Annotated in this window: 104 protein-coding genes, 1 tRNA gene and 18 pseudogenes (2 of these 123 running past the window's edge); 71 read left to right on the top strand and 52 right to left on the bottom strand. The window is 55.9% G+C overall.

Features of this window, described 5'->3' with window-relative positions:
- A protein-coding gene (gene gdhA, locus ABOC21_RS14060; protein ID WP_426814994.1) for an NADP-specific glutamate dehydrogenase crosses the window boundary here: on the top strand, positions 1 to 495 show its final stretch. It extends 849 nt beyond the left edge of the window; 495 of the gene's 1,344 nt are visible here — the last part of the coding sequence; its start codon lies off the left edge, out of view; its stop codon occupies positions 493 to 495.
- A gap of 89 nt (positions 496 to 584) precedes the next feature.
- Here gdhA and ABOC21_RS14065 read toward each other — a convergent pair.
- Positions 585 to 2,538, bottom strand: a pseudogene (locus ABOC21_RS14065) (DNA topoisomerase III).
- Positions 2,539 to 2,542: 4 nt separating this feature from the next.
- Positions 2,543 to 3,586, bottom strand: coding sequence for a selenide, water dikinase SelD (selD, locus tag ABOC21_RS14070; RefSeq protein ID WP_426814995.1), 1,044 nt, complete (start codon positions 3,584 to 3,586; stop codon positions 2,543 to 2,545).
- A 227-nt stretch (positions 3,587 to 3,813) separates the two neighbouring features.
- Between selD and phoC the strand changes: the two are divergent.
- Positions 3,814 to 4,561, top strand: a pseudogene (phoC, locus tag ABOC21_RS14075) (acid phosphatase PhoC).
- Between the two features lie 45 nt (positions 4,562 to 4,606).
- Here the strand turns inward: phoC and ABOC21_RS14080 are convergent.
- Entirely contained in the window at positions 4,607 to 5,158 is a 552-nt protein-coding gene (locus ABOC21_RS14080; protein ID WP_426814996.1) for an NAD(P)H nitroreductase, read from the bottom strand.
- 165 nt (positions 5,159 to 5,323) lie between these two features.
- On the opposite strand from ABOC21_RS14080, the gene sppA reads away from it, so the two are divergent.
- The 5 genes and pseudogenes from sppA to yajD all read left to right on the top strand — a co-directional run bounded on the left by sppA (position 5,324) and on the right by yajD (position 11,139).
- Positions 5,324 to 7,177, top strand: coding sequence for a signal peptide peptidase SppA (gene sppA, locus ABOC21_RS14085; protein ID WP_426814997.1), 1,854 nt, complete (start codon positions 5,324 to 5,326; stop codon positions 7,175 to 7,177).
- Positions 7,178 to 7,573: 396 nt separating this feature from the next.
- Positions 7,574 to 8,590, top strand: a complete 1,017-nt coding sequence (gene ansA / locus ABOC21_RS14090; protein ID WP_426814998.1) for an asparaginase — start codon at positions 7,574 to 7,576, stop codon at positions 8,588 to 8,590.
- A 10-nt stretch (positions 8,591 to 8,600) separates the two neighbouring features.
- Positions 8,601 to 9,242, top strand: coding sequence for a bifunctional nicotinamidase/pyrazinamidase (pncA, locus tag ABOC21_RS14095; protein ID WP_426815491.1), 642 nt, complete (start codon positions 8,601 to 8,603; stop codon positions 9,240 to 9,242).
- A 170-nt stretch (positions 9,243 to 9,412) separates the two neighbouring features.
- Positions 9,413 to 10,668: pseudogene (locus ABOC21_RS14100) on the top strand (glycoside hydrolase family 18 protein).
- Positions 10,669 to 10,794: 126 nt separating this feature from the next.
- The gene (gene yajD, locus ABOC21_RS14105; protein ID WP_133597704.1) at positions 10,795 to 11,139 is read left to right on the top strand and encodes an HNH nuclease YajD; all 345 of its coding nucleotides are present in this window, start codon (positions 10,795 to 10,797) and stop codon (positions 11,137 to 11,139) included.
- A gap of 60 nt (positions 11,140 to 11,199) precedes the next feature.
- On the opposite strand, the pseudogene ABOC21_RS14110 reads toward yajD, so the two are convergent.
- Both ABOC21_RS14110 and msrB read right to left on the bottom strand, forming a co-directional pair.
- Positions 11,200 to 11,476: pseudogene (locus ABOC21_RS14110) on the bottom strand (YeaC family protein).
- A gap of 56 nt (positions 11,477 to 11,532) precedes the next feature.
- Positions 11,533 to 11,934, bottom strand: a complete 402-nt coding sequence (gene msrB, locus ABOC21_RS14115) for a peptide-methionine (R)-S-oxide reductase MsrB (RefSeq protein ID WP_426814999.1) — start codon at positions 11,932 to 11,934, stop codon at positions 11,533 to 11,535.
- A gap of 339 nt (positions 11,935 to 12,273) precedes the next feature.
- On the opposite strand from msrB, the gene gapA reads away from it, so the two are divergent.
- Both gapA and ABOC21_RS14125 read left to right on the top strand, forming a co-directional pair.
- The gene (gene gapA, locus ABOC21_RS14120) at positions 12,274 to 13,269 is read left to right on the top strand and encodes a glyceraldehyde-3-phosphate dehydrogenase (protein WP_426815000.1); all 996 of its coding nucleotides are present in this window, start codon (positions 12,274 to 12,276) and stop codon (positions 13,267 to 13,269) included.
- 87 nt (positions 13,270 to 13,356) lie between these two features.
- On the top strand, positions 13,357 to 14,241 hold the full coding sequence (locus tag ABOC21_RS14125; protein WP_426815001.1) for a D-hexose-6-phosphate mutarotase: 885 nt from the start codon (positions 13,357 to 13,359) through the stop codon (positions 14,239 to 14,241).
- Between the two features lie 74 nt (positions 14,242 to 14,315).
- On the opposite strand, the gene ABOC21_RS14130 is transcribed toward ABOC21_RS14125, so the two are convergent.
- The 3 genes and pseudogenes from ABOC21_RS14130 to ABOC21_RS14140 form a co-directional block, all read right to left on the bottom strand.
- On the bottom strand, positions 14,316 to 15,773 hold the full coding sequence (locus ABOC21_RS14130; RefSeq protein WP_426815002.1) for a DASS family sodium-coupled anion symporter: 1,458 nt from the start codon (positions 15,771 to 15,773) through the stop codon (positions 14,316 to 14,318).
- Positions 15,774 to 15,871: 98 nt separating this feature from the next.
- Positions 15,872 to 16,727: pseudogene (locus tag ABOC21_RS14135) on the bottom strand (aldo/keto reductase).
- Positions 16,728 to 16,819: 92 nt separating this feature from the next.
- The gene (locus tag ABOC21_RS14140; RefSeq protein ID WP_426815003.1) at positions 16,820 to 17,566 is read right to left on the bottom strand and encodes a MipA/OmpV family protein; all 747 of its coding nucleotides are present in this window, start codon (positions 17,564 to 17,566) and stop codon (positions 16,820 to 16,822) included.
- A 429-nt stretch (positions 17,567 to 17,995) separates the two neighbouring features.
- On the opposite strand from ABOC21_RS14140, the gene yeaG reads away from it, so the two are divergent.
- The 17 genes and pseudogenes from yeaG (at position 17,996) to ABOC21_RS14225 (ending at position 35,615) form a co-directional block, all read left to right on the top strand.
- Positions 17,996 to 19,930 carry a protein kinase YeaG gene (gene yeaG / locus ABOC21_RS14145; RefSeq protein ID WP_426815004.1) on the top strand — a complete coding sequence of 645 codons (1,935 nt, stop codon included), beginning with the start codon at positions 17,996 to 17,998 and terminating at the stop codon, positions 19,928 to 19,930.
- Between the two features lie 159 nt (positions 19,931 to 20,089).
- Positions 20,090 to 21,373 (top strand): YeaH/YhbH family protein, encoded by a 1,284-nt coding sequence (locus ABOC21_RS14150; RefSeq protein ID WP_426815005.1) that lies wholly within the window; start codon positions 20,090 to 20,092, stop codon positions 21,371 to 21,373.
- Between the two features lie 386 nt (positions 21,374 to 21,759).
- Positions 21,760 to 22,875 carry a 1-propanol dehydrogenase PduQ gene (locus ABOC21_RS14155; protein ID WP_426815006.1) on the top strand — a complete coding sequence of 372 codons (1,116 nt, stop codon included), beginning with the start codon at positions 21,760 to 21,762 and terminating at the stop codon, positions 22,873 to 22,875.
- A 125-nt stretch (positions 22,876 to 23,000) separates the two neighbouring features.
- Positions 23,001 to 23,693 carry a phosphate propanoyltransferase gene (locus ABOC21_RS14160; RefSeq protein ID WP_426815492.1) on the top strand — a complete coding sequence of 231 codons (693 nt, stop codon included), beginning with the start codon at positions 23,001 to 23,003 and terminating at the stop codon, positions 23,691 to 23,693.
- Positions 23,686 to 24,504, top strand: a complete 819-nt coding sequence (gene eutJ / locus ABOC21_RS14165) for an ethanolamine utilization protein EutJ (protein WP_426815007.1) — start codon at positions 23,686 to 23,688, stop codon at positions 24,502 to 24,504. Before ABOC21_RS14160 ends, eutJ begins: the two co-directional genes overlap by 8 nt.
- A gap of 11 nt (positions 24,505 to 24,515) precedes the next feature.
- Positions 24,516 to 25,271: a hypothetical protein gene (locus ABOC21_RS14170; protein ID WP_426815008.1), complete on the top strand. Its 756-nt coding sequence runs from the start codon at positions 24,516 to 24,518 to the stop codon at positions 25,269 to 25,271.
- Positions 25,253 to 25,525, top strand: a complete 273-nt coding sequence (locus ABOC21_RS14175) for a EutN/CcmL family microcompartment protein (protein ID WP_426815009.1) — start codon at positions 25,253 to 25,255, stop codon at positions 25,523 to 25,525. Before ABOC21_RS14170 ends, ABOC21_RS14175 begins: the two co-directional genes overlap by 19 nt.
- 20 nt (positions 25,526 to 25,545) lie before the next feature.
- Positions 25,546 to 26,049: a GlcG/HbpS family heme-binding protein gene (locus ABOC21_RS14180; RefSeq protein ID WP_426815010.1), complete on the top strand. Its 504-nt coding sequence runs from the start codon at positions 25,546 to 25,548 to the stop codon at positions 26,047 to 26,049.
- A gap of 33 nt (positions 26,050 to 26,082) precedes the next feature.
- Positions 26,083 to 27,294 (top strand): propionate kinase, encoded by a 1,212-nt coding sequence (tdcD, locus tag ABOC21_RS14185; protein WP_426815011.1) that lies wholly within the window; start codon positions 26,083 to 26,085, stop codon positions 27,292 to 27,294.
- Between the two features lie 200 nt (positions 27,295 to 27,494).
- Positions 27,495 to 27,776 (top strand): propanediol utilization system shell hexameric protein GrpH, encoded by a 282-nt coding sequence (gene grpH, locus ABOC21_RS14190; protein ID WP_004863596.1) that lies wholly within the window; start codon positions 27,495 to 27,497, stop codon positions 27,774 to 27,776.
- 21 nt (positions 27,777 to 27,797) lie between these two features.
- Complete coding sequence (gene pduB / locus ABOC21_RS14195) at positions 27,798 to 28,583, top strand: propanediol utilization microcompartment protein PduB (protein WP_426815012.1); 786 nt, start codon at positions 27,798 to 27,800, stop codon at positions 28,581 to 28,583.
- A 44-nt stretch (positions 28,584 to 28,627) separates the two neighbouring features.
- Positions 28,628 to 30,154 (top strand): aldehyde dehydrogenase family protein, encoded by a 1,527-nt coding sequence (locus tag ABOC21_RS14200; RefSeq protein WP_426815013.1) that lies wholly within the window; start codon positions 28,628 to 28,630, stop codon positions 30,152 to 30,154.
- Between the two features lie 7 nt (positions 30,155 to 30,161).
- Positions 30,162 to 30,422, top strand: a complete 261-nt coding sequence (locus tag ABOC21_RS14205; protein ID WP_426815014.1) for a hypothetical protein — start codon at positions 30,162 to 30,164, stop codon at positions 30,420 to 30,422.
- A gap of 50 nt (positions 30,423 to 30,472) precedes the next feature.
- Positions 30,473 to 31,049: pseudogene (locus tag ABOC21_RS14210) on the top strand (DJ-1/PfpI family protein).
- A 79-nt stretch (positions 31,050 to 31,128) separates the two neighbouring features.
- Positions 31,129 to 33,672, top strand: a complete 2,544-nt coding sequence (gene grpM, locus ABOC21_RS14215) for a glycyl radical diol dehydratase GrpM (protein WP_426815015.1) — start codon at positions 31,129 to 31,131, stop codon at positions 33,670 to 33,672.
- A 109-nt stretch (positions 33,673 to 33,781) separates the two neighbouring features.
- Entirely contained in the window at positions 33,782 to 34,699 is a 918-nt protein-coding gene (locus ABOC21_RS14220) for a glycyl-radical enzyme activating protein (RefSeq protein WP_426815016.1), read from the top strand.
- A 91-nt stretch (positions 34,700 to 34,790) separates the two neighbouring features.
- The gene (locus tag ABOC21_RS14225) at positions 34,791 to 35,615 is read left to right on the top strand and encodes an MIP/aquaporin family protein (protein ID WP_426815017.1); all 825 of its coding nucleotides are present in this window, start codon (positions 34,791 to 34,793) and stop codon (positions 35,613 to 35,615) included.
- 446 nt (positions 35,616 to 36,061) lie between these two features.
- On the opposite strand, the pseudogene ABOC21_RS14230 reads toward ABOC21_RS14225, so the two are convergent.
- The 5 genes and pseudogenes from ABOC21_RS14230 to ABOC21_RS14250 all read right to left on the bottom strand — a co-directional run.
- Positions 36,062 to 36,337, bottom strand: a pseudogene (locus tag ABOC21_RS14230) (BMC domain-containing protein); the annotation flags it as partial.
- A gap of 18 nt (positions 36,338 to 36,355) precedes the next feature.
- Positions 36,356 to 37,541, bottom strand: a pseudogene (gene metK / locus ABOC21_RS14235) (methionine adenosyltransferase).
- Positions 37,542 to 37,672: 131 nt separating this feature from the next.
- Positions 37,673 to 38,725, bottom strand: coding sequence for a response regulator transcription factor (locus ABOC21_RS14240; protein WP_426815018.1), 1,053 nt, complete (start codon positions 38,723 to 38,725; stop codon positions 37,673 to 37,675).
- A gap of 15 nt (positions 38,726 to 38,740) precedes the next feature.
- A pseudogene (locus tag ABOC21_RS14245) lies at positions 38,741 to 39,169 on the bottom strand (sensor histidine kinase); the annotation flags it as partial.
- Positions 39,170 to 39,323: 154 nt separating this feature from the next.
- The gene (locus tag ABOC21_RS14250) at positions 39,324 to 40,106 is read right to left on the bottom strand and encodes an alcohol dehydrogenase (RefSeq protein WP_426812794.1); all 783 of its coding nucleotides are present in this window, start codon (positions 40,104 to 40,106) and stop codon (positions 39,324 to 39,326) included.
- A gap of 160 nt (positions 40,107 to 40,266) precedes the next feature.
- On the opposite strand from ABOC21_RS14250, the gene tnpA (ABOC21_RS14255) reads away from it, so the two are divergent.
- Positions 40,267 to 40,680, top strand: coding sequence for an IS200/IS605 family transposase (gene tnpA, locus ABOC21_RS14255; protein WP_426812793.1), 414 nt, complete (start codon positions 40,267 to 40,269; stop codon positions 40,678 to 40,680).
- A gap of 189 nt (positions 40,681 to 40,869) precedes the next feature.
- Here the strand turns inward: tnpA (ABOC21_RS14255) and ABOC21_RS14260 are convergent.
- From ABOC21_RS14260 to ABOC21_RS14270, 3 genes and pseudogenes are all read right to left on the bottom strand, one after another.
- A protein-coding gene (locus ABOC21_RS14260; protein WP_426811911.1) for an IS3 family transposase occupies positions 40,870 to 42,368 on the bottom strand; the annotation gives its coding sequence in 2 pieces (ribosomal slippage) (positions 40,870 to 41,927 and positions 41,927 to 42,368; 1,500 coding nt in all).
- Positions 42,369 to 42,596: 228 nt separating this feature from the next.
- Complete coding sequence (locus tag ABOC21_RS14265; protein WP_426812791.1) at positions 42,597 to 43,628, bottom strand: IS630 family transposase; 1,032 nt, start codon at positions 43,626 to 43,628, stop codon at positions 42,597 to 42,599.
- Between the two features lie 44 nt (positions 43,629 to 43,672).
- Positions 43,673 to 44,488 (bottom strand): annotated as a pseudogene (locus ABOC21_RS14270) (PocR ligand-binding domain-containing protein); the annotation flags it as partial.
- A 412-nt stretch (positions 44,489 to 44,900) separates the two neighbouring features.
- Between ABOC21_RS14270 and ABOC21_RS14275 the strand changes: the two are divergent.
- Positions 44,901 to 45,110, top strand: a pseudogene (locus ABOC21_RS14275) (epoxyqueuosine reductase QueH); the annotation flags it as partial.
- 11 nt (positions 45,111 to 45,121) lie between these two features.
- On the opposite strand, the gene ampC reads toward ABOC21_RS14275, so the two are convergent.
- Entirely contained in the window at positions 45,122 to 46,279 is a 1,158-nt protein-coding gene (gene ampC, locus ABOC21_RS14280) for a class C beta-lactamase (protein ID WP_426815019.1), read from the bottom strand.
- A gap of 129 nt (positions 46,280 to 46,408) precedes the next feature.
- On the opposite strand from ampC, the gene ampR reads away from it, so the two are divergent.
- Positions 46,409 to 47,278, top strand: a complete 870-nt coding sequence (gene ampR / locus ABOC21_RS14285; RefSeq protein ID WP_426815020.1) for a LysR family transcriptional regulator AmpR — start codon at positions 46,409 to 46,411, stop codon at positions 47,276 to 47,278.
- Positions 47,279 to 47,442: 164 nt separating this feature from the next.
- On the opposite strand, the gene ABOC21_RS14290 is transcribed toward ampR, so the two are convergent.
- Positions 47,443 to 47,691, bottom strand: a complete 249-nt coding sequence (locus ABOC21_RS14290) for an AzlD family protein (protein ID WP_426815021.1) — start codon at positions 47,689 to 47,691, stop codon at positions 47,443 to 47,445.
- Positions 47,681 to 48,406 (bottom strand): AzlC family ABC transporter permease, encoded by a 726-nt coding sequence (locus ABOC21_RS14295; protein ID WP_426815022.1) that lies wholly within the window; start codon positions 48,404 to 48,406, stop codon positions 47,681 to 47,683. Before ABOC21_RS14295 ends, ABOC21_RS14290 begins: the two co-directional genes overlap by 11 nt.
- A gap of 137 nt (positions 48,407 to 48,543) precedes the next feature.
- Between ABOC21_RS14295 and ABOC21_RS14300 the strand changes: the two genes are divergently transcribed.
- Positions 48,544 to 48,903 (top strand): LysR family transcriptional regulator, encoded by a 360-nt coding sequence (locus ABOC21_RS14300; protein WP_426815023.1) that lies wholly within the window; start codon positions 48,544 to 48,546, stop codon positions 48,901 to 48,903.
- Between the two features lie 60 nt (positions 48,904 to 48,963).
- Entirely contained in the window at positions 48,964 to 49,419 is a 456-nt protein-coding gene (locus ABOC21_RS14305; protein WP_426815493.1) for a LysR substrate-binding domain-containing protein, read from the top strand.
- A gap of 16 nt (positions 49,420 to 49,435) precedes the next feature.
- Here ABOC21_RS14305 and ABOC21_RS14310 read toward each other — a convergent pair whose 3' ends face one another.
- The 3 genes from ABOC21_RS14310 to ABOC21_RS14320 all read right to left on the bottom strand — a co-directional run bounded on the left by ABOC21_RS14310 (position 49,436) and on the right by ABOC21_RS14320 (position 51,328).
- Positions 49,436 to 49,780, bottom strand: coding sequence for a cupin domain-containing protein (locus ABOC21_RS14310; RefSeq protein ID WP_426815024.1), 345 nt, complete (start codon positions 49,778 to 49,780; stop codon positions 49,436 to 49,438).
- 41 nt (positions 49,781 to 49,821) lie between these two features.
- The gene (locus tag ABOC21_RS14315) at positions 49,822 to 50,571 is read right to left on the bottom strand and encodes an SDR family NAD(P)-dependent oxidoreductase (RefSeq protein WP_426815025.1); all 750 of its coding nucleotides are present in this window, start codon (positions 50,569 to 50,571) and stop codon (positions 49,822 to 49,824) included.
- A 67-nt stretch (positions 50,572 to 50,638) separates the two neighbouring features.
- Positions 50,639 to 51,328 (bottom strand): helix-turn-helix transcriptional regulator, encoded by a 690-nt coding sequence (locus tag ABOC21_RS14320; protein WP_426815026.1) that lies wholly within the window; start codon positions 51,326 to 51,328, stop codon positions 50,639 to 50,641.
- A gap of 251 nt (positions 51,329 to 51,579) precedes the next feature.
- Here ABOC21_RS14320 and ABOC21_RS14325 point away from each other — a divergent pair, with 251 nt between their 5' ends.
- Positions 51,580 to 52,638: an NAD(P)-dependent alcohol dehydrogenase gene (locus ABOC21_RS14325; RefSeq protein WP_426815027.1), complete on the top strand. Its 1,059-nt coding sequence runs from the start codon at positions 51,580 to 51,582 to the stop codon at positions 52,636 to 52,638.
- 29 nt (positions 52,639 to 52,667) lie between these two features.
- Here ABOC21_RS14325 and ABOC21_RS14330 read toward each other — a convergent pair whose 3' ends face one another.
- The 3 genes from ABOC21_RS14330 to ABOC21_RS14340 form a co-directional block, all read right to left on the bottom strand.
- Positions 52,668 to 53,627 (bottom strand): AraC family transcriptional regulator N-terminal domain-containing protein, encoded by a 960-nt coding sequence (locus ABOC21_RS14330; protein WP_426815028.1) that lies wholly within the window; start codon positions 53,625 to 53,627, stop codon positions 52,668 to 52,670.
- 218 nt (positions 53,628 to 53,845) lie between these two features.
- A complete protein-coding gene (locus ABOC21_RS14335) occupies positions 53,846 to 54,490 on the bottom strand; it encodes a TenA family protein (RefSeq protein ID WP_426815029.1) in 645 nt (214 codons plus the stop codon).
- A complete protein-coding gene (locus ABOC21_RS14340; RefSeq protein WP_426815030.1) occupies positions 54,490 to 55,335 on the bottom strand; it encodes a BtpA/SgcQ family protein in 846 nt (281 codons plus the stop codon). The genes ABOC21_RS14335 and ABOC21_RS14340 overlap by 1 nt, the downstream gene beginning before the upstream one ends.
- 27 nt (positions 55,336 to 55,362) lie before the next feature.
- Here ABOC21_RS14340 and ABOC21_RS14345 point away from each other — a divergent pair, with 27 nt between their 5' ends.
- On the top strand, positions 55,363 to 56,232 hold the full coding sequence (locus ABOC21_RS14345; protein ID WP_426815031.1) for a PfkB family carbohydrate kinase: 870 nt from the start codon (positions 55,363 to 55,365) through the stop codon (positions 56,230 to 56,232).
- 3 nt (positions 56,233 to 56,235) lie between these two features.
- Here the strand turns inward: ABOC21_RS14345 and ABOC21_RS14350 are convergent, their stop codons facing one another.
- A complete protein-coding gene (locus tag ABOC21_RS14350; RefSeq protein ID WP_426815032.1) occupies positions 56,236 to 57,189 on the bottom strand; it encodes a substrate-binding domain-containing protein in 954 nt (317 codons plus the stop codon).
- A 342-nt stretch (positions 57,190 to 57,531) separates the two neighbouring features.
- On the opposite strand from ABOC21_RS14350, the gene ABOC21_RS14355 reads away from it, so the two are divergent.
- From ABOC21_RS14355 to ABOC21_RS14390, 8 genes are all read left to right on the top strand, one after another.
- Complete coding sequence (locus tag ABOC21_RS14355; protein WP_426815033.1) at positions 57,532 to 58,554, top strand: LacI family DNA-binding transcriptional regulator; 1,023 nt, start codon at positions 57,532 to 57,534, stop codon at positions 58,552 to 58,554.
- A gap of 381 nt (positions 58,555 to 58,935) precedes the next feature.
- Positions 58,936 to 59,682 carry an ATP-binding cassette domain-containing protein gene (locus ABOC21_RS14360; protein WP_426815494.1) on the top strand — a complete coding sequence of 249 codons (747 nt, stop codon included), beginning with the start codon at positions 58,936 to 58,938 and terminating at the stop codon, positions 59,680 to 59,682.
- A gap of 18 nt (positions 59,683 to 59,700) precedes the next feature.
- Positions 59,701 to 60,702, top strand: a complete 1,002-nt coding sequence (locus tag ABOC21_RS14365) for an ABC transporter permease (protein ID WP_426815034.1) — start codon at positions 59,701 to 59,703, stop codon at positions 60,700 to 60,702.
- 3 nt (positions 60,703 to 60,705) lie between these two features.
- Positions 60,706 to 61,785 (top strand): phosphotriesterase family protein, encoded by a 1,080-nt coding sequence (locus ABOC21_RS14370; protein WP_426815035.1) that lies wholly within the window; start codon positions 60,706 to 60,708, stop codon positions 61,783 to 61,785.
- 20 nt (positions 61,786 to 61,805) lie between these two features.
- Positions 61,806 to 62,561, top strand: coding sequence for a glutamine amidotransferase (locus tag ABOC21_RS14375; protein WP_426815036.1), 756 nt, complete (start codon positions 61,806 to 61,808; stop codon positions 62,559 to 62,561).
- Complete coding sequence (locus ABOC21_RS14380; protein WP_426815037.1) at positions 62,561 to 63,676, top strand: M20 family metallopeptidase; 1,116 nt, start codon at positions 62,561 to 62,563, stop codon at positions 63,674 to 63,676. The genes ABOC21_RS14375 and ABOC21_RS14380 overlap by 1 nt, the downstream gene beginning before the upstream one ends.
- A 186-nt stretch (positions 63,677 to 63,862) precedes the next feature.
- On the top strand, positions 63,863 to 64,234 hold the full coding sequence (locus tag ABOC21_RS14385; RefSeq protein ID WP_426815495.1) for a VOC family protein: 372 nt from the start codon (positions 63,863 to 63,865) through the stop codon (positions 64,232 to 64,234).
- 179 nt (positions 64,235 to 64,413) lie between these two features.
- Positions 64,414 to 64,707 (top strand): YciI family protein, encoded by a 294-nt coding sequence (locus ABOC21_RS14390; RefSeq protein ID WP_426815038.1) that lies wholly within the window; start codon positions 64,414 to 64,416, stop codon positions 64,705 to 64,707.
- Between the two features lie 80 nt (positions 64,708 to 64,787).
- Here the strand turns inward: ABOC21_RS14390 and ABOC21_RS14395 are convergent.
- Both ABOC21_RS14395 and ABOC21_RS14400 read right to left on the bottom strand, forming a co-directional pair.
- Positions 64,788 to 64,898 (bottom strand): annotated as a pseudogene (locus tag ABOC21_RS14395) (AraC family transcriptional regulator); the annotation flags it as partial.
- Between the two features lie 49 nt (positions 64,899 to 64,947).
- Entirely contained in the window at positions 64,948 to 65,409 is a 462-nt protein-coding gene (locus tag ABOC21_RS14400; RefSeq protein WP_426815039.1) for a MarR family winged helix-turn-helix transcriptional regulator, read from the bottom strand.
- Between the two features lie 105 nt (positions 65,410 to 65,514).
- Here ABOC21_RS14400 and ABOC21_RS14405 point away from each other — a divergent pair, with 105 nt between their 5' ends.
- The gene (locus ABOC21_RS14405; RefSeq protein ID WP_426815040.1) at positions 65,515 to 65,898 is read left to right on the top strand and encodes a tautomerase family protein; all 384 of its coding nucleotides are present in this window, start codon (positions 65,515 to 65,517) and stop codon (positions 65,896 to 65,898) included.
- An 80-nt stretch (positions 65,899 to 65,978) separates the two neighbouring features.
- Positions 65,979 to 67,181, top strand: a complete 1,203-nt coding sequence (locus tag ABOC21_RS14410) for an MFS transporter (RefSeq protein ID WP_426815041.1) — start codon at positions 65,979 to 65,981, stop codon at positions 67,179 to 67,181.
- A 232-nt stretch (positions 67,182 to 67,413) separates the two neighbouring features.
- Here the strand turns inward: ABOC21_RS14410 and ABOC21_RS14415 are convergent, their stop codons facing one another.
- On the bottom strand, positions 67,414 to 67,668 hold the full coding sequence (locus ABOC21_RS14415) for a diguanylate cyclase domain-containing protein (protein ID WP_426815042.1): 255 nt from the start codon (positions 67,666 to 67,668) through the stop codon (positions 67,414 to 67,416).
- Positions 67,669 to 68,011: 343 nt separating this feature from the next.
- On the opposite strand from ABOC21_RS14415, the gene ABOC21_RS14420 reads away from it, so the two are divergent.
- Together ABOC21_RS14420 and ABOC21_RS14425 are read left to right on the top strand one after the other, a co-directional pair.
- Entirely contained in the window at positions 68,012 to 68,149 is a 138-nt protein-coding gene (locus tag ABOC21_RS14420; RefSeq protein ID WP_426815043.1) for a hypothetical protein, read from the top strand.
- Positions 68,150 to 68,204: 55 nt separating this feature from the next.
- On the top strand, positions 68,205 to 68,828 hold the full coding sequence (locus ABOC21_RS14425) for a TetR/AcrR family transcriptional regulator (protein ID WP_426815044.1): 624 nt from the start codon (positions 68,205 to 68,207) through the stop codon (positions 68,826 to 68,828).
- Between the two features lie 75 nt (positions 68,829 to 68,903).
- Here the strand turns inward: ABOC21_RS14425 and ABOC21_RS14430 are convergent, their stop codons facing one another.
- The 7 genes from ABOC21_RS14430 to argC all read right to left on the bottom strand — a co-directional run bounded on the left by ABOC21_RS14430 (position 68,904) and on the right by argC (position 74,416).
- Entirely contained in the window at positions 68,904 to 69,509 is a 606-nt protein-coding gene (locus tag ABOC21_RS14430; RefSeq protein WP_426815045.1) for a PqiC family protein, read from the bottom strand.
- Between the two features lie 20 nt (positions 69,510 to 69,529).
- On the bottom strand, positions 69,530 to 71,140 hold the full coding sequence (locus ABOC21_RS14435) for an intermembrane transport protein PqiB (RefSeq protein ID WP_426815046.1): 1,611 nt from the start codon (positions 71,138 to 71,140) through the stop codon (positions 69,530 to 69,532).
- Positions 71,137 to 71,757, bottom strand: a complete 621-nt coding sequence (locus tag ABOC21_RS14440; protein ID WP_426815496.1) for a paraquat-inducible protein A — start codon at positions 71,755 to 71,757, stop codon at positions 71,137 to 71,139. Before ABOC21_RS14440 ends, ABOC21_RS14435 begins: the two co-directional genes overlap by 4 nt.
- Positions 71,750 to 72,223: a paraquat-inducible protein A gene (locus tag ABOC21_RS14445; RefSeq protein WP_426815047.1), complete on the bottom strand. Its 474-nt coding sequence runs from the start codon at positions 72,221 to 72,223 to the stop codon at positions 71,750 to 71,752. The genes ABOC21_RS14440 and ABOC21_RS14445 overlap by 8 nt, the downstream gene beginning before the upstream one ends.
- A gap of 240 nt (positions 72,224 to 72,463) precedes the next feature.
- Positions 72,464 to 73,126 (bottom strand): DUF3313 domain-containing protein, encoded by a 663-nt coding sequence (locus ABOC21_RS14450; RefSeq protein WP_095096693.1) that lies wholly within the window; start codon positions 73,124 to 73,126, stop codon positions 72,464 to 72,466.
- 365 nt (positions 73,127 to 73,491) lie between these two features.
- Positions 73,492 to 73,875, bottom strand: coding sequence for a hypothetical protein (locus ABOC21_RS14455; RefSeq protein WP_426815048.1), 384 nt, complete (start codon positions 73,873 to 73,875; stop codon positions 73,492 to 73,494).
- Positions 73,868 to 74,416, bottom strand: a complete 549-nt coding sequence (gene argC / locus ABOC21_RS14460) for an N-acetyl-gamma-glutamyl-phosphate reductase (protein WP_426815049.1) — start codon at positions 74,414 to 74,416, stop codon at positions 73,868 to 73,870. Before argC ends, ABOC21_RS14455 begins: the two co-directional genes overlap by 8 nt.
- 112 nt (positions 74,417 to 74,528) lie before the next feature.
- Between argC and ABOC21_RS14465 the strand changes: the two genes are divergently transcribed.
- Positions 74,529 to 75,014 carry a LysR family transcriptional regulator gene (locus tag ABOC21_RS14465; protein WP_426815050.1) on the top strand — a complete coding sequence of 162 codons (486 nt, stop codon included), beginning with the start codon at positions 74,529 to 74,531 and terminating at the stop codon, positions 75,012 to 75,014.
- Entirely contained in the window at positions 74,974 to 75,360 is a 387-nt protein-coding gene (locus ABOC21_RS14470) for a LysR family transcriptional regulator substrate-binding protein (protein ID WP_426815051.1), read from the top strand. Before ABOC21_RS14465 ends, ABOC21_RS14470 begins: the two co-directional genes overlap by 41 nt.
- A 166-nt stretch (positions 75,361 to 75,526) precedes the next feature.
- On the opposite strand, the gene ABOC21_RS14475 is transcribed toward ABOC21_RS14470, so the two are convergent.
- Positions 75,527 to 76,675, bottom strand: coding sequence for a glycosyltransferase family 9 protein (locus tag ABOC21_RS14475; protein WP_426815497.1), 1,149 nt, complete (start codon positions 76,673 to 76,675; stop codon positions 75,527 to 75,529).
- A gap of 263 nt (positions 76,676 to 76,938) precedes the next feature.
- Here ABOC21_RS14475 and ABOC21_RS14480 point away from each other — a divergent pair, with 263 nt between their 5' ends.
- Together ABOC21_RS14480 and ABOC21_RS14485 are read left to right on the top strand one after the other, a co-directional pair.
- On the top strand, positions 76,939 to 77,439 hold the full coding sequence (locus ABOC21_RS14480; RefSeq protein WP_426815052.1) for a YbaK/prolyl-tRNA synthetase associated domain-containing protein: 501 nt from the start codon (positions 76,939 to 76,941) through the stop codon (positions 77,437 to 77,439).
- A 92-nt stretch (positions 77,440 to 77,531) separates the two neighbouring features.
- Positions 77,532 to 77,978 carry a DUF441 domain-containing protein gene (locus ABOC21_RS14485; RefSeq protein WP_041145056.1) on the top strand — a complete coding sequence of 149 codons (447 nt, stop codon included), beginning with the start codon at positions 77,532 to 77,534 and terminating at the stop codon, positions 77,976 to 77,978.
- Here ABOC21_RS14485 and ABOC21_RS14490 read toward each other — a convergent pair.
- Complete coding sequence (locus ABOC21_RS14490; RefSeq protein WP_426815053.1) at positions 77,962 to 78,756, bottom strand: AraC family transcriptional regulator; 795 nt, start codon at positions 78,754 to 78,756, stop codon at positions 77,962 to 77,964. The two genes, ABOC21_RS14485 and ABOC21_RS14490, sit on opposite strands and share 17 nt — an antisense overlap.
- A gap of 97 nt (positions 78,757 to 78,853) precedes the next feature.
- Between ABOC21_RS14490 and ABOC21_RS14495 the strand changes: the two genes are divergently transcribed.
- A complete protein-coding gene (locus ABOC21_RS14495; RefSeq protein ID WP_426815054.1) occupies positions 78,854 to 80,038 on the top strand; it encodes a CynX/NimT family MFS transporter in 1,185 nt (394 codons plus the stop codon).
- A gap of 65 nt (positions 80,039 to 80,103) precedes the next feature.
- Here ABOC21_RS14495 and ABOC21_RS14500 read toward each other — a convergent pair whose 3' ends face one another.
- Complete coding sequence (locus ABOC21_RS14500) at positions 80,104 to 80,796, bottom strand: CTP synthase C-terminal region-related (seleno)protein (RefSeq protein ID WP_426815055.1); 693 nt, start codon at positions 80,794 to 80,796, stop codon at positions 80,104 to 80,106.
- Between the two features lie 322 nt (positions 80,797 to 81,118).
- On the opposite strand from ABOC21_RS14500, the gene ABOC21_RS14505 reads away from it, so the two are divergent.
- A complete protein-coding gene (locus ABOC21_RS14505) occupies positions 81,119 to 81,574 on the top strand; it encodes a helix-turn-helix domain-containing protein (RefSeq protein ID WP_426815056.1) in 456 nt (151 codons plus the stop codon).
- Between the two features lie 65 nt (positions 81,575 to 81,639).
- Here ABOC21_RS14505 and ABOC21_RS14510 read toward each other — a convergent pair whose 3' ends face one another.
- The gene (locus ABOC21_RS14510; RefSeq protein ID WP_426815057.1) at positions 81,640 to 83,007 is read right to left on the bottom strand and encodes an L-serine ammonia-lyase; all 1,368 of its coding nucleotides are present in this window, start codon (positions 83,005 to 83,007) and stop codon (positions 81,640 to 81,642) included.
- Between the two features lie 63 nt (positions 83,008 to 83,070).
- A complete protein-coding gene (locus ABOC21_RS14515) occupies positions 83,071 to 84,354 on the bottom strand; it encodes an HAAAP family serine/threonine permease (RefSeq protein WP_426815058.1) in 1,284 nt (427 codons plus the stop codon).
- A gap of 651 nt (positions 84,355 to 85,005) precedes the next feature.
- Between ABOC21_RS14515 and ABOC21_RS14520 the strand changes: the two genes are divergently transcribed.
- Entirely contained in the window at positions 85,006 to 85,482 is a 477-nt protein-coding gene (locus tag ABOC21_RS14520; protein WP_426815498.1) for a DUF523 domain-containing protein, read from the top strand.
- Positions 85,469 to 85,834, top strand: coding sequence for a DUF488 domain-containing protein (locus ABOC21_RS14525; RefSeq protein ID WP_426815059.1), 366 nt, complete (start codon positions 85,469 to 85,471; stop codon positions 85,832 to 85,834). Before ABOC21_RS14520 ends, ABOC21_RS14525 begins: the two co-directional genes overlap by 14 nt.
- Here the strand turns inward: ABOC21_RS14525 and ABOC21_RS14530 are convergent.
- Positions 85,824 to 86,075 (bottom strand): putative hemolysin, encoded by a 252-nt coding sequence (locus ABOC21_RS14530; RefSeq protein ID WP_426815060.1) that lies wholly within the window; start codon positions 86,073 to 86,075, stop codon positions 85,824 to 85,826. The genes ABOC21_RS14525 and ABOC21_RS14530 overlap by 11 nt on opposite strands.
- Before the next feature lie 315 nt (positions 86,076 to 86,390).
- On the opposite strand from ABOC21_RS14530, the pseudogene ABOC21_RS14535 reads away from it, so the two are divergent.
- The 3 genes and pseudogenes from ABOC21_RS14535 to ABOC21_RS14545 all read left to right on the top strand — a co-directional run.
- Positions 86,391 to 86,561, top strand: a pseudogene (locus tag ABOC21_RS14535) (diguanylate cyclase); the annotation flags it as partial.
- Between the two features lie 57 nt (positions 86,562 to 86,618).
- Positions 86,619 to 86,723 carry a YoaK family small membrane protein gene (locus tag ABOC21_RS14540; protein ID WP_426815499.1) on the top strand — a complete coding sequence of 35 codons (105 nt, stop codon included), beginning with the start codon at positions 86,619 to 86,621 and terminating at the stop codon, positions 86,721 to 86,723.
- Positions 86,724 to 86,925: 202 nt separating this feature from the next.
- Positions 86,926 to 87,048 (top strand): hypothetical protein, encoded by a 123-nt coding sequence (locus tag ABOC21_RS14545; RefSeq protein ID WP_095096653.1) that lies wholly within the window; start codon positions 86,926 to 86,928, stop codon positions 87,046 to 87,048.
- 42 nt (positions 87,049 to 87,090) lie between these two features.
- Here ABOC21_RS14545 and ABOC21_RS14550 read toward each other — a convergent pair whose 3' ends face one another.
- The 4 genes and pseudogenes from ABOC21_RS14550 to ABOC21_RS14565 form a co-directional block, all read right to left on the bottom strand.
- The gene (locus ABOC21_RS14550) at positions 87,091 to 87,354 is read right to left on the bottom strand and encodes a DUF2534 family protein (RefSeq protein ID WP_426815061.1); all 264 of its coding nucleotides are present in this window, start codon (positions 87,352 to 87,354) and stop codon (positions 87,091 to 87,093) included.
- Positions 87,355 to 87,482: 128 nt separating this feature from the next.
- Positions 87,483 to 88,121, bottom strand: a complete 639-nt coding sequence (gene leuE / locus ABOC21_RS14555; protein ID WP_426815062.1) for a leucine efflux protein LeuE — start codon at positions 88,119 to 88,121, stop codon at positions 87,483 to 87,485.
- 90 nt (positions 88,122 to 88,211) lie between these two features.
- Positions 88,212 to 89,125 (bottom strand): annotated as a pseudogene (gene lpxP / locus ABOC21_RS14560) (kdo(2)-lipid IV(A) palmitoleoyltransferase).
- A gap of 560 nt (positions 89,126 to 89,685) precedes the next feature.
- Entirely contained in the window at positions 89,686 to 90,468 is a 783-nt protein-coding gene (locus tag ABOC21_RS14565) for a class I SAM-dependent methyltransferase (protein ID WP_426815063.1), read from the bottom strand.
- 242 nt (positions 90,469 to 90,710) lie between these two features.
- Here ABOC21_RS14565 and fecI point away from each other — a divergent pair.
- The 5 genes and pseudogenes from fecI (at position 90,711) to ABOC21_RS14590 (ending at position 98,147) form a co-directional block, all read left to right on the top strand.
- Positions 90,711 to 91,234, top strand: a pseudogene (gene fecI, locus ABOC21_RS14570) (ferric citrate uptake sigma factor FecI).
- Positions 91,231 to 92,178, top strand: a complete 948-nt coding sequence (gene fecR, locus ABOC21_RS14575; RefSeq protein ID WP_426815064.1) for a ferric citrate uptake sigma factor regulator FecR — start codon at positions 91,231 to 91,233, stop codon at positions 92,176 to 92,178. The pseudogene fecI and the gene fecR overlap by 4 nt, the downstream one beginning before the upstream one ends.
- Positions 92,179 to 92,272: 94 nt before the next feature.
- On the top strand, positions 92,273 to 94,603 hold the full coding sequence (gene fecA / locus ABOC21_RS14580) for a TonB-dependent Fe(3+) dicitrate receptor FecA (protein ID WP_426815065.1): 2,331 nt from the start codon (positions 92,273 to 92,275) through the stop codon (positions 94,601 to 94,603).
- A gap of 478 nt (positions 94,604 to 95,081) precedes the next feature.
- On the top strand, positions 95,082 to 96,281 hold the full coding sequence (locus ABOC21_RS14585; protein WP_426815066.1) for an HD domain-containing phosphohydrolase: 1,200 nt from the start codon (positions 95,082 to 95,084) through the stop codon (positions 96,279 to 96,281).
- An 80-nt stretch (positions 96,282 to 96,361) separates the two neighbouring features.
- A pseudogene (locus ABOC21_RS14590) lies at positions 96,362 to 98,147 on the top strand (diguanylate cyclase).
- Between the two features lie 10 nt (positions 98,148 to 98,157).
- On the opposite strand, the gene ABOC21_RS14595 reads toward ABOC21_RS14590, so the two are convergent.
- On the bottom strand, positions 98,158 to 99,087 hold the full coding sequence (locus ABOC21_RS14595; protein WP_426815067.1) for a LysR family transcriptional regulator: 930 nt from the start codon (positions 99,085 to 99,087) through the stop codon (positions 98,158 to 98,160).
- Between the two features lie 114 nt (positions 99,088 to 99,201).
- Here ABOC21_RS14595 and ABOC21_RS14600 point away from each other — a divergent pair, with 114 nt between their 5' ends.
- Together ABOC21_RS14600 and ABOC21_RS14605 are read left to right on the top strand one after the other, a co-directional pair.
- Positions 99,202 to 100,257 carry an SDR family oxidoreductase gene (locus ABOC21_RS14600; protein ID WP_426815068.1) on the top strand — a complete coding sequence of 352 codons (1,056 nt, stop codon included), beginning with the start codon at positions 99,202 to 99,204 and terminating at the stop codon, positions 100,255 to 100,257.
- A 191-nt stretch (positions 100,258 to 100,448) separates the two neighbouring features.
- Complete coding sequence (locus tag ABOC21_RS14605; RefSeq protein ID WP_426815069.1) at positions 100,449 to 100,931, top strand: cold-shock protein; 483 nt, start codon at positions 100,449 to 100,451, stop codon at positions 100,929 to 100,931.
- Positions 100,932 to 101,087: 156 nt separating this feature from the next.
- On the opposite strand, the pseudogene ABOC21_RS14610 reads toward ABOC21_RS14605, so the two are convergent.
- A pseudogene (locus ABOC21_RS14610) lies at positions 101,088 to 101,628 on the bottom strand (DUF2058 domain-containing protein).
- A gap of 310 nt (positions 101,629 to 101,938) precedes the next feature.
- On the opposite strand from ABOC21_RS14610, the gene ABOC21_RS14615 reads away from it, so the two are divergent.
- The 4 genes from ABOC21_RS14615 to iraP all read left to right on the top strand — a co-directional run bounded on the left by ABOC21_RS14615 (position 101,939) and on the right by iraP (position 105,408).
- On the top strand, positions 101,939 to 102,442 hold the full coding sequence (locus tag ABOC21_RS14615; RefSeq protein WP_426815070.1) for a glyoxalase superfamily protein: 504 nt from the start codon (positions 101,939 to 101,941) through the stop codon (positions 102,440 to 102,442).
- A 278-nt stretch (positions 102,443 to 102,720) separates the two neighbouring features.
- On the top strand, positions 102,721 to 103,701 hold the full coding sequence (locus tag ABOC21_RS14620; RefSeq protein ID WP_426815500.1) for a DUF1852 domain-containing protein: 981 nt from the start codon (positions 102,721 to 102,723) through the stop codon (positions 103,699 to 103,701).
- 23 nt (positions 103,702 to 103,724) lie between these two features.
- Positions 103,725 to 104,756: a methionine synthase gene (locus ABOC21_RS14625; protein WP_426815071.1), complete on the top strand. Its 1,032-nt coding sequence runs from the start codon at positions 103,725 to 103,727 to the stop codon at positions 104,754 to 104,756.
- A gap of 340 nt (positions 104,757 to 105,096) precedes the next feature.
- Complete coding sequence (gene iraP / locus ABOC21_RS14630) at positions 105,097 to 105,408, top strand: anti-adapter protein IraP (RefSeq protein ID WP_426815072.1); 312 nt, start codon at positions 105,097 to 105,099, stop codon at positions 105,406 to 105,408.
- Positions 105,409 to 106,046: 638 nt separating this feature from the next.
- Here iraP and tnpA (ABOC21_RS14635) read toward each other — a convergent pair.
- A complete protein-coding gene (gene tnpA / locus ABOC21_RS14635) occupies positions 106,047 to 106,475 on the bottom strand; it encodes an IS200/IS605 family transposase (protein ID WP_426812394.1) in 429 nt (142 codons plus the stop codon).
- A 733-nt stretch (positions 106,476 to 107,208) separates the two neighbouring features.
- Between tnpA (ABOC21_RS14635) and ABOC21_RS14640 the strand changes: the two genes are divergently transcribed.
- Entirely contained in the window at positions 107,209 to 107,742 is a 534-nt protein-coding gene (locus ABOC21_RS14640) for a hypothetical protein (protein WP_426815073.1), read from the top strand.
- Positions 107,743 to 108,002: 260 nt separating this feature from the next.
- Positions 108,003 to 108,209: a hypothetical protein gene (locus ABOC21_RS14645; RefSeq protein WP_426815074.1), complete on the top strand. Its 207-nt coding sequence runs from the start codon at positions 108,003 to 108,005 to the stop codon at positions 108,207 to 108,209.
- 300 nt (positions 108,210 to 108,509) lie between these two features.
- On the opposite strand, the pseudogene ABOC21_RS14650 reads toward ABOC21_RS14645, so the two are convergent.
- Both ABOC21_RS14650 and ABOC21_RS14655 read right to left on the bottom strand, forming a co-directional pair.
- A pseudogene (locus tag ABOC21_RS14650) lies at positions 108,510 to 108,914 on the bottom strand (NlpC/P60 family protein); the annotation flags it as partial.
- Between the two features lie 700 nt (positions 108,915 to 109,614).
- A tRNA-His gene (locus ABOC21_RS14655) sits at positions 109,615 to 109,695 on the bottom strand.
- A 208-nt stretch (positions 109,696 to 109,903) separates the two neighbouring features.
- Between ABOC21_RS14655 and ABOC21_RS14660 the strand changes: the two genes are divergently transcribed.
- Positions 109,904 to 110,748 (top strand): IS5 family transposase gene (locus ABOC21_RS14660; RefSeq protein ID WP_426812222.1). Its coding sequence is split into 2 segments (ribosomal slippage): positions 109,904 to 110,249 and positions 110,249 to 110,748, totalling 846 coding nucleotides; the frame shifts between segments, so codons are not numbered across the junction.
- Between the two features lie 1,066 nt (positions 110,749 to 111,814).
- Here the strand turns inward: ABOC21_RS14660 and icd are convergent.
- Positions 111,815 to 113,065: an NADP-dependent isocitrate dehydrogenase gene (icd, locus tag ABOC21_RS14665; RefSeq protein WP_426815075.1), complete on the bottom strand. Its 1,251-nt coding sequence runs from the start codon at positions 113,063 to 113,065 to the stop codon at positions 111,815 to 111,817.
- A gap of 234 nt (positions 113,066 to 113,299) precedes the next feature.
- On the opposite strand from icd, the gene rluE reads away from it, so the two are divergent.
- Positions 113,300 to 113,879, top strand: partial view of a 23S rRNA pseudouridine(2457) synthase RluE gene (rluE, locus tag ABOC21_RS14670; protein WP_426815076.1) — the 5' portion only. It continues 86 nt past the right edge of the window; only the first 580 of its 666 coding nucleotides appear in the window; it begins with the start codon at positions 113,300 to 113,302; its stop codon lies off the right edge, out of view.

Raw genomic sequence — 113,879 nt, forward strand, 5'->3', positions numbered from 1 at the left:
GAAATTAAAGCCAGCCGCGACGGTCGCGTGGCCGACTACGCCCGCGAGTTTGGTCTGCACTACCTCGAAGGCCAGCAGCCGTGGTCCGTGCCGGTGGATATTGCGCTGCCGTGCGCCACGCAAAACGAGCTGGACGTTGACGCCGCCCGCCAGCTGATCGCCAACGGCGTGAAGGCCGTGGCCGAAGGCGCCAATATGCCGACCACCATCGCCGCAACCGACCTGTTCCTCGAAGCCAACGTGCTGTTCGCTCCGGGTAAAGCCGCTAACGCCGGCGGCGTGGCGACCTCCGGCCTCGAAATGGCGCAGAACGCCGCGCGGATGAGCTGGAAAGCAGAGAAGGTTGACGCTCGCCTGTACCACATCATGCTCGACATTCACCACGCCTGCGTGGAGTACGGCGGCGAAGCGAAGCAGACTAACTACGTGCGCGGCGCTAATATTGCCGGGTTCGTTAAAGTCGCCGACGCGATGCTGGCGCAGGGCGTGATTTAATCCGCAGTCCCTCGCGGATAGCGCCTATCCGCAAGAGTCGCTGACGAAAAAAGACCCCGGCCTGCGGGGTCTTTTACTATGCGTTGTTATTATGCGTTGTCGGCAGGCGCGTCCGCCGCCGGCTTTTTGCCCTTCGCCCTGGCCCTCGGCTTGCCTTTACTGAACTCTTTCTTACCGCCTGTCGGCGCAACGATACCGCGGAACTGACGAGCGGGCGTGCTGCGCGCCTGGTCGATAAGCTGATAAAGCGTTCCCACCAGCGGCTGCATAAAATCCTGATAGCGGCACTGCTTTTCGCTGATTTGCGTCAGCACCGACTCCCAGTGCGCGGTCATATCCGGCCTCGCGGCCATTTCCGGCAGGGAGTGAATCAGCGCGCGGCCCGCGTCCGAAGAGTGGATATAGCGCCCTTTCTTAACTAAGAAACCGCGCTTAAACAGCAGACTCAATTATCCCGGCGCGGGTCGCTTCCGTCCCCAGGCCGTCGGTGGCGCGCAGGATCTTTTTCAGATCCTTATCCTGCACGAAGCGGGCGATCCCGGTCATCGCGGAGAGCAGCGTCGCGTCGGTAAAATAGCGCGGCGGCTGGGTTTGCCGCTCCACCACTTCACCCTTTTCACACAGCAGCTCGTCGTCCTTCGCCACCACCGGCAGCGGCGTACCGTCGTTCTCTTCGTCGCGCTCTTTATTGCCCAGCAGCGCCCGCCAGCCGGCCTCGGCGAGGAAGCGGGCCTTGGCAACAAACTTGCCGTTGGCGATCTCAAGATCGATCTGGCATTTGCGAAATACCGCGTCCGGGCAGAACTGCATCAGGTACTGACGCGCGATCAGGCCGTAGACCTTGCCCTCGTTCTCCGTCAGCCGCACCTGGCTGCTGCGCGCGGTGGGAATGATCGCATGGTGCGCATCAACCTTTTTATCATCCCAGCAGCGGTTGCGAATTTCCGGGTCAACCGCCGGCTGCGGTAGTAAATCCGGCGCGTGGACGCCAATGGCGTTGAGCACCGCATGGCGACCGGCGAAATGCTCCTCCGGCAGATAGCGGCTGTCCGAACGCGGGTAGGTGATCAGCTTGTGGGTCTCGTACAGCTTCTGGCAAATATCCAGCACGTTTTGCGCGCTGAAGCCAAAGCGCTTTGCGGCCTCAATCTGCAGCGCCGAGAGTGAAAACGGCAGCGGAGCGGGTTCCGAATCCCGCTTGTCGTTGTAGGCGGTGACCAGCGCCGGCTGGCCGGTAATCCGCGCGACCACGTGTTCGGCCAGCGGGCGATGCAGCAGGCGCCCCTCTTCATCCTGCCAGGATTCGCAGGCATCGCTCGGCTGCCAGGTGGCGACAAAGCGCTCCTGCAGGGGAGTGACGATATGCGCTTTGACGTCGAAGAAATCCTTCGCCACAAAGTTCTCGATCTCTTCATCCCGACGCACCACCAGCCCGAGCACCGGGGTCTGCACGCGCCCGACCGAGAGGACACCCTGATAGCCCGCGTTGCGCCCGAGCAGCGTATAGGCGCGGGTCATGTTGATCCCGTACAGCCAGTCGGCGCGCGCGCGGGCCAGCGCCGATACGCAGAGCGGAATAAACTCGCTGTTGGCGCGCAGACGAACAATCGCCCGTTCGACCGCCTGCGGGTTAAGATCGTTGATCAGGCAGCGCTGCACCTGCTGGCGCTTTTCCGGCGCCAGCTGCAGATAGTCGAGAACTTCATCCACCAGCAGCTGACCCTCTCTGTCCGGGTCACCGGCGTGGATCACCTCCTCGGCATCGCCCAGCAGCCGCTTGATGACGTTAAGCTGTTTGCTGACCGACGGTTTCGGCTGTAGCTGCCACTTATCCGGGACGATGGGCAGATCGACGAGGTTCCAGCGCGCGTAGCGCCCGTCATAGACATCCGGCTGCGCCTGCTCCAGCAGATGGCCGATACACCAGGTGACCACCTGCCCGTTGCCGCACTCAATATAGCCGTCGCCCTTGCGATGCGGCTTGGGTAGCACCTCGGCGATGGCGCGGCCGAGGCTCGGTTTTTCTGCAATAAACAGCCGCATCTAATCAACGGATCTCGATCATGGGGCGTCCGCCGCGGGCGGGAACCAGCTCGCCGATCGCGGCCAGCGTCACCCCGGACGCCTCTGCCGCCGCGCGTACCTCGGCCTCGGCTTCCGGCGATACCGCCAGCAGCAGGCCGCCGGAGGTTTGCGGATCGCACAGCAGATCGCGCCACTCCGCCGGCATTTCGCCCATCAGGTGGCCGTAGCTGGCAAAATTGCGCCCGGTGCCGCCGGGAACCGCGCCGGCGAGAATATACTCTTCCACCCCCGGCAGTTTCGGGATGTCGGCATAGTTCAGCTGCGCCTGAACCCCCGCCCCGCGACATACTTCGCTCAGGTGCCCAAGCAGGCCAAAGCCGGTGACGTCGGTCATCGCCTTCACGCCATCAATATTGGCAAATGCGGCGCCGACAAGGTTCATCTGACACATGATGTCGGTGGCCAGCCCCTGATGCTCAGCTTTGAGCAGGGATTTTTTCTCGGCGGTGGTCAGTACGCCGATCCCCAGCGGTTTGGTGAGGAACAGCCGGCAGCCCGCCTCGGCGGTGCTGTTTTTCTTGATGCGTTCGGTGGGCACCACGCCGGTCACCGCAAGGCCAAAAATTGGCTCCGGCGCGTCGATGGAGTGGCCGCCGGCCAGAGAGATCCCCGCCTGCTGGCAGGCGAAACGGCCGCCGTCAACCACTTCGCGGGCGATTTCCGGCGCCAGGGTGTTAATCGGCCAGCCGAGGATGGCGATTGCCATAATCGGTTTTCCGCCCATCGCGAAAATATCGCTGATCGCGTTAGTCGCGGCAATGCGCCCAAAGTCGAACGGACTGTCGACAATCGGCATAAAAAAGTCGGTGGTGCTGATGATGGACGTGCCGTTACCCAGGTCGTAGACCGCCGCGTCGTCGCTGGTTTCATTGCCCACCAGCAGGTTGGGGTCAATAAATTTTGCCTGGTCACTTTTAAGGATAGTTTCCAGCACTTTAGGGGAAATTTTACACCCGCAACCGGCTCCGTGGCTGTATTGCGTTAAACGAATAGCTTGCTCGCTCATGGACATCTCCTGTCATTGCAATCCCGCTATGGTAGCGCCCAAACGTCAAGGTGGTAAGTACGACAGTCTGAAATCGCGAATAGTTGCTTATTAAGCACACAAATATGCGATTTTGCGATAAGGAGCCATTTTTTTAACGGCCTTTTAACTTTAACTAAAAGATGACAGAAATGTGACAAAGAAACGTTCTGCTCTCTGTGGACAGATATCAACGAAAGGAGATTTTGATGAAAAAGCGCGTTCTCGCCCTTTGCCTGGCCGGCCTCTTCTCCGTTAACGCTTTTGCCCTGACGGCAACGGGTAACGATGCCACAACCAAGCCTGACCTCTATTACCTGAAAAATGCTCAGGCCATCGATAGCCTGGCGCTCCTGCCGCCGCCGCCGGAAGTGGGCAGCATTGCCTTTTTAAACGATCAGGCGATGTATGAGAAAGGACGTCTGCTGCGGGCGACCGAGCGCGGTAAGCTGGCGGCGGAAGACGCAAACCTTAGCGCCGGCGGCGTGGCGAACGCCTTCTCCGGCGCATTCGGCTCGCCGATCACCGAAAAAGACGCGCCGGCGCTGCACAAGCTGCTGACCAATATGATTGAAGATGCCGGCGACCTGGCGACCCGCGGGGCGAAAGAGAAGTACATGCGCATTCGCCCGTTCGCGTTTTACGGCGTCGCCACCTGCAACACCACCGAGCAGGATAAGCTGTCGAAAAACGGCTCCTATCCTTCCGGCCACACCTCTATCGGCTGGGCCACGGCGCTGGTGCTGGCCGAAGTTAACCCGCAGCGGCAGAACGAAATCCTCAAGCGCGGCTACGAGCTCGGCGAGAGTCGGGTCATCTGCGGCTATCACTGGCAAAGCGACGTCGACGCCGCGCGGATTGTCGGCTCAGCGGTCGTCGCGACGCTGCATACCAATCCGGCTTTCCAGCAGCAGTCTGCAGAAAGCGAAAGACGAGTTTGCCAAACAGCAGAAGTAGTGCGTAAGGCAGCCCGGCGGCAAGCGCCTGCCGGGCGCTCAATGCTCAGAAGCGCACGACGAACGGCGCGGTATCGGCAACGGCGATGCTGGTTGACGCTTTAAGCTGCGGCGTGCCCAGATAGAGGAAACCGACGATTTTATCCTGCTCGCGGCAGGCAAACCCTTCACGCACGATGGCGCTTTCGGTTAACGCCCCGCTGCGCCAGATCCCGTTGAATCCCTGAGCGACCGCGGCCATCTGCATCGCCATCACCGCGCAGCCCGCCGACATCTCCTGCTCCCACTTAGGCACCTTCGGATGATCCTCACAGCGGGCAACCACGGTGATAATCAACGGCGCCCGGAACGGCGCGCTGCGCGCTTTCTCTACGCCCTTTTCATCCTGCCCGGCGGCCAGCGCGCCTTTTTCCAACAGCTGACTGAAGCGCTCTCGCCCTTCATCGGCAATAATAAAGAACCGCCACGGCTGCAGCGTCCCGTGATCCGGGGCGCGCAGGCCGGCACGGAGAATATTTTCCAGCTGTTCGCCGGCCGGGGCCGGCTCGGCCAGGCGTGAGGCGCTGCGGCGGTTAACCAGTAGGTCGAGAGCATCCATCTATGTAACTCCTGTGAGGTTATTTTTCATAAAATTAACATGCACAAGAATTTTGTTACAGCCCGACGGGTGATTCCTGCTGACAAGCGCCGATGCTCTCTTTAGGATAGCCAGACGCGGCAGCCCCTGCGGTTAGCCCACTTTTGATAATGTTAGGGAGAATACATGCGAACCCTTTGGCGACTGATTGCCGGATTTTTTAAATGGACGTGGCGAGTACTTAATTTTGTTCGTCAGCTCGCGCTAAACCTGGTTTTCCTGCTGCTGGTGCTAGTGTGCATCGGCATCTGGGCGCAGTTCAGCAGCAGCACCGCGGAGCATACCGCCCGCGGCGCGCTGCTGATGGATATTACCGGCGTCGTGGTCGACAAGCCTTCGGCCAGCAGCAAGCTTGGCGTGATTGGCCGCCAGCTGTTTGGCGCCAGCTCGGACCGCCTGCAGGAAAACTCGCTGTTTGATATCGTACAAACCATCCGTCAGGCGAAAGACGACCGCAATATCACCGGCATCGTGCTGGATCTGAAGAATTTTGCCGGCGGCGACCAGCCGTCAATGCAGTACATCGGTAAAGCGCTGCGCGAATTCCGCGATAGCGGCAAACCGGTCTACGCCATCGGCAGCAGCTACAGCCAGGGGCAGTACTATCTGGCAAGCTTCGCCAATAAAATTTGGCTCTCGCCGCAGGGCGAAGTTGACCTGCACGGTTTCGCCACCAACGGCCTGTACTACAAGTCGCTGCTCGATAAGCTGAAGGTGTCCACCCACGTTTTCCGCGTCGGCACCTACAAGTCAGCGGTCGAGCCGTTTATCCGCGACGATATGTCTCCGGCCGCCCGTGAAGCCGACAGCCGCTGGATTGGCGAGCTGTGGCAGAACTATCTCAATACCATCGCCGCCAACCGGCAGATCACCGTCCAGCAGCTGTTCCCCGGCGCCCAGGGCGTGCTCGACGGCCTGCGTAAAGTCGACGGCGATACGGCGAAATACGCCCTCGACAGCAAGCTGGTTGATGAGCTGGGCACTTCCAGCGATATCGAAAAGGCGCTGACCAAACAGTTTGGCTGGAGCAAGGCGGATAACAACTATCGCGCCATCAGCTATTACGACTACAGCGTGAAAACACCGTCCGACCAGGGCGCCGCAATTGCGGTTATCTTCGCGAACGGCGCGATCATGGACGGTGAAGAAACCCCGGGCAACGTCGGCGGCGATACCACCGCCGCCCAGATCCGCGATGCGCGCCTCGATCCGAAGGTGAAAGCCATCGTGCTGCGCGTTAACAGCCCTGGCGGCAGCGTCAGCGCTTCGGAAGTGATTCGCGAAGAGCTGGCCGCGGCGAAAGCGGCGGGCAAACCGGTGGTGGTTTCCATGGGCGGCATGGCGGCCTCCGGCGGCTACTGGATCTCCACCCCGGCGGATTACATCGTGGCGAACCCGAGCACCCTCACCGGCTCCATCGGCATCTTTGGCGTCATCAACACCGTTGAAAACACCCTCGGCTCTATCGGCGTGCATACCGACGGCGTGTCCACTTCGCCGCTGGCGGATGTCTCCACTACCAAATCCTTGCCGCCGGAAGTGCAGCAAATGATGCAGCTGAGCATTGAGAACGGCTATAAGCGCTTTATTACCCTGGTGGCTAACGCGCGTAAGAGCACGCCGGAAAAAGTTGACCAGATTGCCCAGGGCCACGTCTGGACCGGCGAAGATGCCAGGGCCAACGGCCTGGTTGATAGCCTCGGCGACTTCGACGACGCGGTGGCGAAAGCCGCAGAGCTGGCGAAGCTGAAGCAGTGGCACATCGATTACTACCAGGAAGATCCGACCTTCTTCTCGATGGTGGTTGATAGCCTGACCGGTTCCGTGCGCGCGTCGCTGCCGGCGACGCTGCAGGCCTGGCTGCCCGCGCCCGTCGCGGCGGCGGCCAGTGCGGTGAAGGCCGAAAGCGACAAGCTGGCGGCGTTTAACGATCCGCAGAACCGCTACGCCTTCTGCCTGACCTGCGCCAATATCCGCTAGACCTCCCCGTTCGACAACAAACCCCGGCTATCGGCCGGGGTTTTATTTTTCCCCCGCAACAGCAGGTATACCCTAAATAATTCGTTGCGCTGGCCCAGAAGGGGTGAGGCCGGAGGCCGAATCACGCGGCAAGTGAGTGAATCTCCGGGATCACAGGCTAATTATGTGACCGGACAGCCAGCACAGCAGTAACCCGAATACCGGGTATACCCTAAATAATTCGAGTTGCAGAAAGGCGGCAAGCGAGCGAATCCCCGGGAGCATAGGCCACTATGTGACCGGGGTGAGTAAGCGCAGCTAACGCATCTGCAGCTCGAAGTATGACGGGTATAGACGCTGTATTTTTTTCGCGACCACTTTATACTGCGCCTGTCTACGTACAACCTAAGCGATGTTATGCAAAAGAAATCGATTTACGTTGCCTACACCGGTGGGACCATCGGTATGCAGCGCTCCGAACACGGCTATATCCCCGTCTCCGGCCACCTGCAGCGTCAGCTCGCGCTGATGCCTGAGTTCCACCGTCCGGAGATGCCGGACTTTACCATTCACGAATATGCCCCGCTGATGGATTCGTCCGATATGACGCCGGAGGACTGGCAGCATATCGCGGAAGATATTCGCACCCACTATCATGAGTATGATGGTTTCGTGATCCTCCACGGCACCGACACCATGGCGTTTACCGCCTCGGCGCTGTCGTTCATGCTGGAGAATCTGGGCAAGCCGGTAATTGTGACAGGGTCACAAATCCCGCTGGCCGAGCTGCGTTCCGACGGGCAGATCAATCTGCTGAACGCGCTGTACGTTGCCGCGAACTATCCGATTAACGAAGTGGCATTGTTTTTCAACAACTGTCTGTATCGCGGCAACCGCACCACTAAAGCCCATGCCGACGGCTTCAACGCCTTTGCTTCGCCGAACCTGGCGCCGCTGCTGGAGGCCGGGATCCATATCCGCCGCCTCGGGACGCCGCCGGCGCCGCACGGCGTGGGCGAACTGATCGTGCACCCGATTACGCCGCAGCCGATCGGCGTGGTGACGATTTATCCGGGGATCTCCGCCGAGGTGGTGCGCAATTTTCTCCGCCAGCCGGTGAAGGCGCTGATCCTGCGCTCTTATGGCGTCGGTAACGCCCCGCAGAACGGCGAGTTTATTCAGGTTCTGACTGAAGCCAGCCAGCGCGGAATTGTGGTGATTAACCTGACGCAGTGTATGTCCGGCAAGGTCAACATGGGCGGCTATGCCACCGGCAACGCCCTCGCCCAGGCGGGCGTGATCGGCGGTTTCGACATGACCGTCGAGGCGACTCTGACCAAGCTGCACTACCTGCTGAGCCAGAATCTTGATGCTGAGGCCATTCGCCGCCTGATGCAGGAAAACCTGCGCGGCGAGCTGACTCCCGATGAGTAAGGAGCTTATGATGACCAATCGAGCACTGCTGCTGGTTGATTTACAAAATGATTTTTGCGCGGGCGGCGCGCTCGCCGTTCCGCAGGGCGATAGCACCGTCGATGTCGCCAACCGGCTGATCGACTGGAGCCTGGCGCGCGGCGAAATCGTGGTCGCCAGCCAGGACTGGCATCCGGCAAACCACGGCAGCTTCGCCAGCCAGCATCAGGTCGAGCCCTACTCGCAGGGCGAACTCGACGGACTGGCGCAGACCTTCTGGCCGGATCACTGCGTGCAGCATAGCGCCGGGGCACAGCTGCACCCGCTGCTTCAACAGCAGGATATCGCCGCCGTGTTCCACAAGGGCGAAAATCCGGCGATTGATAGCTATAGCGCCTTTTTCGACAACGGCCATCGCCACAAAACCCGGCTCGACGACTGGCTGCGGGAACGCGGGATCGCCGAGCTTATCGTGCTGGGTCTGGCGACCGACTACTGCGTTCAGTTTACGGTGCTGGACGCGCTCAACCTCGGATATCGCGTTAGCGTGATTACCGACGGCTGTCGCGCCGTCAATATCCAGCCGCAGGACGGCGCCCACGCCTTTATGGCGATGGCCGCCGCCGGCGCGACGCTCTACACTCTCAGCGACTGGCTGGAAACCCAGGCCTGAGCCCTCGCCCGAAGCCGGCGCTTCGGGCCACTCCTTTGCGCTTCCTCTGCGCTATTCATTGAGCTAACTCGCAGATTCAACAGGCTATTGCTGCTAGTGTGGACGGGCTATTTTTTCGCCACGCTATTCCCGTGGCTCGTTTGTTTTTTTAATGTCAAAGAGGATCGTCCATGAAACTTTTGCCTTTGCTGGCAGCATTACCCCTGCTTTGCACCTCAGCCTGTCTCTGCTCACTCCCTGATGTCCGTCGGCTACTTTAACGGCGGCGGCGACGTCACCGCCGGGCCGGGCGGCGACATCGATAAGCTGGACGTGCGCCAGATTACCCACCTCAACTACTCCTTTGGCCTGGTCTACAACGACGAAAAGGATGAAACCAACGCGGCGTTAAAAAACCCCGCCCGCCTGCATCAGATTTGGCTGTCGCCAAAAGTGCAGGCTGATTTGCGCAAAATCCCCGCCCTGCGCCAGCAGAACCCGGAGCTGAAGGTGCTGCTTTCCGTTGGCGGCTGGGGGGCACGCGGATTTTCCGGCGCGGCGGCCAGCGCGGAGAGCCGCGCGACCTTTATCCGTTCGGCGCAGGAGATCGTCGCGCAGTATGGCCTCGACGGTATCGACCTCGACTGGGAGTATCCGGTCAACGGCGCGTGGGGGCTGGTCGCCAGCCAGCCGGCCGACCGCGATAACTTTACCGCCCTGCTGAAGGAGCTGCGGGCCGCGTTTGGCCAGAAAAAGCTGGTGACCATCGCCGTGGGCGCCAACGCCGAAAGCCCCAAAAGCTGGGTCGACGTTAAGGCTATCGCCCCGCTGCTGGATTACATCAACCTGATGACCTACGACATGGCCTACGGCACCCAGTACTTCAACTCTAATCTGTATGATTCAACGCGGTGGCCGACGGTGGCGGCGGCGGATAAGTACAGCGCCGATTTTGTGGTTAACAACTATCTTGCCGCCGGTTTGCAGCCGGGCCAGATGAACCTCGGCATTGGTTTCTATGGCCGGGTGCCCAAACGGGCGGTTGAGCCGGGTATCGACTGGAGCAAACCCGATGCGCAGAAAAATCCCGCCACCCGGCCTTACTTCGGCGCCGAACAGATCGCCCTGTTCAAATCTCTGGGCTTCGATCTGAGCAAAGATACCTACGTGAAGTACAACGATATCGTCGCGAAGCTACTTAACGATCCGCACCAGCGCTTTAGCGAGCACTGGGATGACCAGGCGAAGGTGCCGTGGCTGTCGGTGCAGTCGACGGACGGCAAGGAACTGTTTGCGCTCTCCTACGAAAACCCGCGTTCCGTGGCCCTCAAGGCCGACTATATCAAGAGTAAGGGGCTGGCAGGCGCGATGTTCTGGGAGTACGGCGCCGATGAGCAAAACCAGCTGGCCAGACAGACTGGCGGAATCGCTGGGGATTAAGCACTAACCCGCGAACCAGGCCGCCCTGCAGGAGATGAGGTGTGTCGCGCCCTGGGATAGGTTATGATTGCCGCAATCGGCTGCGCCAGGCTCTGGCGCAGCTTTTCATTTGCTACAGGAGGCATGGGGCTTTATGGCTTTTATCCCCAAAAACTACGCCCGTCTGGAAGTTGGCTATCGCGAAAAGGCGCTAAAACTCTTCCCGTGGGTCTGCGGACGCTGTTCCCGTGAATTTGTCTATTCGAACCTGCGTGAGCTGACGGTGCACCATATCGATCACGATCACAGCAATAACCCGGAAGATGGCAGCAACTGGGAGATGCTATGCCTGTACTGTCACGACCACGAGCACTCCAAATACACGGAAGCCGATCTGTATGGTTCAACGGTGGTGGCGGGCGAAGACGCGCAAAAGAGCGTCGGTGAGGCAAAATATAATCCGTTTGCCGACCTTAAAGCGATGATGAACAAGAAGTAACCGGTTCGTAAAGCTTCAGCGCCCGGCGGCGAAACCCGCCGGGCCTGCATAAGCATCCGCTCAGGATTTAAAAGTCACAATAGGTTCTGGCGTAATGCCGAACTCCACTTTCAGTCTGCTGCTTGCTCTTCATCACCATCTGCCCGCTGGTATCGATGGTCATATGCTGGGCCTGGACGTTGTGCCGCGCCTGCCACAGCATCACCAGCTGCAGGCTGTTCTCTTTCTGCTCCGGAGTTAACGCTACCCCATCCGGCCATTTTCCCAGCTCCACCGCCGTGGCCAGACGCTGATAAACTTCCGGGGTCATACTGTCGATAATTTGCTCGATATCCATCGTCCGCTCAACTCCGCATTGGAATAATTTGCTGAATCGTTTCTCTAGCCCTTGATCTACTCGCCATTATCCTCATCGCTGAAGCTTAACGAGGCCGAGTTTACGCAAAAACGCTCGCCGGTCGGCTGCGGACCATCCGGGAAGACGTGTCCAAGATGAGCATCGCACTTACCGCAGCGAATTTCCGTGCGCTGCATACCGTGAGAGTAATCGTTAAGATAGCGAATCGCCTCTTCGCTTACCGGCTCAAAAAAGCTCGGCCAGCCGCAGCCTGAATCATACTTGGTTTGCGAGTGAAACAGCGCCGCGTCGCACACCAGGCAGTGGTAGACGCCGTCTCGCTTGTTGTGGAGCAGTCGGCCGGTGAACGGCGGCTCGGTGCCGTGATTCTGCGTCACGTAAAACTGCATCTCGCTCAACTCTTTTTTGAGCTCGTCCGAGGAGGGTTTATTCGACATGTGCATGCTTCTCGCTGTGAAAGGACAACTTTAACCCTTCGATTCTAACAAAACATTAACAATGAAGCGTGGAGTTTTGTTCTAAACTTATTCGATGCCGATGGGCAGCTAGATAATTGTGACATAAATCACATTTTTATCTTTAATGACCTTTAAAATTCCGCGCGCAGACCCCATATGGAATTGGGCTCAAAGGGAGAGTGAGGCAAATCAATCGCGCAAAGGTGTGCTCTGGATTGATTTGTCGCAATGATTGACACGATTCCGCTTGACGCTGCGTAAGGTTTTTGTAATTTTACAGGCAACCTTTTATTCACTAACAAATAGCTGGTGGAATATATGACTATCAAAGTAGGTATCAACGGTTTTGGCCGTATCGGTCGCATTGTTTTCCGTGCTGCTCAAGAACGTTCTGACATCGAGATCGTTGCAATCAACGACCTGTTAGACGCTGACTACATGGCTTACATGCTGAAGTATGACTCCACTCACGGCCGTTTCAACGGTACCGTTGAAGTGAAAGACGGTCATCTGGTCGTTAACGGTAAAAAAATCCGTGTTACCGCTGAACGCGATCCGGCTAACCTGAAGTGGGACGAAGTAGGCGTTGACATCGTTGCTGAAGCAACTGGTCTGTTCCTGACTGACGAAACCGCTCGTAAACACATCACTGCTGGCGCGAAAAAAGTCGTTCTGACTGGCCCGTCCAAAGACAACACTCCGATGTTTGTTAAAGGCGCTAACTTTGACAAATACGAAGGTCAGGACATCGTTTCTAACGCATCCTGCACCACTAACTGCCTGGCACCGCTGGCTAAAGTTATCAACGACAACTTCGGCATCATCGAAGCGCTGATGACCACCGTTCATGCGACCACCGCAACTCAGAAAACCGTTGATGGCCCGTCTCATAAAGACTGGCGCGGCGGCCGCGGCGCATCCCAGAACATCATCCCGTCCTCTACCGGCGCTGCTAAAGCTGTAGGTAAAGTCCTGCCAGAACTGAATGGCAAACTGACCGGTATGGCGTTCCGCGTTCCTACTCCGAACGTATCCGTTGTGGATCTGACCGTTCGTCTGGAAAAAGCTGCTTCTTACGAAGACATTAAGAAAGCTATCAAAGCTGCTTCCGAAGGCGCAATGAAAGGCGTTCTGGGCTACACCGAAGACGACGTTGTATCTACCGATTTCAACGGCGAAGTTTGCACTTCCGTGTTCGATGCTAAAGCAGGTATCGCCCTGAACGACAACTTCGTGAAACTGGTTTCATGGTACGACAACGAAACCGGCTACTCCAACAAAGTTCTGGACCTGATCGCTCACATCTCCAAATAAGTTGAGATGAGAACCTGATCCAAAAAGGCGACTTCGGTCGCCTTTTTTTATGGCTTAACTCCGTACCTGTACACCAAGGATTGCACCATGATTAACAAAATTTTTGCTCTCCCGGTTATTGAACAAGTTACCCCGGTCCTCTCCCGCCGCCAACTTGACGACCTTGAGCTGATCGTCGTTGACCATCCGCAGGTCAAAGCCTCCGTCGCCTTCCAGGGCGCGCATCTGCTCTCCTGGAAACCCGCCGGAGAAGAAGAGGTGCTGTGGCTGAGCGGGAACACGCCGTTTAAAACCGGCGTCGCGCTGCGCGGCGGCGTGCCGATCTGCTGGCCGTGGTTTGGCCCGTCGGCACAGCAGGGCCTCCCCTCCCACGGTTTCGCGCGCAATCTGCCGTGGGCGCTGAAGGGTCATAATGAAGACGAAAGCGGCGTGCTGCTGACCTTCGAACTGAAAAGCAGCGATAAGACCCGTCAGTACTGGCCGCACGAATTTACGCTGTACGCGCGCTTCAAGCTGGGTAAAACCTGCGAAATCGAACTGGAAGCGCACGGCGAATTCGAAACCACCTCCGCCCTGCATAGCTACTTCAACGTCGGGGATATCGCGGCGGTGAAGGTTAGCGGCCTCGGCGAGCGCTATATTGATAAGGTGAACAACGCGCAGGAAGGCGTGCTGAGCCACGGCGAAGAGACCTTCCCGGATCGCACCGACCGCGTCTACCTCAACGCGGATGCCTGCAGCGTTATCCACGACGGCGCGCTGAACCGCAGCATTGACGTTATTCATCACCATAACAGCAACGTGGTGGGCTGGAACCCCGGCCCGGCGCTTTCGGTGAGCATGGGCGATATGCCGGACGACGGCTACAAAACCTTCGTTTGCGTCGAAACCTGCTGCGTCACCGAGTCGCAGAAAGCCAGCGAAGAGAAACCGTCGCGTCTGGCGCAGACCATTCGCGTCACTCAACGCTAAAACCGCAGACGCGGGATCGAAAACAGGGCGCAATCGCCCTGTTTTTTACCGATGACGCATGCGACGCGGCTCCGTTACCAGAACCCCACCAGCTTCATCCACGCGCCTCCCAGCACCAGCCAGATGAAGATAGACGCAATCGACACCACAAAGCTGACGCCCCACCACTGACCCGTGGTGTTATAGCCGGAACCGAACAGAGCGGGCCCAGGGCCGCCAGAGTACTGCGTCAGCCCCATCGACAGGTTCGAGGTATAGCCCAGCACCAGGGCGGCGAAAAGCGGCGGCACGCCGACGGAAACGGCAACGGCCAGAAACGCCAGGTACATAGCGGAAATATGCGCCATCGCCGAGGCGAAGAAATAGCGGGTATAGAAATAGACCGCGACCAGCACTAAGAAGACCGTTATCCACTCGAAGTGGCCGACATAGCCGACAATCCGCTCGGATATCCAGCTAATCATGCCGTACTTGTTGAGCGCGTTGGCCATCATCACCAGTACGGCAAACCAGAACATGGTATCCCAGGCCGTTTTCTCTTCGATGATATTTTTCCACGACATGATATTGCTGACCAGCAGCACCATCAGCCCAATAAACGCGGAAAGGGTAGCGGGAATGGCAAAGAAAATATCGCCCACCGTCCAGAGCAAGATCAGCAGAACAAAATCAAGCGCGAGGATTTTTTCCGCCAGCGACATCGGCCCCATTTTACGCAGCTCTTCTCTGGCGATCGCGGGGATTTCCGGCGTTTTCTTCAGCTGCGGCGGATAAATAGCGTACAGCACCAGCGGCAGCAGGATCAAAGAGGCGATCCCCGGCACGATCGCGCCGACAAACCAGGTGGTCCAGGTGATTTCAATGCCCTGGCTCCTCGCCAGTTCGGCTATCAGCGGGTTACCCGCCATCGCCGTTAAAAACATCGTACAGACGATGGCGTCAATCTGCGAAACGCAGAGCATTAAAAAGGCGCCGGCTTTTCTGGCCGTCGCGCCTGGCTCCGACTGGTAGGCGGTGGCAATGGACTGCGTAATAGGATACATAATGCCGCCGCCCCTCGCCGACGCCGAGGGAATGCCCGGCCCCAGGACAACGTCAGAGAGGGCCAAACCATAGGCTACGCCCAGCATGCTTGAACCGCATTTGGAAATAAACCACAGCGCCACCCGCTTGCCCAGCCCGGTCTTAATCACCGCCCGGGAGATGAACATCGCGATACCAATCAACCAGATCGTACCGTTGGCAAACCCGGAAAGCGCCGCGATTTTGTCGCCTTTACCCGGCGAGAGAGGCGTCACGCCTAAAAACGCGGAGACGATCAGCGCAATCATCGTCACCGCCCCCATCGGCATCACCTTCAGGATGATGGCAAAGATCGTAGCGGCAAAAATAGCAAACATTTGCCATGCGTGAATGGCCAACCCATCAGGCGGAGGGGTAAACCAGATAAGTGCGCCGAACAGAATTGTCAGGGCGGCTTTCCAGAGGGGAAAGGCCAGCTTCACGTCCAGGGGTTTGTTAGGTTCAGTCATGTGATTCTCCTTTTTCTTTTATCTTTAAGAGGATAATCACAGCTGAGCATTGATATTCATCAACGAAACCCGCAGATGCCTTTGTAAAATCAGCCCCCTTAAACCATGTCTAAAGGCGTTTTGCGCCCCGGCGCCGGGAAGGCCTTTTCCAGCACCGCGATATCTTTCTCCTCCAGCACCACCTCAAGGGCGGCCGCGTTCTCTTTAACGTGCGCGATGCTTCCCGCCTTTGGAATCGCCATCACCCCTTTGTGGCTGATGACCCACGCCAGCAAGAGCTGCGCGACCGTAACGCCCTTTTCCTGCGCCAGGTTGTTGAGGGCCGGATGATTGATTAAACCATCGCGCAGGCGGCCGGCCTGGGCCAGCGGGCTGTAGGCCATCACCGGCAGTCTGCTGTCGCTGACACCACGGCAGCAGCTCGTATTCAATGCCGCGCGAGGCCAGATGGTACAGCACCTGGTTGGTCGCACAGCGTCTGCCGCCGGGCACCTGCCACAGCTCTCGCATATCGTCGGTATCGAAATTGGAGACGCCCCAGCGGCGAATTTTACCCTGAGCGACCAGCGCCTCCATCGCCTCGACGGTTTCGGCCAGCGGGAAATCCCCCCGCCAGTGCAGCAGGTAGAGATCGAGATAGTCACACTTCAGGCGACGCAGGCTGGCTTCGCAGGCCTCGCGCATCTTGCGCCCGCCGGCGTGCCACGGATAGACTTTGGACACCAGCGTCACGCGGTCGCGCAGGCCGCGAAGCGCCTCGCCCACTACCTCTTCCGCCCCGCCGTCGGCGTACATTTCGGCGGTATCGATAACCGTCAGCCCGAGCTCAACGCCCGCTCGCAGTGCAGCCGCTTCCTGCGAGCGATGCGCGCCGTTTTGCCCCATATACCAGGTCCCCTGCCCAATGGCAGGCGCCGCCGGCCGATCGCCCAAAGCGCCAGTTTTTACCATCATCGCCACCTCCCGTCTTTTATTGCACCACCGTAATGCAAAACAGGGCATTACGCCCTGTTTTGATGCACAGATATCACTATAAAGATGCACAATCAGAAAGTGTAGGTGATCCCGGTGGAGATCAGACCGCTCCAGGATTTATCCACCATCGGACTGTCGGTGATTTCGTCGGACAGGCGGGTGTAGCGCGCCAGGCCGTAAACGCTCCAGTCGCCGAGGAAGCGATAGTTTGCCGACAGTTCGAGATACGGGTTCCAGCTGCTATCCGGGTCGTAGCTGCGCAGGCCACTGCGCTCGGATTCATGCTTCGAGACGCCGTAGTAGTATTCGTTCTGATTGTCGCTGCTCCACTCCACGCCGATACCCGGCGTTAGGGTCAGGTTGCCGTTGGTATAGCGATAGAGCCAGGCCATGTCCCAGGTGATCCCGTTGCTGTTATCCAGCGTATCGCCAGCGAGGGTGGTGCGCAGGAAGCCATACTGGGTGTTGTGCACGTAGGAGAGCCCGGCCATCATCGTCGATTTACGCCGATCCAGCTTGCGCAGCTGTTCGCTGTCGCTATCGCCCGGCTTAAAGTACATCGGCGACCAGTAGGCGGTAACCGACAGCTTATCGCTCTCGTCATTCCATAAGTAGTAACCACCGCCTAAGCCACGGAACCAAAAATTATCGCTCTCGTAGCTGATAGCCGGCACCGGGTAAACGTCGACGTCATATTGCTTATACGGGCTTTCGACGATACCCACGCCGGCCCCCAGCGTTAACTTCCCGTCGGCGTGTGCTGCTGAGACACAGGCCAAAAGACACACGCCTGGTGCCAGAGATTTGATCTTCTTCACAATCCATATTCCCGTTTGTCAAATAATCCGCGCAGGCAGTTTAGCGTCGTAGGCCTCGTGCCTCAAATTCTTTACCCGTCATTACAAAAAATGACTCACCCTCGCGTTAATACGGGAGCCCGGACCCGCAGCTTCATGACAACAGGATGAAGGCCCCCGGCAAGACGTGCTAAAAAGCCCCCCTTTTTGGGATGAGTTATTGATATGTCATTGAAATTGATTTTTCGCTGCATGCAAGTTTTCTAAATGCATCTACGCTTTAATTTAGAAGGCGTCATTGCAGGGCACGTTATCTTGATCTCATCGACAACCTGGCATAAGGGTTGCTGGAGAATAAGTAGACGTCGCGCTCTGCTTACCTCTTCCGGGAGCACCCACTATTCATATGAACGCTCTCAACTTGTGCTAAATACGAAAGGACGGCATGCCATGAATATATTCGATCACTATCGCCAGCGTTATGAAGCTGCCAAGGACGAAGAGTTCACACTGCAGGAGTTTCTTACCATCTGCCGGCAAGATCGCAGTGCTTATGCCAACGCGGCAGAAAGGCTACTGATGGCCATTGGTGAACCCGCAATGGTCGATACGGCCCTGGAGCCAAGGCTGTCCCGTCTCTTTTCAAACCGGGTTGTCGCTCGCTATCCGGCATTTGAAGAGTTTTACGGCATGGAAGATGCCATTGAACAGATCGTTTCTTACCTGAAGCATGCCGCGCAAGGTCTGGAAGAGAAGAAACAGATTCTGTATCTGCTGGGGCCGGTCGGCGGCGGTAAATCATCCCTTGCCGAGCGCCTGAAATCGTTAATGCAGCGCGTACCGATTTACGTGCTGAGCGCGAACGGCGAGCGCAGCCCGGTGAACGACCATCCTTTGTGCCTGTTTAATCCGCGGGAAGACGCGCAGATCCTCGAGAAGGAATATGGCGTACCGACCCGCTACCTCGGCACCATCATGTCGCCGTGGGCGGCCAAGCGCCTGCATGAGTTTGGCGGCGATATCACCAAATTCCGCGTCATCAAGGTGTGGCCGTCGATTCTGGAGCAGGTTGCCATCGCCAAAACCGAACCCGGCGATGAGAACAACCAGGATATCTCGGCCCTGGTCGGTAAGGTTGATATTCGTAAGCTCGAGCACTACGCGCAGAACGATCCGGATGCCTACGGCTATTCCGGCGCCCTGTGCCGCGCCAACCAGGGGATTATGGAGTTCGTCGAGATGTTCAAAGCGCCGATTAAGGTGCTGCATCCGCTGCTGACCGCCACGCAGGAAGGCAACTATAACGGTACCGAAGGGATCTCCGCCCTGCCGTTTAACGGGATTATCCTCGCGCACTCGAACGAATCCGAGTGGGTGACCTTCCGCAATAACAAAAACAACGAGGCCTTCCTCGACCGCGTCTATATCGTCAAGGTGCCTTACTGCCTGCGCATTTCCGAAGAGATGCGTATTTATGAAAAACTGCTGAACAACAGCGAGCTGACCCATGCGCCCTGCGCGCCGGGCACCCTTGAAACGCTGTCGCGTTTCTCGATTCTGTCGCGCCTGAAAGAGCCGGAAAACTCGAGCATTTACTCCAAAATGCGCGTCTATGACGGCGAGAGCCTGAAAGATACCGACCCGAAAGCGAAGTCCTACCAGGAGTATCGCGACTATGCCGGCGTCGACGAAGGTATGAACGGACTCTCCACGCGCTTCGCCTTTAAAATACTGTCGCGGGTATTTAACTTCGATCATACCGAGGTTGCCGCTAACCCGGTTCATCTCTTCTACGTTCTCGAGCAGCAGATTGAGCGCGAACAGTTCCCGCAGGAGCTGGCGGAACGCTACCTGGAGTTCCTCAAAGGCTATTTGATCCCGAAATATGCCGAGTTTATCGGTAAGGAGATCCAGACCGCCTATCTCGAATCCTACTCCGAATACGGGCAGAACATTTTTGACCGTTATGTCACCTATGCGGATTTCTGGATTCAGGATCAGGAGTACCGCGATCCGGATACCGGCCAGCTGTTCGACCGCGAATCGCTGAACGCGGAGCTGGAGAAAATTGAAAAACCGGCCGGGATCAGCAACCCGAAAGACTTCCGTAACGAGATAGTCAACTTCGTGCTGCGCGCCAGAGCAAATAACAGCGGACGCAATCCGAACTGGACCAGCTACGAAAAACTGCGCACGGTAATTGAGAAGAAAATGTTCTCCAATACCGAAGAGCTGCTGCCGGTGATTTCGTTCAACGCCAAAACCTCTACCGACGAGCAGAAAAAGCACGATGACTTCGTCGACCGGATGATGGAGAAAGGCTACACCCGTAAGCAGGTACGCCTGCTGTGCGAATGGTATTTGCGCGTACGTAAATCGTCCTGATGTACGGCAAGCCCGGCCGCTGCGGGGCAAGACGGAGATACCAGCAATTCGAGCTGCAGGGAGCCCCGGACCTTTACTCCGGTAAACGTCCGGGGCAAGCAGCACACAGGCGGCTTGAAGTATGAAGTGTATGGTTGGCAAATGCAGTACGGGGGGCATATGACCTGGTTTATAGACCGGCGCCTGAACGGGAAGAATAAAAGCGCGGTGAATCGCCAGCGCTTTTTGCGTCGCTACAAGGCGCAGATAAAACAGTCGATCTCCGAGGCGATCAACAAGCGCTCGGTGACCGATATTGAGAGCGGGGAATCCGTCTCTATTCCGACGGATGATATCAACGAACCGATGTTTCATCAGGGTCGCGGCGGCCTGCGCAATCGCGTGCATCCCGGCAACGACCATTTTGTACAAAACGACCGTATTGAGCGCCCGCAGGGCGGCGGCGGAGGCGGAGGTAGCGGCCAGGGGCAGGCCAGCCCCGACGGCGAAGGCGAGGATGGGTTTGTCTTTCAGATATCCAAAGATGAGTATCTCGATCTGCTGTTTGAGGATCTCGCCCTGCCGAATCTGAAGAAAAACCAGCAGCGGCAGCTTACCGAGTTCAAGACGCACCGGGCGGGTTTCACCGCTAACGGCGTCCCGGCAAACATCAGCGTGGTGCGTTCGCTGCAAAACTCCCTGGCGCGACGTACCGCCATGACAGCCGGTAAGCGACGCGAGCTGCGCGCGCTGGAAGCGGATCTGGACGTCATTAGCAAAAGCGAGCCTGCGCAGCTGCTGGAGGAGGAGCGGCTGCGTCAGGAGATAGCCGAGCTGCGGGCGAAGATTGACCGCGTGCCGTTTATCGATACCTTCGATCTGCGCTATAAGAATTACGAAAAACGGCCCGAACCCTCCAGCCAGGCGGTGATGTTCTGCCTGATGGACGTTTCCGGCTCCATGGATCAGGTCACCAAGGATATGGCCAAACGTTTTTACATCCTGCTGTATCTGTTCCTCAGCCGGACCTATAAAAACGTCGAGGTGGTCTATATCCGCCACCATACTCAGGCAAAAGAGGTGGATGAACACGAGTTTTTCTATTCGCAGGAAACCGGCGGCACGATCGTCTCCAGCGCGCTGAAACTGATGGATGAAGTGGTCAAAGCGCGCTACGACCCGGCGCAGTGGAATATCTACGCCGCGCAGGCGTCGGACGGCGATAACTGGGCGGACGACTCGCCGCTGTGTCACGAACTGCTGGCGAAGAACATCCTGCCGGTGGTGCGTTACTACAGCTACATTGAGATCACCCGTCGCGCCCACCAGACGCTCTGGCGTGAATATGAACATCTGCAGGCGACTTTTGAAAACTTCGCCATGCAGCATATACGCGACCAGGAAGATATCTACCCGGTATTCCGCGAGCTGTTCCATAAGCAGGGGGCCAATACCACCAGCTAGCGTTAATAAATCAGCCAGTTAATTCTATTTTCTGGCTGATTTTCTCTCCGCCGCGGCGGTTCGTTTCCGTTTCACCACCCTGCTCTCCACCTCGCGTCCACGGGATCGCCGCTGAGCTGGTTCACAAAGAGTTTATTATAACGTTTCGGTTATTACTCTCACGCCTAAAAAATATTACCCATCGCATCACCGACGAGGTTTTTTCTGCCCTAATTCCCTGCGCACTGTATTTTTTTGTCAGCAGCCTGATACGACAACAACATAATCCTGCCTGTGCACAACCGCAGCTAGCCTCTTCTTTTAGCACCTATGACATCATCCAATCTCTTTTCATGCCCGGCGTTCGCGAGTCGGCACTCAGTATTAAGGTATAAGGTAGTCGAGAGATGGCGAGCTATTATTTTTCTATTCCGAAAGTCTATTTTGGTGAGGATGCCATTAAGGCATTGCACCAGTTAGGCCATAAAAAGGTAGGGATTGTTACTGACAGTTTTATGGCGACGTCTGGTAAAACTCGCTATCTGATTAGTGAAATGCCGCAGGCCTCAGTGTCTATTTTTAGCGACGTAAAACCCGACCCCAGCATTGAGATCCTGCAGGCCGGCGCGGCCCAATTTAAGGCGTTCAAGCCGGACGTCATTATTGCGCTGGGAGGCGGTTCATCACTTGATGCCGCCAAAGGGATCAAAGCTACGCTGGAAGAGTATTTCCCGGACCATACGATTGTCCTTATTGCCATTCCCACCACCAGCGGCTCCGGTTCCGAAGTCACCTCCTATGCCATTATTTCCGACCCGCAAAATGGCCGTAAATACCCCCTGATTGCCGAGGAGCTGGTTCCCGATTACGCCATCCTGGATCCGCATCTGGTATTGTCGGTTCCCCGCCAGGTCGCAGTTGATACCGGTATGGATGTGCTGACGCATGCGATTGAAGCCCTGGTCTCCTCCGGCGCAAACGATTTTAGCGATGCGCTGGCGGAAAAAGCGATTGCGCTAACCTGGCGATACTTGCCCGATGTTTTCCTGGACGAGAAGGACATTCAGGCCCGCACGCATATGCACAATGCATCATGTATGGCCGGGATGGCGTTTAACTCCGCCGGACTGGGGCTGGTGCACGGCATGGCGCACGCCATCGGCGGCATGCTGCATATACCGCATGGCAAAATTAACGCCATGCTGCTGCCCCTTGTTATTGACTGGAATGCTCGCCACGCCCCGCATGCGCTCCCACGTTATCAGAAATGTGCCGCCATCATGGGAATTCATATCCACGCGCAGGAACAAGCCCTGGACGCGCTTATAGACGGTATTAGAGAGATTAATCACCGCTTTGGCATTCCCGCGACGTTACGTGAGTTGGGCATAGACCTTACCGAGTTCGAATCCTTACGCCAGCCGCTTATTAGCGCCGCGTTAGCCGATGGCTGCACTGCGTCAAATCCTTGTCAGCCTGGTGCCGCAGACGTGGCGCGACTACTGACGCAAATTGCCGGGTAGATCTGGACAAGTTTGTCCTTAGGTAACCGGACGGTCAAAAAAGTCCTGCGTGACGGCAAAAAGCGCAGCGCAGGATTGAATACTCTGGATATTGCATCTTTCACCATTTTCAGGTCGTTGACGTTATTAATGACAATCAGCAGCAAGCCGAATTGATTACTCAACAAATTCTTCAGGAGCTCGCGGCCCGCGGAACCCAGTTCAGGCGCCCGGAACTACATAGTCCGCAGATACTGGAAATCCCCGTCGGTATCTCCAATCGCCATGTGCACCTGAGTCGGGAAGATATGGACGCCCTGTTTGGCTACGGCTCCACCCTCACTCGCATGAAAGCGGTCAAGCAGCCCGGTCAGTTTGCCGCGGAGGAGACGGTGACCCTGCGCGGCCCCAAAGGTGAATTAACCAAAGTCCGCGTACTCGGCCCGCTACGCGGCGCCACCCAAATTGAAATTTCTGTTTCCGATAGCTTTGTGCTGGGCGTGAAAGCCCCTGTCAGGATGTCAGGCGATCTGCAGGACTCGCCAGGCATTGACATCATCGGCCCACGAGGTCGCGTCACCAAAACGGGCGGCACCATTGTCGCCTGGCGACACATCCATATTTCGCACGCCGAAGCGGAACGATACGGTCTACGCGACGGGGGGGAGATTGATGTCCGCATTGATGGCCATCGTGGCGGCATTCTGAGCCACGTTGTCGTGCGGGTGAGCACCGATGCCGTTCTGGAAATGCATATCGACGTGGAAGAGGCCAACGGCTTTGGCTTACGTAATGGCGATTGCGTTAGGCGTGTGCTGACGGAATACCATCATGGCTGAAAGCCTTGAAATCCGGCGCTTACGGGACCTGGCTGAAAAGGTCGAAAGCGGTAACTGCCGCCCCTGCCTGGGCGCGCTAAAGGTGGGAGTCGATCCCGGTACGGCAAATATCGCGCTGGTGGTTGTGGATGAAGAGAATAACCCGGTGGCCGGTATCAGCCATCCTTCCCGCGCGGTGAAAGATGGCGTGGTGGTAGATTTTCTCACAGCCAGCCGGGTGGTCAGCGGCCTGAAGGCAACGCTGGAGGAACGGCTAAACCGAACGCTAACCCATGCGGCAACCGCGATCCCGCCGGGTATTATCCCCGGCAATACAAAAACGATCGTCAATATGGTGGAAGCTGCCGGATTTGAGGTGACCGAGGTCGTTGATGAACCCGTGGCCGCAGCCCGGGCGCTAAACATCCGTGACGGCGCGATCGTTGACGTTGGGGGTGGCACTACCGGGATTAGCATTCTGCGCGACGGAGACTCCATCTTCAGCGCGGACGAGCCTACCGGCGGCAACCATATGACGCTGGTACTCTCCGGGGCGCTGGGTATCTCTTTTGCCGAAGCAGAAGAGATGAAGAAAGCGCCCGAACATGAAGAACGGGTCTTCGCGTTAGTCCGCCCGGTAGCAGAAAAAATGGCCCATCTTGTGACCGGATGGCTGGCGCAGTATCCGGTGGACGTTATCTATCTGGTGGGTGGTGCAAGTAGCTTCCATCAGTTTGCGGATGTCTTTCGGAAAACCACTGGCAAACGGGTGATTCAGGCGACGCATCCGCTTTTGGTCACCCCGCTTGGCATCGCGATGCACAGCCACTAAGAAGGAAAACGATGGACTCGCAACGGCTCTCATACCTGGTCGACACCATGATTGAGGACATTCTGGAACAACGCAGATTGCGCTTGCAGACGCATAGCAAAGTGATGCACGTGATCTTAAGCGGGGAAGATCTTACGACTCTGCCCGCGACCCTGGAGTGTCTTAGCGCCCTGCACCGTGGCGGCTATTTTCTGGTCATGGTGTTTTCCCACAGCGCCAGGCAATCATCATTGCAATCCTCCTGCCTTGAAGCGCTGGCCCAACGAGGCATTGATGTGATGTGCGCCAGTCAGGAGGATCCGCCGGTGGGTGAACCCTGCGGCGACCTCTATTTTCCGGCGCTCTCTACCAATAGCCTGAGCAAGATCGCGCTGGGTATCCGCGATAACCTGGTCTGTCGATGGGCGTTTTATGCGCTCAGCATGAAAAGAAAAGCCATCGTGACGCTTAACGCCGAATGCCAGCCCGACAAGAACGGTTCACTACCGCAGGCGTTCCGGACGCGCCTTGCGCACTATGCCGGCGCGCTTGTGGAATATGGCTTCACCGTGATCGGTCAGCACGCCGCTGCTCCAGAGCCAACGCCATCGATCAATGCCCATAAGCGGCTGGTCACGCTCAGCGACGTACGCCGGTATCAGAAAGGGCAGACGCTGCATATTGGCCATCGCACGCTCATAACCCCCGCTGCCCGCGATGAAATCCGCGACCGCGGCCTCGTCATTGTTCAACGTCACCAGGAGGACACATGTATCTGGCAAAGGTAACCGGTGCATTAGTTTCAACCACCAAACATGCTTCGCTGAATGGCGAAAAATTGCTCATTGTTGCTCGCCTGGATGAACACTATCACCCCACGGGCACCGCGCAGGTTGCCGTGGACTTCGTCGGTGCAGGCAATGGGGAAACGGTGATCGTGACGACAGGCAGCTCCGCACGCATGAGTACCAGTAAAGAACATTCCGTCATTGATGCTGCGGTGGTCGGCATTGTCGACTCGCTCGATCTTAACGGCCAGTAGCGTCCACGCGAGGAAAAACCATGCATCCTGAACTCAATTGTGACCTGGAATACCGCATTAATGCGGCCATTGCGCGTCAGCTTCCATCGCGCCGCCTCTCCCTAAGCCTGACAGACGCCGCGCAGCTGGCGAAATATGCCATCAATGCCGCAGATGAGGCCAACGTACCCATCGTTTTCAGCCTGGTGGATGCCTGCGGTCAGCAGCGTTACTTCTTTAGCATGGATAACGCGCTGCTCGTCAGCCACACGCTGGCGGGGCAAAAAGCCTGGACCGCGGTGGCGATGAGAATGCCGACGCACAGGCTGGCAACGGAAGTGCAGCCAGGTGCCAGCCTTTATGGCCTACAAAACGAACCGGGGATTTGCTGCTTTGGCGGCGGATTGCCCTGCTGGTCAGGAGGCGTACTGCTCGGCGCTATCGGTATCAGCGGCGGTAGCGTGGAAGAAGATATTGCCATCGCCAGCGCTGCCCTCACCCGCTTCAGCCATGAGCAATTTCCCCTCACCCCTTTCAATGAATAGTTCTCTAAAAGAAAAAGACAGACAGAGGTCATTATGTCGTTAGCGTCACTGGTTTTGGTCATTAACTGCGGTTCATCCTCTTTAAAATTTTCAGCTATCCCGCTCAATGACGACGCCCCTGCGCTCTCCGGTCTGGCGGAAAAGCTGGGGCTGGCAGATGCCTGCATTACGTTCAAAGATGCAGCAGGTAATAAAGTAATCGAGCAACTGGCCGATGCCAGCCACATCTGCGCGCTGAAAACGCTCTTCACAAAACTTGAACATCTGGCGTTACTCCCGCACGTATGCGCTATTGGCCACCGCGTGGCGCATGGCGGCAGCGATTTCAAACACTCCGTGTTGCTCACCGACGACGTCATTACCCGCATTCGTGAACTCTCCGTTCTGGCCCCGCTGCATAATCCGGCGAACCTGACGGGCATCGAAGCCGCAATGTCGTTATTACCGCATCTGCCGCAGGTTGCCGTGTTTGATACGGCTTTCCACCAGACTTTACCCCCGGAAGCCTATACCTACGCCATTCCTCTGGCGTATCAACAGCAGCATCAGGTCAGACGATTCGGTTTCCATGGCACGTCGCACAGGTTTATCGCCGCAGAAGCCGTTAGGCGACTAGGCCTCGATCCCGCCGATCATGGCATCCTTATCGCCCATCTTGGCAATGGGTCGTCGGTATGCGCCGTAAAAAACGGCAAAAGCGTGGATACCTCAATGGGCATGACGCCTCTGGAGGGGCTGGTGATGGGGACGCGCTGCGGCGATCTGGATTTTGGTGCCGCAGCCCATATTGCCCGCTGTACCGGTCAAACCATCGAGTCGCTGTACAAAATGGTGAACAACGACTCAGGCCTGCTGGGCGTATCCGGGCTCTCCAGCGATTGCCGCACATTGCAGGAAGCGCGCAGGAAAGGCGACCCTCGCGCCACGCTTGCCATTGACGTGATGGTGCACCGTCTCGCCCGTCATCTCGGAGCGCACCTCGCCTCTCTGCACCGCTTTGATGCCCTGATTTTTACCGGCGGCATTGGGGAAAACTCGGCGCTGGTGCGTGAGCTGACCGCCCGGCGGCTAGCCGTCTTCGGCGTATGTATCGATAAGGCGAAGAATGCGCAGATGGTTGCGGGCCATGGGGGCGTCATTTCTGCCCCCGACTCCCCCATCGTGGCAGTGATCCCAACTAATGAAGAGAAGATGATCGCTCAGGATGCCGCCGCGCTCTCTTGCGTATTTGAGGGCGTCGCCTGAGTTTTTTGCCTCTTGCCAACGAGGAGGATTTTATTGTCCAGGGTAAAACCGAATAACAAGAAAATCTCTCTTACGGGCAAAACATTTTGTCCCTGACGCAATAATATCATATTGCATTAATTTATTAGACATATGGACTATCCCTCGCCGGGTTAATTCATTACTGACATTTACTCTTACCTGTAAATATTGAGGTCGTTATGCAACAAGAAGCATTAGGCATGGTTGAAACAAAAGGTCTGGTATCCGCAATTGAAGCCGCAGATACCATGGTTAAATCCGCGAACGTTACGTTGGTAGGCTACGAGAAAATTGGTTCAGGGTTAGTTACCGTCATGGTTCGCGGCGATGTTGGCGCAGTCAAGGCAGCAACTGACGCAGGGTCCGCAGCGGCAGGTAAAGTGGGTGAACTGGTCTCCGTACATGTTATTCCGCGCCCACATATCGAAGTGGAAAAAATTCTGCCGAAAGCTGTCAGTTAATAAAGCCAGAGGATACTGACCATGAGAGATAATCTTGTTGAACAGATTATATCTGAAGTAATGAATAAACAGGCCGAAGTGGATACAAATAACAAAACGGCGGCCAATTTTGCCGGCTGTGGTTTAACGGAGTTTGTCGGTACGGCCCTGGGTCATACTATCGGGCTGGTTATTGCCAATGTCGATCATCAGCTACATGAGGTCATGAACATCGACAAGAAATATCGCTCAATCGGTATTCTTGGCGCACGCACTGGTGCCGGCCCGCATATTTTCGCCGCAGATGAGGCCATTAAAGCCACCAATAGTGAAATACTCTCTATCGAACTGGCCCGCGACACCGAAGGCGGCGGAGGACACGGCTGCCTGATCATTTTCGGCGCATCCGACGTATCCGATGTGCGCCGTGCAATTGAAGTCGCCCTATCTGAAATTGAGCGAACAATGGGTGATGTCTATGGCTCGCCGGCTGGCCATCTGGAATTCCAGTACACCGCGCGCGCCAGCTATGCCCTTAATAAAGCCCTTGGCGCGCCGCTGGGTAAATCCTTCGGCATGACCTGCGCCTCGCCTGCGGCGATCGGCGTGGTGGTTGCCGATGCCGCGGCGAAAGCGGCAGTGATTGAACCCGTGGGCTACGCCAGCCCGGCGAAAGGCACCAGCTTTAGTAACGAAGTGATCTTCACTTTCGCAGGTGACTCGGGCGCGGTTCGTCAGGCCGTTATTGCGGCAAGAGATGTCGGGAAGCAGCTGCTGGCCACCCTCGATCCGGCGCCCATCAAATCGACAACAACGCCATACATTTGATGGCATGCGGCAACGTGTGTGAAGTGGAGTAAGGAAAGTAGAACATGAACGATCTTGAAATTACCCAGGCCGTCTCCCGCGTCCTGAGTAAATATACAAAAACGGCACCGGAAGCGCAGGAACCCAAAGCCTCTGCGGTGTCGACGGCTCATGACCGCGACAACATTGAAGCCATTGTCGCCAGCGTGCTGGCGAGCCGCGTCAGCGCTGAGCCTGCCGCCGCCCTTCCATCCGGCGATGGCGCTTTTGCGACAATGGATGAAGCCATCGCCGCAGCACAGCACGCGCAAATCCAGTATCGCCACTGCTCAATGCAGGATCGCGCCCGGTTTGTTGATGGTATTCGCCAGCTTTTTCTGCAGGAAGATGTGCTGCAGGCCATTTCCAGAATGGCCGTAGAAGAGACGGGAATGGGTAACTATGCCGACAAACTGGTGAAAAACCGCGTTGCCGCGCAAAAAACGCCGGGCGTTGAGGATTTGGCTACCGGCGCGCTAAGCGGTGACGGCGGCCTGACGTTAACGGAATATTCTGCTTACGGAGTCATTGGTTCCATTACCCCTACCACCAACCCGACGGAGACGATTATCAACAACTCCATCGGCATGCTGGCGGCGGGCAACACCGTGGTCTTCAGCCCTCATCCACGATCGCGTCATGTCTCGCTGCACTGCGTTGCGCTGATCGGCCAGCAGCTGGCGCGGCTCGGCGCTCCCGCCAATCTGGTAGTTACGGTCACCCAGCCGTCGATAGACAACACCAATGCATTAATTAACGATCCTCGCGTCAACATGCTGGTTGCGACCGGCGGCCCGGCGATTGTGAAAACGGTAATGTCATCAGGCAAGAAGGCGGTCGGCGCTGGCGCTGGCAACCCACCAGCCGTGGTCGATGAAACCGCTAATATCGAAAAAGCCGCTCGCGATATCATCAATGGCTGCAGCTTCGACAATAACCTGCCCTGCATTGCCGAGAAAGAAGTCATCGTCGTCAATGACGTTGCGGATTACCTGATTCATTGCATGAAAAAACGCGGTGCCTGGCTGCTGTGCGATAAGCAGCATATTCAGCGGCTGCAGTCGCTTGTGCTGAATGAAAAAGGAACCGGGCCAAATACCGCGTTCGTGGGTAAAGATGCGCAATACCTCCTACAGCAGATTGGCATTAGCGTGCCGGAAGAGATCAAAGTTGTGCTGATCGAAACCGAACGTGACCATCCGTTCGTCGTACATGAGCTGATGATGCCAATCCTGCCGGTGGTGCGGGTCGAAAATGTCGATGAGGCGATTGATCTGGCCGTGAAGGTGGAACATGGAAATCGCCATACGGCGATAATGCACTCCACCAATGTGGAGAAACTCACCAAAATGGCGCGGCTTATTCAGACCACTATTTTTGTGAAAAACGGCCCCTCATACGCCGGTATTGGCGTGGGCGGCGAAGGCCATGCCACGTTTACCATCGCCGGGCCAACCGGGGAAGGACTGACCTCCGCGCGCACCTTTGCCAGAAACCGCCGGTGCGTGATGGTCGAAGCGCTCAATATTCGTTGGTATCGGCAGGACGGGTAACCCAGAGATGAAAAAACGTATTATCAACGCGCCGACGCCGGAAACCCTGGCCATGCTGAAACGGCGGATGCCTTCCGAGTCGCGCAACCGCCTGGAAATGGTGCGTATCGACGCCGTCGGGTTGATTATGCTGCCGATACCCGATTTGTACTTTTATGCCGATCGGGCCAGTAAAAGCGCACATGTTGCGGTATCGGAAATCTTTGGCAGTCTGTCCGCAGCATATCACGACGCTGGCCATATTCGGCGAGGTCGCCGCAGTGAATGAAGCCATGCGCATTATTGAGGATGATGACAGTACATTCTGAGAGTTCGCTTATGAAAAGAATTTTGATGCTCGCAGGCGATTTCTCTGAAGACTATGAAGTCATGGTGCCATGGCAGGCGTTAAGCATGTTAGGTTTCAGAGTAGATGTCGTTTGCCCAGGAAGACGTACCGGAGAATATATTAAGACCGCTATTCATGATTTCGAAGGCGATCAAACATATATCGAAAAACCCGGACATTTATTTCGCTTAACCGCATCCTTTGATGAAATCAGGATGCAAGAGTACGCCGGCGTATATATTACAGGTGGCCGAGCGCCTGAATATCTTCGCCTCAATAAATCGGTGCTGAACATTATTCATTATGCGAATAATTTTTCACTACCGATTGCTGCAATCTGTCATGGGCCACAAATTCTGGTTGCCGCCGGCGTGCTGAAAGGCAAAAAACTGACGGGATATTTTACCTTAAAACCAGAGGTTGAAATGGCTGGCGGCAGACTGGGTTATTGCCGCAGATGATGAAGCGGTTCAGGACGGCAATCTTGTTACAGCGACCACCTGGATGGGACATCCAGCAATATTACGTCAGTTTATTAGCTTAATCGGCACCAGCATTATTCACTAGTGTACCCGGCACTGCCGTCAGGTTAAACAATTCAGGTGTGGTTGCTCAATCACGCTAATATCATTTCGGGAGTTATTGTATGTTAGAGAAAGGCTTTACTAATCCGACCGATCGTGTTGTCAGACTCAAAAATACGATTCTGCATGCCAAACCTTACGTCGAATCAGAGCGTGCAGTGTTGGCAACCGAGGCTTATAAAGAGAACGAACATCTTCCTGCTATTATGCGCCGGGCAAAAGTCGTTGAGAAAATATTCAATGAATTACCCATCACGATTCGCCAGGATGAATTAATCGTTGGTGCCGTCACTATCAATCCCCGCTCTACGGAGATCTGCCCGGAATTCTCTTACGATTGGGTTGAGAAAGAGTTCGACAGCATGGCGCACCGCGTTGCTGACCCCTTTATTATCGAGAAAAAAACCGCCGAGGAGCTGCGCCTGGCATTTCAATACTGGCCGGGTAAAACCACCAGTTCGCTGGCCGCCTCTTATATGTCCGAAGGGACGAAAGAGAGCATGGGAAATGGCGTATTCACCGTCGGTAACTACTTTTACGGTGGCGTAGGTCATGTAAGCGTTGACTACGGTAAAGTGCTGAAAATCGGTTTTCGCGGCATCATCAATGAAGTCACCCGCGCGCTGGAGAATCTCGATCGCACCTCGCCGGATTACATCAAAAAAGAGCAGTTCTATCATGCTGTTATTATGAGTTACCAGGCGGCTATCAACTTCGCACATCGCTATGCCCAGGAAGCCTCTCGCCTGGCGCGAGAAGAACGCGATCCGGCTCGCCAACGAGAACTGGAACAGATCGCCCAGAACTGTACCCGCGTGCCGGAACATGGCGCCACCACGTTCTGGGAAGCATGTCAGACATTCTGGTTTATTCAGAGCATGCTGCAGATTGAATCCAGCGGTCACTCGATCTCCCCCGGACGTTTCGATCAGTATATGTACCCCTACCTTGCTGCCGACAAATCGATCGACAAAGAATTTGCCCAGGAGCTGGTGGATTGCTGCTGGATCAAGCTTAACGACATCAACAAAACGCGCGATGAAGTGTCCGCGCAGGCTTTTGCGGGTTATGCCGTGTTCCAGAACCTGTGCGTCGGCGGACAAACGGAAGATGGCCGCGACGCCACCAATCCGTTGACCTACATGTGTATGGAAGCAACCGCGCATGTGCGCCTGCCGCAGCCTTCCTTCTCAATTCGCGTCTGGCAGGGCACGCCAGATGAGTTCCTCTATCGCGCCTGCGAACTGGTGCGCCTGGGACTGGGCGTGCCGGCCATGTATAACGATGAGGTGATCATTCCGGCGTTGCAAAACCGCGGCGTCTCCCTGCATGACGCGCGGGATTATTGCATCATCGGCTGCGTAGAACCGCAGGCGCCGCATCGCACAGAGGGCTGGCATGATGCCGCATTCTTTAACGTGGCGAAAGTGCTGGAAATTACCCTTAACAACGGCCGATCGGGCAGCAAACAGCTCGGCCCGGTCACGGGGGAATTGACCCAGTACACCGGCATGGATGACTTCTATACGGCTTTCAAAAAACAGATGGCGCACTTCGTGCATCAGTTAGTCGAAGCCTGCAACAGTGTCGATATTGCGCATGGCGAACGCTGCCCGCTGCCCTTTCTTTCTGCGCTGGTAGACGATTGCATCGGCCGGGGGAAATCCCTGCAGGAAGGTGGAGCAATCTATAACTTTACCGGCCCGCAGGCATTCGGCGTGGCGGATACCGGAGACTCGGTATATGCCATCCAGAAACAGGTGTTTGAAGACCGACGCATGACGCTCCAGGAGTTGAAAGGCGCGCTGGATGCCAATTTTGGTTACCCGGTGGGCGCTAATCCACAGGGCGCCCCGGCAAAAACGTCTCTGGGCGAGCAGGACATCTATGAAGTGGTAAAACGCATTATCGACCAGCACGGTTCACTCAACCCGGCGGCGATCAAAAATGAAGTGTACCGTCAGCTCTCCGGTTCCGGCGCGACGCCAGCGGCAGGTGGCTCTCGTTATGAAGAGATCCGCCACATTCTGGAAAACACGCCATGCTTCGGCAACGACATCGACGAGGTGGATCTTGTCGCCCGCAACTGCGCGCTGATTTACTGCCAGGAAGTGGAAAAATACACCAACCCGCGCGGCGGTCGTTTCCAGGCGGGCATCTACCCGGTATCGGCTAACGTTCTGTTTGGTAAAGACGTGAGCGCGCTGCCGGATGGTCGCCTGGCGAAAGAGCCGCTGGCAGATGGCGTATCGCCGCGTCAGGGTAAAGATACTCTGGGCCCAACCGCTGCGGCTAACTCTGTGGCCAAGCTGGATCACTTCATCGCCTCTAACGGCACGCTCTATAACCAGAAATTCCTGCCCTCTTCTCTGGCTGGAGAGAAAGGCCTGCGTAACTTTGGCGGGCTGGTGCGTAACTACTTCGATAAGAAAGGGATGCACGTACAGTTCAACGTCATCGATCGCAACACGCTAGTCGAGGCGCAGAAAAATCCGCAGCAGCATCAGGATCTTGTTGTTCGCGTTGCGGGTTATAGCGCTCAGTTCGTGGTACTAGCCAAAGAAGTTCAGGATGACATTATCAGCCGTACCGAGCAGCAATTCTGATTTGGTCTTCCTTGTCAGGGCCATACGTACAGGTATGGCCCTATATCAGACACGATTTTAGCGGCTAGCCTGCTGTTGCCTGGTGGTCGCTTTTTTGACGAGTGATGTTATGAAGAGAGTCGAATACGATACCGAAGGCGTATTATTCAATATTCAGCGCTATTCCCTGCACGACGGCCCCGGCATCAGGACAATACCGTTTTTTAAAGGCTGTCCTCTGTCCTGCAGGTGGTGCAGCAATCCGGAATCACAGCGCCCGCAACCTGAATTAATTTATAAAAAGAGCGATTGCATCCGCTGCGGAAAATGCGTCGATGCCTGCAAGCAAAAGGCGCTGTCTCCCGACAACCCTTTTTTTATCGATCGCGAGCGATGCATCCAGTGCGGCGACTGTACGCGCGTCTGCCCAACCCAGGCGCTGGAAATGAAAGGCAAACGGATGTCGGTTAGTGACGTGATGCGGGAATTACAAAAAGAGGAGAACCTGTTTCGACGATCTGGCGGCGGCATTACGCTATCGGGGGGAGAACCTCTTGCCCAGCCAGAATTCGCACGTGAATTATTAAAGGCGTGCAAAGAAAAAGGTTGGCATACTGCCATCGAGACCACCGGATTTACGACTAAAGAAGTCATTGAAGATGTTTTCCCGTGGATTGATCTGGCATTAACCGATATTAAAGCTATTAACCCTGCGGTTCATGAAGAGAACACCGGGGTCAATAACAGCATAATTCTGCAGAACCTCATCCGGATTTCATTTATCACCAAAGTCATTGTCCGCATTCCGGTTATTCCCGGCGTAAACGACAACCCGGATGAAATCCGCGGTATTGCCGAGTTTGCCCGCTTAATGTCCGGCGTCGATACCATCCACCTGTTGCCCTATCATACCTTTGGGGAAAATAAATATAACCTGCTCGGCAGAATTTACCCTATGGGTGATGCTAAATCGCACTCCGAAGACAAAATGGAAAGTCTGAAAAAAGTCGTTGAATCAATGGGATTTCATTGTCACATTGGCGGTTAATCAGCAATAAAAATAACACAATTATTTTTCACATCCTTTGCACTCTCATACCATTAAGCGATAAATATAGAGCTTAATACAGGAAACCATCATGAGTAAATATTACGAATCAATAACCGGACCATGTATTGCAGAATTTATGGGTACCGGCCTGTTTATATTTTTCGGTACCAGCGTGCTGTGCGCGGCAAAGCTGGCAGGCGCCAGCTTTGGTCTTTGGGAAATATGCGTGGTGTGGGGGCTCGGTATTGCGCTTGCGGTCTACCTGACCGCCGGCACATCCGGAGCCCATCTTAACCCGGCGGTGACAATATCCCTATGGATGTTTGCCAGTTTTGACGCCAGAAAAGTGGTGCCCTACATTGCGGCGCAAATGGCCGGCGCGTTTTGCGGCGCGGCATTAACCTATCTGATTTATCACAATATGTTTGCCGAGTACGAGCATGCCCATCAGATGATACGCGGCAGTCAGGATAGCCTGTTTCTGGCGAGTATATTTTCAACTTATCCGGCCGCATCCATCAGCGTATGGCTGGCGGGGCTGGTGGAAATCATCATCACCTCAATTTTGATAGGCCTCATCATGGCGCTAACCGATGATGGTAACGGCGTGCCTAAAGGGCCACTTGCCCCCCTCCTGATCGGCCTGCTGGTTGCAGTTATCGGCGCTGCGACGGCTCCATTGACCGGTTTTGCCATGAATCCCGCCCGCGACTTCGGTCCAAAACTCTTTACCTACCTTAACGGCTGGGGGTCGGTTGCAATGACCGGTGGCAGAGATATCCCCTACTTCCTGGTACCGCTGATTGCGCCCGTTATCGGTGGCATCCTGTGGGCGGCGATTTATCGTTATTGTATCGAGCGTCATTTACCCGCAGCAAAAACAGAAGAAGTGGTAAACCATACCGTCGCCTGATGGATAAGACATTGATAAACGCCGTCGCGCTTTCTTATACGACGGCGTTTTTTTCTTTGCTCTCTCCTGCTGATTTGCCGGCACCGACCAAAACCTGCGCCCAACGCGTACAATAAAGCCACCCGCAGGTGGCTTTATTCAATAACGCTATTTTACCGTCGGGCGCCCTTTGCTTTTGCCCGCTGCGGTTTTTTATCGTCATGCATGAACGTTTCTGGCACCTCTTCCTCGTTAAGTTCGGCACCTTCTTCACGTTGGGCGGAACTCCCTTCCGCTGGCAAAGACGGCCGGACTGAAGCATTCATTACGTCCTCTCCCTGCGCCAGACAATCTGACGTGCTCGCAACAGGCTCAATGTTGATAACCGGGATCTTCTCCTCTTTCTTTTCCACAGCCGCTGGCTGGTCCTGCGTCATGGGTTCCGCGGGCCTCGTCCCGCATGTTTCCCCGGAGGCGATCAGCGCATCAATACCGACCGCGGTACGTGCAATCACCCTCCAGGCGTAAACCTGCCCGATTCGGTTTGCGGCGGCAACGCCAGCAGCAACCGCCGCGTTCATCGCCCCAACGTCACCAATTAATTTTACCGTCACCAATCCCCCGCCTTTCGTCAGCTCGTATCCGACCAGGTCGACATTCGCAGATTTCATTGCGGCATCGGCGGCTTCCACCGCCACCGTTAAGCCGACGGTTTCAATTAAGCCTAAGCTCTGCCCGGACATAACTTTCTCCTGTTATTTTCAATTCAATGAGGTATACGTGAGCGCACGCGGCTGACCCGCCGCATCATCACGAAGCAGCGCGGCCTTATTAGTGAGTTCCCACGGAAAGATTTCGCGACCAAAATGGCCGTAGCACGCCGTCTGGCGGTAGCGAGGCGCAAGTAAATCGAGCTGATGAATAATGCCGTAAACGCTCAGGTCAAAATGGTGTTCTACGAGGCGGGCCAACGCTGCAGATGTAAGCTGCGACGTGCCAAAAGTATTGATGCGAACCGAAACCGGCAGGGATAGGCCTATGGCCCAGGCCAGCTGTACTTCACAACGTTTTGCCAGACCTGCTGCCACAATATTTTTGGCCACATAGCGCGCAGCATACGCGGCTGAACGATCGACCTTAGAGGGGTCTTTGCCCGAAAACGCGCCACCGCCGTGACAGGCCGCGCCGCCGTAGGTATCGACGATAATTTTACGCCCTGTTAAACCGCAGTCCGCAGCCGGTCCCCCGCTGATGAACGGACCTGCTGGATTAATCAATAAACGCGTTTCTGGCGTCAACCACGATGATGGAATGACAGGCTTAACGATCTCTTCGACGACCGCTTCACGCAGAGATTCGAGTGAAATGTCCGCACGATGCTGTGTTGAAATCACAATGGTTGCAGCATGCTTTATCTGCCCATCGCAATACTGCAGCGTGACCTGGCTTTTGGCATCCGGCAATAATCCCGCAACCTGCCCCGTCTTGCGCAGTCGCGCCTGCCGCTCCATCAATCGATGCGCATACAGTAGCGGAGCGGGCATCAGCTGCGCTGTTTCATCGCACGCATAGCCGAACGTGATCCCCTGATCGCCAGCGCCAGGCGATGACGGATCGCTGGCGCGGATACCTCTGGCGATATCGTCCGACTGCCGGCCCAGCATATTGATCACAGCGCAGGTCGCGCCATCGAACCCTTTTTCAGAGCCTGTCGTAACCGATGGCTTTCACCGTACTGCGCACAATCTGTTCGACATCAATGTTGACCGCGGATGATATTTCACCGGCCAGGATCACGGCGCCCGTTTTCACCAGGCATTCGCAGGCAACTTTCGCCCAGGGGTCCCGTAACAGGTACGCATCAAGAATGGCGTCAGAAATCTGGTCCGCCATCTTATCCGGATGCCCTTCGGCAACCGATTCAGAGGTAAAAAGGTATTCGTCCATCGCGGCGCCACATTAAAAAGAGAGTGGTTCATTTTAACGGCCAGCGCTTTTCGGGGACGTAAACTATATTGCGGGGATAGCGGACTTTTTTGCGCTCACGCTTACGGCAAGCGCAAAAAATCCCGGGGTAATCAGCACGCCTCCGGCGAGACAATACGGCGGTAATCTGATGGCGCAATACCGGTCTCTTTTTTAAAGATACGGCAGAAATAATTCGCGTCCAGCCAGGAAAGCTCCAGCGCGATCGTATTGACTTTTAGATCGCTGAATTGCAGCAACGATTTTGCCATGCTGATTTTACGGCTGGTAATGTAGCTCGAAAACCCCGTACCCATGGTCTTTTTAAATGCACGACTCAAATAGCAAGGGCTGACAAATGTTTTAGACGCGATGTCATCGAGAGTGAGGTTTTTGAATATACTTTTCTCAATATGAAATTGCGCCCGGCTAACGAAGTCCATATTGCTGTTAGCATTTTTAAATACTTGCTCAAAAATTTCATCGCTAAGGTTTAATAAACTGGTCATGATGCGCCAGTAATGGCTGGAGGATAATCCCTGCTGATGGATGTTTTGAATAATCGAGGCAGTTTTATTACAGCAGGATACATATTTCTCGCCAAGCCCGGCAAGATATTGTTGCAGTAGTTCAAGGACATCGGTAACCGTTTTTGAACGATCGCCGCCCAAAGTCTGTCCGGTGCATGCTGCATCAAGGATGCTGAATAAAAAAGTATGCCAGCCAGGATAGTCGCAGCAACCGATCAGATCGCCTATCTTTTGCCGCATCTCCCGGACGACCGCAGCCTCCTGCTCATCGACCAGCAGCGTTTTACGAATAGTATCGCTCAGGGTGCTTTGCTTCACCGGCTTCAGAAGATAGTCGTCAACTTTCAGGCTGAGCATATGGCGAACGATCTCAAAATCATCATTCGCCGTCGTCACAATCACTTTGGTCTGCGTGTTTTTCTGCTTGAGGTACTCGATAACCTGGTTCCCGTTCGGCAACGGAATATTAATATCAACAAACATCATGTCGATTTGACCCAGCTGATCAATCAGCTGGATAGCCTTTCTGCCCGTAGATGCCTCATGAATGACAGAGTTCTCAACACAGCGGGAAATAATCCGTTTTAGCGACTCCGACTCGATATACTCATCTTCAACAATGACAATATTATACATATATACGCTCCAGGCTCAGGCCGGCATCATCGGGAACCGTAATTTTATAGTGGTGCCGAACATTGGCTTATAGGGACTGGAGATTTGCAAACCATAGCTTTCTCCAAATAACAACTGAAGGCGATTCTTAATATTATTAATTCCGATACCACCTTTTTGTCGATTCATGTTTCCGGAAAGAATATGCTCAATATCTTCCGGAGAGATCCCATCGCCATTATCTGTAATTTCAATAATCACATCCTTACCATCGTCATTCGCTCGCAGAACGATATGACTCTGCGTTTCACGCGGCTCAACCACATAATTGAAAAAGTTCTCTACCAGAGGCTGCAGAATTAAAAATGGACAGACAGTATCTTTATATTTTTCAGGAATATCGCAAATATAATCAAAGCGGTCATTCATTCTCACTTTCTGAATTGCCATGTAGCAATTCACATATACACATGATACTTCAAGTTGCAGTTTGTTAAGTTCATTCCCTTATATTAATCATTCACTCTGTAACTGATTAAGGATTTGGTGCATGGCCGCCTTTTAGCAAAGCAGATTTTTGGATTTCTTTATTCAATAAAACCAAATCCACCTCAACCCGCTACACTACCGCAACATATTTTATGCCATTGTTATTCTCTTTTAACGTTTCAAGCGTCTGTGGAATGTCATCAAACGCAACGGTTTGAATAAACGGCATAATCAACTCGCAGCGACCGATCTGTTGCAGCATGTTTTCGCCGGCTTGACGTAACCGACTCCACTGTACATTGCTACCGTATGCATGAATGGCTGCCAGAGCAATTTCATGAAGCGAGATACTGGTCGTGAACGGTGGTAATGGCGCTTTTTCCAATCTGTCCTGAATACATACAAGATGGCCGTAATAACCCAGTAATCCCGCCAGAGATAGTGCATTTTGCTGATTGACGGTATCGAAAGCAGCGTACAGCGGTTTTTCGCCCAGTGCGCGATTCAACTCATCTGTCCATGACCTATGGCCATAGTCAAAGCACTGGATGACCCCATGGTTGAGCAATTTTTGATGATGCCTGCCGCTGGCGGTGACATAAACATTAGCGCCTGCCTGAATAAGCATCTGTGTTAACAGGCTGCCAGCACTACCACCGGCACCGCTGACAAGCACGTTCTCACCAGAGAGATGAGGGACTTTTTGCACTGCCTGCCAGGCCGTCAGACCCGGGCAGGGTAACGCTGCCGCGCTGATATCACTGATATGCTCGGGAACAGAAATAACTGCATGAGCGTTGACTATTGTATGGCGGGAAAAACTGCCGTCGAATCGAAGATCGGTATGGTACATTACCCGAGAACCAAGGCGCAGATGCGTGGCGTTTCGGCCTGTGGCGGCTATGACACCCATACCATCTACACCTGGGATTTGGTCAATTTGCCAGATATCTGATAGACCATTCAGTAATTAAATCCGGTAAACCCCCGGCATTGCCGGGGGACTCCGAAAGGTTTGACCTTTAAGTCAGTCGCGCGAATCTGAAATCTCCGCCAAGAGATGAGGATTCGTGATGAGAGACTATCAGAGCTTAAGCCATACGAAATGGGACTGTAAATATCACGTGGTTTATATCCCTAAACGCCGGAAACAGCGGTTATATGGTGCGCTGCGGCATGAGTTGGGAAAAATATTCCACGAGCTTGCGAGCCAGAAGGGCTGTCAGATTTTGGAGGGGCATCTGATGCGTGATCATGTCCACATGTGCATCAGCATACCGCCAAAGTACTCGGTATCGACAGTCGTCGGCTATCTGAAGGGAAAAAGCGCGATAGCGATAGCACGACACTTCGGCAGAGGTAAAAACTTCACCGGAGAAGTTTTCTGGGCACGAGGATATTTCGTTTCAACCGTTGGTTTGGATGAAGCCACGGTCAGGGCATACATACGCAACCAGGAGAGAGAGACGAACGATACGATCAAATGAAACTGAACGTATAGCAGCCGCCTTGGGCGGCTCATGGTTTGTCGGCGCCTTTGAGGCGCTCCCCCTAAAGCCTCCGGCTCTGCCGGAGGATACTTACTTCCAGTCTACAGGATTGATGCCAATAGCCCGATTCTCAATCAGCACCTGATCATCGCGGTGCGTGTCAAGGTAGTTGTCGCCTCAGTTGATTCATGCGGCCCGCGTTTCCCGCTCCGGATTTAGCCACACTTCTTCCTGCCGGCTCCAGTTTCGCGTTGCCCCTGACCAGCGGTGCGGATGCTGCTTTTTCGCGGCCTCGTACACCGATTTTCGCTGTGACAGAAGTTGACGGTCTTCGCCTCTGTGCCGCTGACCCGGCGTCACATAGCGGATACCGCTGTGCCGGTGCTCTTCGTTGTACCAGCCGACGAAGCCTTCCACCCAGGCACGGGCCTCTTCCAGCGACGCGAAGCCCTTCTCAGGCCACGCCGGGACGTATTTCAGCGTCCTGAACAGCGACTCCACGTGGGCGTTGTCGTTGCTTACCCGTGGCCGGCTGTGCGACGCGGTTATCTTCAGTTCCGCAAGCTTCACCTGCAGCACCTGTGACTTCATGGGGGCCCCGTTATCCGCATGCAGCACCAGTGGCTCCTGCCAGCAACGCTCGCTCAGCACTGTCCGCTTTACCAGCTCTGCCGCATATTCCCCGCTTTCTACCGGATGCACTTCATAGCCCACGATTTTGCGGCTGAACACGTCTTCTGTCAGATACAGGTAGAACCAGTGGCCCGCCGTCAGCGACTTCAGCCACGTGATGTCCCACGACCAGACCTGGTTCGGCGCTGTTGCCTTCCAGGTCGACAGCGGCCTGCTTTGTGGAGCCTGCTGACGTCCCCGGTGACTGACTTCGCCGTAACGCCGCAGTACCCGGTAAAACGTCGATTCACTGGCGATGTAACGACCTTCATCGGCCAGCACCGGGACGATTTGTGCCGGTGGCAGACTGGCGAACCGGGGTTCATGACAGACAGCCAGCACCAGCTGCTCCTCTTCAGCGCTGAGCCTGTTCTTCGGCACCGGCCGGGGGGCAGCGGGACGCCGGTCATCAGAGCTGCGTTGCCAGCGCTGGCGAGTCCGTTCGCTGATACCCACACACTGACAGGCTGCGTGCTGCCGGGCGCCGGCATCAAGGGCTTCCTGCACCATGGACATCAGCTGTAATCTGTCGGCCGCGGGTGTCATTCGTCCTCGCGTTCTTCGGCGAAGAACGCCTTCAGCTTTTTTTCCAGAATGAGCAGCGCCGCGGCTTCAGCCAGCGCCTTGTCCTTGCGGGCTATTTCACGGTTAAGTTGCTGAATTTCTTTTTTCTGCTTTTTAATCAAGGCTCTTTCTTCACGCTGACCGGGCTGCATAAATTCGTCCCTCCACTGCTGAATTTGCTCAGGATAAAGACCTTTACGGCGACAGTATTCAGCCACAGCATGAGCAGAAAGCGGTGCGGTTTCAACGAGAACGGCAAAGCGGGCGTCCTGCGACCATTCTGGCGTTGACTGACTTTCCGCTACACGAACGCCAGCCTGAGTACGCCAGGCATAAAGCGTATTGGCCGGGATCCCCTCAGAACGGGCTAACTGAACGACCGGTTGATTATGTGGCGGCATCATTCTGGCGATCAGAGCGGCTTTACGCTCAGGTGAATAAGTGTTCATTATTGTCCTCTCCGGCCCCCGGAAATTTTTCTGTCAGAGGCGACAACTACCCTGACATGGGGGGATCGCCAGGTTCCTGTAAGACTTTTTCGTGGCGAACAAGCAGGAGTGGAGATACTTGTTTTTTCCACAGAAAGGCTTCGGTTTCTATCATTGATCAGTCCTCTGGTTTTGGTGAAAGGACAAATTAAACAGCGCCTGAGCGTGAATACAATTTCATTTACCCAATCATACCGAAGATGCTGGTCTGAGTGTCTGGAAATTATCGTTAATCCGACAGGTCAGTTGCCCGGCTATCACTGGCAGGGTATCGCTGAAAAATCCGTTTATTGCCGCCCGGAAGGCCTTCGCCGTGGCAAAATACCGGTTGTTCCGGGCATGCTCATTCATGACCTTCCACAACCGCTCAATCGGATTCAGATTCGGGCTGTAAGGAGGCAGGTAGTGCAGTTCAATATTCATCACCACCGCCCAGTCCTGCACCAGTGAGGCACGGTGATACGGTGCACCATCCAGTATAAGATGCACTTTCTGCCTGACCGGGTAAGTCTGCCGGATAGCGATGAAAAACTCACAAATGGTTCTGGCATTAATCTGCGCATAATCGCAGGTCACTGTCCGGGCGATGTCGTTCAGGCTGAGTGCCCCGATGATATTCATCCGGGTACGGCTGCCGGTGGTTTTAACCGCTTTGCGCTCACCCCGGCGTATCCAGCCACCACTCAGTTTCGTTGACTGCGTGGGATGCACCGCATCCATAAACAGGATGGGTTCGCTGTCACCCGCCGTCAGCTTCAGAGCCTCATATTCAGCCATGAACTGCTGCTGTTTTTCTTCGCTGAACTTATGCGGGACGCCCGTCGGCTTTTTCCATGAAAAACCATTGCGGTGAAGCCACTTGTTCATCCCCGGAATGGAGTAAGACACACCGAAACGCTCGCTGACGAGGGCAACAATACTGGCTGTACTCACATGTACGTCATCGGTCAGCAAACAGATTAACTCTGCTGAGTGCGCAGAACTGAGATGCTCCTGAGAACCACCGTTTTCAGAGGTCAGCTTACCCTCATCAAGATAATCCGCGATATGGCGCAGGACGGTGGTCTCATGGATAAGCTGGGACTGCGCAATCATGGTCGTTGACCAGCCCTGAGCAGAGAGGAGTACGCAGCGAATTCTGTCGCAGACACGGCGGTCACGGCTTAGGCGGTGCTGAGCCTCAAGGGCTGCAATCTGTTCGGGTGAGAGTCTGATGTTCATGAATTAAGCATGATCCCCTGACTGCATGAAATCAAGCAGTTTCAATGATCACGGGTATAGTTCATTTCCTGGCCCAGAGTAATCAATCCGTTGTTATTCTTGCGTAAAAGGTAGCGCATCATATCTGAGAAATCGTGAACCATTGTTTCCGTGCGGCTGGCATCCTCAAGAAATGCAAGGCGGCCAATAGTATTCAACACATTAAATAAAAAGTGCGGGTTAATCTGGTAAGAAAGCGCTTTGAATTCGGCTTCGTGCAGCGAGCGTTCAATCTCAACGCGCTTACGTAACTCACTGGTCAATTCTTGCTCTTTATGGCGTAATTCACGCTGGATGTTATTAGCATGCGCCTGTTCGACCAGGTATGAGGCCACATGAAGGAGCGTGTAGGCCGTGGATTCAAAACGTTCATAAGGCATACGCTGCGTGTTGTGATGCAAATTAATAAGCCAGGGGTTTTCTTGCCAAAGATGATTGTTATCAAGGATATAAGGTATGGTTTTTTCTTTATCCTGCTCCACTTTCACCTGGCCTGAAATAAATGCGCCAAGATAATGATTGTTAATCATTATTGGTACGGCAAACTCCACAAATCCGCAGTAACAGCGATACACTACCGGCTCCCCGGCACGCATTGCCGCTTCGCCGCCCGCGCTGTCACTGTCGTAGCAATGCCGGGCCAGCGCCTCATTCATTCTGGAGCGAGCACAAAAATCCGAAAAACCGCTCGGGCGAGTCACAGGAACCCCTTCCTGATCCACCACCACAAGAGCAATCATCATTGATTTACTGAAGTTGTCTTGGAGTGTTTGCAAGCGATTGACATCAAGAAATTCGTGTAATTTATATTTATTATTCATGACATCCGCCAAATCAATTTAGAAGCAGCTAAACCATACCGCATTCCCCGATTAAAAATGATGAAACGGCTCACAAACAAAAATTTAATTGTATCTAAAATGTTAAAATAGAGCCATTTATGTTTTTATTTTGTTTATCAGGCTAACATTTTATTTAATTTAAGAATAAGAAACTCGACGCCCAATCCAGTAAGAATTAGAAGTCAGTTCAATATTTTTATTTTCACCTACCCCCCTATTTTTAATGAAAAAAAGAACAGGCGAAACGCCAGCGCCAGGCGGATGACAGGTACGGGAAACACACCGCCATAATTAAAATGACTGTTTTTCATGTTGTATAGAACCGTTATTAATACCTGGAGTCGGCCTGTGCTATGAACTTAAATAACGCCAGAAAGCGGCTGAGCTAGCGATGGCTGATTTTCAACGACCCACCCTCGCCTTTCCTGAAAACGCGCCCAAACTTCCACTCCACTCGTGCTGTGCGCCCTGTTCAGGAGAAGTGATGGAAGCAATTCAGGCCTCCGGAATCGACTACACGATTTTCTTCTATAACCCCAATATTCACCCACAGAAAGAGTCTCTTCTGCGCAAAGAAGAGAATATCCGCTTCGCGGAGAAGGGCGCGCAGGTTTACTGCAAGGCGTTTAAAATGGCGTATCCAGCCGCGATACGCGCCGGGTTCGGGTAGCTCTTATTCGCTAACATAACGATGCCAAGCTGCCGTTCGGGGATAAACGCCACGTAGGCGCCGAATCCGCCGGTAGAACCGGTTTTATGTACCCACGACGCGGCGACCGCCGGAACCGGTGGTTCTATCGCCGCTGCCGGATGCGGGGCCAGCGCCACCGCGTTATCGCCGCCTTTCGCCATTTCGGCGCTATTGACCGGCCAATTGAGCATCTCCCAGCCCAATCCCTGATACATATTGCCGATGCGCCAGTAGCGCGCCTGCGCCATCTCGAGGCCGGTTCTGAGCACAGGGCTGCCGACATGCCGGGGTGCCATATTGGCCTGTAGCCAGGCGGCCATATCCGTAACCGTTGATTTCACCCCGTAGGATTCGGCATCCAGCATTCCGGGTGAAACGTGCACCAGCTGGCCGTTGCGGTAGCCCCAGGCATAGTTTTTCTCTTCCGCCGGCGGAATGTTAATCCACGTGTGGTTGAGATTCAGCGGTTGCAATACGCGCTGGCTCATGGCATCTGCAAAAGTGAGCCCGGAAGGTTTCACCGCCAGCATGCCGAACAGACCGATACTGCTGTTGGCGTAGAGTCGCATGCTGCCCGGCGCCCACTGCGGCTGCCACCGCTGGTAGAAATCGCGCAGCGAGGCCCCGTCCGTGACGCTATCCGGCACCTGTAGCGGCAGCCCGCCAGCGGTATAAGTCGCCAGATCCAGCATCGTTATCCCCTGCCACCGTTTGTCATTAAGCTCCGGCCAGTAGCGGCTGGCGCTGTCGCTCAGCTTGATTTCTCCGCGGGCGACGGCGTCTGCGCCTAATACGCCGGTGAACGTTTTGCTAACCGAACCGAGTTCGAATAGCGTCTCCTTCGTCACCGGGCGGCCGTTGCCGACGTCCGCTTTGCCCCAGGTGAAATAGTACGGCTGGCCCTGATAAATTACCGCCACCGCCATGCCCGGGATCGCCTGCTCTTTCAGCAGAGGATCGATGGCCTGCGCGACCACCTGAGAGATTTGCCGCGGCGTCAGCTTTTTCGGCGCAGCAATGCCTGCCGCGGTGAGCGAAAGCGCGGCAAGTGCCAGAACGCCATTCAGCATTTTTTGCATGGGTAAAACCTTCCATAGAGTGAGTGAGATATCCGGGACCTGAAAACGCGCTCAGTCTGGGGGTTTTGACAGCCTCTGACAAACGATTAAACTTAGCATCTGCCTAAAGTTTTTCTAACACATACAACCATGACCAGAAGCTATCTCCCGCTCAACGCCCTGCGCGCTTTCGAAGCCGCCGCCCGGCACTTAAGCTTTACTCGCGCCGCGATTGAGCTCAACGTGACGCATTCCGCCATTAGTCAGCAGGTGCGTTCGCTGGAAGAACATCTTAATTGTCAGCTATTTGTGCGGGTTTCTCGCGGCCTGATGCTGACGAAAGAGGGCGAAAACTTACTGCCGGTGCTGAACGGCTCTTTCGATATTATCGCCGATACGCTCGATCGTTTTAGCGCCCGCCAACCTCGAGAAAAACTAAAAACAGGCGTCGTGGGGACATTCGCCGTGGGATTCCTGCTGCCCCGGCTGGAGGATTTTCGCCGCTGCTGCCCGCATATCGACCTGCAGCTGTCGACGCATAACAATCGGGTCGACCCTGCGGCAGAGGGGCTGGACTATACCATTCGTTTCGGCAACGGCGCCTGGCACGATACCGAGGCCACATTCCTATGCGATGCGCCGCTCACCGCGCTCTGCGCGCCGGAGATTGCGCGAGCGCTACGCAAACCGGCCGATGTGCTTCAGTACACATTGCTGCGCTCCTATCGCCGCGACGAATGGGCGACATGGATGATGAAAGCCGGAGAGACCCCGCCGGCGCCCACCCATCCGGTGATGGTTTTTGACACCTCGCTTGCGATGCTCGAGGCGGCGCAGTGCGGGGCCGGCATTGCGATTGCGCCAGCCAGCATGTTCAGCCACTTGCTCAACGGCGGGCGCATCGTGCAACCGTTCCCTACGGAGATCAGTTCCGGCGGCTACTGGCTCACGCGGCTGCAATCTCGCCCCGAAACTGCCGCCATGCGCGACTTTGCCGCCTGGATAGCGAAACAGTGCTAAGCACAGCGGAGAGCCGACATGGCCAGGTTTAACTTCTGGGGCAGTTGGGAAGACCCGGCCAGGGAAACGGCACGCTGTGCCGTTTTCCGCCCTGAGCCACCCGCTACAAATGTCTCGCGAACGCTGAAACCGCGATCCCGCCAGCGATGGCGATTAAGGGCCTTTTAAGCGCCAGCATCAGGATGGCGGTTGTCAGCAACGCCATCTGGGCGCCTCTGTCGCCGGCAGACTGCCGTAGGCGCGATAATGGCCACCAGCACGGAACCGGACATGGCCTGAATAAAGCTTTTTATTTTGCCGCTGAACGGCACAAAAGACATCACGTAGACGCCGCCCCAGCGGGTAGCAAGCGTTACCAGCGCCATCGCGATGATGATAATTAAGGCCCCGGCATCCGACATCTCAACGTTCACTCTTTTTGCCTCCCGGCGCGATGCCAACGATCCCTCCGGCGAGGGCTCCGGCAATGACGTGGCTATTTGCCGGCAGCCATTGCCAGGCCATCAGCGACGCGCCCGCCGCCGCGGTCCAGATCGGAATCGTCCGCGAATGTCTTTCCCCCTCAAAAACCATTGAGAGAAGAAAACATCCCATTACCATATCAAGGCCATAGCTTTTGGGGTCGCGGATCGCGCTGCCGAAATACAGCCCCGCCATCGTGCCGGCAACCCAAAAAAGCCACAGCGCAAGACCGCCGCCAAAGAGTAACCCCAGCCCCGGCTTTTCCCGGCTAAATGCCTGCATCGCCATGGCCCAGTTCGCATCGGATACGACCACCATGATCCCGTAGCGCCTGGCCGGCGGTAAAAAGCGTAGCCACGGGTAGAGCGTGGCCCCCATTAAAAGATGTCTGGCATTGATCGCAAAAACGGTCGCCAGAAGGGTGAATAGCGGCAGCTGATCCTCCCACAGGGCTAGCGCGGCGAACTGGGCGTAGCCGGCGAAAACCAGCAGACTCATCATGGTCGCCATAAGATGGCTCAGCCCCTCCTGCGACGCCGCGAGGCCAAAGGCGGCGCCAAAAACGGCCACAAATAGTGAAATCGGTAGCAGCTCGCGAAAACCAGAGCCAATTAATGAACCGGTCAGTATAGATAAATGGGCAGATTTTTTTGTTATCCCGGGCATCGTCTTCCTCCAGTAGCGCCAACCTCAACGAAGAGCCACTATGCCCACGTTGCGTACGCAATAAAAACGCATAATAATTAACGATACTATTTGCTTATCGAATATTTGGAGTTGGCGTGCATTTTCAGGATCTGCAGATGGACTGGCTCAAATGCTTTGTCGCTGTCGTCGATGCGGGCTCGCTTTCCGCGGCGGCGCCTGAGGTTCACCGCTCCCAGTCGGCGGTCAGCATGCAGCTTAAAAAGCTGGAATCGGCGCTCGGTTGCCGACTTATTCTGCGCGGCCCCCGGCAAAATCAGCTCACGCCTGAAGGACAAAAACTGCTGGGATATGCCCGGCGGATGCTCGATTTACACACTGAGACTCAGGCCGCCTTTCACGGCGAGGAGCTCACAGGACGTATCCGCCTGGGCGTGCCGGATGACTATGCGGCAAAATACCTGACGCCGGCCCTCAGGAGGTTTGCGCCTAATTTTGGTGCGATTGAAATCGAGTGAGTCTGCGAACAATCGACCTCGCTTATCCCTCGCGTTGAGAGCGGCGATTTAGACCTCGCGCTGGTCTCCCGGGAACATGCCAGCCAGGGAACGTTACTCTTTTATGAACCCATGGTATGGGTCGGTTCTGCACAGTTTGAGGTCTGGCGGCGCGATCCGCTCCCCGTGGCGGTATACGAAAGCACAAGCATGGCAAAGCGCAGCGCTATCAACGCATTAGCCCTGCAGGGACGTCGGTATAAAGTGGTCTACAACAGCTCCAGCCTGTCGGGCCAAATTGCGGCGGTGGAGAGCGGGCTGGCGGTCGCGGTCCTAACCCAGTGCAGCGCCCCGCCGCACCTGCAGATTTTGGGCCGGGAGCAGCATCTGGGGCCGCTGGAGCCGATGGCGGTGGCCTTGTACAGAAGCCGGGCGTCGAAAGACTCTTTGGCGGTCGATAGTCTGTACGAGTCGCTGCTCAGGACGCTGAGAACATCGACTGCGTACCCTTTCGCCGGTAGCCCGGAACAGGGCTAACGGTGCGGAGGGATTGTCAGGACTGCGCAAGATCGGTACGATCTCCGCGCGTCGTCGGATGGGAGATAACGATAAATTCGACGGGAGAGAGGCTATCGTTTCTGGCCTGATGCGCTGACCCGGGAGGGATCTCTAATCCCTGCCGGGCGCAGATCTCATGCATCTCACCCGCCAGTTCCATGGTAAGCACGCCCTGAATCACGAAGAAAAACTGGCTTGAAACGCAATGATAGTGGCGCTTTTCGCAGGTGCCTGACGGCATCTTTTCGTGAATAACGAGCATGTCCGGACGGTTTAGCAGATACCAGCCGTCGCAATTGTCACCCCAGACGTAATGCCCGGCATTGTCTTTTGAAATCACCGCCCTGCTCCTTTGAGAAAAGATCGCTTGAGGCAGGAAATTTACTCCGCCAGATAGCCGCCATCAATGGGATAAACGCCGCCGCTGCAGAATCCGGCCTTTTCCGACAACAGGAACAGGATAAAATCGGCCACCTCCTGCATTTTAGCCATTCGCTTGAGCGGATGGCTGTCGGCAAATGCGCGCTGAACAGACGCGGGGAGTTCATTAATACGCGGCGTGCCGACGTATCCCGGCGCCACCGCATTGACCCGCAGGCCCTGTTGCGCAAACTCCAGCGCCGCGGTTTGGGTTAGGCCAATAACGCCATGTTTGGCCCTTGTATAAGGCGCCAGCCCGGGAATACCGACCAGGCCATTGACGGCGGATAAATTAACGATCGCCCCGCCGCCGGATTTTACTATCCGGGGAATTTCATATTTCATACAGTAAAAAACGCTGCTCAAAGAGGCCGCGATCACCCTCTGCCAGTTATCTATCGTCTGCTGCGCAATATTTTTCTGCCGATCGCCGGTTATACCCGCGTTATTAACCGCATAATCAAGTCGGCCAAAGCGGGCCACGACTTCATCAATCATCTGCCTCACCTGTTCCGGCTGCGAAACATCACACCCGATACCCACGGCGGTCCGTCCCTCTGGCGACAGCGATTTAGCCTTGTGCTCCGCCTGTTCGCGGGATCGGGCGACCACAACCACCCGCGCACCTGATTGGTGTAACTGCTCTACAACCGCCTCCCCAATGCCGGCGGTACTGCCGGTAACTACCTCCACTTTGTTCTGAAAGCTCATGTTCGCTCCTGTAAAGAATGATTTTTATGCTCTACAGAAGTATATGAAAAAGGAGTGACAGCTTTTGTCAGTACTCATCATCCAGGTGAAGCCCCTCTTGCGTCCGCCATTTTCTCAATAAGCCGATCCTGCTGTCGTTATATTTATCGGCAAGCAGCGAGATGCCCATTATTCGGTCGGTTCGGAAATGACGAAAATCCTTGCGCAGCTCGCACCATCCGGCCAGCAGCCAGCACTTCTCCATATAAGCCAGCGCCACTGGCCATATAACTCTCGAGGATAGCCGTTCGTTTTTAGCGCAATACGCGATTTGAACTTTGTTTCTGTTATTAATCGCATGGCGCAGCTCGGCAAAAAAAGCGGCATCTTTTTCACCCGGTCCGGTCAGCAACGATTGATACTCGATGTGCTCTTTTAATTTATCCGGCGTAACTGAGCGTATTTTAGCCAGCGTGCTTTTGGCGATCTTTTTAAAATCAGCATCGGTGTTATGACATACCCAGTTTAGCCCGAGCGTAAGGGCGTTAATTTCCTGCGGGGTAAAAGTCAGCGGCGGCAAATGATAGTCAGACTTAATAATATACCCAATGCCGGAACTGCCCTCAATATACACCCCCTGCTGCTGGAGCGTCTGAATATCCCGGTAAACGGTACGCACGCTTATTCCCAATCTTTCGCTAAGGGTCAAGGCGGTTAGCGGATACCGGTGCTCGCGCAGTATCTGGAGCAATTCAAGCAGTCTTTGCGTACGGGTCATGGCGTTTTCCTGTGGCACGGCGCGTTGCGTCCTGCGATATGCCCGGCTTTAGCCCGCAGGGGATTGATTGCCGACGGCATAAAATTTATCAGCAGCGGTCCGATGATATAAGTCGAACCCCGCGCTTTCAATCCCGACAAGAACGGTCTCCGCCAGAGAAACAGGCAACTTTCAGGCAGAATCAGGCTCACCCCTTCCGCTATCTCCCCGCTACAGTGTGGCTTTCTTACCCGCAAACAGCTGGAGCAACAATGAAAACTTATGGTTATGCCGCATTGAGCGCCGATTTGCCCTTAGTCCCTTTCGCCTTCGAACGCCGCGCCCTGCGCGATAACGACGTGGCGATCGAAATCCTCTACTCCGGCGTGTGCCACAGCGATCTCCATCAGGCGCGTAACGACTGGCAGGAGTGGGGGCCAACCGTCTACCCGCTGGTCCCCGGTCACGAGATCGTCGGTCGGGTGATTGACGTCGGCGCCAACGCGAAACGCTACGCCATCGGCCAGATGGTCGCGGTAGGCACCATCGTTGATAGCTGTCAGGAGTGCGATCAGTGCCGGCGTCATGAAGAGCAGATGTGCCGTGAATTCCCCACCGTCACTTACAACGGCCGCGACCGTCAGACGGGTGACATCACCTATGGCGGATACTCAAAGCAGATCGTGGTGCGCGAAGAGTTTGTTCTCAACCTGCCGCAGGGACTCGATCCGTCGCGGGCCGCGCCGTTGCTGTGTGCGGGCATCACCGTCTATTCGCCTCTTCGAACCTGGAGCGTCGGGCCGGGATCGCGCGTCGGGGTCGTGGGGATTGGCGGTTTAGGCCACCTCGCGGTACGGATGGCGGTAGGCCTGGGAGCAGAGGTGACGGTGATCACCCGCAGCGCCGGCAAAGCCGAAGAGGCGCACAAGCTCGGCGCAGAACATGTCCTGCTCTCCACGTCGGATGAGGCTATGCGCCAGGCAGCGTCTTCGTTTGACGTCATTATCGATACGATCCCGACGCGTCACGACGTTTCTCCCTACGTGCAGCTGCTGGATGTCGAAGGTGCGCTGGTCATCGTTGGCGCGCTGGGTGATATGGAGGGATTCAGCACGCTACCGCTGATTATGGGGCGTCGACGCATTACCGGATCGCCGTCCGGCGGGATTGCAGAAACGCAGGAGATGCTGGATTTTTGCGCGCGCAAAGGCATCTATCCCGATTGCGAAACCATCAGCATGCAGCAAATCAATGAGGCGTTCGAACGCATGGAACGGGGCGATGTGAAGTACCGTTTTGTGATTGATATGGCGTCGCTCACCGCCGCCTGAATGCGCATCAGCCGGTCACCCGGCTGATTTTATTTCACCCCGAAGGCCGGATAGCCGGCCCCTTTCAGCAGCCGTTCTTTGTCCTGGATCGGCGTCACGCCAAACATCCGCTTATACTCGCGGTGAAACTGCGTCACGCTCTCATACCCTACGCGGATTGCCACGCTGGCAGCATCGCCCTCCTCGGCAATCAGCAGACGGCGCGCTTCGTGCAGCCGCAGCCGCTTTTGATACTGCAGCGGGCTCAAAGAGGTCATCCGGCGAAAATGGTGGTGAAGCGTCGAAACGCCCATGCCGGCCATCCGCGCCAGCTCTTCGACCTTCAGCGGCTGCAGATAATTATCGCGTAGCCAGCCGATCGCCATGGAGACGCGCTGGCCGCTGGTACCCGCCACTACCGTCTCGCGGAATACGCTGCCGGCATCCCCAATCAGTATCAGGTAGAAGATTTCGCGAAGCGTTAAGTCATTAATATAATGCCGCTCATGCTCCGGCAGTTCCGCATTGGCCAGGTATCGCCGCACGGCATCAAGCAGGCGCTCGTTCGCCTCCCCCAGGGCCATGCCGGCGCTCTGCTGGCTCGCGCGCCCGCCGCGTAGTTCCATATCGGCCATCACTTCACGCGCCAGCCCTAAATCCAGCCCGATCAGCAGCGAGAGAAACGGCGCATCCGGGCTGACGGCGGGGACTTCAGAGACGGTAGGTAAATTTATCGCCGTGAGGAAAAAACACGATTCGTTATAGGTGTAAACCGTCTCACCCACGGTCACGTTCTTTTCCCCCTGAATCACCAGCGACAGGCTGGGCTCATAAACCTGTGCCAGCGGCGGCATCGGCTCATGCAGTTGCGCCATCATCACCCCGGGAAAAGGCGTAAAAATGCCCGCCTGGCCGGCGGTGTGGCGCTGAATCAGGTTCGCAATATCCTTACGGATCGCGGCGGTCTGCTGACGTAGCCGCTCTGTTCTTCGGTCAATACGCTGAAGCACTCGGTGACACCTGCGGTTGGAATGAAAATGAGCGGAAGCTACTATCTTAAAACAGTCATGAAAAATTATCGGCGTGGATTGTGCTGAATAAGACAAAAGAGCGGCGCCTGCGCGATGAGGACATAGTCTGCGGGCCCACGGGGCGGCATGTTGCCGGGTCTGTTTGTCGGTAGAGTGACGGGGCGCCGCTGCGGGCCGCCCCGTGTGTATCGCTGCGGCTACGCTTCGTACGCCGCGCTATGGAAATCGATTTCCCACTGCAGCACCTCGCCGTACAGCACCGACAGCGCCTGCTTTTCGCCTTCGCTCAGCGCCATCGCGCAGCGGTCCAGCTCCTCCTTCAGCCAGCGGGCCTGGCGGTAAAACTCCTCTTCCGCATGCATTTCGACCCAGCGCCGCAGATCCGCGTCGCTCTGGCCGCGCTCGCTCACCCGCCGGCACCAGTGATAGTACATCCACTCCGCGCCGAACATCAGGGTAATAATCTGTTCATAGCTCCCCTCACGGGCGATACGCAGCATGCCGTCGCGGAAGCGGCGCACCCCGGGACGGTCGTCCGGATAATCGGCAGGATTAACCCGGCGTTCGGCCAGTACCTGCTCAAACCAGGCGATCTGGGTATCTACCAGCGCGTTCAGCACGCCGATCAGCCAGCGCTGCTGGCGAATATCCGGCGCCTTGCTGACGCCGAGGGCAAAAATGGCGATCGCCGTGGCGACAAAATTGCCCTCAAAGACCAGATAGCGGTTAAATACCGTCTCCGGCAGGCGGTCCTGCTCAATATCCACCACAAAGCGGTGCTGCTGCATCGCCTGCCATACCTGCTGATGTTCACGCAGCAGGCGCTCGCTAAACGCTTCCATTACGCCTCCTCCAGCGCGGCCTGAGCGACCGACATAAAGTGCTTAACCCGCGCCAGATCGACATCGTTCCACCAGACGCCGTCCACCTTCATGGTGCTGGCGACGATCACCCCCTGGGTGCGCCCGAGGATCTGGCAGACGTTGGCCGGCGTTACGCCGGAACCCACCAGCAGCGGCAGCGCGGTAGCGGCGCGGATCTCATCGATCTCCTCGAGGGTGGCGCTGTCGCCGGTGCGCTGGCCGGTAGCGATCACCGCGTCGGCCTCGAAGAAGTCCACGTCGCGGGTCAGCTCCTGAATCGAACGGTCGGCGACGATGGCGTGGCTGCCGTGCTTGACGTGGCTATCGGCAAAGACGCGAATATGCTCCGCGCGCAGCTGGCTGCGATAGCGCAGCGCCTTCGCCGCCGCCCCTTCAATAAACCCCTCGTTGGCGATATAGGCGTTGGCCCACTGGTTTACGCGGACGAAATCGGCCCCGCCGGCGAGCGCGGTAGCCAGCGCGGGAATCGCGGCGTTGGCCAGCACGTTAATGCCCAGCGGCACGCCAAAACGCTCGCGAACCTTCTCGGTAATCACCGCCATCAGCGCCGAGGTTTCAGGACCAATATCCTCCGGTTTGGCAAAGGGAATATCGCCGTGGTTTTCAATAATCAGACCGTGAACGCCGCCCGCAATATAATTTTCAGCGTCCCGAAGCGCACGTTCAATAATACCATTAACTGATTTACCACGATATTTAGGTGTACCCGGAAAGGGATCGCAGTGAATAACGCCAATGACCGCCTTGCGACGTGAAAAAATAGCTTGTATTGCGCTGGGTTTTTCTGCTGATATAGAAGTCATGTTTATCCATCCTGTTAAGGGAACACTATGCGTGTTTACGTTATCGGTAATATTACCGTAGATGAAACCTGGGCCATTTCGGATATACCGAAAAAAGGCACCTCGATTCATGGCATTAAAGTTTCGCAGGATCTCGGCGGAAAAGGCGCGAATCAGGCGATTATATTATCCCGCTGCGGCATAGATACATGCTTAATTGCGGCCACGGGAAATGACAGCAATGGATCCTGGATACGCCAGCAGCTAATAAATGAACCATTGACGCTGCTACCCGTCGGGAATTGCAACCAACATAGCGACACCTCAATTATCTTAAATAGCGCCGATGGCGATAATGCAATTATTACCACCACCGCCGCCGCCGATACCTTTAGCCTCGATGATATTCTTCCGCATCTGGCCGAGAGCGCCGCAGGCGATATTCTGCTGCAGCAGGGTAATTTCTCGCTGGAAAAGACCCGCGCCCTGTTCCAGTTCGCCAAAGCGCGCGGGATGACCACGGTATTTAATCCTTCGCCGGTCAATCCTGATTTTTCCCTCCTGTGGCCGCTTATCGATATCGCGGTGGTCAATGAGTCAGAGGCGGAGCAGCTGCAGCCTTATGGCGTACCAACCCTGGTCATTACCCAGGGCGCTGCCGGCGCCTGGCTGGTTCGCGCAGGCCAGCGCCGGTTCTCTCCCGCCGCCGCCGTCGAAGCGCTTGATACCACCGGCGCCGGCGACACCTTTCTCGCCGTTATGCTGGCCTCGGCGCTGCGCCGCGGCGTGGCGCCGGACGGCCTGGCGCTGGCCCATGCCAGCCGCGCTGCCGCCATCACCGTAAGCCGTCGGGGTACCTTTAGCGCCTTTCCCGACGGCCGCGAGCTCGCCGCCCTGCTAGCGACGGGCGATGCCTGAAGATTACTTAAACAGCGAACGGTAGCTATCAACGTTCGCTTTGGTCACCACCGTAGCCGGAACCAGAATGGATTTCGGCACGGTTTTACCCGAAGTAATCGCATTCAGCGCCTTCAGGGCCTCCGCCCCCATCTGCTCAGGATCCTGCTGCAGCACGGCGGTAACGTAGCCGCCGTCGATACCTGAAATCGCCTTCGCCGTCAGATCCCAGCCGAAGACCTTAATATCCTTCTGGCGCCCCTGGTTCTCCACTGCGGCAATAGCGCCGAGCAGCGCGGGTTCGCCGGTGGCGTAGATCGCCGTCAGATCCGGGTTGCCGGTAATCAGGTTCTCCGCCGCGGTCATCGCTTTATCCTGCACGTTCTGCCCGTCGACGACGTTGGCAACGGTAATTTTCGGATTACTCTTCAGGGTCTCTTCGAAGCCTTTCTGCCGCTGGTTCTGAATCGCCGAGTTCAGCGCGCCGACGATACCCAGCCGCGCCTGACCGCCCATCTCTTTCTGCACGTAATCGAGGAAGTATTTACCGATAATTCTGCCCCCTTCGATATTATCCACGCCGACCTGGGCCGCCTGAGGACCCGCCGGTAATACCGCATCAATAGCGATAACAGGAATATTCGCGGCGGCGGCTTCTTTCACCGCGGGCATGATTCCGTTAACGTCGATGGCGGCAACCAGGATGCCTTTAACGCCTTGCTGAATATAGTTTTCAATCGCGTCATTCTGCGCCACGGGATTATCGTTGGAGTTGAAAATCACTAAATCCTTACCGCTCGCCTTAGCCGCATCCTGCGCGCCTTTATTCATCAGATTAAAAAACAGCGCCTGCTGATTAATTTGCACTAACGCATAGGTGGGATTGGCGGCACTGGCGGAAGAAATAAAGCTCAGCGATGCCAGCAGAGACGTTGCCACAGCAATAAAACGCAGTTTTCCGGTGTTAAATAACATCATCAGTATCCTCGTCGGGAATAGTTGATAGCCAGCAGAGTTCCACGCCGCAATGCGAACGCAGAAGGATTATTTTTTGGCGGGCAAATATCGCGTATGGCCGGGGCGATCGAAGACCGTTCGGCTAATACCTGCTTGGCTCATTCCGGCAACCGGTCCGTTTCGGTGCGCGACTGGAATGTTTTAAGCGGGTTTGGGAATGACTTCCCGGATGATGCGGTAAACTGCCTATACAATTCTCCGCCGATTAAATTTTGTCAAGCACTTATTTAGCGCCGCCGCTGGCGGAAAAATTGCTGTATTGACCGCGCTTAACTATGTTACAGATAGCCGACTCTGGCAGAAATGGCGCAGGAAATGAGTATAAAACGCGTATTGTTATCCGATGTGGCAAAGCTGGCGGGACTGTCGAAGGCCACCTTATCCCGCTATATGAACAACAATATTGTGCTGCCGCAGGAAACCATCGACCGCATTGAAACGGCGATCCGCGAGCTGGACTATCGCGGCAACAGCCTGGCGCGCCGCCTGAGCAAAGGCGGAAGCGAAACCCTCGGTCTGGTTCTCCCCGATATTACCAACCCCTTCTTCGCCGAACTGGCCGACGCCGCTGAGGAGGCCGCCTCGGCCAGCGGCTACAGCCTGGTGCTGTGCATCACCCGCAACAACCCGGAAAAAGAGTGCCAGTTCATTCGCTGGCTGGATACCTGCCAGGTTGACGGCCTGCTGTTCACCACCAACCGCCCCGACAACGGCCTGCTGCGAAAAGAGGTTCAGCGTCACGAGCGCATCGTTTTGCTCGATGAGGATATTCCCGGCAGCACGGTGCCGAAGGTCTTTGCCGACAACGTCCAGGGCGGACGGATCGCGACGGAGAAACTGATCGCCGCCGGGCATCGCCGTATCGCCTTCATCGGCGGGCCGGACAAGCTGATGAGCGTACGTGAACGCTACCAGGGATTCTGCACCGCGATGGAGCAGGCCGGCCTGAGCTGGCCCGCCGAGTGGGTCATGTACGGCGACTACCAGCGCGAGTTCGGCCAGCAGGCGCTGCGCCACCTCTTCAGCCAGCCGCTGCGCCCCACCGCCGTCTTTGCCGCCAGCGACTATCTGGTGCTTGGCCTGCTCGACGGGCTGCGCGCCTGCGGACTGCAGGCGCCGGAGGCGTTGTCGCTGGTCGGTTTCGATGACGCTAACTATGCCGATTTTACCCAGCCGCGTATCTCCACCGTCCGCCAGCCCGCGCGGGAGCTGGGCCGCACCGCGGTGAGCATCATGCTGCGCCTGCTGAATAACGAGAAAGATATCCCGGCGGAGACCCGTCTGCCGGTGGAATGGATTGGCCGCGATTCGATTAAGATTTGTTAAGCGCGTCCCAAAATGGCGCAAAAGCGCCCAGTTTTGGCGCAAAAAACGCTCAACTTAAAATCTGTTGATTATAATTAGTAAACCGGTTTACTTATAAACCGCTAATAAATTCTATCTGTTACATAGGGTTAAGTGATGGGGCTGCTGTGTTTTTTCTGCCCTGGCACGGATGCTGCAATGTTCTTACTGGCGAACAAATATCTTAAATAGCGTTTGACCTGACCGTACATGTGAAAGCTCCACTCCGCAGGTAAACCGGTTTACAAGGGCGTAAACCGTGTTGGATGGAGTCTTTCAACCGGAATGGCAAACATTTTCCCGGCAATAGCGATGGGAGCGAATCGGATGCAGCAGCCACAAACTACCCCGCCACGGGTAGAAATGATCAATATCACCAAGACCTACGGGTCAATACGCTCCCTGCGCGGCGTAAACCTGGAGCTGGCTCCGGGCGAAGTGCTGGGCCTGGTGGGCGATAACGGCGCGGGGAAATCAACCCTGACCAAAGTGCTGTCCGGGGCGGTGATCCCCACCGGCGGAACTATCCGCATCGACGGCGAACAGCAGCAGTTTACCAATCCGGCGGACTCGCGCCGCTGCCGTATCGAGATGGTGTATCAGGACCTGTCGCTGTGCGATACCGTCGACGTCGCGGGCAACCTGTTTATGGGCCGCGAGCCGATGAAATCGGTGCTCGGTATCCCCTTCCTCGACGAGGCCAAAATGCACGCCGACGCGCGGGAGATGCTCAAGGGGCTGGGTATTTCCATTCCCGATACCCGCCTGCTGGTCCGCAATCTCTCCGGCGGCCAGCGCCAGGCTATTGCCATCGCCCGCGCGGCGGCTTTTGACCCCAAGGTGCTGATTATGGATGAGCCCACCGCCGCGCTTGCCGTGGCGGAAGTCGAGGCGGTTCTGGAGCTTATTCGTCGCGTTTCCGCGCGCGGCGTAAGCGTCATTCTGATCACCCATCGTCTGCAGGATCTCTTCCTGGTCTGCGACCGAATCATGGTGATGTATGAAGGCACCAACGTCGCCGATCGACGGGTGGCCGACACCAGCCTGAGCGATATCGTTAACCTGATCGTGGGCGAAAAATTCACCGCTCGCTCTGCGGCAGCACACTGAGGTAACAGGATGAGTATCATGAACTTAAGCAGCTCCCGCATGATCCAGCATTCGCTGCCGCGCCGCCTGCTGCATAACCACTCTGGCGTGGTCAGCATTGCGCTGTTTTTCGTCTTCTGCTGCGTGGTGTTTTCGCTCATCACCGGCAACTTCCTGACCGGTACCAACTGGCTGAATATCATTCGCCAGAGCGCCCCGCTGCTGATCGTGGCGACCGCGATGACCCTGGTGATCACCACCGGCGGCATCGACCTGTCGGTGGGCTCCACTCTCGCGCTAGTGGGCGCGCTCTCGGCCATAGCCCTCAACAGCTGGGGCTTACCGTGGCCGGTGGTGCTGCTCGGTGGTCTGCTGCTCGGCGGATTAGTCGGCGCCATCAACGGCTTCTTTATAGCCTATGAAGGCATTCCGGCGTTTATCGTTACCCTCGCCACCCTCGCCGTGGTCCGCGGCATCGCGCTGCTGGTGACCCAGGGCTACTCGATCCCCGTCCCCGCCGACAGCCTGTTTACATTTATCGGGCGCGCCTGGGTGCTGGGGATCCCGATGCCGGCGCTGATCGGCATTATGATTCTGGTTATCGGGCATATCGTGCTGAATCATATGCGCTTTGGCCGCTACGTGACGGCTATCGGCGCCAACGCCGAGGGCGCGCGGCGCAGCGGGATTAACACCAAAGCGGTGACCATGCGGGTGTACATCATCAGCGGCATGGCCGCCGCGCTGGCCGGCATGATTATTACCGCCCGCCTCGGCAGCGGCTCCTCCAACCAGGGGGAAGGCTTCGAGCTGCAGGTGATTGCCGCCGTCGTCCTCGGCAGCACCAGCCTGTTCGGCGGCTTCGGCACCATTATCGGCACGCTGCTCGGCGCGCTGTCGATTGCGGTGATTCAGAACGGGCTGATCCTGTCGCATATCTCGCCGTTCTACACCCAGATCGCCACCGGCACCATTATCCTGCTGGCGATCTGGCTCAACACCCGCATTCTCAACCCCACGCGCTCAGCGGCAAAAGGATAGCTCATGAAAGGATCAATTTTTCGCCACCCCACTCCGCTGCCGGTCGGCATCAGCAGCGGCTACGTGATGACGGTGCTCGGCCCGCTGCCGATCAGCGAGATGGGCGTCACGCTGATGCATGAACATATCCTGCTGGATGCCTCCGGCAAGTGGGTACCGCCCTGCTGCTGCAGCGATCGCCACCTTGCCGAAATGCCGGTGAAGATGGAAAACCTCGGCGAGCTGTCGCTGAACCCGCTGATCAGTCGCGATAACTGCCAGCTGTTTGACGTCGACGTGGCGATCGAAGAGCTGAGCAAATATCGCGCCCTGGGCGGGGAAACGGTGGTCGACCCGACCAATATCGGCATCGGCCGCGATCCGCAGGCGCTGGCGCGCATCGCGCGTCTGACCGGACTGAATATTATTATGGGCACCGGCTTCTATCTCGAGCCGTCGCATCCCGAGTGGGTGAAGAGCAGCAGCGTCGAACGGCTGACCGAGCGGCTGATCTACGACGTCGGCGGCGCGGAGGAGAAGCCGGAGATTGTCGCCGGGCTGATCGGCGAGATCGGCGTCTCCAGCCGCTTTACCGCGGATGAAGAGAAGTCCCTGCGCGCGGCGGGCCGGGCCAGCGCGGCGACCGGGGTGCCGATCGAGGTCCACCTGCCGGGCTGGGAGCGGCTGGGCCATCGGGTGCTGGATATCCTCGAACAGGAAGGGGCCGATCTGCGCCATACGGTGCTGTGCCATATGAATCCCAGCTTTGCCGATAAACGCTATCAGCGCGAGCTGGCGCAGCGCGGGGCGTTCCTCGAATACGACATGATCGGCATGAGCTACTACTACGCCGACGAGTCGGCGCAGTCGCCCTCCGACGAAGAAAACGCCCGCGCCATTCGGGAGCTGATTGACGACGGCTACATCCAGCAGATTTTGCTATCGCAGGACGTGTTCCTGAAGACCATGCTCACCCGCTACGGCGGCCACGGTTACGGCTACATACTCAAGCATTTTGTTCCGCGCCTGCGACGCCACGGCGTCAGCGGCGAACAGCTTGAAACCCTGATGATTGACAATCCCCGGCGGGTATTCGGCGGATAAGGATAAAAAGGAACCTCATAATGAAGAAGAAAGTTTTACTGGTCGGTGAATCCTGGACCAGCACCGCAACGCACGTTAAAGGCTTCGATCAGTTTGCTACCGCCACCTGGCACACCGGCGCGACGGATTTCCTCGCCGCGCTGGCCGACAGCAGCTATGCCATCACCTATATGCCGGCCCACGCGGCGGCGACCGAGTTCCCGCTGAGCCTGGAAGAGCTGCAGGAGTGGGATGCGATTATCCTCTCGGACATTGGCGCCAACACGCTGCTGCTGCACCCGGATACCTGGCTGAAAAGCCGCCGCACCGCCAACCGCCTGACGCTGCTGCATGACTACGTGGCCGCCGGCGGCTCGCTGATGATGATCGGCGGTTACTACAGCTTCCAGGGAATCAACGGCGGCGCGCGCTATCGCCATACCGCGGTGGAGAAAGTTCTGCCGGTGCGCTGCCTGGCGTGGGACGATCGTATTGAAACCCCGGAGGGCTGCTATGCCGAAGTGCGCGAATCCCACGCCCTGTTTAACGATATTCCCGGCGAGTGGCCGTGGCTGCTGGGCTATAACGAGGTGGAAATGCACCCGGAAGGCAGGCTGCTGGCGACCGTTGCCGGCACCGGGCACCCGCTGCTGGCGGTGCGCGAATATCAGCGGGGCCGTTCGCTGGTGTGGACCAGCGATATGTCCGCGCACTGGCTGCCCGAGGAGTTTGCCCAATGGCCCGGCTATCGCCAGCTGTGGATTAACTGCCTCGACTGGCTGACGGAACGCGGCTGATGGCGACCACCACCCTCGAACTGGCCCGGCGGCTGCTGGGCTTCAACACCATCAATCCGCCGGGAAACGAAGCCGACTGCATGCGCTTTTTTGCCGACTGGCTATGCAATAGCGGCTTCGAGGTGTCGCTGTCGTCGTTCGGCGAAGGGCGCAGCAATCTGGTTGCCCGGCTGCCGGGGGCGACGGCTGGCAAGCCGCTGGCCTTCACCGGCCATCTGGATACCGTGCCGCTCGGCAACGCGCGGTGGCGCTACGATCCCTTCGGCTCGCAGATTGAAAACGGGCGGCTCTACGGGCGAGGCTCCAGCGATATGAAGGCGGCGGTGGCGGCATTTGCCGTCGCCTGCGCCCAGCGGCGGGAGCCGATCCTCGCCGGGCGCGGCGCGGTGCTGCTGATCACCGGCGGGGAGGAAACCGGCTGCGACGGCGCGCGGGCGCTGATCGCCTCCGGCGCGCTGCCGGAGGTCGGCGCGCTGATCGTCGGCGAACCCACCGCCAATTATCCGGTTATCGGCCATAAGGGCGCGCTGTGGCTGCGCGCGGAAACCCGGGGGAAAACCGCCCACGGGGCGATGCCGGAGCTGGGGATTAACGCTATCTATCTGGCGGCGGATGCGCTGGGTAAGATCCGCCATTTTTCGCCGGGCGCGCCGCATCCGCTGATGAAGCAGCCCACGCTCAACGTCGGGCGCATTGAAGGCGGGCTTAATATTAACTCCGTGCCGGACCGCGCGTGCTTTGATGTGGATATCCGCAGCGCGCCCAATTTGCAGCACGCCACCATTCGGCAGCGGCTGAGCGCGCTGCTTGGCGAGAGCGTGACGCTCACCACGCTGGTCGATCTGCCTGCGGTGCTGAGCGAAGAGAGGCACGCGTGGATAGCGCAGATTTATCGGCGCTGCCGGCCGCTGCATGACGGGCCGCTGGAGCCGCGCGTGGTGCCCTACTTTACCGACGCCTCCCTGCTGCTGCCCGCCCTGGGTAGTCCGCCCTGCATTATTCTCGGCCCCGGCGAGCCGTCGATGGCCCACCAGACCGACGAGTACTGCCTGCTCAGCCGGCTGGACGAGGCCGAGCGGCTGTACGGGGAGATTATCGACGACTGGATGGACTAACGACGACGATTAAAACCGCTCAGCGCCGGAGACGGGCGTTAACGATCCGCCGAAGCGCGAGCCAACAGGCTGCTCGCCGCGCGGCAAAAGTTTCAATGTCGGCGCGGAGAAAATATTATATCTTCATTACTTATCCGGCACCGCCCAACGCTATGCCATTCATTGATTAACAATTCGAGGTTGATCGTGCAGGATCTTGTCAGATTTGGTCGTATCGCCGCCGTGCTACCGGTTAAAAACATCGCAATTGCCAAAGAGTTCTATATCAACGGGCTGAACTTCAACGTGGTTTTTGCAAACGGAGATCCGCTGGGTTTTATGATAGTAAAGCGTGAACAGGCTGAACTCCATTTGACCCTCCAGCCGCAGCACCAGGCACCCTCCTTTCCTGTCGCCCACCTGCTGGTTGATGATGCCAGCGCCTTATACGCCCGCTGTCAGGAAATTGGCGCGAGGATTATTAAACGCCTGGAGGATAAAGATTATGGTATTCGGGCATTTGTTTTCGCCGATCCGGATGGAAATCATATCGACGTTGGGCAAATCCTGCAGAAGTAATTAAGGCCGGTTTTATAGCCCCCCGTATGTCCTGATACCGGTAATTTTATACCGCCATAATAGCGTCGCTTTCGCCATCCCGTCTGCGACGCTAATATGCCGGGCGCTTATCTTACTGCTTCAGCTTTACTTCCTGCGGTGGTAGCATTTTAAGGCTTTCTTTGCATAAGGACTTTAAAATGAGCATCATTTATGTAGTTGTTTTAACTTATATAAAACCACTCGAAGAAGTTGATTCTCAAATACCTGCACATGTTGAGTGGCTTAAACAAGGCTATTCCGATGGCGTGTTTTTGGCATCAGGAAGAAGAATTCCCCGTAATGGCGGCGTCATACTTGCCAAATCTGACAGCCTCGAATCGCTGGAAGAACGTCTCAGCCAGGACCCATTCCAAAAATTAAAAATAGCTAAAGCGGAAATTATTCCCTTCGATGCCAGTATGAAGGTTCCGCTGCTCGAAAATATTTTCTGACTTTACATCGGCTCAGTAGCGCATATTGAGCCGCCCATAACGGAACATTCCCCAGTTTAAATCGCCGCCGGCGCCTGGCTATCATAGGCGTGACCCGTAAAGTGAGCGTTAACGCTTTCAATGCCCGTTTCGGCATCACGACGAAAATAGAGCCAGTCTCCAGGCATCGCCTGTTCAGCAACTGCTGACATAACCGCACTCTGACAAAGATCGACGGAGAATCAGCCTGACTGCCTGCATTTAGATGTTGTCCTGTTCAAATTCGGCGGCCACAAGACGGGATAACAGGGCCTGCAGCGTCAGCGCCTCCGCCTTCCCAAGTTTTTGTTCAAACTGCTGCTGCGCCCGCGCCCAGCTGGCATCCGACTCGCCGAGTTTTTCCCTGCCGGCCGGAGTCAGTGACACCAGACGCGAGCGCCCATCGGAGGGGTCTGCGTCGATGCTTATCAGGCCATCCCGCTGGAGAGGTTTGAGCGTATGAGCAAGTCCTCCCCGATCCATGACCAGGGCCTCAGCCAGATGGCTGACCGACAGGCTGCCAGCTCGCCGCAGCTGGGCCAGAATCGCCCTCTGGGTGGTCTTGAGCCCGCTCTCAGCCAAAATACTGTCGTAATATTGCGACAGACGTCGGGAGGCTTTGCGCAAGGTAGTGCAGTGACAACTTACGCCAGACGACGCGCCGATACCCTCATTCTGAGACATACATCCCCTTCCTGATTAACGTTGACGCCTTGATTTTACCAGCATATGCTGACATTGCAAATAAGAGCATATGCACGTATTTTCAATCAACCGCGAGGAGACGTTATGCCATTTGTTCGCATCGATCTACGTAAAGGGAAGCCCGCTGACTATCGTCAGAAAGTGGCTGACGCGGTCTACGCCGCATTGGTGAGCGTGGGCGTCCCGGAGAATGACCGTTTTCAGGCGATCGGTGAATATGAGCCGGCAGGGTTGATTTATGATCCGGGCTACCTCGGCATAAATCGCACCGATGACTTCGTTGCCATTCAGATAACCTGGAACGAAGGGCGTAGCACGCAGCAAAAAAAGGCGCTGTACCGAGCCATTGCAGACGGACTCCACCACGCGGTGGGACTTCGTCAACAAGATGTCTTTATCAGTCTGGTGGAGGTAAAAAAAGAAAACTGGTCCTTCGGCAACGGCGAGGCGCAGTACGCGGACGAATGATCCCGGACAACGGGATGCGGTCAGAAGTAAAAAAATAGAGTCGTTGATGACGTTTTATCAGTTAACCTCGAGGTTTTTTAATGACTTTTTCGCAGAATAAAAGCTTCTGGCTGATTACTGGTGGGGCGCTGGTCCTCTTTCTCTCCCTTGGGATAAGGCATGGATTCGGCCTCTTTCTGCATCCTATGAGCGCTGAGTTTGGCTGGGGACGCGAAGTTTTTGCGTTTGCGATGGCAATACAGAATATTATCTGGGGAGTTGCGCAGCCGTTTGCCGGGGCGCTGGCGGATCGCTTCGGGACTCGCAGGACCATCATCACGGGGGCGATTTTTTATACTTCGGGACTGATGCTAATGGGTTTTGCGCATACCCCCCTGCTGTTCTCGCTCAGTGCCGGATTACTGATTGGTATTGGTCTGTCCGGTACTTCATTTTCTGTCATCCTCGGGGCAATTGGCCGCACCGTTCCCGCTGAAAAACGCAGCATGGCGATGGGGCTCACTGCCGCAGCGGGGTCATTTGGGCAGTTTGCCATGCTGCCCGGCAGCATGGTGCTGATCCACGGGCTGGGATGGGCATCGGCCCTGATCGCTCTCGGCATGGTTGCTATGCTAATGCTGCCCGCCGCAGCGCTGTTTCAGCGTCAGGAAACCGCGCCTTCTGAACCGCATCAGACGATGAGCGAAGCATTACGGGAAGCTCTGGAACATTCCGGATTCTGGCTTTTATCCCTCGGGTTCTTCGTCTGCGGATTCCAGGTCGTCTTCATTGGTGTTCACCTCCCTTCATATCTTATGGATAACCATCTCCCGGTCATCGCGGGAACCTCCACGCTGGCTCTGGTCGGTTTATTTAATGTTTTCGGGACCTATTTCGCCGGGATGCTTGGCAGCCGCTATTCAAAAACAAAGCTACTGAGTCTGATCTACATTGCCAGGGCGGTAATCATTACCTTGTTTATCTCGTTCCCGGTTACGACCTGGTCGGCCTACTGTTTTGGTATCGCCATGGGGCTTCTTTGGCTTTCAACCGTACCGTTAACTAACGGAACGGTAGCAACAATGTTTGGCGTAAGGAACTTATCAATGCTGGGGGGAATTATCTTCCTGATGCATCAGGCAGGCGCTTTTCTTGGCGGCTGGCTGGGAGGATATCTTTACGATGTCACCGGAAGCTATAGTATTGTCTGGTACGTAAGTATCGTTCTCAGCGTTATCGCTGCGGCGCTGAACTGGCCCATCCGGGAAGTTTCAAAGCGTGCGCTGACGGGACTGAAAGTATGAATTGTTCATTCAGGACCATAGCGGCTTGCCTCATTCTGGCCCTCCTGCTACTGATATTTCTCATGTGGCGAGAAAATAAAGACCTGATACTGCATATAGGCATGAGCCACTGCTTCTGATTAAATTTTCGCTTTACAGAGCAGCGTCGCTGTTATTATCGTCAGCGACGCCTTCTTAATATCCTCATTTCCGTTCGACATATTTGCTGCGTTTATGTTGATAGAGTATATCATCAGCTTTGAGCATCGCCTGCGCCAGCATATCCCCGACTGAAGTTGATACGCGCCCAGGAAAACGCCACCAGCCTATCACGATCGATGGTGGGCAAATGTTCCTGCGCGCGGGCAATAACATCGCGGGATTTATTCAGGGAATAATCAATAAGAACCAGACAGAACTCATCGCCGTCCAGCCGTATGCCGTAGTCGCTCTTACGAATGGCGATCCCCACAGCTGAACCCAGCATCTGTATCGTTTTATCCCACATATGATGGCCCCGGGTATCATTGATTTTTTAAACCCATCGCTGTCAATTGCAATAACCGTGATCGGGATATTTCGCTCAATGAGGGAGCGGATTTTTGTTCAAACGCCGGCGTCATGATTTTTCTTTTCGGCAACATATCCCATATAATTCTGCAAATCACGCCCTTCACGGACGGCCAACGCGGTAAAAAGAGCCGTAGTGCAAACCACGATCAGTACGATTGCGCTGATAAATTTTTGCCTGGACAAGATGGCTAACTTCCTGTCGTATCACCAACAAGTGACAGCAATTATAGCGCCAATCAATACCTTCTCACCTGGTAATGACCACAGGTAAATGTCTGTTGAGCTTAACCAGTCGCGAAATCCCCGGCCACGACGGTTTAAAGCTATATCAGGCAGCAAATGCAGCCGGCGACGTGACGGCGCTGCCCGCAGAGAACGATCCCGGTCAAGGCATTCAGCGCTCTAACGTGGCATAATGCGTGAATACCGTACGGTATAGTTATTCATTTTTTAACCAGCTAAGGGTTCAACATGAAGGTACTGACGCAAGCGCGCCGCGAGGGGATCGTGGCCGCCGCCGCCGAGGTGTTTCTGGAGGTCGGCTACGAACGAGCCTCAATGGATGAAGTAGCCAGACGTGCCGGTGGCTCCAAGGCCACGCTCTATAAATACTTCTCTTCAAAAGAGGCGTTGTTTGAAACGGTTGTGCGCAACTACAGCGCCAGGTTTCTCACCGAAGCGGCTAGCGGGCTGACTCAACCGGAAAACCAGCACCTCTCCCTGGAACAAAAACTCATCCGCTTTGGCGAAGATATGCTGCGGGTAGTGGCATGCGATAACCAGGCGCTGCAGATCTATCGCGTTGTGCTGGGCGAAGCCGGCCACTCCGATATCGGGAAACTGTTTCTGGAATCCGGCATCCGCCAAAGCATGGAGACGCTGGCTCAGGAAATGCAGGCGGCGATGGAACGGGGTGAACTGGCGCCATCGGAACCAATGCTTCGCGCCATCCAGTTTACATCGCTGATCAAAGCGGAAACCGAGGTCTTGTTTTTCTTGCGCAATATGCCTGATTTTACCCAGGAAAAAGTCAGTGAGATGGTCAGGAATGGCGTGCGGCTGTTTCTCGACGGCGCGCTTAAAAAACCTGAATAGCCCCTGCCCGGCCAGCAGGCATGTGGAGACCGGGTTCGCCGCCTCGAACCCGGTTTTTTTATACGCTAAGAAAGATTAGTCACGGCGACAAACGGCCGCGCCCGTCGCCACCCAGTCCGTCGCGGTCTGACCTATCTGGCTCGCCAGGCGCTCAACCACACGCTGCCAGGCAGCAAACATCTGCGCCGGACCGCCGGAGAGAGTTTGCGACAGGTGGCTTTTGCACACCAGCCGGCGATTTTCGTCCCCTCGCTGCGTGGATAGGCTCCAGCCAGCATCCAGGCTGACGGCCTTGCCGGACCAGCTATCAAAACGCCGAACCTGCAGCAGAACCCGTACCACAGGTTTGCTGTTATCCCGCCCCAGCCCCGCTACATCCACAGTGTTAAGCTGCTGCGTCATGCTGAGGGACAGCGCTGTCTGCAGCTCATCGCCCAGCGGGCTTAGCCAGCGATCGTTGTCCAGAACGACGATGCGACTGTCGCTTTGGCGAACCACAACTTGTTGAGTGTCCAGTTGGGCCGGAACGCCAACGGGCAGCAGATCAATCACAAAGTCCGCCGGCGCGACGGCGCGGGAAACGGAGTCAGAATTGACCAGCGAGTGATAACGCACCTGGGGGGATGAGCATCCTGCCGGCAGGTACATGACGCCGAGGATAAGAAATAAAACGGTTCTCATGGTCGTTCTCCTGCCTTAAGTTAACGGGGAGCGTTTAGTTCCGCATCTGCGGAGCGGCCCTGCAATAGCGATTCCGGTTGGCGATCCAGCTGGTTTGTCAGGCTGCGGACAGCCCGCAGCGTTCGAGTGGTCTCCTGTAAGGACTGCAGGAGGTTAATCATCAGGGGAGAATCTTCCGCCAGCAGGTTTCGCGCGTCTTGTGTCGTTTTCTGAGTCTGTTGCATCAGGCGGTTGGCGGCGGGCAGAGACTGATTGTTCACCATTCGCAGAGTTTTATTCAGCTCTTCCAGCGTGTTATTCATGTTGGTCCCGATCTTATCCAGCGGCATTTTGTTTATTTTCCTGGCGATATCCGTGAGCTGGTCCTGAAGGATTGTCAGCCCGCCATTCACGGTGGGCAGCTCAACCGGGCGCCTTGTCGCATCAAAGTTCACTTTTGGCGCATCCGGTAAGAAATCGAGCGAGATGTAAAGTTGCCCCGTCAGCAGACTGCTGGAAGTGGCCTGCGCTCGCAGCCCGTGCGCGATCATCTCGCGCGTGAAAAGAGCCGTATTGAGGTCTGTGTCGCCTGTTAGTTTCGGCAGTTTTTCCAGCACATTGCCCATCCGCGAGGGGTAAACGTCAATATCCACAATGGTCGGAAAGCGATATCCGTCGGGGTTATAGTCAAGCTCGACGGCGGCAACGCGTCCGATTCGTACGCTGGAAAACTCAACCGGAGCGCCAATGTTCAGGCCATGTAAGCCGTGTTCAAAACGTAGTTGAAAACGTACCGGCGGACCATCCTCAGGCGCCATCGCGCTTTCCCGATCCGCTGCCAGTTTGTAACGCGTTTGCTTATAGAGCACGCCGCGGGTTGGGTCATCCGGCCTTGAGAACGCGATCCCCCCCGCCATGATGGCGGCGAGCGTCGGAGTTTTAAGCTGAAAACCGTCGCTCCCTACCGAGAGATCCACGCCGCTCACATTCCAGAATCGCGAATCCGCCGTGACCAGGCGGTCATAAGGGGCATCAATAAAGATGTTGAGATCGATTCCCCTGCCGTCTTTGCGCAGTTGCCAGGAGGTGACCCGTCCCACCGGAATGCGGCGGTAGTAAATCGGAGAGTTAATATCCAGCGATCCAAGGTCATCCGCTTCCAGCATAAACTGGCTGCCCGTCATGTCGTTGACGATCGCCGGAGGGGTTTCCATACCGGTGAACTGGTATTTACTTTCATCGGACTTTCCTCTGTCCACGCCGATGTAGGCCCCGGACAACAGCGTATCAATGCCGCTGACGCCGCTCATCCCGACTCGCGGCCTGACCACCCAAAATCGGGTGTCGGCGAGCGCCAGATGCTGAGCGCTTCTGCCAAGCGTGACCCGTACTAACACCTGGGTGTTATCGGGGCTGAGGGTGATTTCCTTCACCAGCCCGACGGTGACATCTTTATATTTCACCGCTGTTTTTCCGGCTTCGAGACCGGCGGCGCTGCGAAACGTAATCACCACCTCCGGCCCGACGGACAGGCGTGCCTGGATAACCATCGACACGGCAACCACAAACGCGACCGCGGGAATCAGCCAGATGACGGCATTGCGCCAGCGGCCGTGACGAAAAAGAGGAATACCCGAAACAGGAGGCTTCATTGCTTGTCTTCCCATAGCGTTTTTGGTTTAAAACTCAGCGCACAAAACATAGTCAAAATGACCACCAGGCCGAAAAGCAGAATTCCAACCCGGGGTTCGGCCTCGCTGAGCACATGAAAGCGGAGCAGGCCGCACACCGCGGCCACCACCACCACATCCAACATCGACCAACGGCCAATCCACTCCATTATCCGGTACAGCCTGGTCCGTTCGCATCTGGCCCAGCGACTCTTTCGGGCAGTTGAGATCAGCAATACGCTCATTGACAGAAATTTCAGGCAGGGAACCATCACGCTGGCAATAAAAATGATCGCCGCAATCCCCCACGACCCGCTTCGCCAGAAGGCCACGATGCCGGAAAGGATCGTACTTTCACTGCCATGACCGAGAAGCGTTGTGTACATTACCGGGAAAATATTGGCAGGTACGTATAGGATCATGGCGGTTAACAGCAGCGCCCCGCTGAAATGCGAACGCCCGGACTGGCGTCCAGGTAGCACCGTCTGGCAGCGAGGACATTTACTACGCACGCCGAACGCCGTTTCGTCGGCGCACACCAGGCCACACAGAGAACAGCGGCACACCTGCATCTGACGGGCAAAAGGGGGATTACTCACCACAGCTCTTCTCCTCGACCGTAAGCAGATCCCACAGCGGACGCAGATCGTGGCTGTTGATGAGGACAACCAGCACGCAAGATAGGGCCAGCGCCCAACCGCCTGGCCCTATGGATACATCCAGCAGTGACGAGAGCTTTATTCCGGCGACAAGAAAACCCAGCACGCCAACTTCCACCATGCTCCAGGGATGTAGCCACTTGAGCGCTCTCATAATGAAGATAAACGCCGGTGCCGGACGCGCGAAATACGCAAAGCTCAGCAGCCATACCGTGAGGATTATCTGTAAGAAAGGGGCAATAACCAGAAGAAAAGCGGTACAGACCGCCATAATCGGATTGCCGTCTCCGGTAGCCAGCGCCCATGCCACATTCCACAGAGTGACGTCGTTCGCCATCCCGTGAAACCCAACGGATATAACCGGAAAAATACAGGCCAGAAATAGGATGATTGCCGCCGTCAACATCAGGGGCAGTACATGGCCAGGCACACGCCGGTGACCACGCCATAGCACTGCGTAACAACGCTGGCAGAGCGCGATTTCGCCCGACGCGCAGGGTAATCTCTGGTAAACGCTGTCGCAATGTGGGCAGATGATCAGATGCGGGAATGTCTTCATTACGCCGGGCCGCCAGGACGTTGCTAATGGGGAAAATCACAGCCGGTTGCGCTTAAAAGTTTCCGGCTGCGCGTACTGTGTCTGAGGCTACCTGAGCGCTTCCGCCAGCTCTTCCGCCCCTTTTTCAATACCGACTTCGGCGGCGCTCAGCGAGCCGATGCTGGCAGAGATATTCATGGCATTCGGATACTGCCGGGCAACGTAGGCTTTCAGCAGTTCGTGGCTGTTTGCGTCATAAATTTCGACGGCATAATCCACCGAACCGCTCATCAGCCCCCGACCGCCACGCACCGATTGCACAATGTTGTAGGGGCCTCCTGCCAGATCGAATTTGGTGAACGTTCCGATCACCTGCGGTGTGGTGTCAGCCCCGGTCAGCGTCAACTTCAGACGCAAGGTATTCGCCGCGGGCTCTTTAAGCTCTTTAAAGCGCGCGCTCAGCGCTTTGCTGAACTCCTGTTGCATATGAGCGGCAAGCGTTTGGCGATCGGCCTGCGCCATATCGTCAAACTGTCCATCGTTGCCCTGATAAATTCTCACCGGGTCAATGATGATGCTGTCGTACTTACGCCAGTCCACCAGGGGCGAATAACGATATGGCATGCGATCGGCATTATCATCGGTGTTTGCCGTCAGCTTTGAAGCCGAGTCGATACCGCTGTAACGCACGGGTTCATTACCGGCACACCCCGCCAACAGCAGGGTGACACCGATAACCGCCAGCCCACCGATTTGCCTTAACATCTTCATGTGCAGATCCTTTCGTTTTGGTTAAGGGCTGCGCCTACCGGCCAGCCTTGCGTAAAAACACTCAAATTCACACCCAATGTAAACTGTACGGTTTAGTTTTGATCGTATCACTGAAACCTGTCAACTTAATTGTTCGGCGAAATTATTCTGTTTGAGAATTAACGCATGGATGCAGCGCGGCTGGCTTTTTTGAGGGAGCTGATTGCGTAGGACAATGTGGCGCCCGGCACGGACGCTGCGCCGGACTCATTAGCAAATAACTAATTGATAAAAAATGAATTTATCGCCCCTTCCGGGGCCGGATATTATATATTTCGCCTTACCGATCCATTGGAAGAACACCGTTGTGTCGCGCCAGGCGAAAGTTAGCCGGCGCCGATCATCAGGTTCAGGTTTTGCACCGCGGCTCCCGACGCCCCTTTGCCGAGGTTATCGAAGACCGCCGTCAGCAAGATTTGCCCGCTTTCAGGATTGGAAAATACGCCCAGCTCCATCTCGTTGGTGCCGTTCAGATGCTGCGGATTGAGGCGCTCGAGCTCGCCGGCGACTTCGGGCGCCAGCACCCTGACCTGCCCGCTATGACGATAATGCTGCGCAAGGCAGGCCTGTATTGCTGCTGCATCAGCATGTTCAGGCAGCAGGCGCTGCTGCAGCGGCACGCTCAGGAGAATCCCCTGACGGTACGCGCCGTAAGCCGGCATGAAAAAAGGCGGCACAGAGAGTCCGGCATAGCGCGCGATCTCAGGCACATGCTTGTGCCTGAGAGCTAAACCATACGCCTGAAAAGCGGGCCCGGAGCCCACATCCCCGCCTTCGTACAGACTCAATCGCCTCCTTTCCGCCGCCTGAATAGCCGGACACGGCGTGGATGGAAACGGGATAATCGGCGGGCAGCAGCCCGGCGTTGACCAGCGGCAGCAGAAGACCAATGGCGCCGGTTGGGTAACAGCCTGGATTGGTGACGCGCTGCGAGGCCCTGATGCGTTCGGGCTGGCCGGCGCTCATCTCCGGGAAGCCGTAGGTCCACCCGGGGGCGGTGCGGTGCGCCGAGCTCGCATCGATAACGCGCACTCTCGGGTTCTCCAGCATCGCGACCGACTCGCGCGCCGCCTCATCGGGCAGGCACAGAATGGCGATGTCGCAGTCGTTCAGCATCTCCGCGCGAAGACGCCGCTCTTTGCGTCGGGAAAGGGGCAGAGTCATGAGTTCAATATCGGAACGGCGGCGCAGGCGTTCGTGGATTAGCAACCCCGTGGTGCCCTGTTCGCCATCAATAAATACGTGAGTCATTGTCATTTCCTTAAACCGGACAGAACGTCAGTGCATGAATGTTGTGCCTGGTTTAAGTATTGGTAAAGTTGAATTATCCTAACGTCAAATTCAGTTTTTCTGAGGTATGCCAATGCGGGAGATCAGCCTCGATCGGCTGCGCACGCTGATCGTCATCGTCGATAGCGGCTCGTTCAACGAAGCCGCCCGGCTGCTGCACCTGGCGCCTCCGACGGTCAGCCTGCACATCGCCGAGCTCGAAGGGCGCGTGGGGGCAAAGCTGCTCTCCCGCACCCGCGGCAAAGTCAGGCCGACGGCGATTGGCGAGAACATGGTCACCCACGCCCGCCGGCTGCTTGCCGACGTCGCCTATGCGCTCGATGATATATCCCGCCAGGCTCAGGGGCTGACCGGCCAGGTCCGGCTTGGGGCATCCACCGGCGCCATTGCCTATCTGCTGCCTCAGGCGCTTGAACGGCTGGCGCAGTCCCATCCGCATATTGACGTGCACATCACCATCCTGACGTCGCAGCAGACCCTTGCGCAGGCTGAAATCCGGCGCGCTCGATATCGGTATCGTGGCGCTTCCGCAGCCCCGGAGCAACGGCGTGAAAATTGACGCCTGGCGGCGGGATCCCGTTGTCGCCTTCCTGCCCGCGGGGTGGTCGGCCCCGGACGAGGTGACCGCGGAATGGATAAGCGCAAAACCTCTGGTGCTGAACGGATCCGGTACCCATCTGTCGCAGCTGACCAGCGGCTGGTTTGCCGAAACGGGCCATAGCCCCGCGCCGCGGATCACGCTTGATTACAACGATGCCATTAAAAGCCTGGTGGGCGCCGGCTACGGCGCCACGCTGCTGCCGCTTGAATCGGGAACGCAGACTCTCCGCCGATGGCCGCATCGCCGTTCGCCCCTTAAAGCCGGCGCTGTGGAGAGAGCTGGGATTAGCTTATCGGGAGAGTGAAAACGAGCTTTCGACCCAGCGCCTGCTTGCCGTCCTGCAGGATCTGCGGCAGGCATAAATTCGCCGGCAGCGGCCGCCCGTCACTGCGGTAACCGCTGCGTATCGGCGGGCCTCGGTCCCGGCGCCGTCTTTAGGCGCGGGACCGGCATCCGAATCGATGCTGCGCTTAGCGGTTTTTCAGCACCTGGGGATCGATCTGTGCGACGATCAGGTCGGCAATATCGTGCTGCTGGTGCACCTTGCCGTATTTAACGATGATCTGCCGCGCGTTGTCGTATCCCGGCGCCCATAGCCGGTTGTTCAACTGCACGTCTTTGTAGACCGCAACCAGCGGTTTTTTCCACGCCGCCGCCATATGCACGATCGAGGTATCCGGCGAGATAACCAGGTCGGCTTCGGCAATCAGCGCCATCGCGTGGTGCAGGGTTTTAAACGGATTCACGCTCACCTTTTCCGGCAGCGGAATGCGGATTTCGTTGCGATGATCGAGCAGAATAACGTTGAGCCGCGGATACTCCGCCTGCAGCCTGGCGATTAGCGCCGACAGCTGCTCCTGCGACAGGCTGCGGTCCTGATGGCCGGCAAAAATGTTCACCACCGCTCTGGGTCCGTCAATCGCGGCCAGATGCTGGCGAACCTGCTGGTGAACATCCTGCGGAATATGCAGGTCGTAGGTCCCGAGATGTTTCTTATCCAACTGCATATGCTCGGCAATCAGCTCAAAGGTTTTGCTGACATGCCAGTTTTCACAATCAAATTTAAACGAGGTGGTGTAATGCTTAATTGATGGCCATTTATTAAAGCCGAGCACCGCTTTTGCTTTTATTTGTCGAAGAAGCAGCATTCGGTGTATGGGCATATCAAATAAAGAGGGGTCAATAACGATATCGTACTTATTATTCGCCAGCTCATTAATAACAGTCTGAGGAACGTTGTGCGTAAACTTGCGCAGAAAAGCGGCGGAGTCGACGTTATCAGCCTCATAGATGTGGCGGATCCTGGGATTATGGCGCATCACCTGACTGTTCGATTTAGTCAGCAGGAAATCCACGATATAGCCCGATTCATGCAGGCATTTAACCAGCGCGGAATCAACCACCACGTCCCCTACCGCGCCTTCGTTGCGCATCAGCAGCACGGTTTTCGCCGACCCGATGTCGGCCTCACGGCGGGTATGCTGGTCCCAAAACGCTTTCGCAATATAAACGCGCATCAGGTTGCGGACTTTCTTTGTAAAATAATTACGGCGCCTGTTCAGTTCCCTTATTTTTTTGAACTTCCGGGGGGATACCTGCGCCGATGCGTTTTCCATCATCATAACCTCGTTACCACTATCAACAGCACCTCGTTAGTCTGATTAAGGACTAAAGAAAATGAGAAAAGTTCGCTTGATTAATAAATTCCTTTTGCTTTGAGCAGCGGGAGGATAGTAATACTTTTTGCTATTCCAGCATATCGCTCTGAAGATAAAATGAGTGAAATATGGATTTAATGTGGAAGATCGCGGCGGTAGCCGACGGTTTTCATTCGCCGCGGGGAGGACTAAACTTGCCGTTTTATTACCGGAGAGAACCGCGCATGAATGCAGTTGAAGAACCAAATACCCATAGCCGACTGCTGGCGCTACTCGACGAACGTCAGGCCCACTACCGGCTGGTAGAGCATGAGGCGGTGGGCAAATGTGAGGCGGTTTCTGCAATTCGCGGCACCGCGCTGGGGCAAGGGGCGAAGGCGCTGGTCTGTAAAGTGAAAGGCCACGGCATCAATCAGCACGTGCTGGCGATCCTCGCCGCCGACCAGCAGGCCGACCTCTCGCGGCTGGCGCTGCACGTTGGCGGCAGCAAAGCCTCGCTGGCAAGCCCCGCCGAAGTCGATGCGCTGACGGCCTGCGTCTTTGGCGCCATTCCCCCGTTCAGCTTCCATCCGGCGCTGCGCCTGGTGGCCGACCCGCTGCTGTTCGAGAACTTCAGCGAAATCGCCTTTAACGCCGGGCGGCTGGATCGCTCAATTATTCTCAATACTGCCGACTATCTGCGCATCGCCCGTCCCGAGCTGGTCGCCTTTCGTCGGCAAGCCTGATGAAAGCGCGCCAGCGTGACAAATAAGCCTGTTTATTCACGCTATTATGCGTAAAGTAGTTGGGCTTATTATTTTGGCAAGGATCTCCTGACATGTTCGATACCACCCTGTTCGTGCTGCTGGGGCTGGCCGCGCTCGGCTTTATCAGCCACAACACCACCGTGGCAATATCTATCCTCGTTCTAATTATCGTGCGCGTCACGCCGCTCAACGTCTTTTTCCCGTGGATTGAAAAACAGGGGCTGACGATCGGTATTATCATTTTAACCATCGGCGTGATGGCACCCATCGCCAGCGGCACTCTGCCCCCCTCGACGCTGCTGCACTCGTTCGTTAACTGGAAGTCGCTGCTGGCTATCGCCGTCGGGGTGTTTGTCTCCTGGCTCGGCGGGCGCGGCATTTCGCTGATGGGGTCGCAGCCGCAGCTGGTCGCCGGACTGCTGGTGGGGACCGTCCTCGGCGTCGCGCTGTTCCGCGGGGTGCCCGTCGGCCCGCTGATCGCCGCGGGGATCATCTCGCTGTTTATCGGGAAGTCGTAGTCAGGCTGGCAAGATAGCGTCCGGGCGACTGGCCGAGGCCCTTTTTGAACATGGTGATAAACGCCGTCGTCGAATCATACCCCAGCTCGTGCGCGGTCTGCTGCACCGTTTGCCCGCGGACCAGCATCTGCAGCGCCAGGATCAGCTGCAGCTGATGGCGCCAGCGGCGAAAGCTGAGGCCGGTTTCGCGAACCACCAGCCGCGCCAGGTTGCGCTCGCTCATCGCGAACTCCGCCGCCCACTGTCCGAGGGTCTGCCACTGCGCCGGCGCGACCGCCATCAGATCCGCCATCTGGCGGATTTTCGGATGCGCGGACACCGGCAGCTGCAGATGCTCCTCCGGCTGCTGCGGCAGCTCGTCAAACAGCACCTGCACCAGCCGTCGGGTCGTGGGGTTTTCGCTCTCCTTCGCGCTGCGCCCGGCAAGGCTCAGAATCAGCTCGCGCACCAGCGGCGAGATCTTCAGCGTGCAGCAGCGCTGCGGCATCGGGGCCGCTCCCGGCTCGATAAATAAAAAGCAGATCCGCGCTCCCGGCGTCGCGCGATTGCTGTGGGGCTGCAGGCCCGGAACCCACACAGCGTACTGCGGCGGCACCATCCACATCCCGTTTTCCACCTCACAGGTAAGCGCGCCGTGCAGCGCCAGAATCAGCTGCCCTTTGCGGTGCTGATGACGCGGAATAAACTGTTCGTCCTCAACCACCTGAATATGAAACGCAAGGGCCGCTTCATGCCCGCTGTCCGGGTCATAGCCGTCAAGACCTAATCCAAGCATCAAATTGTCCGATATTAGCGATAATCTGTCATTTTAGCTTGATTTAAACAATCGGCAAACGCGCTATTGTAGCGTTCCTGTTTACTGGTCTGAGATAGCCATGAGTTCTGTTCTTCCTGCCGCCGGCCGCCGTAATCTGCTGCTGATTGCCGGTATTTTATTGATTGCCACCACGCTGCGCGTGACCTTTACCGGCGCCGCTCCGCTGCTGGACGCCATTCGCGCGGAGTACGGTCTGACCACCGCCCAGACCGGACTGTTAACCACCCTGCCGCTGCTGGCCTTTGGCCTGGTTTCTCCGCTGGCGGCAGGCGTTGCCCGCCGCTTCGGTATCGAACGCAGCCTGCTGCTCGCCCTGGGGCTGATTTGCCTCGGCATCGGCCTGCGCTCGCTGCCTTCCGCAAGCATGCTCTTTGGCGGAACGGCCGTCATTGGCTGCGGTATTGCGTTAGGCAACGTGCTGCTGCCGGGCTTAATCAAGCGCGACTTCTCGCAGCACGTCGCCAAAATGACCGGCGCCTATTCGCTCACCATGGGCGCCGCCGCGGCGCTGGGTTCGGCCGCGGTGGTCCCGCTGGCGCTGGCCGGCTTCGGCTGGCGCGGGGCGCTGCTCATGCTGATGGCCTTCCCGCTGCTGGCGCTGTTCTTCTGGCTGCCGCAGTCGCGCAGGCAGGCCGCCGCCCCGCTGACCGCGTCAGGCGCCATGCACAACCGCGGGATCTGGTGCTCGGCGCTGGCCTGGCAGGTAACGCTGTTCCTCGGCATTAACTCGCTGGTGTATTACGTGATTGTCGGCTGGCTGCCGGCCATTTTGCTGAGCCTTGGCTATAGCGAAGCGCAGGCCGGCTCCCTGCACGGCCTGCTTCAGCTGGCCACCGCCGCGCCGGGCCTCGCGATCCCGCTGATCCTGCACCGGCTGAAAGACCAGCGCGGCATCGCGGTGCTGGTGGCGCTGATGTGCGCCGTCAGCTCGGCCGGGCTGTGGCTGGCGCCGGGTCAGGCGGTCCTCTGGGCGCTGCTCTTTGGCTTCGGCTCCGGGGCGACGATGATTCTGGGGCTGACCTTTATCGGCCTGCGCGCCAGCTCGGCGCATCAGGCGGCGGCGCTTTCCGGCATGGCGCAGGCCGTCGGCTATCTGCTGGCCGCCTGCGGGCCGCCGCTGATGGGGAGAATCCATGATGCCAACGGCGACTGGCACATTCCGCTGATCGCCGTGGCGCTGACCGCCGTAGTGATGGCCATATTCGGCGCCCTCGCCGGTCGCGCCCGGGAGATTAACGGCTAGAGCGCTCTTTTACCCTCGCCCTGACGGCCCCGGCGTTGCGGGGTCGTCGTACGGACCAGGGTTAATTATTGGCTGGCGGCGCGTAAAAAGGCCTGCACCAGCGGCGACGGACGTCCGGCAAGCGCGTTGCGTTCGTGCTGGAACAGGGTCGCGACAAAGAACGGGTGCGTCACCAGCTCCACCGCCCGGATATCTCCCTCTTCGTCCCAGCCGGTCACCCGCAGGTCGCCCTGCTCCAGCTCGCGGGCAAACTCCTCGGCAATACCGTAGCTGCAGTGATAGCCCTCTTCGATGCTGTCGCGGCCGTAGGCGCGGGCGATCAGCGTATTCGCGCGCAGCTCAATCGCCGCCGTTTTCTCCACCAGCGAGCAGCTTAGCGGCGCAATCACCATTCGCCCTTCGCTATCCGTTTCCGCATGCCCCGCATCCTGCCAGCCCATGACGTTGCGCGCATACTCGACGATCGCGTGCTGAAAGCCGCCGCAGGTACCGAGGAACGGAATGCCGTTTTCACGCGCATAGCGGATCGCGATAAACGCGCCGGCGGCATTTTTATAGGGGCTGGCGGGCACCACCCAGATGGCGTCGTAATCGGCGAGCGCCTCGGCGTCGTGGATATCGCTGGTCGCCAGCCAGTCGTAGCGCAGGGGCAGTTCCAGCACGGCAGCGGCATCGTCGATGGCCAGGGGAATAGCTTTGTGCGCGACAGCGTCAGGGTTGTAGTCGCCAACCAGGGCAATACGCAGGGGAGTGTTCATAGCAGGATCCTTATGTCAGAACGATTTTTCGGGCAACACAAGGAGCCTCAGATTAGCGATCTCCCGCGCGGAACACAATCCTTATTTTCTGCCCGACGGGCGGCCTGCGGGGCGTTATCCGCGCTGAAAATGCCTAAAAGCTATATCCGACTTTTTACTCTTTTATTTCATTCTCGCTACTTATTTACCCCATTTCTTGTAGCTGTTTTGTTAAATAAAAAAACAGTGTTATTACTCTCGCAAAAAAGAAATTATTCGCTTTATTTATAAATTAGCCTGTTAAATAATCCGTAATGATTTATTAAGCCGTAGAGGCAGCAAAATGCGTTTCAGTACGATGTCCGATAGCGAAATTATTTCTGAACTGTGCCGTAGAATTAAAGAAACGCGTATGCAGCTCGGGCTCTCCCAAATTGAACTTGCCGAGCGCGCGCAGGTCGGCGCCGCCACCATCAAACGCGTAGAATTAGGTGAATCCGTCACCCTGAGCACGCTGATCGGTATATTGCGCGGTTTGGATCGGCTGCATCAGCTGGAGTCTATTTTATTCGATTCGCATATTCGTACTTTTAATGCGCAAATCAACGCCACCGCCCCTCCCCGTATTCGTATTCGCAAAAAAGCTCAGCCGCCAAAAGAGAAATGCGCCGTCGCCGAACAGGCCAGCAAGGCGAATGCCACCATTAACGAATGGTACACCTCGTCGGCGTCCCACAGCGTTGTCTGGTCTTTTCCGCCGTCGGAGGCCGATAAAAAAGGCCGGCCTGATAAGGGCTAAGGGCGTCGAGCAGAAGGAGGACGTCGCGAAAAAACCGCCTGCGCTGCAGGCGGCTTTGGCGGGCTTCAGGATTCGCAGACCGCGACTTTAATCGCCAGCCCGCCGCGGGCGGTTTCGCGATATTTCGCATTCATGTCTTTCCCGGTCTCAAACATGGTATCGATGACCTTATCCAGCGACACTTTCGGATCGCTGGTGCGGTGCATCGCCATGCTGGCCGAGTTGATCGCCTTCACCGCCGCAATTGCGTTGCGCTCGATGCAAGGTACCTGAACCTGGCCGGCAACCGGGTCGCAGGTTAGCCCAAGGTTATGCTCCATGCCGATTTCGGCGGCAATGCAAACCTTCTCCGGGCTGCCGCCCAGCAGCTCCGCCAGCCCGGCGGAAGCCATCGAACAGGCCACGCCCACCTCCCCCTGGCAGCCAACTTCCGCGCCGGAAATAGAGGCGTTCATTTTGTACAATATGCCTATCGCGCCGGCGGTGAGGAAGTAGCGCATATAGATTTCCGGCGTCACCGTTTTGATAAAGCGGTCGTAATAGGCCAGCACCGCCGGCACAATACCGCAGGCGCCGTTGGTCGGCGCGGTGACCACCCGACCGCCGGAGGCGTTCTCTTCCCCCACCGCCATCGCGAACATATTGACCCAGTCCATCGCGCTCAGCGGCGTAATCGACTGGCTTTGCGGAGCCAGCACCCGGTGCAGCGCCGAGGCGCGGCGCGGTACCTTTAGCGGCCCCGGCAGCAGGCCTTCGGTGCTCATGCCGCGGTTAATGGCGTTTCTCATGGTCTCCCAGATTTTCGCCATATTGTGCTCAACGCTTTCTCTGCCGTAGCGGGCGACCTCGTTTTTCATCATCACCGCGGAAATCGACAGGCAGTTATCGTGGCAGTGCGCCAGCAGGTTGCGGGCGGAATAGAACGGAAAGGGAATATCGACTTCCGCATCCTGGCTCTTGCCGAACTCCTCCTCGGTGACGATAAAGCCGCCGCCGATGGAGTAATAGGTCTGAAAGTGGACGATTTTTCCGTCGCAAAGCGCGGTGATGCTCATACCGTTTTCATGCAGCGGCAGAAACTCATGATGAAAGCGCATGCACTCCGCCACCGGGAACTCAACCTCCCGCTGGCCCTGCTCAATACGCAAACGCTGCAGGGTATTAACGTCACGAATAATCGTGGGAATGGCGTCGATATCGACGGTATCCGGCAAATAGCCGGAGAGTCCAAGAATAATCGCAATATCGGTATGGTGGCCCTTGCCGGTTAGCGAAAGGGAGCCGTATACGTCCACCACCAGGCGGGTCACTTTATGCAACAGGCCCTTTTCCTGCAGGGTATCAACAAAATGTTTTCCGGCCTTCATCGGCCCAACGGTGTGTGAGCTGGAGGGACCGATACTGATTTTAAAAATATCGAAAACGCTAATCATGTGGCACCCATAGGGTTACAAAGCAAAACGGATGCGCCTCCCGCAACGAGAGGCGCCGGGAGCTTAGCTGAACAGAGAGTAGAAGATGGCGGAGATGGCAATCAGGCCAATCACCACCACAAACGCGTTGCTGATGTGACCGCTGTACTTGCGCATAGCCGGTACTTTATTGATGGCGTACATCGGCATCAGGAACAGGATCATAGCGATAACCGGACCGCCGAGGGTTTCAATCATCCCCAGAATGCTCGGGTTCAGGGTCGCCACCAGCCAGGTGGTCACCAGCATGAACAGCGCGGTGATTTTGTTCAGTTTGGTAATCTCGATAGATTTTCCTTTACTGCGCAGAGACTTGATCACCATGCCGTTAAAGCCTTCACGCGCGCCGAGGTAGTGGCCGAGGAAGGACTTGGTAATGGCGATCATGGCGATAATCGGCGCCATCCAGGCAATCAGCGGCGCGTTAAAGTGGTTCGCCAGATAGGAGAGGATGGAGATGTTTTGCGCTTTCGCTTCCGCGAGGTTTGCCGGGGAGAGGCTCAGCACGCAGCTGAAGACGAAGAACATCACCGTCAGCACCATCATGATGTGCGCATAGCTGAGGATGCGGGCGCATTTACGCTCGGCGTCCTGACCGTACTCTTCCCGTTTCGCCACCGCGAAAGAGGAGATAATCGGCGAGTGGTTGAAGGAAAACACCATCACCGGAATAGCCAGCCACAGCGTCATCCACAGGCCGTTTCCGGTTGCGGAGGCGCTGCTCAGCGACAGGGTATCGAGCACCGCGCCGTTCCACTGTGGAATCAAATAGAGCGCCAGGATCATCAGCGCCGCCACAAACGGGAACACCAGCACGCTCATGGCCCTAACAATCATCTTTTCGCCAAAGCGCACAATGCCCATCATGCCGACAATTAAAATCAGCGACAAAATTGCGCGTGGCGGCGAGACCAGCCCCAGCTGATGGGTAATAAAGCTGTCGACGGTATTGGTGATTGCGACGCTATAAACCAGCAGAATCGGGTAAATCGCAAAGAAGTACAGCAAGGTAATCAGCTTGCCGGCGCCAATGCCGAAATGCTCTTCCACCACTTCGGTAATATCTTCGCCTGGGTTTTTACCCGAGAGCACGAAACGGGTTAAACCGCGATGGGCAAAAAAGGTCATCGGAAAGGCGAGAATAGCCATGATGATCAGCGGAATTAAACCGCCACCCCCGGCGTTAATCGGCAGAAAAAGAACCCCGGCGCCAATAGCCGTTCCGTACAGTCCCAGCATCCAGACGGTGTCACTTTTTCTCCAGCCGCTGCTCTCGCGAGCGACGAGGGTATTTTGCACGCTTTCCATAATATGGCCTCAATAATATAGAGTGGAGCCAGATTTCGCTGGCTCTGTTTCGGGTAATAAATTGCGGTGTTTGTTTTGCTATTTTATTAAATTGAGCCAAACTGCTGTATATACGGCGATCACATAACCTGAATTATCGCGAGGACTTTTAAAGTATCAAAAATAGCACCTGAGATTTAATATATTTTTAAGGTATCATTTTTAATACGTTATTATAAAGAAGGGATTTCACGCAGCCACAATATTATATTACAAGAGCCGCATGAAGTAGAACAGCCCCCTATTTTAAATAAAAAGCTGCGGCGCTACGGGCTGATATCCATTGACAGCAATCCGCCTCAATGGCTATCGCGCGATTCGCTGAATGGCAAAAAATATAGCGCTCGCGATTCCCTGACGGGATTGTACCCGCATGGGTCAGAGGCCCTGCCGACGCTTTGGCAGTCGGTGATGGCAGATGATAATATTGCCATCGCCCAAAGCTGCGGGCTGCCTTACGCGCCTGCCGCGCTATCACTGAGGCATCACAGTGAATTTTTTATACCGGAGATAGCGATGCTAAAATCACTTCCCGTTACGGATGATGCCGGGACGACCCGTTTGCTTTCGCCCAGGCCCGGCGGCGGTAAACTGCTGGTGAGCGCCTGCCTGATGGGCTTTCAGGTGCGCTATAACGGCAGCGACAAAGCGCAGCTGGCCGAGATCCTGGCGCGCTGGCAGCGCGAAAACCGGCTGGTGATCCACTGCCCCGAGCTGGCCGCCGGGCTACCGGTGCCCAGGCTGCCGGCGGAAATTCTCAATGCCCAGGGCGCGGAGGTGATGCACAATCGCGGACGCATCGTTGAAAGCGACGGCCGCGATGTCACCGCGCACTATCAGCTGGCCGCCTGGCTGGCGCTGAAGGCCGCCCGGGAGGAAGGCTGCCTGGCGGCGCTGCTCACCGACGGTAGCCCAACCTGCGGCAGCCAGTTTATCTACGACGGCACCTTTAGCGGGCAGCGTAAGCCCGGCTCCGGCGTGGCGGCCGCCCTGCTGCGCGAACACGGTATTACGGTTTTTTCCGACGGGCAGATCCCGCAGCTGCTTGCCTGGATGCAACGGATGGAGAATAGCGATGATCCAATGTAAACGCGTCTACGATCCGGCTGAAGCCGGCGACGGCTATCGCGTGCTGGTCGACAGGCTTTGGCCTCGGGGGATTAAAAAAGAGGCGCTGCGCTACGATGAGTGGTGCAAAACCCTGACGCCCTCCGCGGAACTGCGCAAGGCCCTGCACGGTGAAGTTATCGACTTCGCCAGCTTCCGCGGACAGTACCGCCGGGAGCTGGAAAGCCATCGCGACGAGGGGCTACGCCTGGCCGCGCTGGCTCGCCGGCAGCCGCTCACGCTGATCTACGCCGCGAAGGATATCCGGCAAAACCACGCGCTGGTGCTGGCCGAGTGGCTGAAAAACCTGCCCACTGGCGAGGTTACGCCTTAGCGGGGTGATCCCGGTGCCACAGCTCCCACTCGTCGAGGGTTTCGCCACCTGGCAGCTTGCAGTCGCTGCGCACGCCCTGCGGCGTCTGTACCGGTATCAGCTTGCCGCCCTTCTGGCCGCAGTAGACCGAGGCCGGGTTGGCCATGCCGATAGCTTTCGGCGGCGGCGGAGCGTCCTGCGGCGGCGGCGGCTTCGCGCATCCGGCCAGCGCCAGAGGCAGTAGTATGGTCATCCACTTCATGTTGACTCCTTTTGTTGATCAAAGCCGCTATGGCAGCCCTGATTCTTCACGGTTTCTCCATTTTAACTACACTTTTGCGCCGTAGAGTAGCGCTTGTTCTCGAATTGACCAGAGAACAGATCATTCCATAATCAATGAGTTTTCCCCGTCGCCCCCGACGGGGCTTTTTCCCCCGCTGCGACCGCAGGTATTCCCTCCGCTAATGTGTTAAATTTGTTGTATCTATGTTTACTTTTCGCTGATAGCCGTTTCAGCCTGCTTTACCGGCGATAATGCTTGGCGATCGTTATCGCCGCTCTGCGTAAGGAAATCGCCGGGATATACTTCCTGGGCGGGCATCAGATTAGCTATCCTGGCGCCAGCTTCGGGGCGATCGACGTCAATCCGCAGAGCATGGATATGGAGAGCGCGCTGCGGGCCGCCGACGATGCGATGTATCAGGATAAAAAGTCGCGCCGCAAAGAGACCTTCCTGAATATTGACTAATCTGTCGGAATTTCCAGTATGATAGTGGACATCACTTGCAGGCTTAGGGACAACACAATGAGATTGGGTATTCTTTTCCCGATAGTAATTTTTATTATCGCGGTCATTTTTCTTGGCTGGTTTTTTGTTGGCGGATACGCGGCGCCGGGCGGTTCGTCGTGAAAAAAAGCACTATCCTGATGATTATCATCGCCGCTATCGCGCTGGCTGGCGCGCAGTTTGGCTGGTGGTAATCGCCGGTTGCCGCCGCGCCTGAATTGCAGAGTTGTCTTATCCACTCAATAACTTAACGCGATACACTCACTTCACCAGCCGAAACCGCCGCCAGTCGCGGGCGGACGGCGGACTAACGGAGAAGTGAGAAATGAAAAAACCGATCGTGTTGTCGTTGCTGCTTGCGTTATGCACGCTGTTATCGGGATGCATTGTTGATGATGGCTATCATCACAGACACCACCACCATCATTACGACGGCAGAGGCTGGTGAAAAAAGGCGGATCAAGGCGAACGCAGGTTCGCCTTGTTTTATTTAGTCCTGGCGGTCAGAACCTAAAAAGACGAAGCCCAGCGGAATGGCGAAAAGCAGCGTAAACACGATGCTGTAGACCGTCACCATCGCCCCCTGCAGGAAGAACATCGAGGTTGTCCATTCGGAGTACGGCATATTGTACTCGCTCACCACGCCGCCAAAGGTCGCGCGTCCAACGACGGCAAGCGCGATGGCAAACACCACCGCTATCGACAAGAAAAATTTCTTACTGTTTTTATTGCTGATGAGCTTATGCAGAATCATCCGAGTTCCCTTTTATCTGACCGATAATCGGCTGTATATGTAACACCAATGCAATTAAAATTGAAGGGCTTTTGTTACAACCCAGAGATTATCGCTGCCAGGCCGGCTCAACGATACCGGCCGACCGACTACGACTGCAGCGTCGCCAGGCGCGCGGCAAAGCCGACAAAGACCAGGCCAATCAGGCTGTTGCCAATTTTGGCGAGCTTCTTTTTCGTTCTAACGTAGCGCGTAACGAACGAGCCGGAAACAATTAAGAAGCTCATGTACATAAAGCTAATCACTTCCAGGGTCAGCGCCAGAATAAAGAAGGCCAGGCCCGGCGTCTTCGCGCTAACGTCGATAAACTGGACGAAAAACGAGACATAAAACAGGATCGCTTTCGGGTTGGTCAGGCTGAGGGTCAGCGAACGCTTGAGGATCGCGCTCGCCGGCTCGGCATGGGTATCGGTATGCCCTTCCCGCTGCGTCAGCACCGCGTAGAGCATTTTCCCGCCCAGCCACAGCAGGTAGATGGCCCCGAGGTAGCGCACGATATTGAACAGCACCGGCGTCGTCTTAATCAGCGTCGCGACGCCGGCAAAGGCCAGCAGCATCAGCACCGCATCGCCGATAAACACACCGGCCGCCGCCAGATAGCCCTTTCTGATGCCGTGCGCGATGCCGGTTTTGAGGACAAAAAAAGTATTTGGCCCAGGCACCAGAATGATAAAAATAGCCCCGACCAGGTAGGTCAAATAGTTCAAAACACCAAACTCAGCGAACACACTGCACTCCTTCGCGTTCAACAAAAAATATGATCGCGCTCACGTTAACGCAACTAACGTGATTTTGAAAGGGCTTACGGTGCCGTTGGCTTAGTACAAAGAACCTTCGCCCAGCGGGCGCGTTTTGAAACGCCGGTGAACCCACAGATATTGCTCAGGCGCGCGCAGAATCTCTCTCTCGATGACCCTGTTGATGTAGCCGGCCGCTTCCTGTTTATCTTCGCCTGGATAATCGTCCAGCGTGTCGCTGATATATAAGGTGTAGCCCTGGCCGTTCGCTTTACGCACCATGCTGATGGTCAGCATTTTGGCGCCGGAAAGGCGCGACAGGACGTAGGTGCCGTTGGTCGTTGCGGCCTGAGGCACAGAGAAAAACGGGGCAAAGACGCTGCCCTTCGGGCCGTAATCCTGATCGGGGGCAAACCACACCGCCTCGCCGGCTTTCAGGGCGTGCACCAGGCCGGATAAATTACGCCGATCGATCATCGCTTTATTCGAGCGCAGGCGTCCGCGGGTCTGCACCCACTCCATCAGCGGGCTGTTGTGCGGACGATAGGTCGCCATCATCGGCCGGCAGAGGCCCATAGTACGGCCGCCAAGCTCAAGAGAAATAAAGTGCACGCCGACCGCCATGACGCCCTTGCCAGCATTCATGGCCTTTTCGAGATTATGGAGACCTTCTACGTCAAACCATTTCCTGACGCGCTCATCGCTCCAGAACCACGCCATGCCGGTCTCAATTAGCCCCATACCCAGCGACATAAAGTTCTGCTCGATCAGCTTTTCTCTCGCTTCGGCAGACATCTCGGGGAAACAGACTCAAGGTTTCTTCTGGCAATATGCTCCCGGCGCTTGAGGAAGCGTCGCGAGACCTTACCAGCGCTGGTGCCGATGCTGTGTAAGAGCGGATAGGGTAATTGCACGATTGACCAGAGAATGGCCAGACCAAACCAGGTCCCCCAGGTGCGGGGGTGCAAAAGACTCTTATCAAAAGCGGAATACATGATTTTCCTGTAAACATCCAAAATGAAGTAACGCTTAAGGAAAAAACGATTCCTTTCATCAGTCGTTAGGCGGTACATATAGCTAGTACGACAATAGTAATCTGCCTAAATTCACTCGGGCAAGTAAAAACGAGCAGGGAGGGGAAAAAAACATAATGCCAGCACACTTGTTACAAAATGTAAATTAAAAATAAAGAATTAATTAAGAATATTCATCTGTAAAATAATTTTCATGCTATTCATTTATACAAACGCCAAACTTGCGCCTGCTGAAGCCCCCTTTCCCCTGCCGTTTCCTGCACCGTCGCCGCACGGCAAAGGCCCGCTGCCCGCGCCTTCAGCCGGCCCCGGACGCTGCTTAATAATGACGCAGACCACGGCGCCGCGGAATCAACCGTGGAGCCGCCGGCGGCAGTGGGGAGAATAAGTTCTCGCGTTCATACTGGAAAAATAATTTACCGCCGGCGAGGAGCGAAAAAATAAGACTCGGCTTATTTTATCTTCCTGACAAATAATGACAGATATATATGGTTGCTTTTATTTCGAACGCTTATTACGCATTATTTATGTACCGCAATACCTTTCGCCGAACAGCAGGCAATAAAATTCAGCTGCCGGCGCTGACGCCGGAAAAAACGCATCATCGCCAGAAAACGTGGACGATTCTCCCGCTTAAGCAGGCCATTACAGATGATTCTCAGGGCCTGGCTGAAACCTTCGTCTTTTATCAGCCCCCGCGCCGACATCAGCGACATCGGCCCCGAGTGGCAACTCACGGCGTCAAACCCCGCCTCTTCAAACAGCGACCGCCAGCGCGCCTGGCTCATCGGGCTGACGTGAGACTTGACCACTCCTTGCAGTTCCATGCGCTCCCCCTCCCCCAGCGTCTGCTGAGTGTACATAATATCGTGGGTCAGCAGACGGCCGCCGGGTTTGAGCACGCGATAATATTCCGCCACCAGCTTCGCTTTGGCTTTATCGGCATACATCGTCAGCATCGCCTCATTAATCACCACGTCAAAGGTGGCGTCGGGGAACGGCAGGCTCGTGGCGTTAGCCTCCATCACCAGAACCTTATTATCCACCCCTTCAAGAACGCTATTTTGTCGGGCCTTTGCCAGCGCGTCTTTATCCATATCGATAGCGTACACCCGGCAGCCAAATCTTTTTGCCAGCTCGATGGAGGTGGTCCCCATATTACAGGCCACCTCCAGCACCGTACTGTCGGCGGACAAATCGGCCTGACGGAACAACCACTCCGTCGCCTCTACGCCGCCGGGCCGCAGCCGGGTTTTTCCCAGACTGGCTAAAAATGTGTGTCCGGCCTTTTCACTCGCATTCATCTGCAGCACCTCATGACTTATAAGATGCATTATAAATACATCATTATCTTTGACGAGGGAACATTGATAATGACTTTTATTTGTATTTGACCCTACGGCGTTAAAATCAATTGTAATGGGTAACAATTACTTAAGGTGACTACCCGGCCTGAATGCGAACCTGGCGCTGCGTTTTAATTGTAATGAGAAACATTCTCATATTAACATGTGCGCTATCGTTCCATTTTTCCTGAAATCCGGCCATGTCCTCACTTTCCGCCACCGCCGCACCGCTGACGCTTGCTTCGCTGTATCACGCCCATCACGGTTGGCTGAAAAAGTGGCTAACCGGCAGGCTGCAATCCTCTTTCGACGCCGATGACGTCGCTCAGGACACCTTTATGCGGCTGATGGGCGGCGAAGCCTTAACGACTATCCGCGATCCGAAATCCTTCCTGTGCACCATCGCGAAGCGGGTGATGATCGATCTGTTTCGCCGCAATGCGCTGGAGCGCGCCTGGCTGGAGCTGATTGCCCAGATCCCGGAGGCGCTGGCGCCCTCCGCCGAACTGCAGCAAATTCAGACTGGAAACGCTGCAGCAGATCGACGCGATGCTGGACGGCCTGAGCCAGAAGGCGCGGGAGGCGTTTTTGCTCTCCCAGGCTGGAAGGTCTGACCTACGCCGAAATCGCCGTACGCCTGACGGTTTCCGTCAGTTCGGTGAAAAAATATGTCGCCAAAGCGACCGAGCACTGCCTGATTTTTCGCCTGGAGAACGGGCTGTGAGCGGAAAGCTGACCGACTCCCGTCGCCGGGCCCTGCGCTCGGCCTCCCACTGGTATGCCCTGCTAAGCGACGGCCGCCCCAGCCCGCAGCAGGAAGCCCGCTGGCGGCAGTGGTACGAGCAGGATCTTGACCACCGCTGGGCCTGGCAGCAGGTCGAAAACCTGCGTCAGCAGATGGGCCACCTTCCGGGCGCGCTCGCCAGCCGGGCTCTCAACGATGGTCGGGCAGCCCGCCGCCAGGTGCTGAAAGGATTGATGCTGCTGGCGATCGCCGGCGGAGGCTGGCGGCTGTGGAGCAGCGAGCTGGCGGAGGGGCTTCGCGCCGACTACCGCACGGCCAGGGGGATGACGCGTCGCCAGACGCTGGCGGACGGCTCGGTTCTGACCCTGAACACCGACAGCGCCGCCGACGTCTATTTCGACGCGCGGCAGCGCCTGGTGCGCCTGCGCTACGGCGAAATTGCCATTCGCACCGCCCACGACGCTCTCCAGCGGCCGTTCCGCGTACAGACCCGCGACGGGAACCTCACCGCTTTGGGCACGGAGTTTACCGTTCGCCAGTTTGCCGATGAGACCCGCCTGGCGGTGCAGCAGCACGCCGTCGAGGTGCGTCTCGCGCACGGCGAGATCCAGCGGGTCGAGGCCGGTGAAAGCCTGCGCTTTAGCGCCGAAGCCTTCTCCCCGATACAGACGCTGAGCACCGGTGAAGATAGCTGGACCGAGGGCGTGCTCAGCTTTCGCGACCGCCCCCTGCGGGAGGTTATCGCCACGCTGTCGCGCTATCGCCCCGGCATTCTGCGCTGCGATCCCCGGGTTGCCGATTTACGCCTGAGCGGCACCTTCCCGCTGGACGACACCGAAAAGATTTTGCAGGTTATTACGCAAACGCTGCCGGTAAAACTGCAGGTTGCCACCCGCTACTGGGTCACCGTCGTCCCCGCCTGAGAAAAAATACAAAAATTCTCATTCTCCATTGTCCCTTTTCCCCTGCTCGCTCGACTTAACAGGTGAAAACAACCAAAACAATCGTGGAGATCAGATGACGCCTTTACGCGTTCTACGCAAACCAATGCCTCTGGTGATGGCAATCCGTTTAAGCCTGCTGCCGCTGGCGGCACTGGCCGCCGCGCCGGTCTTTGCCGCCGCGCAGTTTGATATCGCCGCCGGAGATTTAGATACCGCGCTCAATCAGTACGCCGCCCGCAGCGGCATCACCCTCGCCGCCGATGCTAACCTGACGCGGGGCAAGCACAGCGACGGCCTGCACGGCAGCTACGACGTTGAGGATGGCCTGCAGACGCTGCTGAACGGCAGCGGCCTGCGGCTCAAATCCCTGGGTCATAACGCCTGGACGCTGGAGCCCGCCCCCGTTGCCAATGAGGCGACGCTGACGGTTGTCGGCGACTGGCTCGGCGACGCGCGGGAAAACGACGTGTTTGAACACGCCGGCGCCCGGGACGTCATCCGCCGCGACGAGTTTGCCAAAACCGGCGCCGCCGCCATGCGCGAGGTGCTGAACCGCATCCCGGGAGTCAACGCCCCGGATAACACCGGCACCGGCAGCCACGACCTGGCGATGAACTTTGGCATTCGCGGTCTCAACCCGCGCCTGGCCAGCCGCTCCACGGTGCTGATGGACGGTATCCCGGTGCCCTTCGCCCCCTACGGCCAGCCCCAGCTGTCGCTGGCGCCGGTATCGCTGGGCAATATGGATGCCGTGGACGTTGTTCGCGGCGCGGGCGCCGTGCGCTACGGGCCGCAGAGCGTCGGCGGCGTCGTAAACTTCGTCACCCGCGCTATTCCGCAGGATTTTGGCATCGAGGGCGGCATCGAAGGCCAGCTGAGCCCAACTTCCTCGCAGAACAATCCCAAGGAGACGCACAACCTGCTGATTGGCGGCACGGCGGATAACGGCTTCGGCTCCGCGCTGCTCTATTCCGGCACCCGTGGCAGCGACTGGCGCGAACATAGCGCTACCCGCATTGACGACGTGATGCTGAAAAGTAAATATGCGCCCAACGAGGTGCATACCTTTAACAGCCTGCTGCAATATTATGACGGCGAGGCCGACATGCCCGGCGGGCTCTCCCGCGCCGATTATAATGCCGACCGCTGGCAGTCTACCCGCCCGTACGACCGCTTCTGGGGACGCCGCCAGCTCGCCAGCCTCGGCTATCAGTTTCAGCCGGACGCCCTGCATAAGTTCAATATTCAGGGCTTCTATACCCATACGCTGCGCAGCGGCTACCTTGAGCAGGGCAAGCGCATTACGCTCTCGCCGCGCGAATACTGGGTACGCGGGATCGAGCCGCGCTACAGTCAGAGCTTTACGCTCGGATCTACCGCGCATGAAGTGGGCGTCGGCTATCGCTACGTGAATGAATCCACCCATGAGATGCGCTACTACACCACCACCGCCAGCGGCGAGCTGCCGGGCACCGCCAGCCCCTACGATCGCGATACCCGTTCCGGTACCGAAGCCCACGCCTGGTATATCGACGACCGGATTGATATCGGCGACTGGACGATCACCCCGGGCATGCGCTTCGAGCATATTAAGTCTTATCAGGATAATAACCTGAAGGGCAGCCGCGAGCAGGTCAGCTACAACGCCCCGCTGCCGGCGCTGAACGTGCTTTATCATCTCACCGACAGCTGGAATCTTTATGCGAATACCGAAGGCTCATTCGGCACCGTACAGTACAGCCAAATTGGCAAGGCCGTGGAGAGCGGCAACGTGGAGCCGGAAAAGGCCCGCACCTGGGAAATCGGCAGCCGCTACGACAACGGCGCGCTGAGCGCGGAAATGGGCCTGTTCCTGATTAATTTCAATAATCAGTACGACTCCAACCAGACCAACGATACCGTTACCGCGCGCGGTAAAACCCGCCATAGCGGGCTGGAGACCCAGGCACGCTACGATCTTGGCGATCTCTCGCCGCGCCTCGACAACCTGGCGGTGTACGCCAGCTACGCGTACGTTAACGCCGAAATCCGCGAAAAAGGCGACACCTACGGCAATCAGGTCCCGTTCTCGCCGAAGCATAAAGGCACTCTGGGCGTCGACTATAAGCCGGGCAGCTGGACCTTCAACCTCAATAGCGATTTCCAGTCCAGCCAGTTTGCCGACAACGCCAACACCGTTGCGGAGAGCGCCGACGGCAGCACCGGCCGCATTTCGGGCTTTATGCTGTGGGGCGCGCGCGTGGCCTACGATTTTGGTCCGCAGATGGCCAACCTCAACCTCGCGGTCGGGGTGAAGAATATCTTCGATCACGAGTACTACACCCGTTCATACGACGATAACAACAAAGGCATTTACGCCGGTCAGCCGCGCACCCTGTACCTGCAGGGATCGCTGAAATTCTGACGAAGTCCTTTCGCCGCCTCGGCCTGAGGCGGCGATGCTGCTGGTTGCTATCGGCGGGACGGGCGGCGCTTCCCGCCATTGTGGAGTGAGTATGTTGGCTATGCTGCGCGAGCGGCCAGGGAACGCATCGTCAGTAACGCAATCGCAAGTCATGCTCTAAAATTCATATTTACTCATCCCCAGAATAGCTATTTATCAAACGGGCGGTGAGTTAACGCAAACGGCCTGCCACTATTTATTTTCTTTTTACAGGCAAAATGCTTAACTGGCTGGCAACAAAGGCTTTTTCATTGATCATTCACCCAGATTTGCGGCAGCGACGCCCTCGGGATGGGCGCGCCAGACGATGAAACCGCCGCCGGACCAACCGTTTATTATTTTTAGTTGTCCCGCCTCAGACGCGTTGCTATTAAATTATCAATACACTAACGGCCGGAATCGACCTATTTTATGTGGATATCGCGAAGAGGGAAAAACGATGCGTCTCGCCTTAAAATCAGCATTGATGCTTACCACTCGCGTCATACAGATAATCAATCCCGAACTCCACCTGCATATGCAGCGAACGGCCCTTATCGCCCTTGAGCTCTCGCTGGCGCTACGGCTGCCGCGTCAGCGGCAGCAGACCATCTTTTGCGCCGCGCTGCTGCACGACATCGGCGTGCTGGGGGACAAGCGGATGATTACCTCGCTCAATGCGATTGATAACCTTCACGATCCCCACCAGCAGCGAGGGGCGGAAATGCTTAGCGGTCTCGCCACCCTGGCGCCGCTCCTGCCCATTATTCGTCACCACCACCTCAGCGCGGACTATAAAGGCAGCCTCGACGAGCATATTGTCTGTTTTGCCGATGCCTTCGAACGCCTGCTCTCCGCTGATGCCGCCCCGATCGAGTATCAGACCGGCACTATTATTGATAAATTCCGCGCCCTGCATCAGGAGCTGGACCCGCCGCTGTGTCATACCCTGTGCCAGCTGGCGAAAAAGGAGCACTTCTGGCTGCATCTTAATCCCGGTCATATCCAGCGGATGCTGGAAATTATCGGCCCAATTAACGATCTGTACATCGATATCGACGGCCTGAAGGATATCTGCTTATTGATTGCCAAAATCGTTGATACCTACAGCAGCTTCACCGCCAGCCACAGTATTATGGTCGGCGAAATATCCTGGCAGCTGGCGCGCTATATGGATCTACCGGCAGAACAGTGCAAGAAAATCGAGGCCGCCGGCTACCTGCACGATATCGGCAAGATCTTTATCCCGCTGGATATTCTGGAGAAACAGGGGGAGCTCGCCCCCGCAGAGCGGCTGCTGGTGCGCGAACATAGCTATATGACCGGCGAGCTCCTCAGCGCCTTTAGCGAGCTTGGCGAGATTATTAACTGGGCCGCCAACCATCATGAAAAGCTCGACGGCAGCGGGTATCCGCTGCATCTGAACGAAGACTATCTACAGCTGCCGGACAGAATCATCGCCATCGCCGATATTTTTACCGCGCTGACCGAAAATCGCCCCTATCGCCAGGCGATGAGCTATCAGCAGGCATTACGGCTAATTGAAAACGATGTTATAAATGGCGCGCTGGATGCGAATGTTTTTGCCGTTTTGCGCCAGCATGCCGATACGCTCCATCGCGAAATCATCGGTAAAAAACGCGACCGGTCGCCACCGTGACCTGCCGGCAGCCTGCGGACAGGACGGGGCCCATAATAAAAATAACGTTATAAATTCATCTGCACGCAAGGAAATCACCGGTGAGAATCGCCACCATGACCAACTGGGCCTACGGTATCACCGTCGCCCTGACCCTCGCCTCCGGCATCGCTATGCTGATGGCCTCCAACGCGGATACTGCCGAACGCTAGGCGGTGCAGCAGCGCCAAATTTTCGACCAGCTAACCGAGGAAGTTGAATCAGACGCCTGGGAGCTTTCAGACCTCGCGCGAGCCTACGTCATCAATAAAAACCCGGACGTCTTAGCGGAGTATCGTCAGCAGGCCCAGGCGATGACCTCCATCGAACGTCGGCTAGGAAAGCTTAAGGATAGCGGCGCAACGTCCCAGGAGCTGGCGCTGCTGCACGAGGGTTTACGCATTGCCGACGAGCTGCAGGACGAGCAGCAGACGGCGCTGGCTAATATCGCCCGCGGTGAGGATAAAGAGGCGATCGGCCTGCTATACGGTAAGCCTTACGAGCAGGAGCTGGATCGGGTTCAGACGCAGATCGACCACTTCCGCCAGCTGCTGGAAGGCCGGGCCAACGGCGCTATAGTGCAGGCCACCGAGAAGTCCCATACCTGGCGCAGCCTGTCCGAGCTGATGGTCGGGCTGACGGCGCTGATGTTCCTGTTTGTGCTGGGTTTTATTCTGCAACGCCGGGTGCTGTATCCGGTGGTACGCCTGAGCGATGTCGTGCAAAGGCTCGCCTCGCAGGACTATGCGGTCGAAGCGCCGAACTTCACCCAGATTGATGAGATTGGCGATATGGCGCAGGCGATCCGCATTTTCCGCGAGAACGGCCTGGCGCGCCAGCGTCTTGAACAGGAGCGCGACGCCGACTGGGCGATCCGCGAGCTGCTGGCGCGGATGACCCAGCGTCTGCAGGGATGCGAATCTTTCGAGGACGTGGTTAAGGTCGCCGAGCTTTTCGCGCCCAATATCGCGCCGGAGATCCCCGGGCGGCTCTATATTCTCGACCTCGATCCCTGGCAGATGCGCTGCGTCGCCAGCTGGCTCTCGCCGCCGGATGAACCGGACATCTTTCATCCGGATAACTGCTGGGCCGTGCGCCGCGGGCAGAGCCATCCTCCGGTCAACGGCGAGCCGGATATTGCCTGCTACCATCTGCCAAAGTCGAGCGCGGAGTGGTCGCTTTGCATTCCGCTGATTGCCCAGGGGGAAGCCATTGGCCTGCTCTCCTTCAGAAACGTTACTCCCGCCACCGCCCCGTCGCGCGCCTACCTTGAGTCTGATGGCCGAAGCGCTGGGCCTGGCGCTGGCGAACCAGCGCCTGCGCAACGCGCTGCAGGAAAAGGCGCTTTTCGATTCGCTGACCGGGCTGCGCAACCGTCACCATCTTGAAGACGCCCTGCATACCCAGATGAATCTGGCGATGCGCAACGGCACGCCGCTGAGCTGCCTGATGATCGATATCGATCACTTCAAGGCGATTAACGACAGGTATGGTCACGAAGCGGGCGATCTGGTGATTAAAAACGTGGCAACCGTCGTTCAGCGCGCGGTGCGTGATATCGGCATGGCCTTCCGCTACGGCGGCGAAGAGTTTTTAGTCCTCCTCCCCGGGACCGACGAAGAGTCGGCGCTGGCGTGCGCCGAGGATATTTACAACCACGTCCGCAATACGACGCTGCGCTACGGCCTGAGCGAAATGGGTCAGGTTGATGTCTCTATCGGGATCGCCAGCTTCCCGCAGCATACGCAAAGCGACAGCCTGCTGCGCGCCGCCGATGCCGCGCTGTATCGGGCAAAAGAGCTTGGCCGCTCGCGGATCGTCAGCTTCGGGATGCTTAAAGCCAACTGAATTCGACCCGCTATTCTTCGCGAGGGCCCAGGGACGGAGACATTGCTATTCCGCTGACGTTGCTTATTCCGCTGATAATGGCCTCGGTGAGCATTCGCGCCTTCAGCGGAATAAAGCGTCGGGTGGGATAGAGCGCGTACAGCCCAAGCGGCTGCCAGCGGTAGTCCGGCAGCACCTGAATCAGCGTTCCCTGCGCCAGCTGCCGAGCCACCAGCGGCTGCTGTATGCCGCCGATGCCGCCTCCCGCTTCCAGAGCGGCAATAAGCGAGAAGCTATTGTTGGCGCGGAAAACCGCGTTCAGGCGCACGCTCTCGGTTCCACCCGGCCCTTCCAGCGTCAGGTCGTCCCCGGCGGCCAGACCGCTGTAGCGCAGCGTCCGGTGCTGCGCCAGCTCCGACAGCCGCACCGGAGTCCCCACCTGCTGCAGATAATGCGGCGCGGCCACCAGCACACGCTGAACGCTAGCCAGCCGTCTGACGACCTGGCTGAGGCCAGCGGGCTCTCCGAGGCGGATCGCCAGATCGACCCCCTCGCTCACCACATCGGCAAGCCGGTCCTCCAGCATCAGCTCGACGCTGAGCTGCGGATTTTGCCGCTGAAAGGCGATAACGACCGGCGTCAGGAGATGCTGACCAATCCCCGTCGGCGCCTGCACGCGCAGCGTTCCGCTAAGCTTCTGCTGCTGTTCAAGCAGCGTCTCTTCAGTTTCCGTCAACGCATCGAGGATCGGACGGATCTGCTGATAGTAGCGCTCCCCCGGCTCGGTGAGGGTCACCGAACGGGTGGTGCGCAACAATAACGCCACGCCGAGGCTCTGTTCGAGGGCCATGACCTGCTGGCTGACCGCCGGCTGGGTCAGCCCCAGGCTGCGGGCGGCGGCGGAGAGATTGCCGGTTTCGGCCACCCGGATAAAAACTGCCATCGCTTTGAGCTTGTTCACTCTTTTCACCTCAAAGATTTTGTTATTAATCTTATTACATATTCCGCTCTTCTGCCTTTATCGCTAATGAATCATGCTCTGGTTTCACTTTCGACCCGCACAGAGGAACTCAGTATGAAAACTCAACAACATCCCCGCCTGGCCGCGGTGGCCGGCGCCAACGGCGTCGCCGGAAGCAGGCTTATCGATGAGCTGGCGCGTTGCGGCTGGCAGGTCATCGGGCTGTCGCGACGCGGAGGCGCCTCCCGCCCAGGCGTGCGCTACCTGGCGGTGGATCTGCATGACCGGAAGGCGACGATGGCGGCGCTGGCGGATCTGCCGGTCAGCCATTTGTTTTATGCCGCCTACCAGCACGCCGCTAGCTGGGCCGGGCTGGTTGAGCCGAACCTCAATATGCTGGATAACGCGCTCAGCGCCGCCGAGCAGTCCCCCGGGCTGGCGCACGTCAGCCTGATGCAGGGCTATAAGGTCTACGGCGCGCATCTTGGCCCGTTTAAGACCCCGGCGCGCGAAAGCGATGCCGGGCATATGCCGCCGGAGTTCAACGTTACCCAGCAGAGGCTGCTGGAGGAGCGGCAGACCGGGAAAAGCTGGCGCTGGACGGCGTTACGCCCGTCGGTCGTGGGCGGGCTATCGACCGGCAATCCGATGAATCTCGCCCTGTCGCTGGCGGTCTACGCGGCTATTTGCAAGGAGCTGAACGTTCCGCTGCGCTTCCCCGGTAAGCCGGGCGCCTGGCATAGCCTGATTGAGATGACCGACTCCGGCCTGCTGGCCCAGGCGACGCTGTGGGCGGCCACCAGCGAGGCGGCGGAGAACCAGGCGTTCAACGTCAATAACGGCGATCTGTTCCGCTGGCAGGAGATGTGGCCCCGGATTGCGGCCTGGTTCGATCTGCCGGTCGCCCCGCCCCTGCCGATGTCGCTGCGGGAGGTGATGGCGGATAAAGCGGCCGTCTGGCAAACAATGGCGGCGAAATATCAGCTCAGGGAGAGCGATATTGGCAAAATTACCGGCTGGGAGTTCGTCGATTTTGTTTTCAGCTGGGACTACGACATGTTCGCCGATGGCAGCAAAATACGCCGCGCCGGCTTCCATGTTTACCGTGAAACCGAGCAGATGTTCGATCGGCTGTTTACCCAGTTTCGCCAGATGAAGCTCATTCCCTGAACGACGCCTGCGCTCGTCAATCCGCGCTCAATGAGCCAGGCCGCGGCTGATTCGTCGTTAGCCGGCCGCCGCCTGCTCGCGTAGCTGAAATTTATCATCCAGACTTAAAGCAAAGACGTAGTCTGCGCAGGGATTGTGTTTTACACTGCGCGCTGCAAAAACTCAGTAGATAAACGATTAAGTAGGCGGTAATGGCGATGAACGGAACAATCACAACCTGGTTTAAAGATAAAGGTTTTGGATTTATCAAAGATGAAAATGGCGATAACCGCTATTTTCATGTGATTAAGGTCGCCAATCCGGAGCTGATTAAGAAAGATGCGGCGGTGACTTTTGAGCCCACGACCAATAACAAGGGCCTGTCAGCCTATGCGGTGAAGGTGGTCCCGGAAAGCAAATATATCTATATCGCCGGCGAGCGCATTAAGCTCACGTCAATCAAATCTTACCTGGTCTACAGCGAAGAAGTACCCGCCGATATCCGTATTGATAAAGAAAATGCGGTGCTCTCCGTGGGGGCGCTGATGGGCAGTATCCGGCCGAAGACTGCCACAGCGCCGGGTGAAATGCGCGCGCTGAAGAAGCTGGCGATTACCACCTTCCAGGGCACGACGCTCATCTTCTCGGAGGATGAAATAGACGTCGATGCCACGGTAAAAATGCTTAAGGTCTAAAATCCTGCAGGCGGGCCCTGGACCAAAGCCCCCGTTTGCGCATGGCGCAGCGCTTTGCGCCAGGCCCGTGTTTGCCAGAAGCTATCCGCCTTGAACTGAAAAGCCAGATGAAAAATTCAGCAGAATTTTTCATCTGACACAGCGGCAAAAGCGGACTTACCACATCAAATCATCAGGCACTTTGAAGTCGGCATACGGATCGTCTTCATCCTGCTCTTCCTGACTCAGCGCGCTGTTTAGGACAATGCTGCTGGCGTCGCGCTGGGCAATTTTATCCGCGACGACGGCGGGGATAATCGCGTATTCACTCTCGCCGCTGCCCTCAGCGATCAGGCGCGCGATGGCGAGGCGGCCGCTAATCAGCTGGGCGTGGGTCGGCTTATCGACCACGATTTTTTTAATCAAATTGTTATCGGTGAAGTTAAAATCGATACTGCCTCTTGCGACGCTGATTCGATTCATTTCAATCAGTCTGCTTCACCTGCGCTTTGTACTCTTTAGCCAGCGCGGCCTGCTTTTGCTGTTCGCTGAGCAGCTTATCGCGCTCAAGCTGCGCCTTTTTGTTTTCCTCCACCGCCTCTCTCGCCTCACGCGCCTGAACGCGTGATTTTTTGGCCGTTCTTTCGACTTTAGCTATTTTCTTGCTGGTCACCAGACCCGCTTTTAGCATCTGCTCTTGTAAGGTAAGTTTTGTCATTTTCGCTTCTGAACCCGTTGAATAATGCGTGGGATTATACCCGTAAATTTTGCCGATGTACCAGGCTGCCGGCGCCGCTGGCGACGGGTTTCTTTCGTCCCGCATCGGGCTTGCGTCATTGGCGGCGATTATATACTTTACTCTTTGGCCCGCGCTGCCCGCCGCTCGCTTCCGTAAGGAAAAGGTGAAAGCGCGTCATTAACCCACGTTGCTTAGCTCACATCTTGTGACGATCGGGGTTTGGTAATGCGAGCGCCAGCATACCCTGACGACAGGAGAAATAATGTTTTCGATCGAGCAGGCAAAGGTTATGGCCACAAAACTGCGCAACTCGCTGGAGTCGCGCAACCTCACTCTTCCCCACACTTCCGCGCTTGAAATCGTCGCGCAGCAGCTGGGCTATAAGGACTGGAATACGGCATCGGCACGGTTAGAGCGGCCGGCGGCTCCCGCAGGCGTCTCTTTTGAGAAAAGCATCCCGATTTTACGCATGTTTGACGAGCGCAAGGCGCGCGAATTCTATGTGGATTTCCTCGCCTTCAGCGTTGAATTTGAACACCGCTTTGCGCCAGACCTTCCTCTTTATATGGGAATCGGCCGAAACGGCCTGCAGCTGCACCTCTCTGAACATCACGGCGACGCCAGCCCGGGTGCGACAATTTTTATACCGATGCGCAACATTGAATTATTCAGGGATGAGCTAAAGCACAAAAATTACGGTTACGGACGGCCGGACATCGTGCGCCAGGATTGGGGAAAAACCCTTGAGGTTCACGATCCCTTTGGCAACCGGCTGCGCTTCTGCGAAAGCTAATCTCCGGCGCAGCGCCCCTTTCCCCGTCGATTGGCGGGGGAAATCTTTAATCCTCGGCCGTACGCGGCGACGATGCCCTCGGCCGTACCCCGGATCATGAAGATGGCTCATGTTGTAATGAAATTAAGTCGCTTTCACTCATCCAACGCCTCTGGCATAAAATACACAATATTAACTTATTGACAACATGAAGAGTGGCGGATGAGAAAACCAGCCGCTGCTGGAAAATCACCCCGCAAATTCAGTTTTCATGTCAGAACCTGGGATACAAGATCGCGATGAATAAAGACTTTACGTTTACGGTTAAGAGCACGCTTTTCGATGAAAACTATAACCCTTCAGAAAATACGCGTATTACCACCAACTTCGCGAATTTAGCCAGAGGGAAAGACCGTCAGCAGAATCTGCGCAATACCCTGGTGATGATTAATAATCGTTTCAATACGCTGGCGCATTGGGATAACCCTAAAGGCGATCGTTACGCGGTCGAACTTGAAATTATTTCAGTCGAAATGAAGCTCGACGCCAATGGCGAAACCTTCCCGGCAATCGAAATCTTAAAAACCAATATTATTGATAAAAAGACGCAGCAGCGCCTTGACGGTATTGTAGGAAATAACTTCTCCTCCTACGTAAGAGATTACGACTTCAGCGTCGTGCTGTTAGAACACAATAAGAACCAGCCGCAGTTCAGCATCCCGGAAAACTTTGGCGTCCTGCATGGCAATATTTTTAAACAGTTTGTTAGATCCGCCGGGTATACCGAGAACTTTAAAAAGCCGCCGGTCATCTGTTTAAGTATTTCAAGTAAAGACACCTATCAGCGGACCGGCAACCAGCATCCGGTATTAGGCATCGAATACCAGCAAAATGGTTCATCTTTGACCGAAGAGTATTTTGGCAAAATGGGCTTAGCGGTTCGCTATTTCATGCCTAAAAATAGCGCGGCGCCTCTGGCCTTTTATTTCACCGGGGATTTGCTGAGCGATTACACCGATCTTGAGCTGATCGCTACCATCAGCACGATGGAGACCTTCCAAAAAATTTACCGCCCGGAGATTTACAATGCCAACTCGGCGGCAGGGCAATACTATCAGCCCAGCCTGAATAACCAGGATCATTCATTGACCAAAATCGTTTATGACCGGGAAGAGCGTAGCCGTCTGGCAATTGAGCAGGGAAAATTTACCGAAGAGCATTTCATCAAACCATACCAGAATATTCTTGCGCCATGGTCTGCTAGCTGCCTCGTTGATTAATCGAAAATAAAAGGTCATCCATTATGAAAACATTATTACCTACTTCCACCGCCGGCAGCTTACCGAAACCTTCCTGGCTTGCGCAGCCTGAGACCCTGTGGTCGCCGTGGAAATTGCACAATGAGGAGCTCGTCGAGGGGAAACAGGACGCGCTGCGTCTCTCCCTGGAGGATCAGCTGCGTGCGGGCATTGACATCGTCAGCGACGGCGAGCAAACCCGGCAGCACTTTGTCACCACGTTTATTGAGCACCTCAGCGGCGTAGATTTTGAGAAACGCGAGGTTGTTAAAATTCGCAACCGCTACGATGCGAGCGTGCCGACGGTAGTTGGCGCCGTGGCGCGTCAAAAGCCCGTGTTCGTCGAAGATGCCCGATTTTTACGTCAGCTAACCGCTCAACCGATCAAGTGGGCCCTGCCTGGCCCGATGACGATGATCGATACGCTGTACGATAACCACTATAAAAGCCGCGAAAAGCTCGCCTGGGAGTTCGCAAAAATTCTCAACCAGGAAGCGAAAGAGCTGGAAGCGGCCGGCGTCGATATTATTCAGTTTGATGAGCCCGCCTTTAACGTCTTTTTTGACGAGGTGAACGACTGGGGGATCGCCGCGTTAGAGCGAGCCATCGAGGGGCTGAAATGTGAAACTGCGGTACATATCTGCTATGGATATGGCATCAAGGCCAACACCGACTGGAAAAAGACCCTGGGCTCAGAATGGCGCCAATATGAAGAGGCGTTCCCTAAACTGCAGACCTCTAATATTGATATTATCTCGCTGGAGTGCCACAACTCGCGCGTGCCGATGGATCTGCTTGAGCTGATCCGCGGTAAAAAAGTGATGGTCGGGGCCATCGACGTGGCAAACCATACTATTGAGACGGCGGAAGAAGTCGCCGGCACCCTGCGCAAAGCGCTGCAGTTTGTCGATGCCGACAAGCTCTATCCTTCGACCAACTGCGGCATGGCTCCCCTGCCTCGCCGGGTGGCCACGGGCAAACTCAACGCCTTAAGCGCGGGCGCAGAGATTATTCGCCGCGAGCTGGCAGGCAAGTAGCATCGCCAGATTATTCGCCATTACGGCGCCTGCCGGTAGCGTGTCTATATGGATACGCGCCGGCACCCGCCGCTCCCGCTAAAGGCGGGGTCTATCGCCGGTAGATTAGGCCCGCCCCCCTCGCCATGACCGTCACCCGGTAGGTGACCGATACTCTCAGCCGCTGCTGTCCGGCGCAGATCCCATCGGCGCGATCCGCGCAGCCCTCGCACAAGTCACTCCCCCCGCTAACACTGACGATATTTTTTCTGGCATATTTATGTGCTATGGGTATTTCGCCGCACCAACAACGAAGATAGCCATCGGCAGCCCCGTTTTCCCTACTGATTTGAGGAGTATCATGAACAATGTCATTCTCAGCATAATCGCGAAAATCTCGTCTATGGATGCGCAGAGCAAACAGCTGGCGGCTCAGGTTGAAGCACAGTCTTTACTGATCAGCGCCTTAATGCTTGCCATCGGTAAGGAAGGCGGCGTACCAGAACTGGTCGGCAGCGTCTCTAAGGCGATAAATTCCGTACTCGAATCTTCCGAAGACATTCTGAAAACGGACGCCGAGCTTCTTTTGACAAAATTCCAGGAGCAGATCGCGCTGACGCAGCTGATTAGCACTCATGGAGATGAGATAGACCCGCAGAACGTTGATAGTTAACCGCGAGCGCCCACAGGCATCAGGGAGCGATTGGCCGCTGTCGCGGCGAAGCGGGTTCAGCAGCGGTCGCCGAGCGGGAAGTTCGGCGGAAGGTTTCTGCAGCGCATACAAGCGGGGGTTCATTGGCTCCCGTTTTTATTTAACCCACAGGCTGGGTTAAATATTCGCGAGAGCCGTTTTACAGCAGCATCGTTGATAACTCGTGCATCAAACACCCGGCCGGCGCCTCATCATGCGCTGGTGAAAACGTCACCTGACTATGGGCTGCACCGCGCATCTGACAACCGGCCAATGTCCATGGTTGACATATCCCAACCCAGCCTCCATCGCCGGCAGATAGAATGACAAGCAGAAATAGCAACGCAAGGTGTAACCTTTTTTATAACTCCGCACGGCTAATGGATAGAGTGTTTGGTATAAACATCAGCCGCATACGCTTTGTTTAAATAAACGATGGTCGCAAACCTGCAGCCCTATTCAGACTGCTGATGCCCCCACCGCAATGATACCGACAGTGCAGGACAGGCTTTTTTGCCCCAGTCACAATTGATAATAGTAAGTATCCTCCGGCAGAGCCGGAGGCTTTAGGGTGAGCGCCTCAAAGGCGCCGACAAACCATGAGCCGCCCAGGGCGGCTGCTATACGTTCAGTTTCATTTGATCGTATCGTTCGTCTTCTCTCTCCTGGTTGCGTATGTACGCCCTGACCGTGGCTTCATCCAAACCAACGGTTGAAACGAAATAACCTCGAGCCCAGAAAACTTCACCGGTGAAGTTTTTACCTCTGCCGAAGTGTCGTGCTATCGCTATCGCACTTTTTCCCTTCAGATAGCCGACTACTGTCGATACCGAGTACTTTGGCGGTATGCTGATGCACATGTGGACATGATCGCGCATCAGATGCCCCTCCAGAATCTGACAGCCCTTCTGGCTCGCAAGCTCGTGGAATATTTTTCCCAACTCATGCCGCAGCGCACCATATAACCGCTGCTTCCGGCGTTTAGGGATATAAACCACGTGATATTTACAGTCCCATTTCGTATGGCTTAAGCTCTGATAGTCTCTCATCACGAATCCTCATCTCTTGGCGGAGATTTCAGATTCGCGCGACTGACTTAAAGGTCAAACCTTTCGGAGTCCCCCGGCAAAGCCGGGGGGTTTACCGGATTTAATTATCATTTGCATTATGGTGGTACTGTTAGCTATACCAGCGGCTGACGCACGCTCTCCATCGTCTTAACTCGCTGCCTTCGGGCGGCTTTCAGAGGTGAATATGGTTGCCATTACCAGAAAGCATTGCCGGCGGATCGCCCACTCATTGCCTCGCTCCCGGTTTCGCGATTTGTTCAACAAGCTCTCTGAGTCAGAAAAATCGGCGGAATATCTTTCCGTTTCATCCGGGAATGCGCCCTTGCTCATCCACGTTGTTCCCGACAAGGAAAATTAGCTCGGCAAAACTGAAACCTGCTGGCCTTCCCTCTCTCTTTTGATGGCGGAGGCCTTCTTTAGCTGATTGATTATGCCGGATAATCTCTAAATGTGAATGGTTCGTTTTACCGGGATGCTTACAATCTAACCCATGATGGACAGAAACATACAACACAAGATGTAGGATTTTTTATAACCCCGCACTACTAATGGACAGAGTATTTTGTATAAACATCAGTCGTATACGCTTCGTTTAAATAAAATGTGGATGATTATACGAATGATTCTCTTTCCAGGAATGACAGGCATGTAGGAATAACACAACCTCGTAACAATATATAAATCTTTTCACGTATTCACAACAAGGCTTTTTATGACCCCCCTAAAAGGAATAAAACCAGGAGTCGATCTTTCCCCTGTAAAGATCGGCCTTGCACTCGCCATTTCAATGCTCTTAATGAATATAATCATGGGAATATTGTTCGGCGTATGCGATGAGTTTTTCAAAAATTATATCCACTCAGGTATGTCACTACATCCCGATCTTTTCCCCAATGCGCAAAAAAATAGCATCACAATGTGGAAGATGGTGCAACGGGCTCATTATCATGCGGGTGGAATTGGCGCTTATGTACTGGGCATGGTCATCATTACTGCATTAACAGACATGAGCTATTTGAGAAAAAAAATAACGTCCATCCTTTTGGGATTGTCCGTATTTTATCCCCTTGCCTGGCTTGCTATGTTCTTCTATGCCCCTGTAATCGGTAAAAAAGCAGCCCATAGTGTACTACCGGTAGAATTACTGACACACATAGGATGTGGAGGGCTAATTTTAGGAATGACATCTTTGCTTTCCTGGTTGTTCATACCCAAAAAAAATCATCAGGCAGGCAATCAGCTCTGACAAAAAACGAAGCCTAAATCATGTTTAGGCCGCAAGCTTGCGGCCTTATTCAGATTCTAATCACATACTAAAATAGAAATTGGTCGCCATCAACTCATTAATACAGTAGCGATGTAATAAGAGGCGTCATGTAGGATCTACATTATGATTGCCGTCACCGATCATTTTAAAATCATCTCCATAATTTCATCATTTTAATGAGATAGAGTTTGTCTTTTCAGACTGTTTTATGACTTAACAAAACCACTTCAGGACGACAAATGAAAGAGATAACATTAGCAATTTTCGCATCAATGCTTTTAATCTTTTCATCAGCACCGATGGCCGCATCACAGGCGGATCCTGTCCAGCATAAAAACGTAAAAAAAGATATTAAAAAGAAAGCAGTCCCTTCCTCCAAACCATCAGCTAAGAAGACAGCCAAAAAACCAAAAAGGGTTAAGGCGAAGGTACAAGACAGAAACTAGTTCCGGACACCTGGAATTATCCAGGATTATTCTTAAAACAAAACCCTTCATATTATCAACATAATTTACGTTTAAACTGGGCTCGTTTGTGTGGATACAAACAGGTGATGTAGTTAGCATTGTGAACCCATTATTCGTAAACTTTTCCCCTCACTGGATAGTCGAGGGGATTTTTTTGCCCATAATTAAACGAAACTTTTATTTGTGCCGCTCCAGCAATATCGTCAGCAAAAAATGTAGTCGAAGGTGCTGAGCCATCAAACTGTAGTTTTCCTCCATGAAATGTTTCAGCACATGACGCTACAATGATTTGTGACGCACAATCTTCATCGTCCGGTCCTGCCAGTAACCACCATAAGGGGTTCGCTGGCTGAGATGGCCGTACAGGTGGTGCAGCAGCATATTGCCTTCCAGCAAAATCCCCGCATGGTTCCACTTGTTCGCCTGCACCTGCATGATGGCCATATCGCCCGGCTTCGGCGGGCCGCTGAACTCCCGGAAACCACATTCGTACCCGCGATCGCGATAGAGGTGTTCCGGATTCGCCCCTTCCCACCAGGGATAATCCAGCCGGCGATCCGCCAGCTCAATGCCGTACGTCTGCCGGAAATAACTCATCACCAGCCCGTAACCGTCGTAACGCCTCAGCACAAACGGGCGCCCGATAAGCGGCAGCTCACCCCGCGGGTAAATTGTCCGGATATCGGCAGAAAGGAATGCAGGCCTGCTTCCCTGCAGTCCCCGTTGGCATTATTTAGAGTCCTACACGTCCAGAGTGCGTGCGTCGGTAGATTCAAACCTACACTGGCGTTATCGTGGTGCCAGGTGCCTCCCGGTGAGCTATTGGACAGCCGCCGTGACTCGCATGTAGTGATGACTGAAATTCAGTCTGATTTACCCCGCCGCATAGGGGGATTCACCACAACGCAGAAGAAGATAACCCATCGTGAATCAATAATTCCCAAACAGCATATCACTATGTTTCGAAAGGTTGTTTACATGACAAATGAGAATAGCTATCATCTCCGTATCCGGTAGACAGACATTCTGGATCCTTAATGATTTATTGCATAATTTGCAGCCCTACAACTCCCCACTGTGGGCTTTTTTTCGGCGAGAATGCCATGTACAGTCTGAGGAAACAGCTTAGCCGGTATTCTGCTCGGTATACGTTGCTAACCGAATCACAGTCCATTCATTTCCCGTGGGAAATTTTCCGCAACACCCTGATAATGCATCAATGTGCAGCAATTGAGTTATGTCTGGCCGAAAGGGGGTGGACACTTCATGTGTGCCATGATGAAACGACCGGCTTCCTCATGTATATAGCAAGAAGCAAATACGGACGCCATATTATCATCAGGTATCCGGACTATCAGAGAGAAATGGCGAAGATTAGATAGACTGGTCCGCCATCGGGGCCTCGAACCCCGGCCCCTACTTCCTGTCACAAAGCAATGCTCTTGCCTGGCTGAGCTAATGGCGGAATGGACGATAAGGATATCGCCATGAATACCCGTATTCAACCCTGTATTTTGTACACCTAAATACGACAAGCACAGAGTGATTAACGTTCTGGCGGCACAAATGAAAAATACCACGCATTAGCATGGGCTCAAATATAGGTGTGATACGGCTGTGTCCCGTAATCACCTGAGCTATAGTAACTGTCTGTTTCCACAACATATTAAACTATGGCTCGCTACGACATTCCCGATGAAGCATGGACTATCATCCAACCCTTTCTGCCAGCAGCGTCTGCCTCTCCACAGGCCGGGCGTCCGTGGGCGGAGCATCGTATGATCATCAACGGCATGTTCTGGGTGCTGTGTTCAGGTGCACCATGGCGTGATTTACCTGAACGGTACGGCCCATGGAAGACCGTTTATAACCGCTTTAACCGATGGTCAAAATCGGGTGTGATTAACATTATTTTCAACAAGTTACTTTCAGCTCTGGATGCACATGGCCTCGTGGACTGGTCGGCCACTGCACTGGATGGCAGCAATATCCGGGCGCTGAAATGTGCTGCCGGTGCGCAAAAAAACAACCCGATATCACCGGAGATAATGGGCTGGGTCGCTCTCGCGGTGGTTTTGGCACCAAAATTCATCTGGCGACAGACGGAAGTGGTCTGCCGTTAAACATCGTACTGAGTCCCGGTCAGGCTCACGAAAGCCAGTTTGCACAACGTCTTCTGGACGGTATCGGTGTTCAGCGCCAGAACGGAAGTATCAAGCGCCGTGGTCATGCAGTACTGGCTGATAAAGCCTACTCCGGACATGCGTTACGTAACGAACTGAAAAGAAGAGGGATAAAAGTTGTCATCCCGCGTAAATCCAATGAAAAAATGGCCACAGATGGTCGTTCACCACTCGATCGTGAAGCCTACCGCAATCGCAATGTTGTTGAGAGGTGCTTTGGTCGCCTGAAAGAATACCGCCGCATTGCCACACGTTACGACAAAACGGCGAGGAATTATCTGGCGATGGTGAAACTGGGTTGCATCCGATTGTTTTACAAGAGGTTATGTAATTAAGGGACACAGCCTAATGTCAGGACGAAACATCATGGGATGTTACACCAGTGAGCTCATATATTTGGATTAGCCGAACAATTTCCCGCACATATCGGTGACTATTTCAAACCTAAGGTCTGCGAGGATTGACCGGGATTACCTCTCACGCCGCTCGATACATTCTGTGTTGACGTCTTTGAAACCGTCGCCATCTGGAATGCCGGCTCAAGCAAACCTAAACTACTGTCTGTCGAATCTGCAGACATCGCAGAGACTGATGCCCTGAAGGCCGTAGCGACCCTTGAGCGTGGTCAAAACCGCATGGCTCAAATTGTGCGAATGGTGCTGCTTGATGTCTATAAGGAAGTCCTACACGCGGGAGAAGTTCCACCGGGATTTAATTCTGCGCTGGCAACCAAAATACCACGTAACAAAGTCCAGAGGAAACGACTTAACCTGGAGGAATGGCGAGTCATATTTGACACAGCCACCAGCATGTCAGGGTATGTGTAGAACTCCATGCTATTCACTGGTAATCGGCCAAAGGTTGGGAGGTATAGCCAGAATGCAATTCAGCCGACATCTGGGATGGATACCTCCATACTCAGCAATTAAAATTGGATCCAGCAGTCTCTTCGGTGTGATGCTATAGGGTTAACTCTTGAAGATATAATTTCCCGGTGCTGGGACAAGATCCTCAGTAAGTTTGTTATTCACCACCACCATACATCCTCGCAGGCAAAACGAGGTGACCCGGTAGCAGATAAAACCATTACTTCAGGTTTTAGCAGCACCAGAGATAAATCTGGCCTCGCCTGGGAAAATGGAACGCCGCCTACTTTTAATGAGCAGCGTTCATTAGCCGAGCGACTCTATCTCGAGCATGTAATTAATACTCAGCATCTTCTGGGACATAAAAATCATTCCCAGGCAAACAAATATAATGGTCACCCTGGCAAAGAATGGCTTTTTATTGTTATTGCAATTTAAGCCAGCCGTATTTGTGACCAGTTTTGCAGAAGAATTTCGCGATATATAAAAAACGGGAGCGCACAGGCTCCCGTTATTGTTTAACCCAGAGGCTGGATTACATGTTCGCGATAATCGCGTCGCCAAACTCGCTACATTTCAGCAGTTTAGCGCCTTCCATCAGACGTTCAAAGTCATAGGTCACGGTCTTAGCGGCGATAGCGCCTTCGGTGCCTTTAACGATCAGGTCTGCGGCTTCGAACCACTGCAGGTGGCGCAGCATCATCTCAGCGGAGAGGATAATGGAACCCGGGTTCACTTTGTCCTGGCCGGCATATTTCGGCGCAGTACCGTGGGTCGCTTCAAACAGCGCGCACTCGTCGCCGATGTTTGCGCCCGGAGCAATACCGATACCGCCAACCTGCGCCGCCAGGGCGTCAGAGATGTAGTCGCCGTTCAGGTTCATACAGGCAATAACGTCATACTCGGCCGGACGCAGCAGGATCTGCTGCAGGAAGGCGTCAGCGATCACGTCTTTGATGATGATCTCTTTCCCTGTATTCGGGTTTTTAACCTTCTGCCACGGGCCGCCGTCAATCAGTTCGCCGCAGAATTCTTCACGAATCAGCTCGTAGCCCCAGTCTTTAAAGGCACCTTCGGTGAACTTCATGATGTTGCCTTTGTGTACCAGAGTCAGCGAATCGCGGTCATTGGTGATGACATATTCGATAGCCGCGCGAACCAGGCGTTTGGTGCCTTCTTCGGAGCACGGCTTGATGCCGATGCCGCAATGTTCCGGGAAGCGAATTTTCTTCACGCCCATCTCATCGCGCAGGAATTTGATCACTTTTTCGGCTTCAGCGGAGTCCGCTTTCCATTCGATGCCCGCGTAGATATCTTCTGAGTTTTCACGGAAGATAACCATATCGGTCAGTTCAGGATGCTTAACCGGGCTCGGCGTACCCTGATAGTAGCGTACCGGGCGCAGGCAGACGTAAAGGTCCAGCTCCTGGCGCAGGGCAACGTTCAGAGAACGGATACCGCCGCCAACTGGCGTCGTCAGAGGGCCTTTGATAGCAACACGATAGTCACGAATCAGATCAAGAGTTTCGGCAGGCAGCCAGACGTCCTGGCCATAAACCTGGGTCGATTTTTCGCCGGTGTAAACTTCCATCCAGGAAATTTTACGCTCGCCTTTATAGGCTTTCTCAACGGCGGCATCCACCACTTTCAGCATCGCCGGGGTCACGTCAACACCGATACCATCACCCTCGATAAACGGGATAATCGGGTTATTAGGGACGTTCAGCTTGCCATCTTTCAGGGTGATTTTTTGACCTTCCGCCGGAACTACTACTTTGCTTTCCATTAACCTCTCCTTCGAGCGCTTCTGGTTCTGCTCTTCCTTTTCACACTAACCGAGCGTTGGCTTTATCCGCCCACTCCGCTACCGGGAGATCCCGCTAAGCGGAGATTCGCGTCCGTGCCGCCTTCTTAGTAGCGCGAATCAGTTTGAGCAATATTTTTGTTAAAAAATTGTGATGAGCACGTCAATACTACCTGAATGTTTGCGTCCATGAAAGGCATTCGTAATTAGGCTATAATGCGGCAATTGACGGGGCCTGAAAATACCATGCAGAAAACTTCATTTAGAAAACATCGCGTTGAGCGATTCAGCTCACAACAAGTCACCAGACAACGCAAAGAACGCCAACCAACCCGCGTGATCTTGTTTAATAAACCCTACGATGTGTTGCCGCAGTTTACCGACGAAGCCGGGCGCAGCACGCTAAAAGATTTTATTCCGCACTCCGGCGTCTACGCGGCGGGCCGCCTTGATCGCGATAGCGAAGGGCTGCTGGTGTTAACTAACGACGGCGCGCTGCAGGCGCGGCTCACCCAGCCGGGCAAACGCACCGGTAAAATTTACTACGTCCAGGTTGAAGGCGAACCGACGCCAGAGGCGCTGGCCGCGCTGCGTGACGGTGTCACACTTAACGACGGACCCACCCTGCCCGCCGGAGTTGAAACGGTGGCGGAACCCGACTGGCTATGGGCGCGCAATCCCCCGATCCGCGAACGCAAGGCGATCCCCACCCGCTGGCTGAAAATCACCCTCTACGAGGGCCGCAACCGTCAGGTACGGCGCATGACCGCGCACGTGGGCTACCCCACGCTGCGCC

It is taken from the genome of Klebsiella sp. WOUb02 (assembly GCF_050058015.1).
GTDB lineage: Bacteria > Pseudomonadota > Gammaproteobacteria > Enterobacterales > Enterobacteriaceae > Klebsiella.

Bases quoted from the DNA above. Each gene is read 5' to 3' on its own strand.
- ABOC21_RS14315 (WP_426815025.1), bottom strand. From the start codon at position 50,571: ATGAGCTTTCAGAACAAAGTGGAGGTAGTTACCGGCAGTACCGCCGGC.
- ABOC21_RS14350 (WP_426815032.1), bottom strand. From the start codon at position 57,189: ATGATGTTATTTAACACCGGAAAACTGCGTTTTATTGCTGTGGCAACG.
- yajD (WP_133597704.1), top strand. From the start codon at position 10,795: ATGGCTTTTATCCCCAAAAACTACGCCCGTCTGGAAGTTGGCTATCGC.
- ABOC21_RS14340 (WP_426815030.1), bottom strand. From the start codon at position 55,335: ATGACTTCTATATCAGCAGAAAAACCCAGCGCAATACAAGCTATTTTT.
- icd (WP_426815075.1), bottom strand. From the start codon at position 113,065: ATGGAAAGCAAAGTAGTAGTTCCGGCGGAAGGTCAAAAAATCACCCTG.
- tnpA (WP_426812793.1), top strand. From the start codon at position 40,267: ATGAGAGACTATCAGAGCTTAAGCCATACGAAATGGGACTGTAAATAT.
- ABOC21_RS14620 (WP_426815500.1), top strand. From the start codon at position 102,721: ATGAATAAAGACTTTACGTTTACGGTTAAGAGCACGCTTTTCGATGAA.
- grpM (WP_426815015.1), top strand. From the start codon at position 31,129: ATGTTAGAGAAAGGCTTTACTAATCCGACCGATCGTGTTGTCAGACTC.
- ABOC21_RS14640 (WP_426815073.1), top strand. From the start codon at position 107,209: ATGACCCCCCTAAAAGGAATAAAACCAGGAGTCGATCTTTCCCCTGTA.
- ABOC21_RS14180 (WP_426815010.1), top strand. From the start codon at position 25,546: ATGCATCCTGAACTCAATTGTGACCTGGAATACCGCATTAATGCGGCC.
- ABOC21_RS14520 (WP_426815498.1), top strand. From the start codon at position 85,006: ATGGGCTTTCAGGTGCGCTATAACGGCAGCGACAAAGCGCAGCTGGCC.
- ampR (WP_426815020.1), top strand. From the start codon at position 46,409: ATGACCAGAAGCTATCTCCCGCTCAACGCCCTGCGCGCTTTCGAAGCC.
- ABOC21_RS14410 (WP_426815041.1), top strand. From the start codon at position 65,979: ATGACTTTTTCGCAGAATAAAAGCTTCTGGCTGATTACTGGTGGGGCG.
- iraP (WP_426815072.1), top strand. From the start codon at position 105,097: ATGAACAATGTCATTCTCAGCATAATCGCGAAAATCTCGTCTATGGAT.
- selD (WP_426814995.1), bottom strand. From the start codon at position 3,586: ATGAGCGAGCAAGCTATTCGTTTAACGCAATACAGCCACGGAGCCGGT.
- ABOC21_RS14495 (WP_426815054.1), top strand. From the start codon at position 78,854: ATGAGTTCTGTTCTTCCTGCCGCCGGCCGCCGTAATCTGCTGCTGATT.
- ABOC21_RS14220 (WP_426815016.1), top strand. From the start codon at position 33,782: ATGAAGAGAGTCGAATACGATACCGAAGGCGTATTATTCAATATTCAG.
- ABOC21_RS14365 (WP_426815034.1), top strand. From the start codon at position 59,701: ATGAACTTAAGCAGCTCCCGCATGATCCAGCATTCGCTGCCGCGCCGC.
- ABOC21_RS14240 (WP_426815018.1), bottom strand. From the start codon at position 38,725: ATGTATAATATTGTCATTGTTGAAGATGAGTATATCGAGTCGGAGTCG.
- ABOC21_RS14080 (WP_426814996.1), bottom strand. From the start codon at position 5,158: ATGGATGCTCTCGACCTACTGGTTAACCGCCGCAGCGCCTCACGCCTG.
- ABOC21_RS14130 (WP_426815002.1), bottom strand. From the start codon at position 15,773: ATGACTGAACCTAACAAACCCCTGGACGTGAAGCTGGCCTTTCCCCTC.
- ansA (WP_426814998.1), top strand. From the start codon at position 7,574: ATGCAAAAGAAATCGATTTACGTTGCCTACACCGGTGGGACCATCGGT.
- ABOC21_RS14125 (WP_426815001.1), top strand. From the start codon at position 13,357: ATGATTAACAAAATTTTTGCTCTCCCGGTTATTGAACAAGTTACCCCG.
- ABOC21_RS14250 (WP_426812794.1), bottom strand. From the start codon at position 40,106: ATGGGTGTCATAGCCGCCACAGGCCGAAACGCCACGCATCTGCGCCTT.
- ABOC21_RS14450 (WP_095096693.1), bottom strand. From the start codon at position 73,126: ATGAAGATGTTAAGGCAAATCGGTGGGCTGGCGGTTATCGGTGTCACC.
- grpH (WP_004863596.1), top strand. From the start codon at position 27,495: ATGCAACAAGAAGCATTAGGCATGGTTGAAACAAAAGGTCTGGTATCC.
- ABOC21_RS14170 (WP_426815008.1), top strand. From the start codon at position 24,516: ATGGACTCGCAACGGCTCTCATACCTGGTCGACACCATGATTGAGGAC.
- ABOC21_RS14525 (WP_426815059.1), top strand. From the start codon at position 85,469: ATGATCCAATGTAAACGCGTCTACGATCCGGCTGAAGCCGGCGACGGC.
- ABOC21_RS14175 (WP_426815009.1), top strand. From the start codon at position 25,253: ATGTATCTGGCAAAGGTAACCGGTGCATTAGTTTCAACCACCAAACAT.
- ABOC21_RS14510 (WP_426815057.1), bottom strand. From the start codon at position 83,007: ATGATTAGCGTTTTCGATATTTTTAAAATCAGTATCGGTCCCTCCAGC.
- ABOC21_RS14370 (WP_426815035.1), top strand. From the start codon at position 60,706: ATGAAAGGATCAATTTTTCGCCACCCCACTCCGCTGCCGGTCGGCATC.
- ABOC21_RS14265 (WP_426812791.1), bottom strand. From the start codon at position 43,628: ATGAACATCAGACTCTCACCCGAACAGATTGCAGCCCTTGAGGCTCAG.
- ABOC21_RS14375 (WP_426815036.1), top strand. From the start codon at position 61,806: ATGAAGAAGAAAGTTTTACTGGTCGGTGAATCCTGGACCAGCACCGCA.
- ABOC21_RS14400 (WP_426815039.1), bottom strand. From the start codon at position 65,409: ATGTCTCAGAATGAGGGTATCGGCGCGTCGTCTGGCGTAAGTTGTCAC.
- msrB (WP_426814999.1), bottom strand. From the start codon at position 11,934: ATGTCGAATAAACCCTCCTCGGACGAGCTCAAAAAAGAGTTGAGCGAG.
- ABOC21_RS14335 (WP_426815029.1), bottom strand. From the start codon at position 54,490: ATGGAAGCGTTTAGCGAGCGCCTGCTGCGTGAACATCAGCAGGTATGG.
- tdcD (WP_426815011.1), top strand. From the start codon at position 26,083: ATGTCGTTAGCGTCACTGGTTTTGGTCATTAACTGCGGTTCATCCTCT.
- ABOC21_RS14445 (WP_426815047.1), bottom strand. From the start codon at position 72,223: ATGTTGACGGCGGCAATCATCCTATTTCTGGCCTGTATTTTTCCGGTT.
- ABOC21_RS14500 (WP_426815055.1), bottom strand. From the start codon at position 80,796: ATGAACACTCCCCTGCGTATTGCCCTGGTTGGCGACTACAACCCTGAC.
- ABOC21_RS14200 (WP_426815013.1), top strand. From the start codon at position 28,628: ATGAACGATCTTGAAATTACCCAGGCCGTCTCCCGCGTCCTGAGTAAA.
- ABOC21_RS14150 (WP_426815005.1), top strand. From the start codon at position 20,090: ATGACCTGGTTTATAGACCGGCGCCTGAACGGGAAGAATAAAAGCGCG.
- ABOC21_RS14325 (WP_426815027.1), top strand. From the start codon at position 51,580: ATGAAAACTTATGGTTATGCCGCATTGAGCGCCGATTTGCCCTTAGTC.
- ABOC21_RS14295 (WP_426815022.1), bottom strand. From the start codon at position 48,406: ATGCCCGGGATAACAAAAAAATCTGCCCATTTATCTATACTGACCGGT.
- ABOC21_RS14390 (WP_426815038.1), top strand. From the start codon at position 64,414: ATGAGCATCATTTATGTAGTTGTTTTAACTTATATAAAACCACTCGAA.
- ABOC21_RS14345 (WP_426815031.1), top strand. From the start codon at position 55,363: ATGCGTGTTTACGTTATCGGTAATATTACCGTAGATGAAACCTGGGCC.
- ABOC21_RS14645 (WP_426815074.1), top strand. From the start codon at position 108,003: ATGAAAGAGATAACATTAGCAATTTTCGCATCAATGCTTTTAATCTTT.
- ABOC21_RS14435 (WP_426815046.1), bottom strand. From the start codon at position 71,140: ATGAAGCCTCCTGTTTCGGGTATTCCTCTTTTTCGTCACGGCCGCTGG.
- fecA (WP_426815065.1), top strand. From the start codon at position 92,273: ATGACGCCTTTACGCGTTCTACGCAAACCAATGCCTCTGGTGATGGCA.
- ABOC21_RS14485 (WP_041145056.1), top strand. From the start codon at position 77,532: ATGTTCGATACCACCCTGTTCGTGCTGCTGGGGCTGGCCGCGCTCGGC.
- ABOC21_RS14605 (WP_426815069.1), top strand. From the start codon at position 100,449: ATGGCGATGAACGGAACAATCACAACCTGGTTTAAAGATAAAGGTTTT.
- pduB (WP_426815012.1), top strand. From the start codon at position 27,798: ATGAGAGATAATCTTGTTGAACAGATTATATCTGAAGTAATGAATAAA.
- ABOC21_RS14550 (WP_426815061.1), bottom strand. From the start codon at position 87,354: ATGATTCTGCATAAGCTCATCAGCAATAAAAACAGTAAGAAATTTTTC.
- ABOC21_RS14540 (WP_426815499.1), top strand. From the start codon at position 86,619: ATGAGATTGGGTATTCTTTTCCCGATAGTAATTTTTATTATCGCGGTC.
- ABOC21_RS14465 (WP_426815050.1), top strand. From the start codon at position 74,529: ATGCGGGAGATCAGCCTCGATCGGCTGCGCACGCTGATCGTCATCGTC.
- yeaG (WP_426815004.1), top strand. From the start codon at position 17,996: ATGAATATATTCGATCACTATCGCCAGCGTTATGAAGCTGCCAAGGAC.
- ABOC21_RS14600 (WP_426815068.1), top strand. From the start codon at position 99,202: ATGAAAACTCAACAACATCCCCGCCTGGCCGCGGTGGCCGGCGCCAAC.
- ABOC21_RS14545 (WP_095096653.1), top strand. From the start codon at position 86,926: ATGAAAAAACCGATCGTGTTGTCGTTGCTGCTTGCGTTATGCACGCTG.
- sppA (WP_426814997.1), top strand. From the start codon at position 5,324: ATGCGAACCCTTTGGCGACTGATTGCCGGATTTTTTAAATGGACGTGG.
- ABOC21_RS14480 (WP_426815052.1), top strand. From the start codon at position 76,939: ATGAATGCAGTTGAAGAACCAAATACCCATAGCCGACTGCTGGCGCTA.
- ABOC21_RS14380 (WP_426815037.1), top strand. From the start codon at position 62,561: ATGGCGACCACCACCCTCGAACTGGCCCGGCGGCTGCTGGGCTTCAAC.
- ABOC21_RS14360 (WP_426815494.1), top strand. From the start codon at position 58,936: ATGATCAATATCACCAAGACCTACGGGTCAATACGCTCCCTGCGCGGC.
- tnpA (WP_426812394.1), bottom strand. From the start codon at position 106,475: ATGAGAGACTATCAGAGCTTAAGCCATACGAAATGGGACTGTAAATAT.
- ABOC21_RS14355 (WP_426815033.1), top strand. From the start codon at position 57,532: ATGGCGCAGGAAATGAGTATAAAACGCGTATTGTTATCCGATGTGGCA.
- eutJ (WP_426815007.1), top strand. From the start codon at position 23,686: ATGGCTGAAAGCCTTGAAATCCGGCGCTTACGGGACCTGGCTGAAAAG.
- ABOC21_RS14405 (WP_426815040.1), top strand. From the start codon at position 65,515: ATGCCATTTGTTCGCATCGATCTACGTAAAGGGAAGCCCGCTGACTAT.
- ABOC21_RS14430 (WP_426815045.1), bottom strand. From the start codon at position 69,509: ATGAGAACCGTTTTATTTCTTATCCTCGGCGTCATGTACCTGCCGGCA.
- ampC (WP_426815019.1), bottom strand. From the start codon at position 46,279: ATGCAAAAAATGCTGAATGGCGTTCTGGCACTTGCCGCGCTTTCGCTC.
- ABOC21_RS14155 (WP_426815006.1), top strand. From the start codon at position 21,760: ATGGCGAGCTATTATTTTTCTATTCCGAAAGTCTATTTTGGTGAGGAT.
- ABOC21_RS14415 (WP_426815042.1), bottom strand. From the start codon at position 67,668: ATGTGGGATAAAACGATACAGATGCTGGGTTCAGCTGTGGGGATCGCC.
- gapA (WP_426815000.1), top strand. From the start codon at position 12,274: ATGACTATCAAAGTAGGTATCAACGGTTTTGGCCGTATCGGTCGCATT.
- ABOC21_RS14565 (WP_426815063.1), bottom strand. From the start codon at position 90,468: ATGAATGCGAGTGAAAAGGCCGGACACACATTTTTAGCCAGTCTGGGA.
- pncA (WP_426815491.1), top strand. From the start codon at position 8,601: ATGACCAATCGAGCACTGCTGCTGGTTGATTTACAAAATGATTTTTGC.
- ABOC21_RS14615 (WP_426815070.1), top strand. From the start codon at position 101,939: ATGGCCACAAAACTGCGCAACTCGCTGGAGTCGCGCAACCTCACTCTT.
- ABOC21_RS14225 (WP_426815017.1), top strand. From the start codon at position 34,791: ATGAGTAAATATTACGAATCAATAACCGGACCATGTATTGCAGAATTT.
- ABOC21_RS14530 (WP_426815060.1), bottom strand. From the start codon at position 86,075: ATGAAGTGGATGACCATACTACTGCCTCTGGCGCTGGCCGGATGCGCG.
- ABOC21_RS14505 (WP_426815056.1), top strand. From the start codon at position 81,119: ATGCGTTTCAGTACGATGTCCGATAGCGAAATTATTTCTGAACTGTGC.
- ABOC21_RS14205 (WP_426815014.1), top strand. From the start codon at position 30,162: ATGAAAAAACGTATTATCAACGCGCCGACGCCGGAAACCCTGGCCATG.
- ABOC21_RS14585 (WP_426815066.1), top strand. From the start codon at position 95,082: ATGCGTCTCGCCTTAAAATCAGCATTGATGCTTACCACTCGCGTCATA.
- ABOC21_RS14300 (WP_426815023.1), top strand. From the start codon at position 48,544: ATGGACTGGCTCAAATGCTTTGTCGCTGTCGTCGATGCGGGCTCGCTT.
- ABOC21_RS14475 (WP_426815497.1), bottom strand. From the start codon at position 76,675: ATGATGGAAAACGCATCGGCGCAGGTATCCCCCCGGAAGTTCAAAAAA.
- ABOC21_RS14320 (WP_426815026.1), bottom strand. From the start codon at position 51,328: ATGACCCGTACGCAAAGACTGCTTGAATTGCTCCAGATACTGCGCGAG.
- argC (WP_426815049.1), bottom strand. From the start codon at position 74,416: ATGACTCACGTATTTATTGATGGCGAACAGGGCACCACGGGGTTGCTA.
- ABOC21_RS14425 (WP_426815044.1), top strand. From the start codon at position 68,205: ATGAAGGTACTGACGCAAGCGCGCCGCGAGGGGATCGTGGCCGCCGCC.
- ABOC21_RS14515 (WP_426815058.1), bottom strand. From the start codon at position 84,354: ATGGAAAGCGTGCAAAATACCCTCGTCGCTCGCGAGAGCAGCGGCTGG.
- ABOC21_RS14625 (WP_426815071.1), top strand. From the start codon at position 103,725: ATGAAAACATTATTACCTACTTCCACCGCCGGCAGCTTACCGAAACCT.